The 102865-nt window shown below is 52.7% G+C and carries 96 protein-coding genes and 3 pseudogenes (1 of these 99 running past the window's edge); 52 read left to right on the top strand and 47 right to left on the bottom strand.

The features are described 5' to 3' along the window. Window positions 1–282: 282 nt before the first annotated feature. The 5 genes from WNY38_RS09475 to WNY38_RS09455 form a co-directional block, all read right to left on the bottom strand. On the bottom strand, window positions 283–1683 hold the full coding sequence (locus WNY38_RS09475; protein WP_342857093.1) for a TRAP transporter large permease: 1401 nt from the start codon (window positions 1681–1683) through the stop codon (window positions 283–285). A gap of 12 nt (window positions 1684–1695) precedes the next feature. Beyond that, window positions 1696–2328, bottom strand: coding sequence for a TRAP transporter small permease (locus WNY38_RS09470; RefSeq protein ID WP_342857092.1), 633 nt, complete (start codon window positions 2326–2328; stop codon window positions 1696–1698). An 87-nt stretch (window positions 2329–2415) separates the two neighbouring features. Next, window positions 2416–3426: a TRAP transporter substrate-binding protein DctP gene (gene dctP, locus WNY38_RS09465; protein WP_342857091.1), complete on the bottom strand. Its 1011-nt coding sequence runs from the start codon at window positions 3424–3426 to the stop codon at window positions 2416–2418. Window positions 3427–3576: 150 nt separating this feature from the next. After that, window positions 3577–4917 (bottom strand): sigma-54 dependent transcriptional regulator, encoded by a 1341-nt coding sequence (locus WNY38_RS09460; protein ID WP_342857090.1) that lies wholly within the window; start codon window positions 4915–4917, stop codon window positions 3577–3579. After that, complete coding sequence (locus WNY38_RS09455) at window positions 4914–6647, bottom strand: ATP-binding protein (protein ID WP_342857089.1); 1734 nt, start codon at window positions 6645–6647, stop codon at window positions 4914–4916. The genes WNY38_RS09460 and WNY38_RS09455 overlap by 4 nt, the downstream gene beginning before the upstream one ends. A gap of 146 nt (window positions 6648–6793) precedes the next feature. Here WNY38_RS09455 and WNY38_RS09450 point away from each other — a divergent pair, with 146 nt between their 5' ends. Continuing rightward, the gene (locus WNY38_RS09450) at window positions 6794–7978 is read left to right on the top strand and encodes an AMP-binding protein (protein ID WP_342857088.1); all 1185 of its coding nucleotides are present in this window, start codon (window positions 6794–6796) and stop codon (window positions 7976–7978) included. Next, a complete protein-coding gene (locus WNY38_RS09445) occupies window positions 7975–9081 on the top strand; it encodes a thiolase family protein (RefSeq protein ID WP_342857087.1) in 1107 nt (368 codons plus the stop codon). The genes WNY38_RS09450 and WNY38_RS09445 overlap by 4 nt, the downstream gene beginning before the upstream one ends. On the opposite strand, the gene WNY38_RS09440 is transcribed toward WNY38_RS09445, so the two are convergent. From WNY38_RS09440 to WNY38_RS09420, 5 genes are all read right to left on the bottom strand, one after another. Then, window positions 9078–9764 carry a nitroreductase gene (locus tag WNY38_RS09440; protein ID WP_342857086.1) on the bottom strand — a complete coding sequence of 229 codons (687 nt, stop codon included), beginning with the start codon at window positions 9762–9764 and terminating at the stop codon, window positions 9078–9080. The two genes, WNY38_RS09445 and WNY38_RS09440, sit on opposite strands and share 4 nt — an antisense overlap. Further along, window positions 9761–10306, bottom strand: a complete 546-nt coding sequence (locus WNY38_RS09435; protein WP_342857085.1) for a biotin transporter BioY — start codon at window positions 10304–10306, stop codon at window positions 9761–9763. Before WNY38_RS09435 ends, WNY38_RS09440 begins: the two co-directional genes overlap by 4 nt. A 19-nt stretch (window positions 10307–10325) precedes the next feature. Beyond that, a complete protein-coding gene (locus tag WNY38_RS09430; protein WP_342857084.1) occupies window positions 10326–10922 on the bottom strand; it encodes an energy-coupling factor transporter transmembrane component T in 597 nt (198 codons plus the stop codon). After that, the gene (locus WNY38_RS09425) at window positions 10897–11637 is read right to left on the bottom strand and encodes an ABC transporter ATP-binding protein (protein WP_342857083.1); all 741 of its coding nucleotides are present in this window, start codon (window positions 11635–11637) and stop codon (window positions 10897–10899) included. The genes WNY38_RS09430 and WNY38_RS09425 overlap by 26 nt, the downstream gene beginning before the upstream one ends. Before the next feature lie 320 nt (window positions 11638–11957). Continuing rightward, window positions 11958–12335: an XRE family transcriptional regulator gene (locus WNY38_RS09420; protein ID WP_342857082.1), complete on the bottom strand. Its 378-nt coding sequence runs from the start codon at window positions 12333–12335 to the stop codon at window positions 11958–11960. 95 nt (window positions 12336–12430) lie between these two features. Between WNY38_RS09420 and WNY38_RS09415 the strand changes: the two genes are divergently transcribed. From WNY38_RS09415 to WNY38_RS09400, 4 genes are read left to right on the top strand one after another with little or no spacing between them, the layout of a single operon-like run. Continuing rightward, window positions 12431–13990 carry a recombinase family protein gene (locus WNY38_RS09415; protein ID WP_342857101.1) on the top strand — a complete coding sequence of 520 codons (1560 nt, stop codon included), beginning with the start codon at window positions 12431–12433 and terminating at the stop codon, window positions 13988–13990. Then, window positions 13987–14274 (top strand): ParB N-terminal domain-containing protein, encoded by a 288-nt coding sequence (locus WNY38_RS09410; protein WP_342857081.1) that lies wholly within the window; start codon window positions 13987–13989, stop codon window positions 14272–14274. Before WNY38_RS09415 ends, WNY38_RS09410 begins: the two co-directional genes overlap by 4 nt. Then, the gene (locus WNY38_RS09405) at window positions 14274–14882 is read left to right on the top strand and encodes a plasmid partitioning protein RepB C-terminal domain-containing protein (RefSeq protein WP_342857080.1); all 609 of its coding nucleotides are present in this window, start codon (window positions 14274–14276) and stop codon (window positions 14880–14882) included. The genes WNY38_RS09410 and WNY38_RS09405 overlap by 1 nt, the downstream gene beginning before the upstream one ends. Continuing rightward, window positions 14872–15783 (top strand): plasmid partitioning protein RepB C-terminal domain-containing protein, encoded by a 912-nt coding sequence (locus WNY38_RS09400; protein WP_342857079.1) that lies wholly within the window; start codon window positions 14872–14874, stop codon window positions 15781–15783. The genes WNY38_RS09405 and WNY38_RS09400 overlap by 11 nt, the downstream gene beginning before the upstream one ends. A gap of 136 nt (window positions 15784–15919) precedes the next feature. On the opposite strand, the gene WNY38_RS09395 is transcribed toward WNY38_RS09400, so the two are convergent. Together WNY38_RS09395 and WNY38_RS09390 are read right to left on the bottom strand one after the other, a co-directional pair. Further along, window positions 15920–16060 (bottom strand): hypothetical protein, encoded by a 141-nt coding sequence (locus tag WNY38_RS09395; protein WP_342857078.1) that lies wholly within the window; start codon window positions 16058–16060, stop codon window positions 15920–15922. A gap of 746 nt (window positions 16061–16806) precedes the next feature. Continuing rightward, a pseudogene (locus WNY38_RS09390) lies at window positions 16807–17330 on the bottom strand (DDE-type integrase/transposase/recombinase); the annotation flags it as partial. Between the two features lie 241 nt (window positions 17331–17571). Between WNY38_RS09390 and WNY38_RS09385 the strand changes: the two are divergent. From WNY38_RS09385 to WNY38_RS09365, 5 genes and pseudogenes are all read left to right on the top strand, one after another. Further along, a complete protein-coding gene (locus tag WNY38_RS09385; protein ID WP_342857077.1) occupies window positions 17572–19074 on the top strand; it encodes a hypothetical protein in 1503 nt (500 codons plus the stop codon). Then, on the top strand, window positions 19071–20105 hold the full coding sequence (locus WNY38_RS09380) for an OmpA family protein (protein WP_342857076.1): 1035 nt from the start codon (window positions 19071–19073) through the stop codon (window positions 20103–20105). Before WNY38_RS09385 ends, WNY38_RS09380 begins: the two co-directional genes overlap by 4 nt. After that, entirely contained in the window at window positions 20102–21415 is a 1314-nt protein-coding gene (locus WNY38_RS09375) for an EH signature domain-containing protein (RefSeq protein ID WP_342857075.1), read from the top strand. The genes WNY38_RS09380 and WNY38_RS09375 overlap by 4 nt, the downstream gene beginning before the upstream one ends. Next, window positions 21412–24588, top strand: coding sequence for a DEAD/DEAH box helicase (locus tag WNY38_RS09370; protein WP_342857074.1), 3177 nt, complete (start codon window positions 21412–21414; stop codon window positions 24586–24588). The genes WNY38_RS09375 and WNY38_RS09370 overlap by 4 nt, the downstream gene beginning before the upstream one ends. A gap of 123 nt (window positions 24589–24711) precedes the next feature. Continuing rightward, window positions 24712–24989, top strand: a pseudogene (locus WNY38_RS09365) (transposase); the annotation flags it as partial. Here WNY38_RS09365 and WNY38_RS09360 read toward each other — a convergent pair. Together WNY38_RS09360 and WNY38_RS09355 are read right to left on the bottom strand one after the other, a co-directional pair. Beyond that, window positions 24892–25149, bottom strand: coding sequence for a hypothetical protein (locus WNY38_RS09360; protein WP_342857073.1), 258 nt, complete (start codon window positions 25147–25149; stop codon window positions 24892–24894). The pseudogene WNY38_RS09365 and the gene WNY38_RS09360 overlap by 98 nt on opposite strands. 331 nt (window positions 25150–25480) lie before the next feature. Then, the gene (locus tag WNY38_RS09355) at window positions 25481–27757 is read right to left on the bottom strand and encodes an adenosylcobalamin-dependent ribonucleoside-diphosphate reductase (RefSeq protein ID WP_342857072.1); all 2277 of its coding nucleotides are present in this window, start codon (window positions 27755–27757) and stop codon (window positions 25481–25483) included. A 112-nt stretch (window positions 27758–27869) separates the two neighbouring features. Between WNY38_RS09355 and WNY38_RS09350 the strand changes: the two genes are divergently transcribed. Next, window positions 27870–28289, top strand: a complete 420-nt coding sequence (locus WNY38_RS09350) for a DUF1489 domain-containing protein (protein WP_342857071.1) — start codon at window positions 27870–27872, stop codon at window positions 28287–28289. A gap of 26 nt (window positions 28290–28315) precedes the next feature. On the opposite strand, the gene hisG is transcribed toward WNY38_RS09350, so the two are convergent. The 3 genes from hisG to hisS are packed head-to-tail and all read right to left on the bottom strand — an operon-like array spanning window position 28316 to window position 31610. Then, a complete protein-coding gene (gene hisG / locus WNY38_RS09345) occupies window positions 28316–29014 on the bottom strand; it encodes an ATP phosphoribosyltransferase (RefSeq protein WP_342857070.1) in 699 nt (232 codons plus the stop codon). Continuing rightward, on the bottom strand, window positions 29011–30096 hold the full coding sequence (locus WNY38_RS09340; RefSeq protein ID WP_342857069.1) for an ATP phosphoribosyltransferase regulatory subunit: 1086 nt from the start codon (window positions 30094–30096) through the stop codon (window positions 29011–29013). Before WNY38_RS09340 ends, hisG begins: the two co-directional genes overlap by 4 nt. A 14-nt stretch (window positions 30097–30110) precedes the next feature. Then, complete coding sequence (gene hisS, locus WNY38_RS09335; protein ID WP_342857068.1) at window positions 30111–31610, bottom strand: histidine--tRNA ligase; 1500 nt, start codon at window positions 31608–31610, stop codon at window positions 30111–30113. On the opposite strand from hisS, the gene WNY38_RS09330 reads away from it, so the two are divergent. Together WNY38_RS09330 and WNY38_RS09325 are read left to right on the top strand one after the other, a co-directional pair. Further along, the gene (locus tag WNY38_RS09330; RefSeq protein ID WP_342857067.1) at window positions 31609–31749 is read left to right on the top strand and encodes a hypothetical protein; all 141 of its coding nucleotides are present in this window, start codon (window positions 31609–31611) and stop codon (window positions 31747–31749) included. The genes hisS and WNY38_RS09330 overlap by 2 nt on opposite strands. Window positions 31750–31834: 85 nt before the next feature. Then, complete coding sequence (locus WNY38_RS09325; RefSeq protein ID WP_342857100.1) at window positions 31835–32029, top strand: SlyX family protein; 195 nt, start codon at window positions 31835–31837, stop codon at window positions 32027–32029. Window positions 32030–32050: 21 nt separating this feature from the next. Here WNY38_RS09325 and WNY38_RS09320 read toward each other — a convergent pair whose 3' ends face one another. Both WNY38_RS09320 and dnaE read right to left on the bottom strand, forming a co-directional pair. Then, window positions 32051–32902 carry a hypothetical protein gene (locus WNY38_RS09320; protein ID WP_342857066.1) on the bottom strand — a complete coding sequence of 284 codons (852 nt, stop codon included), beginning with the start codon at window positions 32900–32902 and terminating at the stop codon, window positions 32051–32053. Continuing rightward, the gene (gene dnaE / locus WNY38_RS09315; protein WP_342857065.1) at window positions 32902–36423 is read right to left on the bottom strand and encodes a DNA polymerase III subunit alpha; all 3522 of its coding nucleotides are present in this window, start codon (window positions 36421–36423) and stop codon (window positions 32902–32904) included. The genes WNY38_RS09320 and dnaE overlap by 1 nt, the downstream gene beginning before the upstream one ends. 232 nt (window positions 36424–36655) lie before the next feature. On the opposite strand from dnaE, the gene WNY38_RS09310 reads away from it, so the two are divergent. From WNY38_RS09310 to WNY38_RS09275, 8 genes and pseudogenes are all read left to right on the top strand, one after another. Then, window positions 36656–38020 carry an FAD binding domain-containing protein gene (locus WNY38_RS09310; RefSeq protein ID WP_342857064.1) on the top strand — a complete coding sequence of 455 codons (1365 nt, stop codon included), beginning with the start codon at window positions 36656–36658 and terminating at the stop codon, window positions 38018–38020. After that, window positions 38017–40305, top strand: a complete 2289-nt coding sequence (gene xdhB, locus WNY38_RS09305; protein WP_342857063.1) for a xanthine dehydrogenase molybdopterin binding subunit — start codon at window positions 38017–38019, stop codon at window positions 40303–40305. The genes WNY38_RS09310 and xdhB overlap by 4 nt, the downstream gene beginning before the upstream one ends. Beyond that, window positions 40302–41231 (top strand): xanthine dehydrogenase accessory protein XdhC, encoded by a 930-nt coding sequence (gene xdhC, locus WNY38_RS09300; protein ID WP_342857062.1) that lies wholly within the window; start codon window positions 40302–40304, stop codon window positions 41229–41231. The genes xdhB and xdhC overlap by 4 nt, the downstream gene beginning before the upstream one ends. Then, window positions 41232–42764: an ABC transporter ATP-binding protein gene (locus tag WNY38_RS09295; RefSeq protein ID WP_342857061.1), complete on the top strand. Its 1533-nt coding sequence runs from the start codon at window positions 41232–41234 to the stop codon at window positions 42762–42764. Next, window positions 42761–43849 (top strand): ABC transporter permease, encoded by a 1089-nt coding sequence (locus tag WNY38_RS09290; RefSeq protein ID WP_342857060.1) that lies wholly within the window; start codon window positions 42761–42763, stop codon window positions 43847–43849. The genes WNY38_RS09295 and WNY38_RS09290 overlap by 4 nt, the downstream gene beginning before the upstream one ends. Beyond that, window positions 43846–44178 (top strand): DUF2834 domain-containing protein, encoded by a 333-nt coding sequence (locus WNY38_RS09285; protein ID WP_342857059.1) that lies wholly within the window; start codon window positions 43846–43848, stop codon window positions 44176–44178. The genes WNY38_RS09290 and WNY38_RS09285 overlap by 4 nt, the downstream gene beginning before the upstream one ends. Next, window positions 44178–45029: pseudogene (locus tag WNY38_RS09280) on the top strand (ABC transporter permease); the annotation flags it as partial. The gene WNY38_RS09285 and the pseudogene WNY38_RS09280, both read left to right, overlap by 1 nt. Window positions 45030–45364: 335 nt before the next feature. Continuing rightward, on the top strand, window positions 45365–46432 hold the full coding sequence (locus WNY38_RS09275; protein WP_342857058.1) for a BMP family ABC transporter substrate-binding protein: 1068 nt from the start codon (window positions 45365–45367) through the stop codon (window positions 46430–46432). A gap of 88 nt (window positions 46433–46520) precedes the next feature. On the opposite strand, the gene WNY38_RS09270 is transcribed toward WNY38_RS09275, so the two are convergent. Beyond that, window positions 46521–46703, bottom strand: coding sequence for a hypothetical protein (locus WNY38_RS09270; RefSeq protein WP_342857057.1), 183 nt, complete (start codon window positions 46701–46703; stop codon window positions 46521–46523). A gap of 208 nt (window positions 46704–46911) precedes the next feature. Here WNY38_RS09270 and panC point away from each other — a divergent pair, with 208 nt between their 5' ends. The 6 genes from panC to WNY38_RS09240 all read left to right on the top strand — a co-directional run bounded on the left by panC (window position 46912) and on the right by WNY38_RS09240 (window position 52453). Then, entirely contained in the window at window positions 46912–47760 is an 849-nt protein-coding gene (panC, locus tag WNY38_RS09265) for a pantoate--beta-alanine ligase (RefSeq protein ID WP_342857056.1), read from the top strand. Window positions 47761–47806: 46 nt separating this feature from the next. Then, complete coding sequence (gene panB / locus WNY38_RS09260) at window positions 47807–48628, top strand: 3-methyl-2-oxobutanoate hydroxymethyltransferase (protein WP_342857055.1); 822 nt, start codon at window positions 47807–47809, stop codon at window positions 48626–48628. Between the two features lie 130 nt (window positions 48629–48758). After that, a complete protein-coding gene (locus tag WNY38_RS09255) occupies window positions 48759–49673 on the top strand; it encodes a pirin family protein (RefSeq protein WP_342857054.1) in 915 nt (304 codons plus the stop codon). A gap of 226 nt (window positions 49674–49899) precedes the next feature. After that, complete coding sequence (locus WNY38_RS09250) at window positions 49900–50535, top strand: SH3 domain-containing protein (RefSeq protein ID WP_342857053.1); 636 nt, start codon at window positions 49900–49902, stop codon at window positions 50533–50535. A gap of 24 nt (window positions 50536–50559) precedes the next feature. Beyond that, window positions 50560–51549 carry a hypothetical protein gene (locus WNY38_RS09245; protein ID WP_342857052.1) on the top strand — a complete coding sequence of 330 codons (990 nt, stop codon included), beginning with the start codon at window positions 50560–50562 and terminating at the stop codon, window positions 51547–51549. Between the two features lie 25 nt (window positions 51550–51574). Continuing rightward, a complete protein-coding gene (locus WNY38_RS09240; protein ID WP_342857051.1) occupies window positions 51575–52453 on the top strand; it encodes a cation diffusion facilitator family transporter in 879 nt (292 codons plus the stop codon). Window positions 52454–52480: 27 nt separating this feature from the next. Here WNY38_RS09240 and WNY38_RS09235 read toward each other — a convergent pair whose 3' ends face one another. The 5 genes from WNY38_RS09235 to WNY38_RS09215 all read right to left on the bottom strand — a co-directional run bounded on the left by WNY38_RS09235 (window position 52481) and on the right by WNY38_RS09215 (window position 58214). Continuing rightward, the gene (locus tag WNY38_RS09235) at window positions 52481–54496 is read right to left on the bottom strand and encodes a M3 family metallopeptidase (RefSeq protein WP_342857050.1); all 2016 of its coding nucleotides are present in this window, start codon (window positions 54494–54496) and stop codon (window positions 52481–52483) included. Between the two features lie 52 nt (window positions 54497–54548). Next, window positions 54549–55589 carry a molybdopterin-synthase adenylyltransferase MoeB gene (moeB, locus tag WNY38_RS09230; protein WP_342857049.1) on the bottom strand — a complete coding sequence of 347 codons (1041 nt, stop codon included), beginning with the start codon at window positions 55587–55589 and terminating at the stop codon, window positions 54549–54551. A gap of 3 nt (window positions 55590–55592) precedes the next feature. Further along, a complete protein-coding gene (gene dut / locus WNY38_RS09225) occupies window positions 55593–56060 on the bottom strand; it encodes a dUTP diphosphatase (RefSeq protein WP_342857048.1) in 468 nt (155 codons plus the stop codon). Beyond that, complete coding sequence (coaBC, locus tag WNY38_RS09220) at window positions 56057–57256, bottom strand: bifunctional phosphopantothenoylcysteine decarboxylase/phosphopantothenate--cysteine ligase CoaBC (protein WP_342857047.1); 1200 nt, start codon at window positions 57254–57256, stop codon at window positions 56057–56059. The genes dut and coaBC overlap by 4 nt, the downstream gene beginning before the upstream one ends. Window positions 57257–57332: 76 nt before the next feature. Next, window positions 57333–58214 carry an RNA polymerase factor sigma-32 gene (locus WNY38_RS09215; protein ID WP_342857046.1) on the bottom strand — a complete coding sequence of 294 codons (882 nt, stop codon included), beginning with the start codon at window positions 58212–58214 and terminating at the stop codon, window positions 57333–57335. A 131-nt stretch (window positions 58215–58345) separates the two neighbouring features. Between WNY38_RS09215 and cobU the strand changes: the two genes are divergently transcribed. From cobU to WNY38_RS09195, 4 genes are all read left to right on the top strand, one after another. Next, window positions 58346–58894, top strand: a complete 549-nt coding sequence (gene cobU, locus WNY38_RS09210; RefSeq protein ID WP_342857045.1) for a bifunctional adenosylcobinamide kinase/adenosylcobinamide-phosphate guanylyltransferase — start codon at window positions 58346–58348, stop codon at window positions 58892–58894. Beyond that, window positions 58891–59463 (top strand): histidine phosphatase family protein, encoded by a 573-nt coding sequence (locus WNY38_RS09205; protein ID WP_342857044.1) that lies wholly within the window; start codon window positions 58891–58893, stop codon window positions 59461–59463. Before cobU ends, WNY38_RS09205 begins: the two co-directional genes overlap by 4 nt. A 77-nt stretch (window positions 59464–59540) precedes the next feature. Further along, window positions 59541–60239, top strand: coding sequence for a glutathione S-transferase (locus tag WNY38_RS09200; protein WP_342857043.1), 699 nt, complete (start codon window positions 59541–59543; stop codon window positions 60237–60239). Window positions 60240–60393: 154 nt separating this feature from the next. Further along, window positions 60394–61905 carry a YifB family Mg chelatase-like AAA ATPase gene (locus WNY38_RS09195; protein WP_342857099.1) on the top strand — a complete coding sequence of 504 codons (1512 nt, stop codon included), beginning with the start codon at window positions 60394–60396 and terminating at the stop codon, window positions 61903–61905. Here WNY38_RS09195 and WNY38_RS09190 read toward each other — a convergent pair. The 4 genes from WNY38_RS09190 to rsmI all read right to left on the bottom strand — a co-directional run bounded on the left by WNY38_RS09190 (window position 61875) and on the right by rsmI (window position 65113). Further along, the gene (locus tag WNY38_RS09190; RefSeq protein ID WP_342857042.1) at window positions 61875–62774 is read right to left on the bottom strand and encodes an alpha/beta hydrolase; all 900 of its coding nucleotides are present in this window, start codon (window positions 62772–62774) and stop codon (window positions 61875–61877) included. The genes WNY38_RS09195 and WNY38_RS09190 overlap by 31 nt on opposite strands. Beyond that, window positions 62775–63719 carry a glutathione synthase gene (gene gshB, locus WNY38_RS09185; RefSeq protein WP_342857041.1) on the bottom strand — a complete coding sequence of 315 codons (945 nt, stop codon included), beginning with the start codon at window positions 63717–63719 and terminating at the stop codon, window positions 62775–62777. 101 nt (window positions 63720–63820) lie between these two features. Next, window positions 63821–64231, bottom strand: coding sequence for a YraN family protein (locus WNY38_RS09180; RefSeq protein ID WP_342857040.1), 411 nt, complete (start codon window positions 64229–64231; stop codon window positions 63821–63823). Window positions 64232–64243: 12 nt separating this feature from the next. Next, window positions 64244–65113: a 16S rRNA (cytidine(1402)-2'-O)-methyltransferase gene (gene rsmI / locus WNY38_RS09175; protein WP_342857039.1), complete on the bottom strand. Its 870-nt coding sequence runs from the start codon at window positions 65111–65113 to the stop codon at window positions 64244–64246. A gap of 110 nt (window positions 65114–65223) precedes the next feature. Between rsmI and WNY38_RS09170 the strand changes: the two genes are divergently transcribed. The 3 genes from WNY38_RS09170 to murJ are packed head-to-tail and all read left to right on the top strand — an operon-like array spanning window position 65224 to window position 70722. Then, window positions 65224–66405, top strand: a complete 1182-nt coding sequence (locus WNY38_RS09170) for a penicillin-binding protein activator (protein ID WP_342857038.1) — start codon at window positions 65224–65226, stop codon at window positions 66403–66405. Further along, window positions 66365–69184, top strand: coding sequence for a [protein-PII] uridylyltransferase (locus WNY38_RS09165; RefSeq protein WP_342857037.1), 2820 nt, complete (start codon window positions 66365–66367; stop codon window positions 69182–69184). Before WNY38_RS09170 ends, WNY38_RS09165 begins: the two co-directional genes overlap by 41 nt. Beyond that, the gene (gene murJ, locus WNY38_RS09160) at window positions 69181–70722 is read left to right on the top strand and encodes a murein biosynthesis integral membrane protein MurJ (protein WP_342857036.1); all 1542 of its coding nucleotides are present in this window, start codon (window positions 69181–69183) and stop codon (window positions 70720–70722) included. Before WNY38_RS09165 ends, murJ begins: the two co-directional genes overlap by 4 nt. 24 nt (window positions 70723–70746) lie before the next feature. Here the strand turns inward: murJ and WNY38_RS09155 are convergent, their stop codons facing one another. Then, on the bottom strand, window positions 70747–71445 hold the full coding sequence (locus tag WNY38_RS09155; protein WP_342857035.1) for a rhomboid family intramembrane serine protease: 699 nt from the start codon (window positions 71443–71445) through the stop codon (window positions 70747–70749). A gap of 77 nt (window positions 71446–71522) precedes the next feature. Here WNY38_RS09155 and trpS point away from each other — a divergent pair, with 77 nt between their 5' ends. Next, a complete protein-coding gene (gene trpS, locus WNY38_RS09150) occupies window positions 71523–72539 on the top strand; it encodes a tryptophan--tRNA ligase (RefSeq protein ID WP_342857034.1) in 1017 nt (338 codons plus the stop codon). Between the two features lie 95 nt (window positions 72540–72634). On the opposite strand, the gene WNY38_RS09145 is transcribed toward trpS, so the two are convergent. Continuing rightward, on the bottom strand, window positions 72635–73246 hold the full coding sequence (locus WNY38_RS09145; RefSeq protein WP_342857033.1) for a L,D-transpeptidase family protein: 612 nt from the start codon (window positions 73244–73246) through the stop codon (window positions 72635–72637). A gap of 325 nt (window positions 73247–73571) precedes the next feature. On the opposite strand from WNY38_RS09145, the gene WNY38_RS09140 reads away from it, so the two are divergent. The 9 genes from WNY38_RS09140 (at window position 73572) to WNY38_RS09100 (ending at window position 81826) form a co-directional block, all read left to right on the top strand. Further along, window positions 73572–74027 (top strand): universal stress protein, encoded by a 456-nt coding sequence (locus tag WNY38_RS09140; RefSeq protein WP_342857032.1) that lies wholly within the window; start codon window positions 73572–73574, stop codon window positions 74025–74027. Window positions 74028–74144: 117 nt separating this feature from the next. Continuing rightward, complete coding sequence (locus WNY38_RS09135) at window positions 74145–74708, top strand: NifU family protein (protein WP_342857031.1); 564 nt, start codon at window positions 74145–74147, stop codon at window positions 74706–74708. Window positions 74709–74711: 3 nt separating this feature from the next. Then, window positions 74712–75146, top strand: a complete 435-nt coding sequence (locus WNY38_RS09130; RefSeq protein ID WP_342857030.1) for a GNAT family N-acetyltransferase — start codon at window positions 74712–74714, stop codon at window positions 75144–75146. Between the two features lie 218 nt (window positions 75147–75364). Beyond that, a complete protein-coding gene (locus WNY38_RS09125; protein ID WP_342857029.1) occupies window positions 75365–76354 on the top strand; it encodes a BMP family ABC transporter substrate-binding protein in 990 nt (329 codons plus the stop codon). Window positions 76355–76365: 11 nt separating this feature from the next. Continuing rightward, complete coding sequence (locus WNY38_RS09120; RefSeq protein WP_342857028.1) at window positions 76366–77982, top strand: ABC transporter ATP-binding protein; 1617 nt, start codon at window positions 76366–76368, stop codon at window positions 77980–77982. 1 nt (window position 77983) lies between these two features. Then, window positions 77984–79078 (top strand): ABC transporter permease, encoded by a 1095-nt coding sequence (locus tag WNY38_RS09115; protein WP_342857027.1) that lies wholly within the window; start codon window positions 77984–77986, stop codon window positions 79076–79078. A 2-nt stretch (window positions 79079–79080) separates the two neighbouring features. Further along, a complete protein-coding gene (locus tag WNY38_RS09110; protein ID WP_342857026.1) occupies window positions 79081–80043 on the top strand; it encodes an ABC transporter permease in 963 nt (320 codons plus the stop codon). Between the two features lie 128 nt (window positions 80044–80171). Next, on the top strand, window positions 80172–81083 hold the full coding sequence (locus WNY38_RS09105) for a sulfite exporter TauE/SafE family protein (protein ID WP_342857025.1): 912 nt from the start codon (window positions 80172–80174) through the stop codon (window positions 81081–81083). Next, on the top strand, window positions 81083–81826 hold the full coding sequence (locus WNY38_RS09100) for a TIGR02186 family protein (protein ID WP_342857024.1): 744 nt from the start codon (window positions 81083–81085) through the stop codon (window positions 81824–81826). Before WNY38_RS09105 ends, WNY38_RS09100 begins: the two co-directional genes overlap by 1 nt. Here the strand turns inward: WNY38_RS09100 and WNY38_RS09095 are convergent. The 4 genes from WNY38_RS09095 to ccrA all read right to left on the bottom strand — a co-directional run bounded on the left by WNY38_RS09095 (window position 81823) and on the right by ccrA (window position 86698). Continuing rightward, window positions 81823–83364, bottom strand: a complete 1542-nt coding sequence (locus tag WNY38_RS09095) for an AAA family ATPase (RefSeq protein ID WP_342857023.1) — start codon at window positions 83362–83364, stop codon at window positions 81823–81825. The genes WNY38_RS09100 and WNY38_RS09095 overlap by 4 nt on opposite strands. A 59-nt stretch (window positions 83365–83423) precedes the next feature. Further along, window positions 83424–84062 (bottom strand): acyl-homoserine-lactone synthase, encoded by a 639-nt coding sequence (locus WNY38_RS09090; RefSeq protein ID WP_342857022.1) that lies wholly within the window; start codon window positions 84060–84062, stop codon window positions 83424–83426. 163 nt (window positions 84063–84225) lie between these two features. Continuing rightward, a complete protein-coding gene (locus tag WNY38_RS09085; RefSeq protein ID WP_342857021.1) occupies window positions 84226–84939 on the bottom strand; it encodes a LuxR family transcriptional regulator in 714 nt (237 codons plus the stop codon). A gap of 466 nt (window positions 84940–85405) precedes the next feature. Then, entirely contained in the window at window positions 85406–86698 is a 1293-nt protein-coding gene (ccrA, locus tag WNY38_RS09080) for a crotonyl-CoA carboxylase/reductase (protein ID WP_342857020.1), read from the bottom strand. 366 nt (window positions 86699–87064) lie between these two features. Between ccrA and WNY38_RS09075 the strand changes: the two genes are divergently transcribed. From WNY38_RS09075 to WNY38_RS09065, 3 genes are all read left to right on the top strand, one after another. After that, the gene (locus tag WNY38_RS09075) at window positions 87065–89020 is read left to right on the top strand and encodes a protein meaA (protein WP_342857019.1); all 1956 of its coding nucleotides are present in this window, start codon (window positions 87065–87067) and stop codon (window positions 89018–89020) included. A gap of 86 nt (window positions 89021–89106) precedes the next feature. Next, the gene (gene deoD / locus WNY38_RS09070) at window positions 89107–89814 is read left to right on the top strand and encodes a purine-nucleoside phosphorylase (RefSeq protein ID WP_342857018.1); all 708 of its coding nucleotides are present in this window, start codon (window positions 89107–89109) and stop codon (window positions 89812–89814) included. A gap of 87 nt (window positions 89815–89901) precedes the next feature. Then, entirely contained in the window at window positions 89902–90897 is a 996-nt protein-coding gene (locus WNY38_RS09065) for an aldo/keto reductase (protein ID WP_342857017.1), read from the top strand. A 32-nt stretch (window positions 90898–90929) separates the two neighbouring features. Here the strand turns inward: WNY38_RS09065 and WNY38_RS09060 are convergent, their stop codons facing one another. From WNY38_RS09060 to WNY38_RS09010, 11 genes are all read right to left on the bottom strand, one after another. After that, a complete protein-coding gene (locus WNY38_RS09060) occupies window positions 90930–91241 on the bottom strand; it encodes a hypothetical protein (protein WP_342857016.1) in 312 nt (103 codons plus the stop codon). A gap of 64 nt (window positions 91242–91305) precedes the next feature. After that, window positions 91306–92085 carry a succinate dehydrogenase iron-sulfur subunit gene (locus WNY38_RS09055; protein ID WP_342857015.1) on the bottom strand — a complete coding sequence of 260 codons (780 nt, stop codon included), beginning with the start codon at window positions 92083–92085 and terminating at the stop codon, window positions 91306–91308. Between the two features lie 9 nt (window positions 92086–92094). Continuing rightward, window positions 92095–92415, bottom strand: coding sequence for a hypothetical protein (locus tag WNY38_RS09050; protein WP_342857014.1), 321 nt, complete (start codon window positions 92413–92415; stop codon window positions 92095–92097). Continuing rightward, a complete protein-coding gene (gene sdhA / locus WNY38_RS09045) occupies window positions 92415–94223 on the bottom strand; it encodes a succinate dehydrogenase flavoprotein subunit (protein WP_342857013.1) in 1809 nt (602 codons plus the stop codon). Before sdhA ends, WNY38_RS09050 begins: the two co-directional genes overlap by 1 nt. A gap of 12 nt (window positions 94224–94235) precedes the next feature. Continuing rightward, a complete protein-coding gene (gene sdhD / locus WNY38_RS09040; protein ID WP_342857012.1) occupies window positions 94236–94607 on the bottom strand; it encodes a succinate dehydrogenase, hydrophobic membrane anchor protein in 372 nt (123 codons plus the stop codon). A gap of 14 nt (window positions 94608–94621) precedes the next feature. Next, window positions 94622–95011: a succinate dehydrogenase, cytochrome b556 subunit gene (gene sdhC / locus WNY38_RS09035; protein WP_342857011.1), complete on the bottom strand. Its 390-nt coding sequence runs from the start codon at window positions 95009–95011 to the stop codon at window positions 94622–94624. Window positions 95012–95257: 246 nt separating this feature from the next. After that, window positions 95258–95629 (bottom strand): DUF4344 domain-containing metallopeptidase, encoded by a 372-nt coding sequence (locus WNY38_RS09030; RefSeq protein WP_342857009.1) that lies wholly within the window; start codon window positions 95627–95629, stop codon window positions 95258–95260. Window positions 95630–95756: 127 nt separating this feature from the next. Further along, complete coding sequence (locus WNY38_RS09025; protein ID WP_342857008.1) at window positions 95757–96788, bottom strand: MaoC family dehydratase; 1032 nt, start codon at window positions 96786–96788, stop codon at window positions 95757–95759. Window positions 96789–96819: 31 nt separating this feature from the next. Continuing rightward, on the bottom strand, window positions 96820–97023 hold the full coding sequence (locus WNY38_RS09020) for a DUF1737 domain-containing protein (protein ID WP_342857007.1): 204 nt from the start codon (window positions 97021–97023) through the stop codon (window positions 96820–96822). A gap of 10 nt (window positions 97024–97033) precedes the next feature. After that, window positions 97034–97579: an NnrU family protein gene (locus WNY38_RS09015; protein WP_342857006.1), complete on the bottom strand. Its 546-nt coding sequence runs from the start codon at window positions 97577–97579 to the stop codon at window positions 97034–97036. A gap of 3 nt (window positions 97580–97582) precedes the next feature. After that, window positions 97583–98452: a CoA ester lyase gene (locus WNY38_RS09010; RefSeq protein WP_342857005.1), complete on the bottom strand. Its 870-nt coding sequence runs from the start codon at window positions 98450–98452 to the stop codon at window positions 97583–97585. A 285-nt stretch (window positions 98453–98737) separates the two neighbouring features. Here WNY38_RS09010 and WNY38_RS09005 point away from each other — a divergent pair, with 285 nt between their 5' ends. Continuing rightward, window positions 98738–99049 carry a hypothetical protein gene (locus WNY38_RS09005; RefSeq protein WP_342857004.1) on the top strand — a complete coding sequence of 104 codons (312 nt, stop codon included), beginning with the start codon at window positions 98738–98740 and terminating at the stop codon, window positions 99047–99049. Between the two features lie 33 nt (window positions 99050–99082). On the opposite strand, the gene WNY38_RS09000 is transcribed toward WNY38_RS09005, so the two are convergent. Next, window positions 99083–99871, bottom strand: coding sequence for a sulfite exporter TauE/SafE family protein (locus WNY38_RS09000; protein WP_342857003.1), 789 nt, complete (start codon window positions 99869–99871; stop codon window positions 99083–99085). A gap of 127 nt (window positions 99872–99998) precedes the next feature. Between WNY38_RS09000 and mdh the strand changes: the two genes are divergently transcribed. From mdh to sucC, 3 genes are all read left to right on the top strand, one after another. Beyond that, window positions 99999–100961: a malate dehydrogenase gene (gene mdh / locus WNY38_RS08995; protein ID WP_342857002.1), complete on the top strand. Its 963-nt coding sequence runs from the start codon at window positions 99999–100001 to the stop codon at window positions 100959–100961. Between the two features lie 571 nt (window positions 100962–101532). Then, the gene (locus WNY38_RS08990; RefSeq protein ID WP_342857001.1) at window positions 101533–101706 is read left to right on the top strand and encodes a hypothetical protein; all 174 of its coding nucleotides are present in this window, start codon (window positions 101533–101535) and stop codon (window positions 101704–101706) included. A gap of 309 nt (window positions 101707–102015) precedes the next feature. Then, window positions 102016–102865, top strand: partial view of an ADP-forming succinate--CoA ligase subunit beta gene (sucC, locus tag WNY38_RS08985; protein ID WP_342857000.1) — the 5' portion only. The gene runs 347 nt beyond the window's last position; 850 of the gene's 1197 nt are visible here — the first part of the coding sequence; it begins with the start codon at window positions 102016–102018; the stop codon falls past the right edge of the window.

Here is a 102865-nt window from a genome sequence, read left to right as displayed (position 1 = left end):
TTCAACCCGTCCACATCGTCTCGCTTCCGGTAAGGGGGGTTCTAAGGCTAACAAACAAAGCCCGCAAGCCCTTTTTATGGTTTTCCATATGTTAACTGCATTTTTTGTTCTAAACCCCTTATTTTATTGGCTTTACTGCACAAAAAATCTTCGATTTATGTTCTGATATTGAGGAGAATTTGGGTTTGTCACATCAATGTCGCGTGAATCACATGGAAAGCGGTAGTGTTCGTGCCTCAAAAGGCAGAAATGCGAGTCGGAAAACCGACTCGCATCATTGATTTAGGCCTGCATTGGCAGCCAAAGGACGATCATCGGGAAGGCGACTAGCAAAGCGATGGTGATGGCATCTGCGATAAAGAAAGGCGTCACACCTTTGAACACGTCTTGCACGGTAAGATCATCACGTACCCCAGCCACAACGAAACAATTGAGGCCGATAGGGGGTGTGATCAGACAGAACTCCGCCATCTTGACCACCAGAATACCAAACCAGATCGCACACATCGGACCAGACATCCCGAAGGCACTGTCAGCAGCTGACACCAACTCACCGCCATTGAGCGCCATAACTGCGGGATAGACCACAGGTAAGGTCAGCAGCATCATGCCAATTGCATCCATGAACATGCCCAGCACAGCATAAGCCAGCAGGATACAGATCAGGATCATCAAAGGCGGCATCGACAATGTACCTAGCCAATCAGAGAAGGCGCCGGGTAGATCTGCGAAGCCAAGAAAGCGTACATATATAAGAACGCCCCAAATGATAGTGAAAATCATCACCGTCAATTTAGCCGTTTCCAACAAAGCGCTTTTCAATTCATTCCAACGCATGCCACGGTAAAGCGCCATCAGGAACACAACAAAAGCACCAATCGCACCACCTTCTGTTGGCGTGCCCCAAGCATCGCCGCCAAAGGGATTGTAGACGAACAAGACAATCGTCAACACAACGATCAAAATAGGCGCAGCAGCAGGCAAGCATTCAAAACGTTCGCGCCAAGTGAACCCACCAACGGATGGGCCGAAGCCTTTGATCGTCATGGCCAAGCCGATGATCAACAAAGCATAGATCAAAGCCGAAAACATGCCTGGGATGAAGCCCGCCAACAAAAGCTTGCCCACGTCTTGTTCCACGATAATGGCGTAAATCACGAGGATCGCAGAGGGCGGAATGAGAGAGGCCAATGTGCCCCCTGCCGCCACAACACCCGCGGCAAAGCGTTTGTCATAGCCTGCATCCAACATCTCAGGGATCGCTATGCGCGCAAATACGGCTGATGTGGCAACCGAAGCCCCTGACACAGCGGCAAATCCCGCGGTGGCAAAGATCGTCGCCACGGCCAAACCACCGGGCACCCAAGCGATCCAACGTTTGGCCGCCGTAAACAGCGCTTTTGTCAGGCCTGCGTAATAGGCCAAATAACCGATCAGGATAAACGTGGGGATCAAACTCAACGCTTGACTTGAGACTTTCGAATGCGGCACCTGCCCCGCTGTTTTTGCAGCCACGGTCAAGGCCCAGCCAAAATCATTTGGATCAAAGCCTTTCTTGGCCCAAAAAATCCAGATCAGTCCCACAAGACCAACAGTGCCCGCCGCAAAGGCCACGCGCATGCCCATGATCACCAAGACCAAAAGGCCCAATGAGACAACTATACCAATTTCAATAGGTTCCATATCTCGCGTTCCTTATTCATCATGGCCAGAGACCGTGCTGGCCTCCAGCGCGGCTTGGGTCGCGACATCTATGGGCAGCGGAACCGCAACTGGTTCCAGCGTGCCAGATACAATCGCTTTTCCGTAACCAATGATCTGCACGACCAATCGCGCGCAAAGTACACAAAAGGCAACGGGCGCCAGTAATTTGGCAGGCCAAATCGGCAAACCGATGTCCATAGAGCTGTCACGGCTCCACAAAGGAGAAGCAAAATCAAAGCTGCGTTGGAAATGCGCCCAAGTGCCCCAGACCATCAACAGCATGAACACCAACATGACCAAGGTTGTCAGCAACTCAAGCGTGAACAACGTCCGCCCTTTGAGCACGCCGACCACCATATCCATCCGAATATGTCCGCCGTCACGTTGCGTGAAGGCGATGCCCATGAAGGCGATCAAAGGCATGGCTTGCTCGATCCAATCCACGTAGCCCGGCAAAGGCTGCCCGAAAAAATTACGTCCTGTCACGGACACAACAGCCAAAAGCATCAAGCTGAACACGGCCAGCCCGCTGATCAAAGCCAAGACGCTTTCCACTTTGTATAGTTTTTGATCGACATAGCTCAGCCAACTGTCGTCGGTGAGCACTGATGCAGAACCAGCCATCTCACGTTCCCCTTTTGATTTTTAAAAATTTCGACCCAAAAGGCCCGCCCTGCATATGCAAGGCGGGCCAGATACTGGTCAGGCAAATTACATGCCGTTTGCGACTTTGCTGATCACGAGATCGTAAAGCTCTTGCGCAGGCAATCCGCGTTTGCTGTTCTCTGCGATCCAAGCCTCAGCTGCTGGCGCTGCTGCAGCCGTTTTAAATGCTTCTAGATCAGCGTCAGAAAAGGTCACTTGCGCGATGCCCTTTTCTTCCAACAAAGGCCACCATGCAGCCATGGTTTTATCGTTGTAGTAAGCGATGTAGTGATCCAACGCTTCATCAACAGACCCATCAAGTGCCGCTTTTTCCGCGTCTGTTAGCGCGTCATAGGCATCGATATTCACAACAACAGGGCAATTCACGGCGCCCGGGTTAAGGTTTGATGTCCACCACGTGGCGTTTTCAACAGTGCCAAAAGACATATGTGCATGCGGTGCGAAAGACGCCGCACGAATAACACCGCTGTCCATCGCTTGGCGTACCTCTGTGGCCGACATTGATGTCGGAACAGCGCCAGCGGCTTCCATAGCAGCACCGATACCACCAGTCGCGCGCACAGTCAGACCTTCAAAATCAGCAATCGAGCTTGGCACATCGCCAAGACCTGCCAAGTTGTACTGCGGCAGAGGCGATGGCATCAAAAGTTTCGCATTCCAGCGCGCCAAATCGGCTTGTACGGCAGGGTGCTGATAAACGGCCATGGAAATATCGCGTTCCATTTCCAAAGAACTGATGCCCAAGAATGGCAATTCCATCACGGTGATGGATGGGTTTTTATCAGCGTGGTAGCCCGCACAGAACTGCGCCATTTCAAACGCGCCGATGGAAATACCATCTAGGTTCTCTCTGTTCTTCGACAGGCCGCCATAAGAAATGTTGAGTGTAAATTCGCCGCCAGTCTTTTCAGACACCAACTCGGCCAGTTTTTCAACATGCTCGGTAAAGGCGCGGCGTTTACCCCAAACAGAAACATTCCATTCGGTTGCCATAGCTTCGCCAGCAAAGCTTACGGCCAAAGCTGCCACAGCAGCACGTCCCAAAAATTTATTCATGATATCCTCCCAAAAGATCATCGGCCGACACATATCGTGCAGCTTGAGGCACATGATCTATTAAGGAACATAACCGCGATACGAAGAAACCCGCGCGCAGACAGCCTTTATCCCTGCGGATTTCCGCAGGGCAAATATAGCGGGTAAAGCCTAAAGAATATCGTCTTTGTTTAGTCCCAATTTGACGATTTTTTCATTCAAGGTCCGCCGTCCGATCCCTAAAGCCTCGGCCACAGCATCCATCCGGCCTTCATGGGCCTTGATCGCTTTGGCAATAAGCTCTCGCTCGAAACTGGCCACCGCTTCGCGCAGCGTGTTGGGCACATCATCAAAAGCGTGATCGGCCTGCAGCGCTTGCGTCACAGACCCAAGACCCCGCTTTGCTGCCAAAACCCGACGTTCGGCCACATTACGCAACTCGCGCACATTGCCCGGCCAATCATGAGCAAGCAAAGCGGCAATGTCTTCTTGGGTCATGTCAGGGGCAGTGACCTCATAGACTTGGGCATACTGCGCCACGAAATGTGTGAACAAAAACGCGATATCATCGCGGCGTTCACGCAAGGACGGCATGTTCAAAGTCACTGTGTTGATCCGAAACAACAGATCGCGGCGCAGCCTGCCATCCATCACCGCATCATCTGGGGACTCGTTGGTGGCAGAAACAACACGCAAATCCAGTTTCACTGGCGTCAGCGCCCCAATCGGAATGGTTTCACGCTGTTCAATGACACGCAAAAGCATCGCCTGAACCTGCATCGGACAGGCGCCTATTTCGTCCAAAAACAACGTTCCGCCTGAGGCACTGATGATTTTACCAGCAGGTCCGCCTTTGATGCCAAACATATCGCGCTCGAAATTCTCGGGCGTCAGTGTTGCACAATTGATTGCAACAAACGCGCCGTCTGAACGCGGCCCTAAATCATGTAAGGCCCGCGCCACCAGTTCTTTGCCCGTGCCGGTTTCGCCCAACAGTAACAGCGGCGCATCGCTGGCAGAGACGTTCAAAATTTCTTCGCGCAGCGCCACCATGTCATCGGTGCGCCCCAAAAACACGCGGTCCAATCCTGACAGCTCCGCCAGCCGTGCTTTCAAACGCTCCGTACCCAGCAGTAACCGGTATTGTTCGGCCGCGTGCCGCAGGATCGTCAATAACCTGCGCGGCTCGTAGGGTTTTTCCACAAAGGAGTAAGCCCCATCCTGCATCGCTTTCACTGCCATGGGAATGTCGCCATGGGCCGAAATCAAAACCAGCGGCGGGGTGCCTTGCTTGGGCAGGCTCGCCAAAAGATCCAACCCCGACATCCCCGGCATGCGCACATCAGAGACGATCACATCGGGGGCAAAACTGGGCAACCTGTCTGCCACTTGGTCCGCGCGCGGCAAAGCCTCGGCCGCAAAGCCCGCGGCTTCCAACAAATCCATCAACGACACCCGCATGGACTTATCATCATCAACAACCAGAACCCGTATCGCTTGAGGATCGTTCATAAGTCGGTCTCCTGATTGGCGTTCACCGTTGTGTCGGCCTGAAATTCGACGCGAAACACGGCACCGCCGTCCGCGCTATTGTGCGCCTGCATCGTGCCGCCATGCTCTTTGACGATACTGGCTGAAATCGCCAAGCCAAGCCCCATCCCGCGACCAGATTCGCGGATGGTCACAAAGGGCTCTTGCAGATCTTCCAAACTCGATTGCCCCAAACCATGCCCCGTATCGCGCAACTCAAACCAAGCAGTTGGACCTGTTTGCCCAACGGTGATATCAAGCTCACGTTTTGGACTGTCCTCGACGGCGTCCACCGCATTGCGCAACAGATTGGTCATCACCTGTTCGATCCGCAATTGCGATCCATGCACAAACACAGGGGTCGGTGACTTGGTGCGACTGAATGCGGCCCCTGCCCCCTCCAAATTCGGTGCGATCAACGCGATGGCTTCGGTCATGGCTTCATCCAAGTTCACGCGTTTCAAATCCGGCGCACCGGGGCGGGCAAAAAATCGCAATTGGCGCGTGATGCCTTCCATCCGATCAACAAGCCCAGACAGTTTTGGCATCACCACAGCACTGGCATTTGCCGACATTTCAGCCGCCGCGATGTGATTGCGAAAGGCAGCAATGGGCTGGCCCAACTCGTGTGTGACAGAGGCCGCCAATTCGCCGAGGGCGGCCAAACGACTGGCCCGTTCCAATTCACCTTGGGCGCGCTGCAAACGCCGTTGCGCCGCCTCGCGCTCAACGATTTCCACTGCAAGCCGTTCGTTCGCGCGACGTAATTCAACTTCTTCCGCTTCAGATTGGCGCAAGGCCGCCCCTATATGCAAGGTTCTCCGAAACTGAAACGCGATCACAAAACCGGCAGCCAAAATAAGGGTCGATACAGCCGCAAGCCAACTCACGGTCGTGATTGGTTCTTCGCTGGTCATATAGTGCAGCACCCAATCGTGCGGCATCTGCGATGTTTTCAAATGCAACAATCTTTGACCATCGATGCGAATACGATCCTGTGCCCCCTGCTGCCAATCCAGTGGCTTAAGCGCTTGATTGGCAAACTGGCGCGCCAAAGTGATGCGGGCAAGTTGTTCATCATTCAGTGGTGACAGCGTGCGATACCGCCATTCCGAATTCGACGCCAAAACCACAACACTGTCGTCGTTTGCCAGCAAAACCTTTTCGCCCGCATCGCGCCAGTCGCGTTCCAATCGCGTTAGATCCAACTTGAGTGCGATCACCCCCAAAATGGTTTCAGACGGCCCAAACACCGGACTTGCAATAAAATAGCCAGGCAACCCCGTGGTGGAGCCGATGCCGTAGAACCGCCCTTGTTCGCCAGTCAGAGCCTGCTGAAAATAGGGGCGAAAGGAATAGTTTTGCCCCACAAAGCTAGCAGGGGTGTGTGCGTTGGAGGCCGCAATGGTTTCGCCATCGGGGCGCATCAAGTAAATTGCATCAACGCCAGCGCGCGCTGCGAATTCGCGCAATCGTAAATTCAAAGTATCGCGCTCCCCGCCGATGGTGGTGGACACAACATGTGGGTCACGCGATAAAACATAGGGAAGATGAGAAAACCGTTCAATTTCGGCCACAACAGTTGAGCGATAAAGCGACAAACGCCCTTCTGCTTTTTGAGTCTCACGCGCCCGCACTGAACCGCCAGCAATCACAAAAGCGATCGCCGCCAAACACAGCGCGGCGCATAGGCTGATAATAAGACTTCTCATATACAATTCATCAGTTCACACAATTGCCGTTGTTTTCAAGTGCGAAACGAAAAGGCCTTACGCGCGGCACATCGTTTTGCCAATTTGCTTGTGCGATGTAGTCTGGTATCAAGGACCGCTTTCCCGTGCTTTTACCTTGGACCAATATGACCCACGCCCGCTCTCATTTTTCATGGTCGCCGTGTTGCGAAATTCGTGTACCTGCGCAGATGAGCCAGCAAAACCAAACGCATTGTGAGGCCACGGCCGCAATGCGCACTTGCATCCAAACGGGCGGGTCGATCCGTGTGACAAATGCACAGCCAAGCGCATTTAAGACCCTAACGCCGCAGTTGTTTTGCGAAACAGGCGGCAGCACAGGTGCGCCAAAAGTCATTGCACGCAGTCATGCGTCTTGGATCGCCAGTTTTGACATCAACCAAAAGCTATTCGACATCACCCAACAAAGTTGCACGGCAGTCTTTGGCGGGATCGGGTATTCATTGGCGCTTTACGGTGTCATCGAAGCCGCACATATCGGCGCTGACATTTGCATGTTGGCAGGGCTTCGTCCTGATGTGCAATGTGATGAAATTTTACGCCAAAACGCGACGCTGCTCTATATTACCCCGACACAACTGGCGATGCTTTGCGCCGCAAACACGTCGTGCCCCTCCATACTTCACATCATAATCGGAGGCGGCGTCTTGCCAGACGGCCTGCGAGGCCTTGTGCGGATAAGCTTTCCAAACGCCGTGATGACACAGTTTTACGGCGCGTCTGAAACCAGTTTTATCACTATCGCCAATACGCTGACGCCAAACGGTTCTGTCGGTGCCCCCTATCCAAACGTGACGCTGCGCTTCACCGATCCTTTGGGCAACGAGACCGAAAACACAGGCGAGGTCTGGGTCAAAAGCCCTTATGTGTTCGACGGATATGATCAAGGCACCAGTGCAGACACGCGCTTCCAAGACGGGTTTGTGACTATCGGTGAATATGGACGCTTGGATGTCGCTGGCCACCTGTACTTGTTAGGTCGCAAAAACCGTATGGTCACTGTGGCCGATCAAAACGTGTTTCCCGAAGAAATCGAAAGCTTTGTCGCGAACCGTTTTGCACCAGAGCATGCCATCGTTTTGGCTCAGCCAGATGCCCTTCGAGGTCACAGATTGATCCTAATAGTCCAAGGCAAAACAGCGTCAGAAGACACAATATTGAAAGCCTGCCGCGACACATTTGGGCCGCTCAAAGCCCCGCGCCGCATGTTGGTCATCGACCCATTGCCATTGCTTACCTCGGGCAAACCCGATTTGATCACTTTGGCAAAATGGCTGGAGGCCCAAACATGACACGTGCCTTTATCATCGCTGCGAAACGCAGCGCGGTGGTGCCGCACGGGGGCGCCTTTGCGGATTACGCGCTGCACGACATCGCAGCCCCTGTGGTGATCGATTGTTTGAATGCTTCGGGCATTGCGCCGACCCAAGTGGATGAACTGATCGCAGGGAATGCCCTTGGCGCGGGCGGCAACCCTGCGCGGCATGTGGCTTTGGCGGCAGGACTGCCGACGCATGTTGCGGGACTGACCTTGGACCGGCAATGTTGCAGCGGTCTGGACGCGCTCAATCTGGCGGACGCTTTGGTGCGATCGGGACAAGCAAATGCGGTCATTGCAGGCGGCGTTGAAAGCTACTCTCGCGCGCCACTCCGCCACGAGACATTTGCCGACGGTCACCCTGCGCGCCCTTATCAGCAAGCGCGCTTTACCCCTTGGCCAGATCGCGATCCATTGATGCAAGATGCTGCCGCAGCCTTGGCAAGCAGGCTTGGCATTTCACGCGCGGATCAAGATTCTTGGGCGATTTTCAGTCATCAAAAGGCTTTGGCCGCGCAAGAGCGAATGGTGCAAGAAATCACCCCGATCAACGGTCAAAATGTTGATCCGTTCAGCCGCAAATTAACTGAAGCCATTGCAGCACGCGCCAAGCCGCTGTCGAGGTCGATCACGGCAGCCAACACAAGCGTTGCCGCCGATGCAGCCGCGTTTTGCCTTGTGGTGTCCCAAAACATTGCCGATGCCTACGATGGGCCAAAAGCCGAAATCATCGCAGGTTGCACCCTTGGCGACACGCCCGACATGCCTGGACTGGCGCCTGTTTTGGCCATCAAACGCGCGCTGAGCCATGTGCAAATTGCACCGGATCAGCTTGCGATGTCTGAAATAATGGAAGCCTATGCGGTGCAAGCCATGGCTTGTGTTCATGGCGCGGGGCTGGATGAAGCGCGCGTGAATATCGGCGGCGGGTCATTGGCGCGCGGGCACCCGATTGGCGCATCAGGTGCGATCAATGCAGTTAGATTGTTTCACGAGCTGACACAAACGGGTGGGTATGGATTGGCCGCTATTGCAGCAGCCGGCGGGCTTGGCACCGCCATGGTCTTACGCGCTTAACTGTCAGTGTCGAAACCATGAAATGTAGTGAACTGGTCCAAATCGTCCCGTTCGGTGCGAAATTGGTTCACGGGGGCCGCGGTGTCTTCAAACCCGAGCGCAATACCGCAGACCACCAGTTCGTCATCGCGTAAACCCAATGCGCTATGCGCAACAGATCCATACTTGGCAATCGCGCCGATGCCTGTCGTGGCATAGCCAAGATCCTGCGCCGCCATGAACAGCGCCATCAAGGACATTCCCAAATCCATAAAACAGCCTTTGCCCATGTCTTTGTGGATGGTGACGATGAGGCCGACAGGTGCATCAAAGAAGCGATAGTTCTTGTCGAACTGCTGTTTACGGCCCTCGAAATCACGGCGATCAATCCCAAGCGCCTCATACAAAGCGTAACCCGCTGCGCGTTGTTTCGCTTTCAAATCAGCAGGCATTGGGTGCGGAAAATAAGAATACTCGGACGTGGAGTTTTGGAATGTCGCGGCGTCATTCAAGGCCTGTGACAGCTGCAAAAGCGACGCCCCCGTCAACGCATGAAAGCGTCCCGGTTGCAAATTACCGCCGCTCGGGGCCAAACGTGCCGCCGATAGAATCCGTGCAACGTCACTTTGTGGCACGGGTGTTGGCAAAAAGTGACGTACAGATTTCCGCGACCCTAGAGCCTCTATGATCGCGGAAGAGCTCATGCGCGCGACAACACGCTGTTGGGACGCGCAGTATACAGTGCGGATGTCACCACACCAGCCAAGATGGCTTTGATCAAATCGCCGGGGATGAAAGCGACAACTAACAAAGTCGCTTCAGGAATGGTTTTATCCAGCACGATCGACAACCCAATCACACCCGATACATAAACCACCAAAATACCGCCAACGACAGAGGCGAAAGCCGCCGTCATGCCCAGCGATCCGAAGCGCAGCTTTTCAACGATAAACCCCGTGACGAATGCGCCAATAGGCCAGCCGACCAAGAACCCTACAGTTGGAGAGGCAAAGACACCAAGGCCACCACGGCCTCCCGCCAACAAAGGCAGACCCAAAGCGACCAAAAGCACAACAAGCAACACCGCAAGAGCGCCGCGTTTTGCGCCCAAAACCGTACCACAGAGCATCACACCCAAAGTCTGTGCCGTGATCGGCACGCCAAACCCCAAAGTGAAAGCAGGGATTAACCCCAAAGCCGCGATCAGTGCCGCAAACAATGCAATCAATGCTAAATTTCGTTCCATACTGTGTCCTCAATCCATTCTAAAGTCCGCCACGTGCCTTGATGGCATCTGCGACATATTCTGCATCATCAATGGCCAACACAGCAAGCGGTACAATCGTCTGCCATTTGGGGCGTTTGCCCGAACGGGCGCGCCACGCGTCAGCCAATTGCATGCCTTTGTATGCCAAAACAGGTGTAAAGCGTACGACCAAAGCAATGCCAAGCTCCAATTGCTTCGTCCTAAGACCAAAGCGTCGCAGGGGCGTGGTCATCCACTGCACCACCGTGATCATATCTGACAGCTTTGTGGTCAATGTCACAAGGTTGGCCATCGCCACGGCATTCAACAGTCTAAGTGAAATGGTGGCCCCTAAAGTGGTGTCTTTTGTTAGGCTATGCCAGATCATCACCACTGCAATAAACGGCCAAAGGCCACGAAGGCGCGTCAAACCAAAGCGCAAGAATGTGCGCCCCGCCAAAGCGTAGATCGCCATCACCAGCGCAAAGACACTCAGGTGAAACATGACACCATTTTGGGCAAAAAGAACCATCGTAGCAAAGCAAAGCGCCATGAGTTTTGGTCCGGCAGGCCAATTGTGGGCGCATGTCCTAATCGGTGAGGTCAGCGATATCATCGGCCTCTCCGATCTTTTGCATCTGGGTTATAAAGTCTGGCAAAACCACTTGAGGCGCGCCCTGCCCACGCAAAGCGCCCTCATCAATCCACAGCACATGATCATATGTGGTGAGCAAATCAGGATCGTGCGAAATGTGAATGATGGCAGATGTGATGCGCTCAAAATACCGCGCGAGTTGCATCTTTGTGGGCAGGTCCAAGCCTGAGAACGGCTCGTCCAAAATCACCACACGCGGTTTCATCGCCAGTACAGACATCAAGCAGACCAGTTGCTTTTGTCCCTGCGACAGCTGATGGATCGCAGCTTTGGCCCAATGTGATTTACCAAACTCTGCCAGTGTTTTTGCCACCATTTCCGCAACCTCGGCTTTGCCAAACCCTTGTTGCAACAGTCCAAAAGCGATCTCTTCTTCGACCGTTGGGAAAATGATTTGATGGTCGGGATTCTGAAACAAAATGCCTACAATGTTGATTGCTGCTTTGCGATTTTTTGCTGGATCAATGTCGCCAATCTGAACCGTGCCTGCACTCGGTTCAACCAAGCCCGCCAATACCCGCGCGAGTGTGGTTTTACCTGACCCATTGCGCCCGACAACGCCAACACGCAGTGCATCCACATGCACCGAAACATCCCGCAAGATCGATTTTTCATCGCGCGTGACAAAGACGTTTTGCAACGCAAACGTGGGGCTATCTTGGGTCTGTTTCACCATGGCGCAGTACAAACCAGTAATCCGAATGAGGGGCAACATTATTTTGCAGACTTGCGCCTCAACACATAGCGGCTCCACCTCGTGAAAATCGAGATGAAGCCGTCTATTATGAATCGAAATGCAATTTCAGGTCCCGTTTGATGAATACTCCAACAGGATAGCCAAAGCGTCTGTAGATTGATCCATAGTATTGCAATGTCACAGTCATAAGCCTTTGAATTCATTCACCCCATAATAATACGGCATTGTAGGCGGTGTTGCAATTTTGGATCCCATAAAATTGCCATTCAAGCGCAAATCTCGAAATTTGGGTCAATAAGCTAGTCTTGGCTGGGTGTTCCCTGCCCTTTAATCATATCAATCGCTTTCAGCATGGTTTGAAGTTCCGCTCGAACCAAATCGAGGCGCACAAACGCATGCGCCTCCCTACGCCCCGCAAGAACGAGCACCGCTGAGAGTACGGCATCAGAGTTCCGCATCAGCTCAATCAGATGTTCTCCAGCTGGCGCATGAGAACCTGAAATCCAGTTTCTCGCAGTCCGTTCACTTACTCCAGTCCACCGCATCATCGTCTTGGTCGCCTGATGTGTGCCGCCCAACTCGCCGGTCAGCGCACTCCAAATCGCGTCACGGTATTCTATCTGTGGATTCGTTTTTTTACCTGCCTTTTGAAAAGTGTTGCCTGTCTTAGGAAACATGTTGCCGCCCTTCCTCTGTTAAAAATGGAACAAGGAATCGCAGACGAGTTGTGCAGATTTAAGAACTCGAACGACGGAGAGCAGAAGCATTGGATTTGTCAGTTAGCGATCATCGTGGGGTTAATGCGCCAAATGCACGCAAGGCAGCACAATACGTCCGCATGTCGACAGACCATCAACGTTACTCGACCGAGAACCAATCAGACGCGATTGCGCGTTACGCTGAAGAACGCGGTTATCAGATCATTGAGACTTATACCGATGCGGGCAAAAGCGGCTTGCGGATTACAGGCCGTGATGGTCTGACACAGCTGCTCGAAGACATCCAAGCTGGGCAGACGGATTTCAAAACCGTTCTTGTCTACGACATCAGCCGTTGGGGTCGGTTTCAAGATGCCGATGAAAGCGCATATTATGAATACATCTGCAAACGTGCAGGCATAGCAGTCGAGTATTGCGCCGAGCAATTTGAGAATGACGGCAGCCCGGTTTCCACCATCGTTAAAGGCGTCAAACGTGCGATGGCTGGCGAGTACAGCCGAGAGCTGTCGCAAAAGGTTTTTGCGGGTCAGTCCCGATTGATCGAGATGGGCTATCGCCAAGGCGGCCCACCAGGGTTTGGTTTGCGGCGGATGCTGATTGACGAAGCCGGCAATCAGAAAGGCGTTCTTGCGCAAGGCGAGCATAAGAGCATTCAAACGGATCGGGTGACACTTGTGCCGGGGCCCGACGATGAAATCGCGGTTGTGAAACAGATCTTCCATAGCTTTGTAGATGACAATCAATCCGAAGCCATGATCGCAGCCGATTTGAACGCGAAGGGCATAAGAACTGATCGGGGCAGGAACTGGACACCGTCTGTGGTGCGCCAGCTTCTTTCAAACGAAAAGTACATCGGCAACAATATCTGGAATCGCAGTTCGTTCAAGTTGAAGCAGCGCCATGTACGCAATGATCCAAATAATTGGGTTAGATCCGAAGGTGCATTTGAAGCGATTGTCGATGCTGGGTTGTTTGCCGCCGCAAAGGCCATATTTGCTGCGAAAGCGCAGCGCTATTCTGACGAAGAAATGCTGGATAGACTGCGAGGCGCACTCGAAACGCATGGGTTCCTATCTGGTATTGTCATCGATGAGGCCAGCACCTTACCGTCCAGCGGCGCGTATCAAAGCAGGTTCGGCAGCTTACTCAGAGCGTACAAATTGGTCGGTTTCACACCAGACAAAGACTATCGATACATCGAGATCAACAAACGTCTGCGAAAAATTCATTCTGGGATAATGTATGAGATGGTGAATAGGATCGAACAGATTGGCGAGCACGTTCAACAAAATGCCAAATTTGGCTTGCTGACCATCAATCATGAATTTTCTGCATCTTTCGTCATTGCCAGATGTACGCAAACCGGTGCCGGGGCGTATCGATGGAACATACGGTTGGATACCGGTCTCTTGCCGGACATCACTGTGGTGGTGCGCATGGATAAGGCCAACGAAACGCCACTCGACTACTACCTGCTCCCGACAGCGGACATAGCACTTCCTAAATTGCGCCTTTCGCAAAGTAATGGCCTTTCGTTCGACGCATACCGCTTTGATGACCTCGCACCTTTCTTCGCCATGTGTGAGCGCACTTCAATCTTGGAGGTCGCATGATGTCTGATACCCCGCAGGAACATACCGAACTGATCGCGGTGGATACGATCACTGTGGTCAATCCTCGTGTACGCAATCAAAAAGTCTTTGATGAAATCGTCGCCAATATCGCTGAGCTTGGCTTGAAACGCCCAATTACAGTTGCTGCCCGCAAAGATGATGAGAGCGGTGTTCTCTCATACGAACTGGTCTGCGGCCAAGGACGATTGGAAGCCTTTAAGGTTCTAAAGCAAGAAAAATCCCGGCTGTCGTCATCACCGCGAATAGCGGAGATTGTCTTGTGATGAGCTTGGTAGAAAACCTCGCGCGAAGACAGCACCACTCACTCGATTTGCTGAGGGACATCAAGCGCCTCAAGGACAGCGGATACTCCGAACGTGAAATCGCCACGAAGACCCAGCTTTCTATCAAATACGTTCACGGCGTCATTCGTCTTTTGGAAAGCCACGAACATCGACTTCTGCGCGCCGTTGAAAGTGGAAAGATCCCTGTGAGCGTCGCTGTCGATATCGCTGAAGCCGATGATGTTGGTGTGCAAGCAGTGTTGCGCCAGGCCTATGAGAGTAAGGTTTTGCGAGGCGGTCGCCTGATGGCGGCGAAACGCTTGGTAGAAGCCCGCAAGAGTTTTGGCAAAGGACGCGGCACCTCGGACAAGAGAACGCGAAAAAACCTTTCGGTCGAAACTTTGCTACGCACATATCAAAACGACGTCGAGAAGAAGAAAATCCTGCTGCGCAAGGCTGGGGCGACCAGAAGCGAAATGCTGTTCTTGACCCATTCCTTGAAAACGCTGTTTTCCGACGAGAACTTTGTCACCCTGTTACGCGCCGAAGGTCTATCCAACATTCCCAAAACCATCGCGGATCGATTGACCCGCATTGATGGACTATGACATGATTTCCGAGCGCAAAGAACATGTGGTTGCCGCCGCATTCGAACGCGATTTGCAGCGCATTACTTTTGATCAGATCGCACCTTTGTATGTGGTTAGCCCGCAAACAAAGGAAACAGTTAAATTCAATCGTATCGCTGCCTCCATTCGGGAAATTGGCCTTGTCGAACCGATCATTGTCTCGCGCGATCAAAGGGACCCAAAGCAATACACGTTGCTCGACGGCCATTTGCGCCTAGAAGTGCTAAAGGACCAAGGTGCTACGAACACGCAGTGCATCATTTCCACCGACGATGAAGCCTTTACCTACAACAAGCGGATCAGCAGGCTTGCAACCATTCAAGAACACAAAATGATCCTGCGCGCGTTAACCCTAGGTGCGTCTGAAGAGCGTTTGGCGAAAGCGCTAAACGTGAACATCAGAACGCTTCAAGAAAAAAGGCGTCTGCTTGATGGCATTTGTCCCGAAGCCGCAGAGATGCTGAAAGACAAGCAGGTTGCACTCACCGGATTTCAAATCCTCAAGAAGATGAAACCGATGCGCCAGATTGAAGCGGCGCACTTGATGGTGACCATGAACAAATATACCATCAACTACGCCCGTTCTTTGTTGGCGGCGACACCCGACAGCCAACTGATAGCAGGTGCAACGCCAAAGAAATTCACAGGCATCTCTCGCGAACAACTTGATCTAATAGAACGAGAGTCCGCCAACCTCGAACGCGAAGTCCGTTTGGTTGAGAACAGCTATGGGGCAGATCATCTCGATCTCGTTTTGGCGCGGGGCTACGTCACGAGATTGGTAAGCAATGAGCGGATCACCAAGTATCTGGCCTTGCACCATGAAGAGTTTCTGCCTGAGTTTGAGAAGATCACTGAGCGGGAGGCGTTTGCCTCCTAGAATGCACAACTGACGCGTTTTGGCTTGGCGACCCGGCCCCATAGAGCGCGGGGACCTCAGGAGACGCCGCACTGTGGCCGCACTGTAGGGCGGATCGAGTGCGGTGGCGGGGGAGCGGCGATCCTGCTTGGGCCCATCATGTCGGACCATATGTCCGACCACCTTGCTCCAAACCGTCTGCGCGTGCCAGCCGATCTTCATCATTTTGCCGGGAACGCGCTTTCAGCCGTTGGCGTTCCTCGAAGTGCAAATATTTGGGTTCGTCTTCACCTGACATGTCCGGTACTTTCCAGCGTATGCGCTATGTATCTCTCTTGGAGACAAAAAAGCACCAGCCAACGCTGGGGCCACCAGATGGAACGCCTTGACGTCGCTGAAGGTCCGTGAGGACGGCGCGAAATGCCTCTTCGCCCTGCGAAGCCACTGAGAACCCTGCTGATCCAGCTGCCAGCCAATCCTCGGCTTGGAATGCCGACAGATTTGCTGCTGGTCCTTGGTTCTTCCTGCGCCGTGTCGCGTACTCTTGGATGCACTTCGTGAGCAGCGCCACCACGCCAGGTTCAAACCGCTGTGTATAGTTCCCTGACTCACTAATACAGCTTCTTAGACCCTCAATCCTAAAACCAGCATCTTCGTAATCCCAAAACCACCGGAGCAATGTTCGGGCCCCTGGTTCGTCAGGGACCGTAATATTTGTTCCCGCCCGCTTTTTCTTGCCTTTCCGTTGAAAGGCCTTCCACTTGGCTGTCACCGCTTGGGTTATATCCGGCAATACCACTTCAATTGACTCATCTGTCCGAACGGCTTCTTTCAATTCGAACGCACGGTGCAAATCATCACAGAAGAGCTTCTTCCAATGCACTTCTTTACGCTCTTCTTCTGGGAGATCCGCATATTGAAGGCCATCATCAATCGCCGGTTTCCGCGACGTGCGAAGGCTGTAACCGTCCCGCTTGTATACCTGAAGTGGTCCTGCTTTTTAGGACAGGTTTGCGGCTCAGCTAAGATGTAATCTGGTTGGTTTCACGCGGCCTTCTGCGTCTGTTCTTTTGTGAAGAACACGTCGTCGGGTGATCGTTTGCCGAGAGCGGTGTGGGGCCGCTCGATGTTGTAGAAGCTGACCCAATCTTTAATCACGCGTTTGGCTTGGAACCCGTCCTGCAATTCATGCAAGTATACGGCTTCCTGTTTGATGGACCGCCACAGCCGTTCGATGAAGATATTGTCCAGATAACGGCCACGCCCATCTATTACCGGCAGTGCATTGGCAAAGCCAATGTCACGAGAGGCATCGAAATTTTGATTTTAGCCTCAGTCAAAGGGGTGATCCAGGCCGCACCAGTGAAATGCGATCCTTGGTCGATGTTCATAATCCCGGGCTTTCCGTATTTTGCGATGGCCTCTTTCAAAGCCTCAACACAGAAGCTGGCGTCCAGCGTATTCGAGAGCCGCCACGCCTCCACCTTGCGCGTGGCCCAGTCCATCATTGCCACCAGATACAAGAAACCACGCCGCACTGGAATGTAGGTGATGTCACTGCACCAAACGTGGTTCGCTTCGAGCGCCACCGTAGCTTTAAACTTGTCTGAAAAACTGCGTCTCTTCGTCATTTGTGTAGCCTGTTTTCAAGGTTGGATACATCTTAGCACGACGTCCAATTTTGCCGGACCACTTCAAAGTTTTGATTTTAAATAAGATTCAAAGATTGACGGCCTTCAAGCAGGGCAGTCTTATGCTCGCGTAGAGAGTGTGGGTAAATGAAACATTTTAGAGCGGTTAAATAATATTATGCAAAATTTTATGGACACCTTGGGCTTGGCCTCAAAAGACTTCATCTTGGGTTTGGCTAAATATCTGACAATTGACTCTGTACCGGGAACCGTCGCTGCAATTATTTTTACGATCGCCAGTGTCATTGTCTTTTTGATGGCTATCATCACTGAGCGGCAAAGACACGCTGTACTTAAACTTACTCGCCTAGTTACCGAAACAAGTGGAGAGCGAGAATTTGCAAAAAACTACGCTTCAATTTGCGCCCGTATCGAAGCATGGCAAGAAAGTGGGCCTCAAGTTCGCCTTGCGGACATTTGGGCTGAGTTTCGTGAGACAGTCATTGAACCAAGTGAAGAGAATGACGGTGTAATACAAAACTCAGAAAGGCCAGATGAGTTTTTCAATTTATACAGCCTTGGATTCGGATTGAGCCGGTGGAGATTCTGGCCAGGTGTTTTGGTTTCGGTTGGTTTGTTTCTAACGTTTCTTGGATTGGTTGCGGCTCTTGTTCAAACCGGTGATCTTTTGAAAAATGCCGGTGATGGCGCTGACTCCGCGGTAATGACAGCGGCTCTAAGTCAATTGCTTGCAGTGGCCTCTGCAAAATTCATCATGTCACTATCTGGTCTGTTCGCCTCCATTCTTGTTGGGTTATCCATCAGGGTATTATCGAGGCGCATTGATGGTCCTGTGGCTACACTTTCACATGCTATTGAACGACGTGTACAATTCCTTAGTCTGGCAGATATTGCACAAAAGCAACTGGGGGAAACGAAGGAGCTGCGCTCCCATCTCTCCAAACTGAATGCAGAGCTTATTTCAGCCCTCTCAGCGCCATTAAAAGAAGCAAGCAACCGTGGCGGCGAAGCAGCCGCGGACATGATGAAGTCTGTTGCAACAGGCGTCTCTGAAAGCTTGAACAAGACGATCGCCGATGCAGGCAATCAGATGGAAAAGGCAGCTGAAGGAATGCGAGATACCACAGTGGGTCTTGATGCAGTATCCCGACGGATTGAGGTGGTTGTACAAGAGTTGGCGAAGGCTGCGGAGGCTCTCGAAAAGGGAGCGACACCTTTGGCTGAAGCGATTTCGGGCACAACAGAGACTGCTCAACTCATTGGGAAAGCGGGTGTTGATCTTGTCGAGAGAGCGGAAGTGTCACTCGGACATCAAACCACCGCTTTGAGCTCAGCGGCTGAAGCGATCAAAGTTCAAATTGAAGCGTTTGAAAGTCGCGCCAAAGCTTACGATGGTGACATGGAGACAGCCCTGAAGGTATATAAGACCAACCTTGATGCAGCGATGACTGAGGTACAGGCGTTCTCTGGTGACGTTCACGGACAGTATGCTGACGCTTTGCAGCGATTACGAGCTGTAATCGAAGGTGCGCGAACATTTTCGCCAGAACCAGAACTAATTCTCGAGGTCACACCGGAACTCGATTCAGGGTCTACGATTGAAGTTGAATATGACAATAATCAACCACCAGCATCATCTAGTCCGTTGACGTCCGAATGAGAAATGCCCGCCATCATGCACGTCACAGCGATGAAGAAGACGAATCCGCATTCATTTCGATGACGGATATGACTGTCAGCATCCTTTTCATTGTCCTGATCCTATTGGCGTTCTTCGCAAGCCAACTTAGGCCGGATCAAACGGTGCCGGTAAGTGAGCATGAACTGGTAATCGAACAATTAGAAGAACGTGAAGTCCAGCTTCAAGAAACTCTCAGCGCGATTGAAGATTTGACTGCCGGAACTATCGATGTTGCGACACTGTTGCAGCTTCGCGAAGAAGTGGTGCGTTTGAAATCCGAGTTGAGCAAGCTCCAAGCACTTGCAGAACAGTCCGAGGATCAAGAGCAAGAGATTTCTGGCTTAAAGGTCGAGTTGCAGACCGCTCACAAGCAACTGAACCTAATTGAAGTCAACCCTCTTCAAAAATACAATAGTGCTGTGGCAGAGGATAGAGTGAACTTATTGACTTCTCTCCGCGATCAGATCGCTTTGGAGTTTCCAGAACTTGGAGTAAGATTGAGCGCTGGCAAGGATGCTTTACAGTTTCAAGGTGAAGGATTGTTCGCTTCTGGCAGCTCTAATTTGTCAGCTGGGAGCCAAACAAAAATCGAACGGATTGCAGAACTCATCCATGCCATTTTACCCTGTTATACATTGGGACAACAGTCTGCTCATAACGAGCAATGCAATCCATCTTTTGCCATAGTAGAAGCTTTGCAAATTGAAGGGCATACAGACAGTGATGGCTCTGCCACAGGCAATGTCGATTTGAGTTCCAAACGTGCCGCAACGACTTACGGCGCGATGATCTCTCACCAACCCGACTTGAACATCCATCAGAATTTAACGAAACAGCCGGTTTTGTCTGTTGCAGGGTATGGTGAGGATCGGCCCGTGATGCAGAATGATAGTCCCGCAGGAAAAAGCGCCAATCGTCGGATTGATTTAAGATTCATTATGCTGCGCCCAGCAAGTGTTGAAAATATAGAACAAATTAAAAAGGGCCTTCAAAGGAGGGATGCCCCATGACAGTTCGCGCATTCATCCCAGCTTTCAGCGGCTCTATAAAACGCGTCCCCAGCAATTCGGGGGCATTCTTTAAGATATGTACTGAAATTGCTGTGGCCTATCAGCGTAAATCAACCATTTCTGTTCAGGACATTCATAACCTTGCTGAGAGCTATACCAAGCGTCTGCCTCAAAATCATTGGGATGGCGCAACCGAAGCTGACGTATCCATCCTGTTACGCGCAGCATGTGCAGGTCGCTTGACCCCGTTCAGAAAACTGCAGAAATTTCTGTTGCAACAAGCCGCACGAACAAGCCGTTCGAATTTGCTCTCAGCGATGTGCGAGGGTTATTTTGAAGGCTGGAAAGAGGATGACCCTCTAACCGTTGAAGTATCTGGGATAATGCAAGATCGGGCGGATAAATTGCCTGATCACTTGGCGCACCTTGTGGGTTCTTTGCCGGAGACATTTGATCCCTCTGCAGGAGCTTTGAAGGTTGCAATGCGTATGGCGCAAGATGACGACCCATTCGAAATGCTAATCTCGTGCGGCTTTACCGATCCTCACGCAATTGGTTTTTGTACCGAAGCATCTCGTCACTTCCTCACTACCTTGCCACCGGTACGAACCCGCGCCGATATGGACCGTTTGATGAGGTGGTGCAGACCGGATGGGGTACTTGGTTTGCAAGGGAAGCAAATGATTGACGTGATCAATCTGTTGCTGCGTCCTTGGATAAGTAACAATCCTGCCAAGACGGATCAAAAATACATAATAGACTTCTTGATGGGCCACTTCGAAGACCCCCGGATTTCTGGTGAGCATATCTGGAAAGATGTTGATCCGGACTGCCGTGGCGTCCTGCTGCGGTGGTTGGCGGGAGACAGCATTATTGCCTTCATGGATATCATATCTGCAGTTGAGCATAAGAACCCAGAGACGTGGCGGATGCGGAGAGAATTCTGGACCCGCCTTTATGATGAGGGCACGGTTTCCGAGGCATGGGTTGCTCTTCATTCAGACGCAGTGGACGAAGCGCAAAGACGATTTGATCGTACGCAGGACATGTCCTTAAAGGCCTACGCAAAACAATCGGGAAAAAAGCGTGATACGTCTCTCTTGATTATGCGCGCAGGAAATAACGTTATCGTTGAAGGATCTCAGAACTACCGGGTTCACATCTTTAAAGAGGGGGCATTGCAGCGCCCACAACTTTACCTTGATGTATATGAAGATGAAAGTATCACGTTGGAGCAAGGCAATCCAAACACCCGAATTCATGACATTCATGGACGCTGGCGCGAATGGGTCAGGGGACGGTTGCAATGACATCACTGATACTCAGCGAGGTCAGAGCAGATTCAATTGTTCTTGTTCCAGCGCAGGCTGCGAAAGGTATCTTTCGTAGGTTCCAGCGCAGTTCTAACCCTGATCTAACTGTAATCCATCAGGATGATCAGGCGCTCACCTACGCTTTGGCGCGTGTGCGATCGCTGGACCCTGACAGGACACAAAGTGTCGTGAAGTCAGATAGCCTGACCTTGTCACACAGGCTTGTTGCCCAGATTGAAGACGCCTTTGCTGCCCCCTTGGGCCTACCGCCATTAATACATGGGCTTTCATTCGCGGCCAAAATGCAAGGCACCATAGGGAGTGCTGATGCGCGTCTTGCTTGGTGGTGGGAGCGCAATGGGCGAAAAGAAAGCGTGCCACGTACTGGGACGATCTTGTTTCCTGAAATTTCAGAACGGCGCATGCGTATCCCCGATGCAATCTATCAGGCGATCAGGCTCGCAGAAAAGTTCGATCCTGCTGCGCCTATTGAATCTCATTGGCGGGCACTTGCAACGTACAAGACATTCTTGGGCAATGCTGCTGGGACAGTGCTTGATCCTTTTTTAGAAGGCCTGAAAATTGTCAGCGTCGGGCGCTTGAGTTTGGAAGTTATTGACCCAGAAGATCACAGGTTCGCTCCCATACCTGTTTCGACGAACGAAGACGAGTTCCTGTTGTCGCCTTCCAACACACTGAGCTTTCAAGCCGCGGTGAACAGTCGAGGTGAACAGCCGACGTACCGCCTTGCAGATGGCACCTTCGCGGTCATTGACCGCTCAGCGGCGCCCGTTCTTAAAGTGATCGCCGACGCTATGAAAGACGACATAGAAGGCCGTAAATCGTTTATCGATGATGCCCCTCGCCTGATTGCTGAGGCGGTCGAACAACAGTTCCGTGATACTGGCACAATAACCGATGAAACCCCGCCGGAAACGGCGGTCGAACTGGTTGAACGCACTGTCGACGAAGGTTGGACTGAAACGACAGGCTGGTCTGACCGTGTTATTGGGGTCGGCGTTGTAGCGCCAGCACCTTCAGAGATTGACGAAGGGAGTGGCCTGCCGTGGCTGCCGCCGACGATGTCGCCGACTGTGGGAGAATGTCTCGGTGCGCTTGCGGACGAAGAAGTCAGTGACACAATCTTGATGCTACAGCGCGCGTTACTTGCTGGGGACAAGTCTTTGGATTTGCACACGGGAACAGTGCCCGTCACTGCAGAGGTCATCGAAGCGTTAAAGCGCCGCGAGGCATTGCTTTCAGAACCTGCACCGATAGCTGCAGAGCCAGCCGAAGCATATCTTCCGATTGTTCACGCAAACCTTCATGATCTGGACTATTTTGCCGATGTTCAGCCCCGCAGCGGGTCAGAAACAAAATTGCCCGAGGCTGTGTCGGCAGATTTGCGTGGCTATCAAACAAACTCGTTCTTCTGGCAGGTCGACGCTTGGAAAGCCGGACTTCCCGGTGTATTGAACGCCGATGAGCAAGGCTTGGGTAAGACATTGCAAACATTGTCGTTTTTGTCGTGGCTGAACCACCAAATGGAGATCGGAGAGGTTGAGCCGGCCCCGGTTCTGATTGTTGCGCCGACCTCTCTGTTGCGCAACTGGCAGGCAGAGATTAATTTGCATTTGGCGCAGAATGCACTTGGCCCTATCCACCAGCTTTATGGAACGGCCCTGTCTGGATGGCGTAACGACAGAGCGCGTGGAAAAGATATTGGCGACGGCACCTCGCATCTTGACCTGTCGTTACTACATGGCAAACGCGGTGTCATTATTACAACATATCAAACGCTGGCGAATTATGCAGTCAGCTTTGCAGGTCTAAAATGTGCAACCGCTGTGTTTGATGAAATGCAGTTTATCAAAAACCCCCGCACCCAACGCGCGCAGGCTGCCAAAGCTGTGCAGGCAGATTTCTGGATTGGATTGACGGGAACTCCAATTGAAAACAAGACACAGGATCTGTGGTCAATTTTGGACGTTATTTGCCCCGGCGCACTGGGGCCGTTGGCCACGTTCAATCGGGTGTTTGCGAAACCGTCCGCAAACCGACTGGCGCAACTTCAACAAGCGTTGTTTCAAAAGAGCAGAACGCGCCCTGCTCTATGTCTTCGACGTACGAAGATTGAGGCGGATCCAACTATTCCCCCAAAAGTACGAATCATGTATCCACGCCAAATGCCTCCGGCACAGGCGATCCGCTATAATGAGGCACGTGCAAAACAAGGCGGTATTCTTCAGGTATTACAACACATACGTCGGATATCTGCGCATCCGGGAATGATCGAAGGTGAGTTAATTAACGATTTTGTGGGGGCCTCAGCTCGGACAAGTGTTGCAATGGATGTTCTGCGCTTCGTAAAATCTAAAGGTGAGCGTGCGCTGGTATTTGTGGAAAATCGAGACATCCAAGCTTGGTTTATCGAAATCCTCAACCTTGAATTCGACCTGAACGTCATGTTGATCAACGGCGATACTTCAATTGATGACCGCCAGTGGATTACAGAACGCTTTCAGCGAGATCGGGGCGGCGACGACGGATTTGACGTGCTTGTTCTGGGGCCGCGTGCGGCTGGCACAGGTTTGACCCTGACCGCTGCAAATCACGTTGTTCACCTGACGCGCTGGTGGAATCCTGCGGTCGAAGAGCAATGCAACGATCGGACTCATCGCATCGGCCAGAGCCGCCCTGTAACTGTTCATCTCCCAATGGCCGTGCATCCCGATCTTGGGCCAGCGTCTTTTGATTGCCTGCTACATCGTTTGATCTCCCGCAAAATTGGCTTGGCATCCAATGTGTTGCGGCCCTCAGATGTTGATGAGTACGATCTAAAGCAATTGCATGACGCATCTGTTTTGGGCCGTGTTGTCGATGAGGCACCACAGACCTTCTCACTTGCTGACGGTTTGCCAGACCGATCTGACATTCGGATCACCAGCTTGGCGGATGATATCATCAGGGTGTCCTCAAATGACTGGCCAAATAGACTTGTGGTCGCTGCATACAAAGACATCGCAACACTATCCCCCTATGTTGATAAACATACAGACCATGTCATTTCAATAATGCCCCCGGACGAAAGCGGAGTATTAGAAGGACATGTTCCAGCAACGGCGGTAAAAGACAGTCGCCTCTGGCCTGACTTCCTTGTTCCGTTTTGATAAAGTAGGCTGTAAGCGATGCGCAGCCCCCACCTTCCTTGTGAGACCTTGATCGGAGATCCAGCCTTATTTGATGGATTATCAAAGAGGTTCTCTATGGAGCGCTGATAATGTCCCGAGAAGGGGATCAGCTCAGCGACGTTCTATAAATACAAATCGAAGTATGGTGGCATGGAACCGTCGGATGCGAAGCGATTGCGTGCGCTTGAGGATGAGAATGGCAAGCTGAAGAAGCTCTTGGCTGAACAGATTCTCGACAACGCGATGTTGCTAGACATCAATTCAAAAAAATGGTGACGCCTGCTAGGAAGCGGCAAGCGGTGGTTCATCTGTGCAAAGCGCACGGTGTGAGCCATCGGCGGGCGTGTGATGTGCTGCAGATTGATCGGTCAACTGTGCGGTAGTCGCCCGAGCCTTTTCGGTCACAGGATACACATTGCCCAAGGCGCAGGCATTTTTGCGGTAATCGACAATGAACTGCTTCAGTCGGTTCTCGACTTCATATCGTGTGGAAGCCCCCTGATTTGGGAACGTGACGTCGGAGAATGGAATGCGTGGCATTGGATGTCCTCTCTGAGCCAGCACGCCAATAGTATGGCGGCCAGCATCTGGCAGCGCAGCGCTGTCATGTTTCAACAAGAGGATCCGGATCCTTTAGAACGTAATAAGAACATTTTTGCGGGTGCGTCAATGCTGGCGCGGCCCCTTGGACAGCCGTCCCTAGTTCAGAAAGAGCGCACCGTTCATTACACCATAAGTCATTGATATAAAGCAAAACCACCATCAACTAAGGTTGATGGTGGTCATTTGAACTGTGTTGGAATGGCCAAATTTCGTGGAAAATGGTCATTTATTGGTGGGTCTCACATTCCCACACGCCAGACACGATAGATCAACCGCATTTAGAATGGCCGCATGATGAGCAGGTCATACAGCCTTCGACCATGCGCAATGTGTATTGGCCACAGGATGAACAGGCTTTGCCTTTGGACTTGCCTTGGTTTGCATCCATCGCCACGACTTCGGCGTGCGGATCGGCTTTAAGCCCCATGCCTTCGCCTGCGATAAAGCCGGTTTCAATCAGATGCGTTTCAATAACGCCGCCGATGGCTGCCAAAATCGATGGGATATATTTGCCTTGGATCCAAGCACCACCGCGAGGGTCGAAGACCGCTTTGAGTTCTTCCACGACGAAAGACACATCACCACCACGACGGAACACCGCAGAAATCATCCGTGTCAAAGCCACAGTCCACGCGAAGTGTTCCATGTTTTTGGAGTTGATGAAAATCTCAAATGGGCGACGATGGCCACCGTGAATGGTGTCATTTATTGTCACGTAAATCGCGTGCTCTGAGTCAGGCCATTTCAGTTTATAGGTGTTGCCCTCAAGCTGTTGTGGGCGCTCAAGTGGCTCTGCCAAATACACAACTTCTGCGCCAGTCTCGACTTCGGGTGTTTTATCGGATGTCTCAGACACAGACAGAACAGACCCCGTCACATCATTCGGGCGGTAGGTCGTGCAACCTTTACAGCCTTGATCCCAAGCGGCCATGTAGACCTCTTTGAAATCATCAAATGAGATGTCTTCAGGGCAGTTGATGGTTTTGGAAATCGAGCTATCGACCCATTTTTGCGCAGCCGCCTGCATACGCACGTGATCGAGCGGTGCAAGCGTTTGCGCGTTGACGAAATGCTCGGGCAGTTCGGCGTCGGCGCCGAACTTATCGCGGTACATTTTAACTGCGTAATCAACGACTTCTTCTTCTGTGCGTGATCCGTCTTTTTGCAAAACTTTGCGGGTATAGGCGTAGGCAAACACAGGCTCGATGCCGGATGACACATTGCCCGCGTACAAAGAAATCGTGCCTGTCGGCGCAATAGATGTGAGCAAAGCGTTGCGAATACCATGTTCTGCGATCGCGTCTTTGACGTCTTGATCCATATCCTTCAGCGACCCAGACGCGAGGTATTTGTCTTTGTCAAACAGCGGGAAAGCACCCTTTTCTTTCGCCAAAAGCGCAGAGCCCATGTAAGAAGCACGTGCGATCATCTTGAGCCATTTTTCACAAGTTGCAGCCGCCTCGGCGGAACCATAACGTTGACCAACCATCAGCAAAGCATCCGCCAAACCGGTCACCCCAAGACCGATACGACGCTTGGCTTGGGCTTCTTGACGCTGGGCCTCAAGTGGGAAACGGGACGCATCAACAACGTTATCCATCATCCGCACTGCTGTGCCTACAAGATCATACAAAGCGTCCTCGTCCATCGCCGCACCCGCTTCAAACGGGTCTTTGACCAAAGTCGCCAAATTGATCGAGCCCAGCAAACAAGCACCATAAGGTGGCAAAGGTTGCTCGCCACATGGGTTGGTCGCCGCAATGGTTTCAACATAGTTCAAGTTATTGAGTTTGTTGATACGATCGATGAAAATCACACCAGGCTCGGCGTATTCATAAGTGCCCTTCATGATCTTATTCCAAAGATCTTGCGCATCTACAGTGTGATAAATTGTGCCATCGAATTTCAAATCCCATGAGCCATTGGCTTTCACAGCTTCCATGAAATCATCGGTGATCAAAACGGACAGGTTGAACATGCGCAAACGCGCGGAATCTTGTTTGGCTTCAATGAATTGCAGCACATCGGGGTGATCACAACGCATGGTCGCCATCATCGCGCCGCGGCGCGAACCTGCAGACATAATGGTGCGACACATCGCATCCCAGACATCCATGAATGACAATGGCCCAGAGGCGTCCGCCGCCACGCCGGATACGCCAGCGCCCTTGGGGCGAATGGTCGAGAAATCGTAACCGATGCCGCCGCCCTGCTGCATGGTCAGCGCCGCTTCTTTGAGCATATCAAAGATACCGCCCATGGAATCTGGCACGGTGCCCATAACGAAACAGTTGAACAAAGTCACAGCGCGTCCAGTGCCTGCGCCGGCCAAAATGCGGCCCGCTGGCAGGTACTTAAACCCTTCCAAAGCATCGTAGAATTTCGTTTCCCAAGCTTCAGAATCTTGCTCGACGGCGGCCAAAGCCCGCGCAACGCGACGCCAGCTGTCTTCGACGCTTTGATCAACGACCGTACCATCTGCGTCTTTCAGACGGTATTTCATGTCCCAGATTTGTTCAGCGATAGGGGCAGTAAAGCGCGTCATATGGTTGGTCCGTTCGTGTATGAGTCGTTGTTAGAAGGCCTGTGATTTAACCTAGCACCATGATAAGGTCGAGGCGAAAAAAAAGAAAAAACACCACACCTAGGGGTTCACTTTGTCAGAATACATACATCTTGTGAAGCTTTGCGTGGGCGTTGATTCTTTTGATGATCTTGATAGGCACATTTCAGCCACATCCGGCGATGCCACTGGGCACGTCACGCGCATGCGGCCCAAACAAGAAACACAGTTGTTAAATGGTGGCTCGCTGTATTGGGTGATCAAAGGCGTCATTCAAGCCCGGCAAGAGGTTTTGGCCCTTGATGAATACAATGGCGGCGACGGCATCAAACGGTGTCGTATCGTTTTGGCCAAACCGCTGATCCGCACCCAAAACGCCCCCCGTCGCGCATTCCAAGGCTGGCGCTATCTCAAACCCGAGGACGCGCCTGCCGATATGCCCAAGGGGCGCGAACACGAAGACGAGCTGCCGGCAGAATTGGCACAAACCTTGGCGGACCTCGGTCTGTTTTAAGCCAATCTGTCAGCCCCAAAATTTGGTCAGTCACCCAATTCCAGTTTTTGCTTCAATTCAAACATGGTCGCGCGATCCGCGTCAGACCACGGCGCCGTGCGGCTTTTGAACAAAGTGGCTTGGGATTTGTGCACAGGTTCACAAGACAGAATTTTAAGATGGTTTGCCCGCAAGGTTTCCCCTGTGGATGTGATGTCAGCCACCGCTTCGGCGGTCAGGTTTTTCACTGTGCCCTCAGTGGCCCCTTGGGAATCCACCAGCTGATAATCGGCAACGCCATTGGCTTTCAAAAACTCATGCACAAGGTGATGATACTTGGTCGCTATACGCAGACGAAATCCATGGCGTGCGCGAAACGCGGAGGCAGCCGCATCCAGATCATCCAAGGTATCGACATCAACCCAAGCTTTTGGCACAGCGATGATCAAATCCGCGTGGCCAAACCCCATCACAGTCATTTCGCCAATTTTGGTGTCCCAACCGACAAGTTTGTCACGCACCAAATCCGACCCTGTTACACCCAAATGGATGCGCCCAGCGGCCAATTCGCGGGGGATTTCTGAAGCCGAGAGCAACACAAGTTCAACCCCATCGATACCTTCGACAGCACCAGAATATTCGCGTTCCGCACCGGTTTGTTTGAGCGTAATTCCACGTGCAGCGAACCAATCAAAGGTTTTATCCATCAAGCGGCCTTTGGACGGGATACCAAGTTTAATGGTCATAACGCGCCCTCCTGAACAGCTAAAATCATTGCAGGGCGCATCACACCGCCCACAGCCGGAATGGACCGTCCATGCCCCAAAACAGACGTCAAAGCATCATAGCGCCCGCCAGTCGCAACAGGCGGCAGATCGGCACGGCCTTCTGCATAGAACCCAAAGACGAATCCATCGTAATATTCCATAGATGTGCGGCCATAAGCGGTCTCAAACTCTAGGTTTTCAACATCAACGCCACGCGCATCCAGCGCATCGACGCGGGCACGCAATTGGTTCACGGCGGGCAAAATAGCATCCATATCCACAGCAATGTCACGCAGTGCGGATAAAACATTGGGGAGCGTTTCTTTGAGAGACAAAATATCGTTGAGCAGTTCAATTTCGCTCGATGAAATCGAAGGCTCCGCGGCATCAGTCGACAGCGCCATGACCCGGTCCAAAATCTCAGTTTCGGTCCGCAAGCCAATCGCAGGTGCGCTGTTGGTGGCCATATTGGCGCGCACGCGGGCAAAATTTTCTTCGCGAAACTCTTCACCTTTTTCCGAATACCGGTTCATCAACGCGCGAAAACGACGGGGGCGCCAAAGATGACGCAACAAAGCATTACGGCGCGTTTCAGTGGTTTTGAGGCCATGCACAGCCGCCATCAAAATACCAATATCACCAGTTGCAGCGCGCAAGCCAAGCGGTGACAAAACATCCGAAAAGGCCGCGAACACTTCGGCATCCGCAGCCGCAGGGTTGTTGCCGTCAAACACTTCATACCCGACTTGAATATATTCAGCAGCACGGTCCAAGAGATCATCTTGCTTACGAAACACTTCGCCCGCATAAGTGTAGCGCGCAGGATCAGCGCCGCTGTCCATATGTGTTTGTACCACAGGTACCGTAAAATCGGGGCGCAGCATCATTTCGCCGCGCGTCGGATCATTGGTGACATAGGCGCGGTGACGAATGTCTTCGCCGTAAAGATCCAGCAGAACCTCAGCAGGCAACAAGATATCCGTTTCAACATTCACAGCGCCCATGCCTTCAAAATAGGCCTTAAGGCGCGCGGCTTCTGCCCGAACACGGGACTTTGGCATAGATTTCAAAGGCATTAGGAATACATCTCGATGATTTCACGGACCTTGGCGATCATGTCGTCGCGCGGCACTTCATATTGCGAAGGGCGTTCTTTCCACTCTTCAAGCGTGGCATTTTCCGCCAGTTTTGCACCCAAGATCAGGTCTTTGATTTGGATGACTCCGCGCTCTTGCTCGTCGCCACCTTGGATGATCGCCACAGGGCTCATCCGTTTGTCCGCGTATTTCAATTGGTTGCCAAAGTTTTTGGGATTGCCCAAGTAAACTTCGGCGCGAATACCCGCATCGCGCAGCTCAGACACCATCTGCATGTAATCGCCCATACGCGCTTTATCCATCACGGTGACCACAACAGGCCCCGCAGGCGCGTCATTCATACGACCTTTTGCACGCAAAGCGGCCAAAAGGCGATCCACGCCGATTGAGACGCCTGTGGCAGGCACTTCTTGGCCGGTGAAGCGCTTGACGAGATCATCATAACGACCGCCACCTGCGACAGAGCCAAAATCGCGCACGCGGCCTTTTTCGTCTTCGATCTGGAACGTCAGTTCCGCCTCGTAGACAGGACCAGTGTAGTAGCCAAGGCCACGCACAACAGACGGGTCGATCACGATGCGATCTGCGCCATAGCCCTGCCCCGCAAGAAGGTCTGCGATCTGACGCAATTCATCAACGCCAGTCACACCGGTTTGCGAGCCCTCAACCAAGGCTTCAAGCCGCGCGATGGTGCCCGCGTTGTCGTCTTGGCGACCGTTCACAAAGCCCAAGATCAATTCGACCTGCGCGCGCTCTAAACCAGCTCCTTCGGTGAAATCGCCGCTGTCATCTTTGCGACCATCAGTGAGCAACGCCATAACGCCTGTGTCGCCAAACTTGTCATGTTTGTCGATTGTGCGCAAAACGATGCCGCGCACAGAAGCGAATTCATCGGTATCAGGCAGGCCAGCGGCCTCTAGCACACCATCCAGAACTTTGCGGTTGTTCACGCGGATGATGTAGTCCCCACGGGGAATGCCGACCTTTTCCAACGTATCCGCAAGCATTGAACAGATCTCTGCATCGGCAGCCACGCTTGGCGCGCCAACAGTGTCCGCATCACATTGGTAGAACTGGCGGAACCGACCGGGACCTGGTTTCTCGTTGCGCCACACAGGGCCCATTGCGAAACGACGGTAAGGCGATGGCAAATCATTGCGGTATTGCGCCGCAACACGTGCCAAAGGCGCTGTCATGTCATAGCGAAGCGCCATCCAGTCACCGGGTTTTTCTAGGTCCGCATCTTCTTGCCACGCGAACACGCCCTCGTTGGGGCGGTCTACGTCTGGCAAAAATTTACCCAAGGCCTCAACTGTTTCAACAGCCGAGGTTTCCAACGCCTCAAACCCGTACAAATGATACACTTCAGCGATCTGATCGAGCATCGCTTTACGCTCGCTCACTTCAACGCCAAAGTAATCACGAAAGCCCTTTGGCGTGATGGCCTTGGGACGTGGGGTCTTTTTGGGCTTTGCCATGGGGCAGCTCCTGAGGTCTCACGGTGCAGCGTTGCGTGCTGCACTTGTGGTTGCACTTGCGCGCGGCATAGCCCAAGGGGGGGATCAGAGCAAGCAATTGGCGCGGATTGGGGGTGAAATCGCCGATGATTTCATCTAAGTTACATATTGTTTAAACCTAAGATACTCAAAGGACGACGCATATGACCGAGCACTCAAGCGACACAGACGCATCCGAGATTCGCATGATGGCGCTGGAAGAACAGGTCGCGCATTTGGCCAAAACGGTTGAGGAATTGTCAGATGTCATTGCGCGCCAAGAACAGGTGATCGAGGTGTCTACCCGTCGTTTGGCCATGTTGATGCAACGCGAAGCAGGGCGCGAAGCCGATGGCGGCGGCACAGTGGCCTTAGCAGATCAACGCCCACCGCACTGGTAAGCACATTGAATGCATCAGGCGCTACCGCAGTTCTTGAGTTTCCAATTTTCCGTTATGCAGTAAAAGCTCTAACCAGCCAGTGGCATCGCCGAATTGCTTGTAGACCGAGACAAACGCCATATGTTTTTCGAGTTTACCGACCTTGCCAGTGGGGCATGGTTTTTTACGCCCGACGCTGCAGACCCTTGATTTGATGGTCTCATAGTTGTTGTCAGCTTTTGACCAAGACACTTTTGCACGCGCTTTCGAATACCGCTGAAACTCGTGCAAGCTGGGGGAACCAAACAAAATCAGCGCCGCGGTCACTTGGCGCGCACAGCCATCTTTGAAACCCGTGATAAACTGCGTGCGCGGCGCGATGCTGGACGGATCGGTGTCGTAAATTTGCCAAGCGGCCGCCCCAGAGCTGGGGAACTTGTCCACGCGTTCGCCCATATCTTTCGGACGCGCCTCGCAAGAAATACCAACAGTTCCAAAGGGCAAAACCGTGCCCAACGCGACTGTTGAGCGCGATTTTTTAGGGGCTTTTTTATTGGCCTTTGGCGCGTTTGCTGCGATCGTGATCACATTAGATTTCGTGTCTTTATCCGCGACCGACGCCCCATCCACAACCTCGATGTCCGTCCCCGCCAGAACCGCATCTACAGGTAGATTTTTAGGATTCACCCCTCCCAAAAGGTTTTTCTTTTCAGATGCAGCCTCAACTTGGGCGGCCAGAGCGGCTTGCTCAAAAGCGGCAGCCAAGTCGGTCTTGTTAGAGGGATCGCCAGTTACAACGGGAGCTGTATTTTCTACGCTGTTCTGCACGGCAGGTAGACCCATTTGACAGGCTGGCAGCAGCGCCAAGACAGCGATGAATCCCAATGTGCGCATCAATAGTCCTCCACCATGACAACCCCGTCCAGCGACTTAATCGCACCTTTGATTTCAGGGGTTATATGGAATGGTTGGTCGACGTCAATATCCACCTCTCCAGGCAGACCATCAGCCATAAGGCAAAAACTGATCATGCCCTTGGGACGGGTTTTGGCCTCAGCGGTCACGCGGATCAAAAGATCATTCACCGTGCTGACCGCATTCACTTCGTCGCAGAAAATCTTAAGCCCAGCCGCGCCCGCATCGGCCACCACGGTTTCCATCACCGCAACAGAGCGAATCGTTGGATCAAATTGACCGTCGTTGAACTTGGCTTCCAATGTGGCCACGACCTTGTCAGTTTGCTCGAACACGGCGCGTGCGGCCATCAAATCCTCGACCTTGCGCGCAAACATGGCGATGCCAGAAATTTGTCCTGTGCTGTCGGAAATATTCATTCTGAAATAGCGATTGCCCTTGGACGATTTCATTTCGCGAAAGCCCGATACCATGACGCCGACTTGCACAACAGCCGTGCCATCGCGTTCGGCTTGGGCTTCGGCTTGGGCGATGGTTTTGACCTTTTTGCGCTTTAATGCTGCGGCATAATCATCCAGCGGGTGACCCGACAAAAAGAATCCGATGGCTTTTTGTTCTTCCATCAGACGCTCGGACGACACCCAATCATTGACAGGCGACAAGCGTGGTTCAGGCAGATCATCGCCAGCCTCCCCAAACAAAGACACCTGATTTGAGGCCTTTTGCTCGTGGATCGCCGCGGAATACTGCACCAATCCATCAAGACTGTCGAAAACACGGCGACGGTTGCTGTCGAGCTGATCAAAGGCCCCCGCGCGCGCCAACATTTCCAGCGGGCGTTTACCAACGCGTTTGATATCGACGCGGCGGGCGAAATCGAACAGGGTGACAAACTCTTTGCCGCCTTTCACACGCGCATCGACGATCATCTGCATCGCATCGCCGCCAACGTTTTTCAAAGCGCCCAGCGCGTAGACTAGCTTTTGATCGACCACATCGAACGTCGCCAAAGAGCGGTTGATACACGGCGGAATGATCTCAATATTCAAGCCGCGCTTCACCTCTTCGGCGAAAACAGACAGCTTGTCAGTCAGATGGATATCGCAGTTCATCACACCGGCCATGAACTCCACAGGGTGGTTCGCTTTCAGCCACCCCGTTTGATAGGACACCACCGCATAGGCCGCCGCGTGGGATTTGTTGAAACCGTAGTTGGCGAATTTTTCCAACAGATCGAAAACCTCAGAGGCTTTCTTGGCAGGTACACCATTTTTGGCGGCACCGGCCTCAAACTTAGGCCGCTCTGCGTCCATCGCCTCTTTGATCTTTTTCCCCATGGCGCGACGCAGCAAGTCCGCACCGCCAAGGGAATAGCCTGCCATGACCTGTGCGATCTGCATCACCTGTTCTTGGTAGACGATGATGCCTTGGGTTTCTGCCAAAATATGGTCAATCGACGGATGGACTGACTCGAGTGCCTTGGTGCCGTTTTTCACTTCGCAGTACGTTGGAATGTTTTCCATCGGACCGGGCCGGTACAGCGCCACAAGCGCCACGACGTCTTCGATACAGGTGGGTTTCATTTGGCGCAGCGCGGACATCATGCCCGAGCTTTCCACCTGAAACACAGCCACGGTTTTGGCGTCTGCATAAAGCTTATAGGTTTTCTCATCGTCCAGCGGAATGAGGTTGATTTGGTTTTCACCGCCCGGCGCAGGCTCGTACAGCGTGTTGCCAGCCGCATCAACATGCAGCGGGCGTCCGTTTTTAAAAATCAGGTTCATCGCGGATTGAATGACTGTCAGGGTTTTCAGACCCAAAAAGTCAAACTTCACCAGACCCGCTTGCTCGACCCATTTCATGTTGAACTGGGTGGCAGGCATATCAGAGCGCGGATCTTGGTACAGCGGCACCAGCATATCGATGGGCCGATCCCCGATCACAACACCCGCCGCATGGGTTGAGGCGTTGCGCAGCAGGCCTTCGACCTGTTGGCCATAGGTGAGCAAGCGGTCCACGACCTCTTCGTTTTTTGCCTCTTCGCGCAAGCGTGGCTCGTCTTTAAGTGCCTGTTCGATCGACACAGGTTTGACGCCCTCAACGGGGATCAATTTAGACAGGCGATCCACTTGGCCATAAGGCATCTGCAACACACGGCCAATATCGCGCACAGCCGCTTTGGACAAAAGCGCACCGAATGTGATGATCTGGCCCACTTTGTCGCGACCGTATTTTTCTTGCACATAACGGATCACTTCCTCGCGGCGATCCATGCAAAAGTCGATATCGAAATCGGGCATGGACACACGTTCAGGGTTCAAGAACCGCTCGAACAGCAAGGAATAGCGCAGCGGATCAAGGTCTGTGACAAGCAGCGCATAAGCCACAAGTGACCCCGCACCAGAGCCACGGCCTGGTCCAACAGGAATGCCCTGATCTTTCGCCCATTTGATAAAGTCGGCAACGATCAAGAAATAGCCCGGAAAGCCCATGCCTTCGATGATTTTCAATTCGAAATCTAAGCGGGCCTCATATTCGGAGACTTCAACCGCATGTGGGATAATCGCCAAACGTTGTCGCAGGCCTTCTTCAGCCTGACGGCGCAATTCAGCGACCTCGTCATCGGCAAATTTAGGCAAAATCGGATCGCGTTTGTAGGTTTTAAACGCACAGCGTTTGGCAATCTCGACCGTATTTTCAATCGCCTCTGGCAGATCGGCAAACAAGGCGGCCATTTCAGCAGGGCTTTTGAAATAATGCTGCGGGGTCAGGCGGCGGCGCGGTTCTGATTGATCCACATAAGCGCCAGCACCGATACAGATCAGCGCATCATGGGCCTCAAACATTTCGGTTTTCGGGAAATACACATCGTTGGTCGCCACAAGCGGAATGTCCATCGCATAAGCTGTTTCCACGAACCATTGTTCTGTCGCCATCTCGCCCAGCGTATATTGACCATTTTCACCGGGATGGCGTTGCAATTCCATGTATAAGCGATCGCCAAAAATTGCGTTCAACCGATCGATCAGCGCTTTTGCCTTTGGCCTTTGGCTGGCTTGGATCAAACGGCCCAAAGGACCATCCGCCCCACCTGTCAAACAAATCAAACCACCTGAATATTGCTCAAGCTCGTCCAAAGTGACCTGCGGTATCTGACCGTTGTTATCGATATACAGGCAAGAATTGAGCTTCATCAGATGCTCATAACCCGTTTCATTTTTGGCCAGTAAAACAACCGGCGCAGGGGCGCGCAGTTGCTCACCTGGGGCAGCCACATCAAAGGCCAGATCCACCTGACAGCCCACAATGGGCTGAACGCCAGCACCAGAGGCGTATTCGGAAAATTCCAACGCACAAAACAGGTTATTGGTGTCCGTGACAGCAACAGCAGGCATGCCCATATCTGCGACCATGCCGCTGAGTTTCTTTAACCGCAATGCGCCTTCAAGAAGCGAATATTCGGTATGGGTGCGCAAATGAATAAATGTGGGTGTGCTCATTTAGGCAAGTTACATGAAGCAGACGGGCGGGGCCAAGCGCAAAATCACTCTCGTTGAATTCCGCGGGCTCTGCGGCTTTGCTTATTTTTCAACCGAATGTACAATCATTAAGCAAATTCTTTAACCGAATCCCTTGCAAAAGGGCCTAAGCGCACGTTTGCTGTAAGAAAGAAGCGTATTTTCCGCCGCATCGGATGCGCTTCAAATCAAAAGAAAGCGGCAGGTCGACCAAATGGAGATCACTTTCAACCTTAATGGCGCGCGCGTCACCACATCGCAAAACGCCACGGACACATTGCTAGATTACTTACGCGAAATCCGCAAACTAACCGGCACCAAAGAGGGCTGCAACGAGGGCGATTGTGGTGCCTGCACTGTGATCGTAGAGGACGCGTCCGGACCGACAGCACTGAATGCCTGTATTTTGCTTATGCCGCAACTGCACGGCAAATCGATCACGACGGTTGAGGGGCTTGCGCCCAAAGGCGAACTGCACCCCGTGCAACAGGCGATGATTGACGAACACGGATCACAATGCGGTTTTTGCACCCCCGGCATCGTGATGTCTTTGGCTGCGGCTCACGCCACTGGCGACACAGATATCGAAGATGCACTGGCAGGAAATCTGTGTCGCTGCACAGGATACGCTCCGATTTTACGCGCAGCCCAAAAAGCAGCACTACAAGCCCCAGTAGTGCCAAGTCCATATGTCGCAATAGATGCACCTGCCTTAGCTGAAAGGCCCGAAACCATTGACGAACTAGCTGCTGTCTATGCGATGCGGCCAAACGCGACCTTGATCGCGGGGGCAACAGACGTTGGCCTATGGGTGACCAAACAGTTGCGCAATTTAGACGAAGTGATTTTTCTAAACGGCGTAAGCGATCTCAAAGGCGTCACCGAAACGCCAGACGCTTATGAGATCGGCGCCATGACCCCAATTGCAGATCTGGGTCCGTTGTTTGAAGAGTCTTGCCCGTCATTGTCTGAGATGTTCCGACGGTTTTCATCAAAGCAAGTGCGCTCTGCCGCAACGCTTGGCGGCAACATCGCCAACGGATCCCCCATCGGGGACAGCCCGCCACCGCTGATTGCTTTAGGGGCAACTGTCACGCTGCGCCGTGGCGAAGACAGCCGCACGATGGCGCTGGAAGACTTCTTTATCGAATATGGCAAACAAGACCGCGCGGCCTCCGAGTTTGTAACCCACATCACCGTACCCAAAGCGGGTCTGAATGATTTGCGCGTTTACAAATTGTCCAAACGCTTTGATCAAGATATTTCAGCCGTCTGCGGTGCCTTTAATATCACCGTGACCGATGGCACGATTACCGCCGCCTGCATCGCTTTTGGCGGCATGGCAGGGACACCAAAGCGCGCCGCGGCGGTTGAGACTGCCCTTATTGGCAAGCCTTGGACGCTTGGGACAATAGGCGCCGCCCTGCCCGCATTTAACCAAGACTATCAGCCGATGACAGACATGCGTGCCTCTGCCGCGTACCGCCAAACAACAGCGCAAAACATGTTAAGGCGCGTTTTTGCCGAAAGCATAGGCCACAGCGTATCGGTTTTGGATGTACGGGGGGACGCGTCATGAGTGTTGGCAAGCCTCTTCCCCATGATTCCGCCCATCTGCACGTCACAGGCCAAGCGCGCTATATCGATGATATCCCTACGCCAAGCGGCACATTGCATCTGGCCTTTGGCCTGTCCGAAGTGGCTCATGGCGATATCACCTCAATGGACTTAGAGGCTGTGCGCGACGCCGAAGGTGTGGTCGCGGTATACTCGGCAGATGATTTTGATCACGTGCCTGACTGTTCTCCCACCCCGCTGGAAGACGAGCCTTTGCTGTCCACTGGTACTGTTCATTTCCTTGGACAACCTGTGTTCTTGGTCGTGGCCACATCGCACTTGGCCGCCCGCAAAGCTGCGCGTCTGGGGAAGATCACCTATGATGAGAAACCCGCGATTTTCAGCTATGAAGACGCGATGGCTGCCAATGCCCGTTTCGAAGATGGACCACGTATTTACACCAAAGGCGACCCTGCCAAAGCCATCAATGCGGCCCCTCATGTGACGCAAGGGCAAATCGATATGGGTGGGCAGGAACATTTTTATCTTGAGGGCCAAGTGGCCTTGGTCACGCCGCTTGAGGGCGGCGATATGCTGGTGAATTCTTCGACCCAGCACCCGACCGAAATTCAACACAAAGTCGCCCATGCCTTGCACATTCCGATGCATGCCGTGCGTGTTGAAACCCGCCGGATGGGCGGTGGTTTTGGAGGCAAAGAAAGCCAAGGCAATTGGCTGGCCATTTCTTGCGCGATTGCCGCACGCGACACCGGACAGCCCTGCAAAATGCGTTATGACCGCGATGACGATATGATGGTCACAGGCAAACGCCACGATTTTCGCATTTCCTATACTGTCGGCTATGATAACACCGGAAAAATCGCTGGCATCGCGTTCGTGCAAATGACGCGCTGTGGCTGGTCTATTGATCTTAGTATTCCTGTGGCCGATCGCGCGATGCTACACGCTGACAATGCTTACCTGTTTGAACACGCGCGCATTGAAAGCCACCGTTTGCGCACCAACACCCAAAGCGCTACCGCCTATCGTGGCTTTGGTGGACCGCAGGGCGTGCTTGGGGTTGAGCGTGTCATGGATCATATCGCAGCTGATTTGAACCTTGATCCTGCCGAGGTGCGCCGCGCAAATTACTACTCCGATATGGGCGATGAACCGCAGGACGGACAGACCACACCCTACGGAATGCCTGTCACCGATGGTATCATGCATGCCCTGTCCACCAAGCTTTTGACGGATGCAGACTATAAGTCACGCCGTGATGCAATCACGACTTGGAATAAAGCCAACCCTATCTTGAAAAAGGGCATCGGGATTTCCCCTATTAAATTCGGCATCTCATTCACGCTTACGCACCTCAACCAAGCTGGCGCTTTGGTGCACGTTTATCAAGACGGCTCGATCCAACTCAATCATGGTGGCACAGAAATGGGCCAAGGTCTGTTCCAAAAGATAGCACAGGTCGCAGCCAGCGAATTTGGCGTGAACATGGACGCGATTAAAATCACCGCGACAGATACCGCCAAGGTGCCCAATACTTCCGCCACCGCGGCCTCGTCTGGTGCCGATCTTAACGGCATGGCCGTGAAAGCCGCCTGCTCAACAATTCGCGAGCGCATGTCGGAGTTTCTCAAAGAGTATTACGCCGTTGATACGGTGATCTTTGGCGACGACATCGTAACAGTAGGCGATCACAGCCTGTCCTTTAGCGATGCCGCAAAGCTGGCCTATGAGAACCGGATCAGCCTGTCCTCCACTGGATTTTACAAAACACCTGACATCACTTGGGACCGGATCAAAGGTGATGGGCGCCCGTTCTATTACTTCGCCTATGGAATGGCCGTGACCGAGGTCGTGTTGGACACATTGACGGGCGAAAACCGTATTTTGCGCACCGATATTTTGCACGATGCTGGTGCCTCGCTGAACCCAATCTTGGACGTTGGCCAGATTGAAGGCGGCTATGTGCAAGGCGCGGGATGGCTCACCACTGAAGAGCTGGTTTGGGACGCATCAGGCCGTCTGCGCACCCACGCGCCCTCGACCTACAAAATTCCCACCGCCTCAGACGCGCCGGATGTGTTCAATGTCTCGCTGTGGGACGCGCCAAATCCAGAAAAGACCATCTATCGGTCCAAAGCTGTGGGCGAACCCCCCTTCAATCTTGGCATATCGGCGCTTATGGCGCTATCGGATGCGGTCAGCTTTTGTGGGCCGAATTACCCTGCCCTCAATGCGCCAGCCACGCCCGAGGAACTGTTGAATGCGATTTCGCGAGCTCGCGCATGAGCTTTGATCGACACGCATTAGAGCAGGCCATCGCCGCGCACGGCGCGGTCGTGCGCATTGTTGTGGCTGATGTAAAAGGGTCCACGCCGCGCGAAGTTGGCGCATCGATGCTGGTGTGGAAAGGCCCCAACGGGTTGGAGCAATCCGGCACGATTGGCGGCGGCACTTTGGAATTTGAAGCGATGAAAGCCGCGTTTTCATCACCGCGTCTGCGACGTATTCCACTGGGCCCAAGCTTGGGTCAGTGTTGCGGCGGTGCGGTTACGCTTTTGACCGAAGTGTTTGAGACCGCAGATGACATTCCAACCGACGTCTATGCGCGTGGACCAAATATTATGCCTATGGCCGTGCAAAAGGCGCTCAAAGGGGTACGACGCGAAGGGCTTACATCGCCGCGATTGATCCAAGATTGGATGATCGAACCCGTCAGCCCGCTCATGCGACCCATTTGGTTGTGGGGGGCGGGTCATGTGGGGCGCGCCATCGCAAATGTTTTGGCGCCTCTGCCGCAGTTTGCAGTGACTTGGATCGATACACATGCAGATCGGTTCCCCGATGTTTTGCCCGCCACAGCGACACAACTTATCGCGGCCAATCCGGCCCATTTGGTCGCCCATGCGCCCAACGATGCCGAGCATTTGGTGCTGACATATTCTCATGCGCTTGACTTAGAACTGTGCCACCAAATCTTATCACATCCCTTTGCCTTTGCCGGTCTCATTGGGTCAGACACCAAATGGGCGCGGTTTCGATCGCGCCTCACGGATTTAGGTCACACGACCGCCCAAATTGACCGCATATGCTGTCCAATTGGGCAGCCAAAGCTTGGCAAACACCCGCAAGCCATTGCGGTTGGGGTTGCAGCAAGCTTAATCTCATCAGCAGAACAGATCGAGACACTCAAAACACATTCTGGGGGCGCTTAAGTGACAGAACTTCTTAAACTGCAAGGGCTGACCAAAGCCTACCCAGGTGTGATCGCCAATGACGATGTTGGATTCTCGATTGCCAAGGGTGAAGTCCATGCGCTTCTGGGTGAAAATGGCGCGGGAAAATCCACTTTAGTCAAGATGATTTACGGCCTAACGAAACCCGACAGTGGCACGATGACACTACACGGTGACACCTATGTGCCAACATCGCCTCAAGCTGCGCGCGCCGCAGGGGTAGCGATGGTGTTTCAACATTTCTCATTGTTTGAAGCCTTGAATGTGGCGGAAAACGTCGCCCTTGGGATGGAAAGCCCGCCCAAGATGAAAGACTTAGCCAAATCGATCCGAGACGTGTCACACGCCTACGGCCTACCGCTAGACCCTGATCGCACCGTCGGCGATTTGTCCGCAGGAGAACGTCAGCGCGTCGAAATCATTCGCTGCCTGCTGCAAGACCCTAAGCTTTTGATCATGGATGAACCGACATCGGTGTTGACCCCGCAAGAGGTTGAAATCCTGTTCAAGACCCTGCGCCAATTACAATCTGAGGGCACGTCAATCTTATACATCTCGCACAAGCTCGAAGAAATTCGCAGCCTATGTGACGAAGCAACGATCCTGCGTCTGGGCAAAGTCGTCGGCACCTGTGATCCGCGCGCCACCAGTGCGCGTGAGATGGCGGAATTGATGGTCGGCGAAAGCCTGCATATTCCAACCCGCGAGGCCAAAGCCAGCGGCGCTGAACTGCTTGCGGTGAAAGACTTGAATTATGCTCCCAAGAACCCTTTTGGCACGCGGTTGAAAAACCTGTCTTTGACAGTGCACGCTGGCGAAGTTTTGGGCATCGGCGGTGTTGCAGGCAACGGCCAAGATGAACTTTTATCTGTGCTGTCTGGCGAGGCGCGTGCCCAAACAGGGACCGTGACGCTTCAAGGGCAAGAGATCAGCAAGCTTGGGCCAAATGCGCGTCGTGCCCTTGGGCTTTTGGCAGCGCCCGAAGAACGCTTGGGGCACGCAGCCGCCCCCAATATGAGCCTGATCGAGAACACGGCGCTGACGGCAATCATTCGCAAAGACTTAACAAAAAACAGCTTTATCAACTGGCACAAGACGGAAAGCTTTGCCAAAGACATTATCAAAACCTTTGATGTGCGCACCCCAAGTGCCACGGCCGCGGCGCGATCATTGTCGGGCGGCAACCTGCAAAAATTCGTCATCGGTCGCGAGGTGATGCAAGACCCCAAAGTGCTTGTGGTCAACCAACCGACATGGGGCGTGGACGCCTCGGCTGCAGCCAGTATTCGTCAAGCTTTGCTGGATTTAGCAGCGGGTGGCGCGGCGGTGATTTGTATTTCGCAAGATTTGGATGAACTTATGGAAATTTCTGACCATTTCGCAGCCCTGAACGAGGGACGGTTGAGCACCCCACGCGCAGCCAAAGGGCTGAGCATTGATGAGATTGGCCTGATGATGGGTGGCAGTGACACATCGGACGCAGCACAGACCACTGAAGGAGTGTCCGCATGATTTCATTGGTCAAACGCCCACAGCCTTCCAAAGCATGGGTGGTCGCCACACCTATTTTGGCGGTGATCGTCACGATGATTTTGGGCGGGCTTTTGTTTGCGGCCATGGGCAAAGATCCCTTTGTGGCGATCCGCACGATCTTTTGGGATCCTTTGTTTAGCCCTGATTTTGCAGCCTATTCACGCCCACAACTGTTGGTCAAAGCGGCCCCGCTGATTTTGATCGCCATCGGATTGTCCCTTGGGTTCAAGGCCGGCATCTGGAACATCGGCGCCGAAGGTCAATACATCATCGGCGCAATCACCGGCACCTCTGTGGGTCTTGCCTTTTACCCGATGGAAGCTTGGTTTATCTTTCCGTTGATGGTCATCGCAGGCGCTTTGGGCGGTTTCCTTTGGGGGTTGATCCCTGCTTTATGCAAAACAAAGTTCAATGCGCCAGAGATTTTAGTGTCGCTGATGTTGGTGTATTTTGCCGAGCAAATTATGATCGCCGTCTCTCTTGGCGTGCTGCGCAACCCAGAAGGCAACGGGTTTCCCGGCTCACGCAATTTGGCGCAATATGCGTCCTCAGCCAACCCTGAACTGATCGCAGGCACAGGCGCGCATTGGGGGGTGATGGCCGCTTTTGCCGCCGTGGTCGCCGCCTATGTTTTGCTCAGCAAACACATGCTTGGGTTTCAAATTCGCGTCACCGGTGAAAGCCCGCGCGCGGCAGGCTTTGCTGGTATCAAAGCCAATCGTTTGATCATCTTTTGCCTTGGCATTTCCGGTGCATTGGCCGGTCTTGCAGGACTGTTCGAAGTCACGGGGCCTGCGGGTCAGATCACCACGTCTTTCAACACAGGCTACGGATTTACCGCGATCATCGTTGCGTTTTTGGGACGCCTTAATCCGATTGGTATTTTGCTGGCGGGGCTGTTGCTGGCGCTGACATTTATCGGCGGCGAGTTGGCGCAGTTCATGCTGTCGCTGCCCTCTGCCTCGATACAAGTGTTCCAAGGGATGCTATTGATGACGCTTTTGGCGATGGATATTTTCGTGAATTACAAAGTCGTTTGGCGCAAAAAGGAGACCGCGCAATGATTTCATCGCGAACGTGGTTGGTACTTTGCGCAATTGGAACACTGTTGCCTTGGCTTTTTTTCAGCTCATGGATTGGAACCAACGGCTTTGATGTTTTAGGTTTTGTTCAAGCTCTGTTTTCCAATGGCGCGGCCAGCGGTTTTAGCACCGATGTCCTGCTGTCACTTTTCATGTTTTGGGCATGGCCCTTTTTTGACGCAAAAGCAAAAAACCTTAGCCTTTGGTGGGTTCTCATTCCGGCGGGGCTTACAGTTGGCCTGTCTTTGGTGATGCCTCTTTATTTTTACATGCGCACCAAAGCGTCTGAAACCATAACAGGAGCGGCATAATGGATCTTGGATCAATTTCACTGGTCGCATTTTTTGCGTCCTTAATGGTCGCCTCAACGCCTATATTATTGGCAGCATTGGGCGAAATGATCACCGAACGCGCAGGGGTTTTGAACCTCGGCGTTGAGGGCATGATGATCATCGGCGCAATCTGCGGTTTTGCCGTCTCGGTGGAAAGCGGATCGGCGGTCATGGGGTTCATTGGCGCGGCCTTGGGCGGAGCATTGTTGTCAATGCTCTTCGCACTTTTGACCCAATTTTTGTACGCAACCCAGGTGCCAAGTGGCTTGGCTTTAACGCTCGTGGGCGTGGGGCTCGCGTCCTTAATCGGACAGCCCTATGTGGGGCAAAGCCCCGCCCCCGTCGGCAAGATGCCAATCCCAGTGCTGGAACACATCCCATTTTTTGGACCAGCAATGTTTCAACATGACGCGATGGTCTATGTCTCGATCCTTCTCACCATTGCGGTTTGGGCGTTCTTGAAATTCACCCGCGGAGGTTTGATTTTACGTGCTGTGGGTGAAAACCACGATGCAGCCCATGCTTTGGGCTATAAAGTGCGTTTGGTCCGCGTGATGGCAATCGGCTTTGGCGGGGCTTTAGCAGGGCTTGGTGGGGCGTATATTTCGCTGATACGTGTGCCACAATGGACGGACGGGATTACCGCAGGCATTGGCTGGATCGCACTGGCAATCGTTGTATTCGCCTCATGGAAACCGGGTCGTATTTTGTTTGGGGCCTACCTGTTCGGCGGGCTGACAGCCTTGCAGTTGAATTTGCAAGCTGCTGACATCCCCCTGTTGCTGGTCTTGCCATATTTAGTGATGCTGTCCGGCGTGATCTATCTCGCGATTGCCGTTGCGGCAGGCTCGTGGAAAAAAACCTTAGATGTTAAACCAACTCTCAAGACTTTTGCGCAATTCATCGGCACGGGGCTTGTGCTGCTGTTGATCGGCATCGTGACCAACTACGCGTCTAGTCTTGATCTATTGCTTCTATCGTCCGCACCGTTTGTGGCAACGATAGTTGTTTTGGTTGTGATTTCTGCCCGCAGCAAAGGTGCCTCGAATGGGCCTGCGATGTTGGGCAAAATTTTTCAAGCTCATTAAGAGTTTGGGACTTAAATGAGCCGCAAGGCTCGCATTTGAAATGGGGCGTTAGTCCCCAAAAACTTGGGAGTGGACATATGTTCAAAAAAATCCTCGCGACCACAGCTTTGGCCGTTGGCCTTGCAGGCGCTGCCTTTGCTGACGACAAAACCAAAGTCGGCTTTGTTTACGTTGGCCCAATCAATGACGGCGGCTGGACACAAGGCCATGATCATGGACGCCAAGAACTTGAAAAACATTTTGGCGACAAAGTCGAAACTGTTTTTGTTGAGAACGTACCAGAAGGTCCAGACGCTGAACGTGTGATGACGCAAATGGCGCTCACTGGAACAGATATCATTTTCACCACATCTTTCGGCTTCATGGACCCGACACTCAATGTAGCGGCCAAATTTCCAAACGTAAAATTTGAGCACGCAACAGGGTATAAATCCGCTGAAAACGTGTCCACATATTCCGCGCGTTTCTATGAAGGTCGCGCGATCCAAGGGACTATTGCTGGCCGTATGACAAAGTCCAACATCGTGGGTTACATCGGTTCTGTGCCGATCCCTGAAGTTGTGCGTGGCATCAACTCTGCCTACATCCACGCCAAAAAAGTAAACCCAGACGTCGAATTCAAAGTCATTTGGATCTACGAATGGCTTAACCCAGCCAAAGAAGCTGACGCCGCCAAAGCTTTGCTTGAGCAAGGCGCAGATGTGATCTTGCAGCACACAGATTCGACAGCGCCATTGGCCGCTGCCAAAGAAGCCGGCGCCATCGGATTTGGTCAAGCCTCTGACATGTATGACTTTGCCCCAGCACCACGTGTGTCTTCCATCATCGACAACTGGGCGCCTTACTACATCGAGCGCACGCAAGCGGTCATGGATGGCACTTGGGAAAGCGTGAACACTTGGGACGGTATTTCAACTGGCATGGTTGGCATTGGTGAAATCACTGACGCTGTTCCAGCAGACGTGAAAGCCGAAGCCTTGGCTTTGAAGGACGCGATCGTCGCAGGGACTTACCACCCGTTCACTGGCCCTCTGAACAAGCAAGACGGCACGCCGTTCTTGGCTGAAGGTGAAGTGGCAGATGACGGCACACTCGCTGGCATGAACTTCTACGTTGAAGGTCTCACAGGCGAAGTTCCACAATAATTGCGCTTTGTTTGAACGTCGCATTTCGATTGGCCCACCTTTTTGGTGGGCCTTTTTTTTTTGCAATGCAGTCCAATCGCAGGTTATTTCACAAAACCATCAGCCCCGTCGTCGGCGTAAAATACAACCTTTTCAACAAACCCGCACCATCACTCAGTGCATGTTCGGGCGCATCCAGCACTTTTGGCTCGAAGTTAACGTCACCTGTACCGTCATCGATAACGATTTCAGTGCTTGGAATGCTGTCATGAATGATTTCCAGTTCAGCCAATTTTTAGTTGCCGCCTTTGGGCGCAATGATGCGGGTCGGGTCAAGCTCATCACCGTCGGATTTGCGGTTATAATTTGCGGTTATAATAAGAGCCACCGGCCTCAGAATACATCGACATTTCGCCGGACACACTGCCCCCTCGAACCTTGCCGAGGGGGCGCAAGCTCGCTACTGTCCGCGCAAGATTATGTCGCGAGGGGACAATGCAATGAAAATTTGCCGAACCAAAGCCGAGCTAAGAGAGACCGTAAAAGGCTTTCGCGCGAACACTGAAACCATCGGTCTGGTGCCCACTATGGGATATTTGCACGAGGGGCACATGACCTTGGTGCGCACAGCCAAGGCGCAGACAGCCCGTGTTATCACAACGATTTTTGTCAATCCCACCCAGTTTGGCGATCCGTCCGATTTAAACGCCTACCCCCGTGACGAGGCCCGCGACTTCGCAATGCTTGAAGCGGAAGGCGTCGACGTGGTCTTTGCACCGGCGGTTGAGGAAATGTACGACCCATCCGCACAAACCATGGTTGAAACCGAAAAGCTTGCAAACATGTTGATGGGCGCCTTGCGTCCGGATCATTACAAGGGTGTCTGCACGATTGTCGCGAAATTGTTTAACATCGCCCAAGCGGACAAGGCCTTTTTCGGTGAAAAGGATTATCAACAATTGTTGGTCATCAAAACCATGGTGCGTGATCTCGACATACCCGTAGAAGCCATCGGCGTACCCACAGTGCGCGAGATCGACGGTCTGGCCATGTCGTCGCGCAATGTGCGTCTGTCACCTGAGGATCGCCAAGCGGCGCTTATCTTGAACAAAGCTTTGGCTTACGGCGACTATGAAGTCGCTGATGGTCGCGAGGCGGCTGAATTGGAAAGCGACATTCGCGCCTTTATCGCACGCGAACCCCGCGCCACGGTGCAAAGCGTCGATGTGCGCGATGCAACAAGCCTTGAAGTGCCAACAGGTAAAGTCACAGCGCCCGTGGTGATCTTACTCGCGGCAACCTTTGGCGATGTGCTACTTATTGATCAACGGGTCTGCGACCCCAGCTAAAGTCGGCGCCCCAAACTAAACGTGCCGCACGCAAAGGAGACATATCATGTCCACCCAAACCGAAACGATCCGCCGTATGACTGCGCCGCAAATTGCCAATCGCAAAGGCGGAGAGCCCATCGTATCGCTGACATCCTATCACGCGCATACAGCGGCCATCGTTGATAAATATGCTGATTTCATTCTTGTCGGCGACAGTCTGGGCATGGTGATGCACGGAATGGACAGCACGGTTGGTGTGCCGCTTGAGTTGATGATTATGCATGGCCAAGCCGTGGTGCGTGGCACGCAACGCGCGCTGATCGTAGTGGACATGCCGTTTGGCACTTATGAGGAAAGCCCCAACATGGCCTTTCGCAATGCGGCCAAAATCATGAAAGAAACCCAGTGCCAAGCGGTGAAACTTGAAGGCGGTGCACGCATGGCCGAGACCATCAAGTTCTTGGTCGAACGTGGCATTCCAGTGATGGCGCATATCGGCCTGACACCGCAATCAAGCCACGTCATGGGCGGCTTCAAAACTCAAGGACGCGATGAAGACACTTGGCCATTGCACGTGGCCGATGCGGTTGCTGTCGCCGAAGCTGGGGCTTTCGCAGTTGTGGTCGAAGGGGTTGTTGAACCCCTCGCCGATCAGATTACAGCCGCCGTCGACATCCCCACCATCGGCATCGGCGCGTCGGCTAAATGCGATGGTCAGATCTTGGTGCTGGAAGATATGCTGGGCCTCAACCCTTGGGTCCCAAAGTTCGTCAAGAAATTCGGCAATCTGGGACCAATGATTGAACAAGCCGTCAGCGACTATGCCACCGAGGTCAAAGACCGCAGCTTCCCAAGCTCTGACAATATGTATCAGCCCAAAAAGTAAGACATATGGTGCGTGGCTGTATAGTCGGCTGCGCGCCTGTATCTGCAAAAATGCACGCTAGGCCTGTACTTCGATATATTTACTAAATTCACACACATACACATAGTTGTGAAAAGTAAGGAGTACTCTCATGACCTTTCGCCCTGTAAAATCGATTACCGAAGCTCAACCCACCATGGAAGGCGCAGGTGTACATCTGTACCGCGCCTTTGGGTTTCACAAGCCACGTGAATTCGATCCGTTTTTGTTGTTTGACGACTTTCGCAATGATGATCCTGCCAAGTTTGAAAAAGGCTTTCCGTGGCATCCCCATCGCGGGATCGAAACCATCACCTATATTCTAGACGGCGAGGTTGAGCACGGCGATAGCCTTGGGAACCGTGGTGTTTTGGGGGCAGGGTCTGTGCAATGGATGACCGCAGGCTCAGGCATCATGCACCAAGAAATGCCACGCGCGAACACTAATGGGCAGATGCATGGGTTTCAACTTTGGGCCAATTTGCCGTCCAGCTTGAAGATGACAACGCCGCGCTATCAAGACATCCAAGGGTCCGACATTCCAGTCATAACCGACGACGACGGCACAGTGGTCAAGATCGTGACTGGGTCTTTTTGGGGCAAGCGCGGTCCTGTTGACGGCGTCGCAGCCGATCCGTTGTACTTGGACATCTCAATCCCGCCCAACACTCGAAAAACACTGCCAGTTGACACCTATGCCAACACCTTTGCCTATATTTTCGCAGGAACGGGCACCTTTCGCGATGCTTCAATGCCCTACGGCGTACGTGTGGAGAAAGAGGTTGGCGGCGAGGAGATCAACATTCGCGATATGACTGGGAATCGCTCTTTGGTGAACTTTGACACGGGTGATGAAATTTCGGTGCAGTCAGGCCCGCAGGGCATTAGATTTTTACTTATTTCTGGTCAGCCGATCCAAGAGCCCGTCGCTTGGCATGGACCGATCGTCATGAATACGCAAGATGAACTGCGCCAAGCGATGAAAGATTTGAAAAACGGCACATTCATCCAAGACCAAAGGCATTAAACACCGCTCAAAATAACGGCTGACCCTGACAAACTATACGCAGATGTCTTATGATCGTCGCGTATAATCGAATATGATGTACTAGACAGTATAGTCACCTTAACTTTTTACGATATTGCTGACACAGTAAATCCATCGCAGCTCGGGTATGAATCTCTTGAACGCAGGCGATATTGTATCTAAGTAGCACCTCATCTGTTCGCGACAAAAGTCAGGTCATTTCCAAGTGGAAAAAATCGCTATTCGATCATCCTTGGCGTCAGACCGCGTTGTTCCATTTCGCCAGAACCTGTCCCTGGTCGCGCTTTTGAGCGTGCTCATCTGCTTGATCATCGCTGACGTCGCTCATGCTCAAGGTACGGAAAAGCCCCTTGAACATAGCAAGCCCACCATTGAAACAGCGACGCCTCCGGCCACTGTGAAAAGCGAAAGTGAACGTGGATCTGTCACCAATCTGCCCTTGCCCCGTTTTGTGTCGCTAAAAGCAACAGAAGCAAACGCTCGGCGCGGCCCCTCGTTAAGTCACCGCATTGATTGGGTGTTCAAGCTGCGCGGCTATCCACTGGAAGTGATCGCGGAATACGGCCACTGGCGTCGCGTGCGTGACTTTGAGGATGCAACAGGATGGGTGCATTACACGTTGATTTCAGGCGTGCGCACCGCACTCGTTCAACATGAAACCGTGGACTTACATGTCCGCCCCGATCCATCAAGCAGATTGACCGCACAGGCCGAAAAAGGCGCTGTTTTGCGATTGTTAGAATGCAACATCGATTGGTGCAAAGCGTCGGCAGGCGGTCACAAAGGCTGGCTGAGCAAGACCGGACTTTGGGGCATAGACGCTGATGAAATTCTTGAATGAAACCGTGCAGGATTAAAGATCACCATGGAACAGCTCAAATCGCCATTATCAGCACGTAATATTCCTGTAGGATACAAGTCCGCCGTCATTCATGCCTACGGTAGCTGGCTGGCAGCCCTTTCCGAAAACAAGCATGACTTTTTCACCAAGCTTACCCAAAAACTCGTTCAACAAGGCCTGTCAGCTTATTTGGTGGAAGGCAACAGCCGCACTTCACGCGGGCTTTTGGAGCAATCACACCTTCACATCATCGTGGGCGGCCCTGCGATGTACGGTGCTGGCATTATGCATGCCTTTCCATCCTATCTTTGGGGGTTTTGGTACTTCGATGAAATCGGCCATGGCTGGAACAGCTCTTTGCGGTTTTCGCGCTACTCAAGTGACGAAGTCGATGCGGCAAACTCTGCATTTTTCTTCAACGGCGTCACGGGATACATGCTGCGCGAGAACGTTTCCAAGATAAGCCAAGAGCCCCGCATGGATGCGCCATTGAGATTGGCAACAGCAACCATTTTTTGTCAACCTACCAACTCTGTCAATCCGAGGCACAGTTATTTAACCACCGAACAGATGATTGAAACAGCTTCGACATACGACAAAGACGCATTGGTCTATGTAAAACCGCACCCACATCAGTCGAAATCAAACCGGCGACGCATTTTGGAAATATGCGAAGACTTTCCCAACGTTAAAACAACCGATGCCTCGATACACGACTTAATAGAGGCCTCGCGCGTCGTCATTACGCAAAACTCGACGACAGGCTTTGAGGCATTGATGCAGCGAAAGCCTGTCATCACCTGCGCCAAATCTGATTATTGGCACGCCACATTGACGCCGCGCACAGTCGCCGATCTTCGCGCCGCGATTGAATTTGGTCCAGAGACAATGAGAAATTTCGACTTTGAAGGCTATTTCCATTGGTTCTTGGAGCTGCAATGCCTCGAGCCGAGCAAAGACAATTTCGCCGAGCGCGCATGGGCGCGTGTGCGCGAAAAACTTATGCTTTCCTAAAGACCTTAAAGCCATAATATAGCGCATGCACGCACACACACGCCTTAACATTTCCGCGGGGCTGGCCTCGGTCAGCGTCGCCTTGATATTGGTTTTGGCCAAGTATTGGGCGTTTGAGCATACAGGCGCGCTGTCGATCGCCACCTCCTTGGTGGACAGTGCCTTGGATCTGGTCATGGCACTTGGCGGGTTGATGGCGATTTTTTATGCCGCGCGCCCACCAGACGACGATCACACCTTTGGACACACCTCAGCGGAAGATTTAGCAGCCCTTGGACAATCTGGTTTCATCTTATTGTCGAGCGCCGTTATCGCTTGGTCAGCCATGCAGCGTTTGCTGGCGCCTGCGCCGGTCGAAGTGCAATTTGAGACGCGTGGCATCGCTGTGATGATCGCGTCAATTTTGCTCACTCTGGCCTTGATCGTGTGGCAACGCCGCGTGGCCAAGCGCACGGGTTCTAAAGTGGTTGCCGCAGATAGCCTGCATTATGTTGGCGATTTAATCCCAAACATCGGCGCGATCATCGCGCTGATCGCGGCCTCTGCCTATGATTTACACCGGATCGACAGCGTGGTGGCTCTGGGAGCTGCCGGTATGCTTGCCATCGGTGCATTGCGCATTGGAAAATCCGCGCTAGATGCGCTGATGGACCGCGCGGCCCCTCTTGAGACCATCACCACAATTGAATCCATTGCCGCCAATCATCCGGGCTTGCGTGGCTATCATGATCTAAAAACCCGTATGGCTGGATCAAAGATTTTCGTGCATTTGCACATCGAATTGGACGGCGAACAGACCCTGCGGGAAGCTCATGACATTGGTAAAGCGCTAAAAGCTAAAATCTGTGCGGCCATCCCCAATTGTGATGTGATCATCCATAAAGATGTGGCACGCGACGCCTAACGCGACGCGTGCCAAAAGGATCAAACGTTACGCCAATCCGCGCCCTTTGAGCATAGCCTCGGGGCCCGGCATACGCCCCCGAAAAGCCGTGTAAAGTTGCTCAGGATCCGCAGATCCCCCAGCAGACAGGATATGTGTCTCTAGCAACTCAGCAGTTGTGGCATCAAAGGGCCCTGTTTCTTTGAACGCATCAAACGCATCTGCATCCATGACCTCGGACCACATGTAGGAATAGTAGCCACAGGAATATCCGTCACCGGCAAAGACGTGTTGGAAATGCGGAGCCTCGTGGAACATCGTGGTCGCTTTTGGCATCCCCAGTTGATCCAAAGTCTCGGCCTGCGATTGCATCGGGTCAGCTGGCGCATCGCCGTCGTGAAAGTTCAAATCCGTCAAAGCCGACGCGACATAGCCCACGGTGGTATAGCCCTGATCATAGGTCTGCGCGTCTAACAATCGTTTGAGCATATCGGCAGGCATCGCCTCGCCCGTGTCAGCATGTGTTGCGAATTCTTGTAACACTTCAGGCACTTCCAACCAATGTTCATAAAGCTGGCTTGGCAATTCCACGAAATCGCGTGCCACAGAGGTGCCCGAAATACTTTCATAGGTCACATCAGACAACATCTGGTGCAACGCATGGCCAAACTCGTGAAACAGCGTGCGCGCATCGTCGTAAGACAGCAGATTCGGTTTATCACCCGTAGCTTTGGCAAAGTTACAAACATTCAAAACAATGGGTTTTGTATCGCCACCCAGTTTTTTCTGTGACCGCATCGCCGTACACCAAGCGCCAGAGCGTTTGGACGCACGCGCAAAATAATCGCCAATGAAAACAGCAATATGCTCACCATCGCGTGTGACATTCCAGCCGCGCACGTCCTCGTGGTAAAGCGTCGCATCAAGGGGTTCAAACGCCAAGCCAAACAGGCGTGTCGCACAGGCAAAGGCCGCCTCGATCATCCGGTCCAGTTGCAAATAGGGCTTAAGTTCCGCCTCGTCCAAATCATGTTCGATCTTGCGACGTTTCTCGGAATAGTAACGCCAATCCCACGATTCAAGCGGACCTGTGTGACCATCTGCATGCAACATGTCTTCTAAAATTGCACCGTCTTTTTCGGCTGCAGCCTTAGCCGGAGTCCAGACTTCCATCAACAAATTGCGCACCGCATCAGGCGTCTTGGCCATCTGGGTTTCAAGTTTATAGGTCGCAAAACTTTCATAGCCTAAAAGCTTGGCCCGCTCTTCGCGCAACTTCAAAATCTCAGCCGCATGGCCGCGATTGTCGTTGTCTTTGCCGCGTGCCCCACGTGATTTCCACGCATGAAACACTGCCTCGCGCAGATCGCGGCGTGGTGAGAATTGCAAGAACGGCACGAACAAAGATCGCGATGTGGTCAAACACGGCCCATCCAGTTTCTTAGCAGTCCCCGCCGACTTCATAGCATCGATCACGAAGTCTGGCAGACCATCCAAATCGGCCTCGGTCAGCGCCATGAACCAGTCTGATTCATCGCCCAAAAGGTTCTGCGAAAACTCTGTGCCAAGTGTCGAAAGGCGTGATTTAATCTTGGCAATGCGGCCTTTGTCATCATCCGACAGCTGCGCGCCGGAGCGCACAAAACTGCGGCGTGTCAGCATCAAAACCCGCATTTGTTCCTCGGTGAGGTCCAAATCATCACGCGTATTCCAAAGCGTCTCGATGCGCTCAAAAAGCGCAGAGTTCGCTGTAATCTCAGACGAATAATCCGCCAGAATCGGACCAAAGTCACGTTGCAACTCTTCGCGTGTCTCGTTGCTGTCGGCACCTGCGATGCCATAGAACACGCCTAGGACTTTCGACAAAAGCGCTTCGCAGTTTTCCATCGCTTCAATGGTGTTCTCAAACGTCGGCGCATCCGCGTTCTCAGCAATCGCTTTGATCGCAGCGCGGCCCTCAGCAAGACCAGCCTCGAAAGCGGGCTTGAAATCGGCGTCGGAAATATCGGCGAAAGGCGGCAGGTCGAACGCGGTGTTCCACGGCGTTAGAAACGGATTGGTCATAGGGATCTCCTTTGAAATCAAGCTATGTATGACAACGGTAAAGTAAAAGGGCTCAGCCAGTGCAAACCGGACAATCGGCACGCTTTTTTGTTTTTATCACGCGGGTCTCGACGTAAAGCGCGTCATAGATCATCAAGCGCCCGCCAAGTCCCTGACCTGCACCTGTGATTTGCTTGATCGCCTCCATCGCCAACATAGTCCCTAAGATGCCTGGCAATGGCGCTGCCACGCCGGCCTCAGCGCAGCTTGGCACCATTCCATCAGCGGGTCGATTCGGGAAAACACATTGATAACAAGGCGTATTTTGTGTCGTGTCATAGAGGCTGATCTGGCCTTCCCACTGCGTGATCGCGGCCGATAACAATGGGACGCGCGCGGCAACGCAGTGCGCGTTCACCAAATACCGCGTGTCGAAGTTATCAGAACCATCGATCACCAAATCATACTCGGATACCAGTTCAGCACAGCCGTCATCAAAGCGTCTGTTGTAGGGTTTGACCTCAATAAACGGGTTCTGCGCCCGCATCGCTTTTTCGGCGGAAAACACTTTGGGCATGCCTTGGGATGTGTCCGTATGGATCACTTGCCTCTGCAAGTTAGACGCGTCCACATGATCGTCATCCATTACGCCAATTGTGCCAACGCCCGAGGCTGCAAGATATTGCAACACAGGCGCGCCAAGCCCACCTGCCCCGATCACCAAAACACGCGCGTCTTTGAGTTTGCGTTGCCCAGGCCCGCCAATTTCGCGTAAAATAATGTGGCGCATGTAGCGTTCAAGTTCGACATCGTTGAACCGCGCGTTAGGTTTCGTTTCAGGTTGCGCGGGTTCAACTTGCCCCGCACGCGCGTGCAGCCGTTTGAGCACGGCGCGGTAAAGCGCGATCATCCCAGCCACACCGCCCAAAAGCGCCCATTCTTTGAAACCGCCGCCAAAGGTCACACGCAGGCCGTTATCTACCGGCAACACCGTAACGGCGATCAAAACACCCACATAGAGCATCCCAATCATCATCAGTCGCGCAGACACAGGCACCTTCATCACCGCGCCGATGATCCACAGTACGGTCGCAAGGATAAGCACCAAAGCCATATCTTAAACTGTTCCGGTCGAGCCAAAGCCACCAGCGCCACGCACGGTATTGTCCAACACGTCGCTGAGCTGATAGTCGCCTTGCACCACGGGTGCGACAACAAGCTGAGCAATACGTTCGCCATGAGTGACATGAAACGGCGCAGTGCCGTGATTGATCAACAAAATCCCAACAGGCCCGCGATAATCGGCATCAATTGTACCAGGGGTGTTGACCAAGGAAATCCCATATTTGAGCGCCAGTCCTGAACGGGGGCGTACTTGCACTTCAAAACCCGCGGGTATTTCAATTGCAAACCCCGCTGGGATCAACGCACGGGCACCAGCATCCAAGGTCACGCCTGTCTCGCGCAGATCAAGCGCAAAGTTCGCGCGCACATCTGCACCGGCGGCTTGCACGGTTTCATGCTTGGGCAAGGCGATGTCTGTGTCTGCGCCATCCAACCATTTGATTTTGATCTGAGCCTTCATGGTTTTGTCAGCTCCTTGGCGATACGCTCAGCCAATTTGCGCGCCACTTCCGTTTTGCCCATGCGTGGCCATACGTCAGCACTACCGTTTGAGATCAAGGTTACGGCATTCTCGGACCCGCCCATGATGCCCGTCTCGGGTCTGACATCATTGGCAACGATCCAATCGCAGCCTTTGCGCGCCAGTTTCGAGGTGGCGTTCTCAATGACGTTGTCTGTTTCGGCCGCAAAGCCCACAACCAATTTGGGGCGGTTCTTTTTAGATTGTGAAACGCCTGCCAAAATGTCGGGGTTTTCTGCAAAACTCAGCTCAGGCAATGCCCCGTTTTTCTTTTTGATTTTCGACGTCGCGGGCATTGCCATGCGCCAATCTGCAACCGCGGCTGCAAACACGGCGGCGTCTACCGGCATGGCAGCATCGACGGCCTCTTTCATCTCACGCGCGGTTTCGACCTTGATCACATGGACGCCCAAAGGTGGAGGCGTATCAGCTGGCCCTGTGACAAAAATCACTTCAGCCCCAAGATCACGCAGAGCGCTCGCAATCGCGGTGCCTTGCGCGCCTGATGACCGGTTGGCGATATAGCGCACAGGATCAATCGGCTCATGTGTCGGGCCGGATGTGACCAAAATCTGTTTGTCCTTCAAAGGCCCATCCGTGAGAGCCGCCCGAATAGCGCCGATGATATCAGGGGTCTCAGACAAACGACCAAGTCCGAATTCGCCACAAGCCATGGCGCCTTCGTCAGGGCCGACAAATAAAATGCCATCGGATTTCAGCGTCTCAACATTACGCTGCGTGGCAGCGTGTTCCCACATCCGTACATTCATCGACGGTGCGACCAGCACGCTTTTGTCTGTCGCCAAGAGCAACGTTGAAGCCAAATCATTCGCAAGACCCGCCGCCATTTTACCCAGAAGATCAGCCGTTGCGGGGGCAACAACAATCAAATCTGCCGCACGCGACAATTCGATGTGTCCCATCTCGGCTTCGTCGGTCAGATCAAACAAATCACGGTAAACCTTTTCAGCCGACAAAGCAGAGACCGATAAAGGCGTCACAAATTTTTCAGCAGCTTTGGTTAAAACTGGCACGACCCGCATGCCCTCTTCACGCAGCCTGCGGATCAGCTCTAGCGACTTAAACGCCGCGATCCCACCACCGATGATGAGAAGAATGCTTTTGCCGTGCAACATAGTTGTCCCCTCTGGCTATCCTCCAAAGGTTTAAGCCCGCAGCAGAGCAAACTCAAGTCGCATGGCTCTCAAGCGTTTAGTTCAGCAGTTCAGTCAATGCTTCGCCGTGCCCAGCTAGCGTGATGCGCATTTTACCAAAGGCCGCGACCTCGACCTGACGCACGCGTTCTTTCGACAGTTTCAGTTCGTCACCAAGACTTTCCAGAGTACGTGGTTCATCTGCAAGTTTTCGTGCCGTTAGGATATATCTTTCGCGATCACTGAGTTTGCTCATCGCATCCTTGACCCAAACCTTCAGCTGCGCTTGATCGTGATTTTCCTCAACGATTTCAGTAGTCGTAGCGCCATCGTCAACCAATGTATCAATCCACTCACGACCCTCTTCGTCGCTCGATTGTGTTGCGTTCAGTGAAAAATCAGACCCAGACAAACGTCCGTTCATTGCCTCGACATCACGTACCGGCACACCCAATTCGATTGCAATTTTCTTCATCAGGTCCGCATTTTCGATCGGAGCTCCTGCGGCCAAAGCTTCGCGTTCAAACCGCGCTTGCACGCGACGCATGTTGAAAAATAACGACTTTTGCGCCGATGTGGACCCCGTGCGCACCAAAGACCAATTGCGCATGACGTGATCTTGGACGGAGGCTTTGATCCACCATACAGCATAGGTCGAAAAACGAACGCCACGATCTGGGTCAAATTTCTCTGCCGCTTTCATCAAGCCCAAGGCCGCCTCTTGGATCAAGTCAGGCATCGGCGCGCCATAGCGCTTGAATTTGGACGCCTGCGAAATCGCCAGACGCATATAGGCCGAAATCAACCTGTGCAAAGCGACCTCATCGCGATGATCGCACCACGCGACCGCCAAGGCGTGTTCTGTTTCCGCATCCAGCATCTCGGCTTTCATCGATTTGCGTGCAAACCCGTTGTCGTAAGATGTATCAATGCGTCCCATATCACCCTTGTCCCTTTGTACTTTGTACTTTGTACTTTGTACTTTGTACTTTGACGCTCAACCGTTTGCGGAGCGTTGTTACAAGTGATACGCATAGCGGCGAAGTTTGGATGACAAAAAGAGTCACGATTATGTGTGCAGACATCACCTTAGTTCTTGGCGGCGCGTCTTCTGGCAAGTCTCACTTGGCGGAAAAAATATGTTTTGCCAGTCCCTTACCCCGCATATATATCGCCACGGCACAGGCTTTTGATGATGAAATGCGTGACAAGATTGCGCAACATAAAATTGATCGCGGCAACGCTTGGACCACATTTGAAGCCCCTTTCGAGGTGGATACCGTCTTGCGCGCCATCCCGTCAGACCAAATTGTTTTGCTGGATTGCGCCACACTGTGGTTAACCAACCACCTGTTGGCAGAACACGATATTTCCGATCAAACCGACGCCTTGCTAGATGCTTTGTGCACCTGTGCCAGCCCTGTGATCATTGTATCCAACGAAGTCGGCCAAGGCATCGTGCCAGAAAACAAATTGGCGCGGCATTTTCGGATCGAACAAGGCCGCCTCAACCGACACCTCGCAGAGCGCGCCAATTGCGTGGTAGGCGTGATGGCGGGCCTGCCCTTTGTGCTTAAAGGCGACATGCCCAAGGCTCTGGCGCAGGAGGCAAATTCATGAGCCGGCTCTGGCTGGTCCGCCACGGACCAACACATATGAAAACCTTTGTGGGTTGGACAGATGTACCAGCTGATTTATCAGATACCGCCGCGATTGCGCGCTTGGAAAAGGCCTTGCCCACAGATGTGCCTGTTGTGTCCTCGACGCTGGATCGCGCGATCAAAACAGCGGATGCCATCCAAGGCGCGCGGCCTCGGTTGGCCCATGATCCACGCTTGCGTGAGACGCATTTTGGCGATTGGGAAAACCTGTCTTGGGCACAAATACAAGCGCGCGATGCCGCATTGGCACGCCGCGTTTTTGAAACCCCAGGACATCATGCGCCCCCCGGCGGCGAAAGCTGGCATGATTTTTCCGCGCGGGTTCACAATGGCATTGATGCCATCACGGGCGATGCGATTGTCGTGGCACATATGGGCGTTATTTTAGCCGTTCTTCAGCGCGCTTTGGAATGTTCAGCGTACGAAGCCTTGGGGCATAAAATCGACAACCTATCCGTGACATCAATCACCCGCGCAACCCCTCAGTCACCGACTTGGTCCGCACAAACGATCAATCAAGTACTGTGATGCGGTCCATTTAGAATACTCGTTTCAGCATAGCTGTGACCTGCGTTAACCTGTGTGCGACCCGCAGGAGGCACTTCATGACATACGATTTATTTATTGGCGACAAAGGCTTTTCAAGTTGGTCTTTGCGTGCATGGCTGTTGTTTAAAAAATTCGATATCGATGCAAAGGTCCATCAGGTCGAGCTTTTCACAGGCACAATGAAACAACAGATGGCCGAACTCGCGCCGGCCCGCCTAGTGCCTACAGTGCGCACAGCAGAAGGCTGGATCATCGGCGAAAGCATCGCTATTGTCGAAACACTGGCCGAACGTCATCCAGATGCAGGCATTTGGCCGGATGACCCCGAGGCGCACGTCTATGCGCGTTGGTTGGTGGCGGAAATGCATGCTGGATTTTCAACCCTTCGCAACGATTGCCCAATGCAATTGTTCAAACAAGTTCAAAACTTTAAGGTCTCAGATGCTCTAAGCGCCGACATCGCGCGTCTTGAAGAGTTGCTCGACCGTGCTTTTAATCGTTTTTCTGGAGACCACACATATTCAGGAGGTTGGCTTTTTAGCAAATACTCTGCCGCAGATGCTTTTTACGCCCCAGTTGCAGCGCGTATCGCTGGCTACGAATTGCCAGTCTCAGACCGTTTGTCAGCCTACGTGCGCACCCACTTGAAAGATCCTGCGTTCAAGTCTTGGCGCGCAGATGCCATCGCAGTCGATTACGATCCGTTTCCGTTTAGTCTTGGAATCGACCCAAAACCGTGGCCTGAAGCCGACTAAGTGGCGCAATCCGCAATCCGTTAACCTTTTACTAACCATAAACACGCTACCCCGTTTACATTGGTTAATGCGTTTCAAACTGAGACGTATTGGGTGGTCTCAACAAAATCTGCGATGCAGAGTCTGCGTGGGCCGTTTTAACGGGAGTTCAATGATGATCGCGCGGACTTTTACCGTCGCATTTGAGGGGATAGAAGCGCAGCGCGTCGAAGTACAATGCGCTCTGGCGCCCGGCTTGCCGAACTTCACAATCGTGGGCCTGCCAGACAAGGCTGTCTCAGAAGCCCGCGAACGGGTGCGCGCGACCTTGTCCTCGATGCAAATATCACTTCCATCCAAAAAAATAGTTATCAACATGTCCCCTGCGGATCTGCCCAAAGCTGGATCACATTTCGACTTGCCTATCGTGCTGTCCGTTTTAGCGGCAACGGGCGTCATCCCGCCTGATCGCATTGAGACATGTATGTCTTTGGGAGAATTGTCACTCGACGGAGCCCTTGTTGCGGTCTCCGGCGCGCTTCCAGCCGCATTGAAAGCGGCAGAAATCGGTTGCAACCTTTTATGTCCCAAGTCCTGCGAATCTGAGGCCGCTTGGGTTGGTGCGACACCTGTTTACGGCGCAAGCCATTTGACGGAATTGGTTAAGCATTTGATCGGCGATATGCCATTGCAGCAAGCCAACCCCGGCGAAATTGCAATGCCCCATCACGTCAAATGCCTACGCGACGTGAAAGGCCAGGAAAAAGCCAAGCGCGCTTTGGAAATCGCAGCAGCAGGTCAGCACCATCTGTTTATGGTTGGAACACCGGGGTCTGGTAAATCGATGCTGGCCACGCGCCTGCCCTCGATTCTGCCGCCGCTTAGCGCCAGTGAGGCGCTTGAAACGTCTATTATCCACTCATTATCAGGGCTGATCGGCGAAGGTGGCATAAGTCGTGCACGCCCATTTCGCGAGCCCCATCATACCGCATCTATGGCTGCTATCGTAGGCGGCGGGCGCGGCGCGCAACCCGGCGAAGTGTCTTTGGCGCACAATGGTGTGTTGTTCATGGATGAATTTCCAGAGTTCCCGCGCGGCGTTTTGGAAAGCCTGCGTCAGCCTGTTGAAAGCGGTGAGATCATGGTGGCGCGTGCCAATGCGCATATCAAATACCCTGCGCAGTTCATGTTGGTTGCGGCTGCGAACCCTTGCAAATGTGGTTACTTACCCGATCCTGAGCGCGCTTGCGCCAAAGTGCCCTTGTGTGGATCGGACTATTTAGGACGCATTTCTGGCCCCTTGATGGACCGGTTTGATTTGCGTTTCGAAGTGCCCCCCGTCCAGTTCTCCGATCTAGAACTGCCTCCTTCGGGTGACAGTTCAAAAATCGTAGCCCAGCGCGTGGCCCGCGCGCGTGATGTTCAATTGGCCCGACTGGAGGGCACAGGATTACGCACCAATTCAGAACTTGAGGGACAGTTGCTAGAAGAGTTGGCCACGCCCGATGATGAGGGCAAGGTCATGCTGAGCAAGGCCGCCGAAAAGCTTGGACTGTCCGCGCGCGGTTATCACCGTGTCATGAAAGTCGCGCGCACAATTGCTGATCTCGATCACTCAGACGGCGTACGCCGCCCTCATATCGCCGAGGCACTAAGTTACCGTGTCGTGTCGGGGGTCTCAAACTGATCATCGATAAAGGCATAAAGGTCTTGCAACGCCGCATCTGCTTCGTTCAAACGGTCATGAAACAACTGCCAAACATGGGGCAAATCATGCCACTCTTTTGACACCACAGTTCCACCCTCGGCCCGCAAATGCGCGGCCATGCGACGTCCGTCATCGGCCAAAATTTCGCTGTCACTCCACTGCATGAACACAGGTGGCGCGTTCCTGAATGGGGCAAAAAGCGGTGACGCACGTGGGTCTTGTGGATCGCCGTTGTGCAGATAATGTTTGCGCACCTCGTAAATGCGCTCCACCGGCAAAATCGCATCGGTTTGCGCATTTGTACTCAGTGTACTGCCTTTGAAACTCAAATCCGTCCAAGGCGAAAAGGCAAATGCGGAGCGCGGGCGATGGCCCGTTTCACACAAGTGCGACAAGACGGCCAATGTCAATCCACCGCCAGCGCTATCTCCGCCGATCACTAAGTGATCAGACAAGGGCTCTAACGCTTGGGCAACGGCACAAGCATCGTCAAAGGCGGCCGGAAACGGATGCTCAGGCGCAAGACGGTACGCGGGCAAAATCACTTCAAGTTTGGTCTTGGCCGCAATGGTACCCGCCAGCGCGCAATGCGTCGCGGGCGATCCCATGATATAAGCCCCACCATGCAGATACAAAAGTGTGCCACGGGCGTCTTTTGGTGTCAGTTTGCGGCAAGATATACCGCCGATTTTGACAGTTTCGTCTTTGAGACCCCGCTCGCGCGGGAAGCCCAAGGCCTGTAGTTCAAAGTTTTTCCGCTGCACTTCAACCGTCGGAAGCCATGCTAGTTTACGTTTTTCAACGGTACGCAGCCAAAAGTTCAATACATCGCGGCGACGAAACAACATTTACGCAGACCTCTTTGCCTCGATTGCGACCCAAAGTTTTTCGGCTGTGTTGGTCCCATCAAAGCGTTCCAATTCTTGGATGCCAGTGGGCGAGGTCACATTGATTTCCGTCAGATAGTTGCCGATCACGTCGATGCCGACAAAAATTTGACCTTTTTCGCGCAACAAAGGCCCGATGGCAGCACAGATTTCCAAATCACGCGCGCTTAGCCCGATTTTTTCAGGCCGCCCGCCCACATGCATATTGGACCGTGTTTCGCCTTTTTGCGGCACGCGATTGATCGCACCCACAGGTTCACCATCGACCAATATCACACGTTTGTCGCCAGCAGAGACATCGGGCAGGAATTTTTGAACGATCAAAGGCTCGTTATTGATGCCACAGAACAGCTCATGCAAAGACGACAGGTTTTTATCATCAGGTCCAAGACGGAACACACCAGCCCCACCATTGCCATAAAGCGGCTTCAAAATCACATCGCCATGCTTCGCCTTGAACGCTTTGATCGTGTCCAAATCGCGCGCGATGGTGGTGGGGGGCGTCAGATCAGGGAAATTCAACACCAATAACTTTTCGGGATAGTTGCGCACCCAAAACGGATCATTCACCACCAAAGTCGTCTCTGAAATCATATCAAGCAGGTGCGTGGAAGTGATGTAGCCCATGTCAAACGGTGGATCTTGGCGCAGCCAAACCACGTCATAAGTCGACAGGTCCACTTCGGTCTCATCCCCTAGCGTGTAGTGATCGCCTTCAACCATCTGCACAGTGACAGGCCAGCCGCGTGCGGTGATCTTGCCTTCTTGAAACGCAAGTTTGTCAGGCGTGTAGTAGAACAGCTCATGCCCCCGCGCTTGGGCTTCCAACATAATGCGAAACGTGCTGTCTGCGGTGATATCGATGGGACCGATTGGGTCCATTTGGATGGCGACTTTTAAGGACAAGGCTTTGTCTCCTCACAGGAACTTTCTTAATAGATGGACCAGCAAGCGACGTCATTCAATGGGGCGCACCGCACAAGTGCTGTGAAGTGATACGAAAACCGTTAAATCGTGGCGTTTTGCAAAATTTCAAGCGCACCTGAGCTGTCTACAAGAGCGACATCAATCTGCATATCGGTCAAGAACCCTTTGGGCGTCTGTGAAATATAATCCTCTGCACTGGCGCAAATCCGTGCCAATTGTCGCGCTGACAGGCTTTGCGCGGCCAGCGCATGGGTGGCAGAGGATTTCACCTCAACGAAGAAATAGGTCTCATCTTTGGTGAAGATCAAATCGATCTCGCCTGCCCGTCCGCGCCAACGTGTTTCACTCAAGACATATCCACGGGCAAGGTAAGCCGCGCAAACAGCATCCTCAGCTTGCAAACCCGACTGATAGGCAAGCGCCCCGCGCATCCGGCGTTGCGCGTTTGAGGGCCTTGGCACATTATTTGATGAAAACCTGTCGCGGGGCATTTGAACCCTATCCTATTCCGATTTCAGCGCCTTTGATCGTTCAAGTGCCTGTTGATACACTTGGCGTTTTTGCATCCCCAATGCCTTTGCAACCGAAGCTGCAGCATCTTTGACAGTCATCTCAGCCAATGCCGCATCCAAGGCAGTGTCTAAATCTTCGGCGCTGGCCTCAACCGCTTCGGCACGGGCCACCAGCAAAACGATTTCACCTTTAAACGCACGCTCTTTCAAACTCTCGCACAGCTCGCCCAAAGTGCCGCTGATCACCTCTTCGAATTTCTTGGTGATTTCGCGGCAAATGGCGACCCTGCGTGTCTCGCCATAAATCTCGCACAATTCCGTTAGCGTTTTGTAAATGCGATTCGGACTTTCATAAAATCCCAAGGTGGCTTGAACAGGACCAAATTCGGCAAAGAATGTTTTGCGCGCACCAGCTGTAGACGGCGGGAACCCCGCAAACAAAAACCGATCTGACGGCAGCCCCGCGATGGTCAAAGCCGCAATCATCGCAGAGGGCCCCGGCGCAGAGGTCACAAATATCCCCGCTGCCAAAGCTTCACGGCTCAAAACGAATCCCGGATCAGCCACAAGAGGCGTGCCAGCCTCAGAGGCATAAGCCACGGATTTGCCTTCAGCCATCAATGACAACAAGCGCGGACGGGCTTTGGCACCATTTTGATCGTGATATGCAATCATCTTGCGTGCGCCCAAAGGCACACCATGCATATCCATAAGGCGCCGCAAAGTGCGGGTGTCTTCGGCGGCCAATACATCGGCAGAGGCCAAGGTATCAAGGGCGCGCAGCGTGATGTCGCGGGCATTGCCAATTGGGGTCGCAACAAAGTGCAAACCGGCGGGAAGGTGCTTTATCTCGAAGTCCAAGGGATTTCCAAGTCTTTGCGGCGTTTACTCTTTGGGGCAGGTCGCATAGTCTGCGGCCAATCAATTGTAGTCCCTAAAGAGCTGTCCACCGACAGGAGTGAGGTTCCCCTATGTTCGCCGTTCTGAGCACCGCCCGCAAGTCAATCACTCGCGTGACCGCCCTTTTGTCGATAATGGCACTCGCCGCCTGTGACCCAAGCATGATGCCAAGCCCCAATGGCGGACCAAGCATCAATACCAACAAGCCCATTCCTGTGGCACTTTTGGTTCCATACGAATCAGCCCAAGAGGCAGACAACGGCCTTGCACAATCGATTGAAAACGCAGCACGACTGGCCATGGCTGACTTAGACGGCGTTGAAATCGATCTACGGGTATACGCTACAGGCGGACAAGCTGAGCGCGCCTCAGCAGCGGCCTCTCGTGCGGTCAATGAAGGTGCGAAAATCATTCTGGGCCCTGTCTACGGTGGGTCGGCCAAATTGGCAGGCATCGCGGCCGGCAACGCTGGTGTGAACGTTTTGTCGTTTTCCAACAACACAGACGTGGCAGGCGGCAACGTGTTTATTTTGGGCGCAACCTTTGACAACACAGCAAATCGCCTTGTCCAGTATGCAGCCCAAAAGGGCAAACGCCGCATCATGGTGGTCAACGCGCAAAGCCCCGCAGAAAACGCTGGGGCCGCAGCAATCAAAAATGCGATAGCCCGTAATGGGTCAACTTTGGCAGGTACACAAAGCTTTGAGTTGAGCCAAGAAGGCGTCGTCGCTGCGATTCGACCCATCGCAAGCACAGTACGTTCATCAGATGCAGACGCTGTGTTCTTTACCTCGGGCAACGATGGTGCGATGCCACTTTTGGCGCAAATGCTGCCAGAAAATGGTATCACGTCACCCGACACGCAGTATATCGGATTGCAGCGTTGGAACTTTCCAGCCTCAGCAGTGTCTCTTCCCGGCCTCCAAAACAGCTGGTTCGCGATCCCGGATCAACGCCTCGTGCAGAATTTTTCTTCCCGCTACTCTGCAGCTTACGGCCAAGCGCCACACGCCCTCGCAGGCCTCGCCTATGATGGTATCGCGGCCATCGGCGCATTGGCCAAATCTGGTGATTCTCAAGCGCTCACAGCTCAGGCTTTGACGCGAGGATCCGGTTTTGTTGGCGTTAATGGTATCTTCCGCCTTAGAAGCGATGGTACAAACGAACGTGGACTATCAGTCGCAACCATTCAAAATAATCAGGTAATCGAGATTGACCCTGCACCAAGAGCCTTTGGCGGCACCGGCTATTAAGTCTGCCCTAGCCACGTTTGTTCCGGCCCCGCCGAACAGTATCATTTGCGCCCCTACGGCGATTTTTGACATCGCTGCCGTAGAGGCGGCACTTGAGACCGCAATCACCGCGGACTCAAGTGCCGCCGATGTGCGCGCCCAAACGGTGCGAATTTTAGGCGACGCGAATGAACAAGGCCGCGCCGCGATAGAAAGCGCCATCATGCAAGCGCCGCGCAATGCGCGCCCTGCGACACACGCCTATGCTTGGTTGACAGACTGTATCGTCACCACAGTCCTATATGTTTCGCAGACCAAATTGCATCCGAACCCCTCCCCTTCGACCGGCGAAAACATGGCTATTTTGGCCGTCGGGGGATATGGCCGCGCAGAAATGTCCCCGCATTCTGACGTTGATCTTTTGTTCCTTGCGCCAAATGCAATCACCGGCTGGGTCGAAAGCGTGATTGAAAGCATGCTGTATATGTTTTGGGATTTGCATCTCAAAGTTGGGCATTCTTCACGCACGATCCGCGATTGTATTCGACTGGGAAAAGAAGATTTCACCATCCGTACCGCCATGCTTGAAGTGCGATACTTGGCTGGAAACCGCCAACTGACCCAAGACTTGCAGCAAAAACTGCGCGATGATTTGTTTAAGAATACAGCCCGCGAATTCACAGCAGCCAAACTCGCCGAACGTGCTGATCGACATAAAAAGCAGGGCGGCCAAAGGTATGTGGTCGAACCAAATATTAAAGAGGGCAAGGGCGGCTTGCGTGATTTGCAATCGTTGTTCTGGATTGCAAAATACGTTCATGGCGTACGCGACACAGCCGAGCTGGTGAAAGCTGGCGTTTTTACGCAAGACGAGTTTCGCCAATTTGATGAGGCAGAAACCTTTTTGCACGCTGTGCGCAATCAGTTGCACCTGATCGCCAAACGCCCGATGGATCAACTCACCTTTGACCTTCAGGTCGAAGTTGCAGAACGCTTAGGCTTTATTGACCACTCCGGGCGTCGCGCAGTTGAGCATTTCATGCAGTTCTACTTTGTACATGCCACGCGTGTGGGTGAATTGACACGTATCTTCCTTACAGCGCTCGAAGAACAACACGTCAAACAGGAACCGGCGCTACAACGTTTGTTCAAACGCAAACGCAAGACCGTTGCGGGTTTTTACATCCATGGTGGTCGTTTGAATATCGATGACCCTGAAACGTTCCTTGCGGATAAGCTCAATCTGCTGCGCATCTTTGAAGAAGGACTGCGCACAGGACACCTGATACACCCAGATGTGATGCGGCTTATTTCAGCGAACTTGGATCTGTTTGACGACACGTTTCGCAACCGCGCAGATGCAAAGAAAATGTTCCTCGACATCTTACTCAAACACGGCAACCCAGCACGGGGCTTGCGTCGGATGAACGAGCTGGGCGTGCTCGGAGCATTTATGCCAGAGTTTCAGCATATCGTCGCGATGATGCAGTTCAACATGTATCACAGCTACACTGTGGACGAGCACACTATCCAAGTGGTGTCGAATCTGGCGAAAATTGAACGCGGCGAGCTTATTGAAGAACTGCCAGTTGCCTCAGGCATCCTCAAGCGCGGCGTCAACCGTAAGGTGCTTTATGTCGCGATGCTGCTGCATGATATCGGCAAGGGCCGTAAAGAAGATCATTCCATCATTGGCGCCCAGATCGCGCGCAAAGTAGCTCCCCGCTTGGGGTTAAAACCTGCCGAATGTGAAACGGTTGAATGGCTCGTACGCTATCATTTGCTCATGTCTGATATTGCGCAAAAACGCGATATTTCGGACCCACGTACGGTGCGTGATTTTGCCAAAGCAGTCAAAACCCGTGAACGGCTCGATCTTTTGACCGTACTGACAGTCTGCGATATTCGCGGCGTCGGCCCCGGGATTTGGAACAATTGGAAAGCAGTGTTGCTACGCAATTTGCACGCACAAACGGCGGATGCTCTGGAACACGGACTAGAAGCCGTCAACCGCGAAACCCGCGAAGGCGATGCCAAAAAGGCACTTAGAGAAGCACTCAAAGACTGGTCTCAAACGGCACGCCGTGCCGAAATAAATCGTCACTATGGCCCGTACTGGCAAGGTATGCCCACCTCTGTGCATGTGGTCTTGGCCAATTTGATGCGGGATATTAAAAACGACGAAATTCAGATAGATCTTAAGCCTGATGAAGACCGCGACGCGACGCGTGCATGTTTTGCTATGACCGACCATCCCGGCATTTTCTCGCGTCTTGCTGGTGCTTTGGCTCTTGTCGGTGCTAACGTTGTCGATGCCCGCACCTACACCACCAAAGATGGTTATGCGAATGCTGCGTTTTGGGTGCAAGACGCAGACGGGCACCCCTATGAGCAAGCGCGTTTGACGCGTCTCAAGCAGATGATCACCAAAACGCTCATGGGCGAAGTCGTCGCGCGCGATGCGCTGGTGTCGCGGGACAAAATCAAAAAACGCGAAAGCAAATTCAGGGTGCCAACATCGATCATTTTCGACAATGAAGGGTCGGAAATTTTCACCATCATTGAGGTGGACACCCGTGACAGGCCTGGACTTTTGCATGATTTGACCCGCGCGATGGCATCCAATCATATCTCAATCGCGACCGCGCAAATTGCCACTTACGGCGCGCAAGCCGTGGATGTTTTCTATGTGAAAGATATGTTTGGGATGAAAATTCACTCCGAAAACAAACGCCACTCGCTTGAAAAGAAACTGCGCGAAGCCATCGAGCAAGGCGCAAAACGCGCGAGCGACGCATGAAACCCATCCGTTTGATGCGCGGCTTTTTGACCGTTGGCGGTTGGACATTGATGAGCCGCGTGCTTGGCTTTGTGCGCGACGCATTGATTGCAGCCTATTTGGGCGCGGGACCAGCGGCGGAAGCCTTTGTCGTAGCGTTTTCCCTGCCCAATATGTTCCGCAGGTTCTTTGCTGAGGGCACGCTGAACGTCGCTTTTGTGCCGATGTTTTCGAAGAAAGTCGAAGCGAATGAAGACGCCAGTGGCTTTGCCGAAGATACGCTATCGGCTTTGGCTGGGATATTGGTCGTATTAACAATCACGTCGATGATCTTCATGCCAATCATGGTCTCGGCCATGGCTGCGGGGTTCATTGGCGACACCCGATTTGATCTGGCAGTGCATTACGCTCGCATCACTTTTCCATATGTGTTGTTCATCTCACTTGGCGCATTGTTTTCTGGTATATTGAACGCAACGGGACGCTTTGCGGCGGCAGCGGCAGCCCCTGTGATGCTCAATGTGGTTTTGTCTACGGCAATGGTTTTCGCGCATTTGTTGGGATATAATGTCGCCACGGCCTTGGTTTGGGCCGTACCAGTTGCGGGAGCAGCTCAGTTGGCCATCGTTTGGATTGCAGCAGCCAAGATCGGCTTTTCCATCAGACCACGCCTGCCTCGCATGACGCCTGAGTTGAAAAAGCTACTGATCTTAGCTGGCCCAGCAGCACTGGCTGGCGGCGTCGTTCAGATCAATTTGCTAGTCGGGCGTCAAGTGGCCTCGTTTTCGGAAGAGGGCGCGCTGCAGTATCTGAATCTTGCTGACCGTTTGTATCAATTGCCACTGGGGGTTGTCGCGATTGCAATCGGCGTGGTGTTACTGCCCGATCTGTCGCGACGTTTGACTGCAGGCGATGGCCCGGGGGCACGTGATGCTTATAATCGCGCCTTTGAATTTGCTTTGTTGCTAACCATTCCAGCCGCAGTCGCGTTGATCATCATTCCTGAAGCTTTGATCGGCGTGCTGTTTCAGCGTGGCGCTTTCACGACTGATGATGCAGCCGCAACAGCGCTGGCGGTGGCGATCTACGGATTGGGCCTGCCTGCCTTTGTGATCCAAAAGGTTTTGCAGCCATTGTATTTCGCCCGCGAAGACACCAAAACGCCGTTTCGCTTTGCGCTCTATTCCATGGTCGTCAACGCTATCGCCGCCATCGGGTTATCGTTCTGGATCGGCTATCTCGCGGCTGCTGTTGCGACTTCTTTGGCTGCTTGGGGCATGGTTGGATTGCTGTGGATGGGCAAAAAGCCCATGGGCGATGACGTGGCCGCGGACAAACAACTTTGCCGTCGAGCACCGCGTATTTTGATCTCGGCGCTTGCGATGGGGGCCATTCTTTATATCGTCCAGATTGCGCTTGCACCTGTGTTTGATATCTCGCGCCTGATCGCCACTATGATCTTGGTCGCGCTTGGCATCATCAGCTATTTTGGCATTGGCCAAGCCATTGGCGCGCTGAACATGCGTGACATCAAATCATCCATGAAGCGCGGCAGTTAAACCTAAACACCGCGCCGGTATATTTTAGCGTTTGCGCAGTTTGGCCAAGATGCGTGGGAACGCGCCAGGCACCAGCAAAAGCGATATGGAAAACCCCGCTACAAACCCTGCAAGATCGGCGACCCAAGTGGGATCGCTGCCAAAAATCAGCGCCCAAACCAACTGAATGCCCAGCAAAAAGCCGATCAGAGAAAACGCCCGTAACTGGTTTTCTTGCATCGCCCCAAGGCCGATCCACAAGATAAACGTGTAAGATCCTATCAATCCATAGGCACCAGCATAAGCGCCCAAAAGCGGCACGCTTGAATTCATGATCAAACCGTAGGCCAAAGATCCAGCAAGCACGGATACGACAAACACGATTATAAACGCAACATTGCCGAAAATTTCTCCAACCATTTTGCCCAGCGCAAGAATGAACACGCAGACCATCAGCGCATGTACCAATGACAGATGGATCATACTGTAACTTAGAAAGCGGATCATATGCTCAAGCGGCCAAGTGTTCTGTTCACGCATGGCCTCGAACACCGCATCAAAAAAACCGTAATGTTCCATCGCGGACACGCGCCAACCGATGGCCTCGGGACCGCCGATGATCCCGAACAATCCGGCTTGGAATGAAAGTTCGATGCCTGCAATAAGCAACACCAATGCCACAACCGCCGGCGGCAGGGCATTAAAGGGCATTTCTTCACGATTGAACGGGGATTGGTCGGACATATGCTTTGGCTTCCTTGACGCTAATGTTCTGCATAGGTAAGCCAAGGACACTTAATAATCCAGTGACGGAGTTCCAAATGGACAAGCCAGCCTTTACCCCCCGCGTTTTCTCGGGAATCAAACCTTCGGGCGGCCTCACCCTTGGCAACTACTTGGGCGCGATCAAGCGTTTCGTAGATATGCAGGGCGGTGAGTTTGAAACCATTTATTGCGTGGTCGACATGCATGCGATCACTGTTTGGCAAGATCCAAAGGACCTGCACCATGCAACACGTGAAGTTGCAGCAGGCTACCTTGCGTCAGGGATAGACCCTGACAAGTCGATCTTGTTCAATCAGTCCCGCGTGTCTGCCCATGCTGAACTCGGCTGGCTGTTCAACTGTGTCGCCCGTGTGGGGTGGATGAACCGTATGACCCAATTCAAAGACAAAGCTGGCGAGAATACCGAAGGCGTGTCTTTGGGTCTTTACGCGTACCCCGCTTTGATGGCCGCCGATATTTTGACCTATCACGCGACACATGTGCCTGTGGGCGACGATCAAAAGCAACATGTTGAACTGACGCGCGATATCGCGAACAAATTCAATCACGACTACAAGGTGGATTTTTTCCCTGAAACCACGCCTGTGATCGAAGGGCCTGCTATGCGTGTGATGAACCTGCGCGACGGGACGAAAAAGATGTCCAAGTCTGGGGAATCAGACATGGAACGCATCAACATGACCGACGGTGCGGATCTGATCGCTAAGAAGTTCAAAAAGGCCAAAACCGATCCTGATGGCATTCCTGAAACATTGGAAGGCTTGATTAGCCGCCCAGAAGCACGCAACTTGGTCAACATCTATGCCGCGTTGAACGACATGACCAACGAGGCGGTTGTGGCGGAATATGCGGGCGCGGGTTGGGGCCGGTTCAAACCTGCTCTGGCCGATTTGGCGGTTGAAAAACTCAGCCCCATTTCGACCGAGATGCAGCGTTATATGAATGATCCAGCCGAGATTGATCGCATCATGGCCAAAGGCGCTGCTAAAGCCAAAGCCATCGCGGATCCGATTTTGGATAAGACGTTTGATATCATGGGTTTTGTACGCTGAGGCGGACCAAACCCATGATCGAGATACAGTAAAGGGGCCTCATGGGCCCCTTTTTGATCGACTGAATGATAGTATCGAGTTGAAGATAAGTGACCTCAGATAACCCGCACGCGCATCCCGACAGGCACACGCGAGTAAAGGTCTGCGATCATCTCATTATAAAGCCCTATGCAACCATCTGACGCCTTACGCCCAATTTTGCGCGTATCATGCGTGCCGTGGATGCGGTAATATTGCCAGCTGAGGTAAAGCGCATGGGTGCCCAACGGGTTTTTGGGTCCAGCGGGTACAACACGCGGTAGACTTGGATCACGTTCACGCATCGATGGCGTCGGCGTCCATGTCGGACCTTCAACTTTCTTGATCACCGATGTGTAGCCGCGGCGCGTCAACTCTTCCGAGATTGGCACCGAAGTTGGGTAAAGCTTGTAGCCCCCCACTCCTGCGCCATTGTCTGCAGTCCAAAAATGCAAAGCACGGCTCACGGTGTCTGCGACTATGACACCTTCGCCCAAAGTGTCAAAATGTTCGCGCCAATCAACCGCCCGAAAGCTGGAAATATTGTGCCGAACAGCGTCTTGTTCCTGCATTGCTATTTCTTGTGCCACAGCAGCTGACCCCAAAAACGGAGACGCAATCACGGGTGCTGATGCGATCAGCTTTATGAATTTTCGTTTAGTGAGCTCAGAGTTTCTAAAATTGGTCATGGCGGGTCCTGTATTCCTTTGCTGTTTAGAACCACGCAACGAGGGTCACACACAAATCACAAAGCGGTTAACACGCCATTCGTCATAAAACTGAGGCATTTCCCGCTTATAAAGGCGTTAATCGCGTTACCCATGCGTAGATCTGCACCACGCCCCCTCTCGGTGCACGATGCGTTCACATCGAACTGTCCCCTTCGATGACGTAACAGACACCCTCGGCTCAGTGTCGGGGGTGTTCTTTTGTCAGCCAATGCTTGCACTGGCGCGCGACCTCGGCCATCATTGCGACAAGTGCTGTTCTATTAGGCAACTTATGGGAGAGAGTATGCGCAAGTTCCTTGTGATCTTAGATGACAGTCGCGAATGCCTAAACGCTATGCGTTTCGCGGCGATGCGTGCGACCAACACAGGTGGCGGCGTGACCATTTTGTCTGTGATCCCGCCCGATGAATTCAATCACTGGATTGGCGTCGCTGATATCATGCGCGAAGAAGCCCGCGAACGGATCATCGTTCATTTCGAAGTTTTCGCCAAATGGATGCGTGATCGCCAAGGAATCGATCCCGAGCTGGTGATCCGCGAAGGTGAAGCTGTGACTGAAATTCTTGCTCAAATACAAGAAGACCCCGAGATTGGCGTGCTTGTTTTGGGGGCCGGCACAGAAAAAAATGGACCGGGGCCGCTTATTGCCTCGATGACCAAACAAGCCGGTTTTTTGCCAATTCCCATGACATTGGTTCCAGGTGAGATGTCTAAGGAGCGTTTGGCCGCTGTGACTTAGACTGAATGGTTCGTAAAATGTGTTCGTCACCCACATCACTTGTTTAGAACCATTCCAAATATTGACTTTTCTTCGAAGAAGGCCCATATCCGACTAACGCAGTAAGGAAAGCCGATCATGTTTATTCAAACCGAATCTACACCAAATCCAGCGACATTGAAATTCTTGCCCGGCCAGACCGTTTTGGAAACAGGCACAGCAGATTTCACCACAGCTGAAGCGGCGGCCTCTTCCCCGCTGGCCAAGCGCGTGTTTGCGGTTGGAAACGTATCAGGCGTGTTTTTTGGTACAGACTTTGTCACAGTCACCAAAGACGACGCGACAGATTGGGACCACATCAAACCCGCTTTGCTAGGCGCGATAATGGAGCACTTCCAATCGGGCGATGCGGTAATGGAAGGCGAAAGTGGATCACCAGCGGGTCACGCGGCGCATGATGGGCCAGACGGCGATATCGTCGACCAAATCAAAGAGTTGCTCGACACCCGTGTGCGCCCTGCGGTGGCACAAGACGGCGGAGACATCACGTTCCACGGCTTTGACAAAGGCGTTGTCTATTTGCACATGCAAGGCGCTTGCGCGGGATGCCCGTCATCCACGTTGACGCTGAAAATGGGCATTGAAAACCTGTTGCGCCATTACATTCCAGAAGTCTTGGAAGTGCGCCCCGTCGCGGCCTAACCCATGACACATCTACTGTCGCACAGCGATCTCGCGACACTGCACAAAGCCAGTTTTACACTGCCCCGCCCTTGGTCCGAGACCGAGTTTGCGGGGCTTTTGTCTATGGCAGATGTGTTTCTCACCTGCGGTGATGGCCCCTCTTTCGCTTTGGGCCGCGTGGTGGTGGGCGAGGCAGAACTTTTGACTTTGGCAGTCGATCCCCGCGCGCAAGGCCGCGGTTTGGGGCGACTGGTGCTTGAGGCTTACGAGGCTGGGGCCCGCAAGCGCGGTGCCGAGAAATTTTTTTTGGAAGTAGCGACCACAAATACCGTCGCGATCAAACTGTATCAGTCTCACGGCTATGCCGAATCTGGTCGCCGCCGCGCCTATTACACCGCTCCAGACGGGTCCAAAGTTGATGCTTTTGTTTTTTCTAAGCCATTGAAACGGGCGTAACTTTACGTCAACATTCCAATGTTTTGGCAAACATCAACTGATCTGGGACCAAATGGTAAAATTTCTGTTGACCCTCTCTTTGCAAAACGCCCTAATTCAAATGTGAACACCAGCGATGCGCTCGCTGTTGTGGATATGTCCAATTGACATGTCACAATCGATTTCGGACATGCTTTTGCGCAGGTCCCAATATAAACAAAACACTATGGGAGACGACCATGACCCTGATGAAATCCTTTCTAGGCGCTGCTGCCACTTTGGCGATTACTGCTGGTGCTGCTATCGCGGACCCTGCGATCATTTTTGATCTCGGCGGCAAGTTCGACAAATCATTCAATGAATCCGCTTACAATGGCGCAGAGCGTTGGGCCGCGGAAACAGGCGGCACATACCGCGATGTTGAACTGACATCCGACGCACAGCGCGAGCAAGCCCTGCGCCGTTTCGCAGAAAGCGGTTACAACCCTGTTGTCATGGCGGGTTTCTCTTTCGCAACTGCGCTTGAAACCGTTGCTGCGGACTATCCAGACACAAAATTCACGATCATCGATATGGTTGTAGACGCACCAAACGTGCGTTCTGTCGTGTTTTCTGAGCAAGAAGGTTCATACCTCGTGGGTGTGGCGGCGGCTTATGCGGCCAAAGGTGATACTGTGTCCTTCGTCGGTGGCATGGACATCCCACTGATTTCCAGATTCGCTTGTGGTTATGCCCAAGGCTTTAAATCTGTAAAACCTGAGGGCACTGTTATCGTCAATATGACAGGTACGACACCAGCGGCTTGGAATGATCCGGTAAAAGGCGGCGAACTGACGCGCGCGCAAAAATCTGCAGGTTCTGAAGTTGTGTTTGCAGCAGCAGGCGGCACTGGTCTTGGTGTGCTTCAAACAGCAAAAGACGAAGGCATGCTCGCCATCGGCGTCGACAGCAACCAAAACTACTTGCAGCCAGGCACTGTTTTGACATCCATGGTGAAACGCGTCGACAACGCAGTCTACGACGCCTTCACCCAAGGGACAGATCTTGAAACCGGCTTTAACGTCATGGGGCTTGGCAATGGTGGCGTTGGCGCTGCGATGGACGAATTCAACGCACCTTTGATGACACCAGAAATGACAGCCGCTATCGAAGATGCGCAAGCAAAAATCATCTCGGGTGAAATCGTTGTGCACGATTACATGTCCGATTCCGCCTGCCCAGCATACTAAGGCTGGCTAGAATGGTTATCACAATCCATGAGGGGCGGCAGACACCTGCCGCCCCAATTGCCCCCACCACAAGCCCTGCGCCACTGGCCATTGAGCTGCGCGGTATTTCCAAAGCATTCGGGCCCGTCCAAGCGAACAAAGATATTTGTATCTCTGTGCGCAAAGGCACGATCCACGGCATCATCGGCGAAAACGGCGCGGGGAAATCCACGCTTATGTCTATCCTGTATGGCTTTTACAAAGCTGACAGCGGCACTGTGTTGATCAACGGCCAAGAGGTGCAGATCACCGACAGTCAAGCGGCTATCGCGGCAGGCATCGGCATGGTCTTTCAGCACTTCAAGCTGGTGGAAAACTTCAGCGTGTTGGAAAACGTTGTTCTGGGTGCAGAAGACGGTGGGTTGCTTAAGCCCTCGCTCAGCAAAGCGCGCAAGCTTTTGAAGCAACTCTCTGACGAATACGAATTGTCCGTCGATCCTGACGCTTTGATCGAAGATCTCTCTGTTGGCCACCAACAACGGGTTGAGATCCTTAAAGCGCTGTATCGCCAAGCCGATATTTTAATTCTTGATGAACCTACCGGCGTCTTGACCCCTGCCGAGGCGGACCATCTGTTCCGCATTTTGGAAGGCCTCAAGGCGCAGGGTAAAACCATCATTTTGATCACGCATAAACTACGCGAAATCATGAACGTGACCGATTCCGTGTCGGTGATGCGCCGTGGTGAAATGACCGCCACTGTGAGCACGGCCGAAACTTCGCCCGAACAATTGGCCGAACTGATGGTTGGCCGCAAAGTTTTGTTAGAAGTCGACAAAACGCCGGCAACACCGGGCGTGTCGATTTTAGAGGTCGAGAACCTGACGGTCGTGGACAGCCACGGTGTGACGCGGGTTAAAGGCATCGATCTTACGGTTTGTGCTGGCGAAATTTTGGGCATCGCAGGCGTCGCAGGCAATGGTCAAACCGAGCTTTTGGAAGTCCTTGGCGGCTATCAAACGGGCACTGGCGTGATCCGTGTGAACGGGCAAGATCTTGACCTGACAGGCAAAGCATCTGACGGACAATCACGCCGCGCACACGGCATCGCCCATGTACCAGAAGATCGCCATGACGAAGGCCTGATCCTGAACTTCGCCGCATGGGAAAACATCGTGTTCGGCTATCACCACGATCCTGAGTACCAAAAAAACGCATGGATCATGGACAACGCCAAGATCAAAAAGATCGCGCATGAAAAAATGGAACGGTTCGACACGCGGCCATTGAATGAAAAGCTAGAGGCCAAAAGCTTTTCCGGTGGCAACCAACAAAAGATTGTTTTGGCGCGCGAAATTGAACGCAATCCAGATCTATTGTTGATCGGCCAACCCACACGCGGCGTCGACATTGGTGCCATCGAGTTTATTCACCAACAAATCGTTGCCTTACGCGATCAAGGCAAAGCGATTTTACTGGTCTCGGTTGAGCTGGATGAAATCATGGCGCTGTCAGATCGCATCGCGGTGATGTTCGACGGCAATATCATGGGTGAGCGTTTGCCGACCAAGACCAATGAGCAAGAACTTGGAATGCTCATGGCAGGCATCAACAACGGCGCAGACGCCAAACAGAGCGAGGGCGCGTAACATGCAAGCCATGCCAAAATGGGCGGATGCCGTCCTTATTCCTCTGATCTCAATTCTACTTGCGTTCTTTTTCTCTGGCCTGATGATTTTGGCCATTGGCAAAGACCCAGTGGTTGCGATTCAAACCATGGTGCAAGGCGCATTCGGTTCGACCAACGGCTTGGGCTATACGCTGTATTACACCACCAACTTTATCTTTACCGGCCTTGCGATTGCGGTGGCCTATCACGCGCGACTGTTCAACATCGGAGGCGAAGGCCAGGTGATGCTCGGCGGTCTTGGCGTGGCTTTGGTCTGTTTGGCGATCGATTGGCCGCATTGGACGTTGGCTTTGCCTGCAGCTATGATCGGCGGTGCCGTTTTTGGTGCGGCTTGGGCCTTTATCCCCGCCTATTTGCAAGCCAAACGCGGGTCGCACATTGTGATCACGACCATGATGTTCAACTTTATCGCTTCGGCTTTCGTTGGCTATATTTTGTTGAATTACCTCAAGGTTCCAGGATCTATGTCGACTGAAAGCGCAGGATTTTCTGCGGGGGCGCATTTGCCGACCTTTCACGAAATGCTTGCGCCTTTCGGCATCAACTTTAACAAGAATGCGCCTGCGAATATCTCGTTTTTGATCGCACTTTTGGCAGCCTTCGGATTTTGGGTTTTAATCTGGAAGACTCGTTTGGGATACGAAATTCGGTCATTTGGTGAATCTGAATCTGCTGCAAAATATGCAGGTATCAACCCTGTGCGCATCACCGTCATCGCGATGATGATCTCTGGCGCGTTGTGTGGATTGATGGCGATCAACAATGTCATGGGCGAAGCAGAACGACTGATCGATAACGCCCCCGAAGGCGCTGGCTTCATCGGCATCGCAGTTGCTTTGATGGGGCGCAACCACCCCGTTGGCATCGTCTTGGCGGCATTGTTGTTTGGCTTTTTATATCAAGGCGGCGCTGAGCTGACATTTTGGGAAGCGATCCCGCGCGAATTGATCGTCGTGATCCAAGGGCTTGTGATTATGTTCACCGGCGCGCTTGATAATATGGTGCGTATACCGCTGGAAAAACTATTCCTTGCGCTGCGCAAGGAGGAGGCGTGATCATGGATTATCTGACCGTTTTGCAAATCCTCGACAGCACCGTGCGCCTTGCCACACCGCTGTTGCTAACCTGCCTTGCGGGGTTGTTTTCCGAGCGCGCTGGCATCGTTGATATCGGACTTGAAGGCAAGCTTTTGGTTGCAGCTTTTATGTCTGGTGCTGTGGCCTATGTGACCGGATCAATCTGGCTTGGCCTCTTAGCGGGCATTGCTGCGTCCTTGGTGTTTTCAATGATACACGGCTTGGCTTCGATCACCTTTAAAGGCGATCAATTGATTTCAGGCGTGGCGCTTAATTTCTTAGCGGCAGGCCTAACAGTGGTCATAGGACAAAGCTGGTTCGCACTCGGTGGGCGCACTCCACCCCTGTCTGGCAATGGGCGTTTTGGCGAATGGAATCTTCCGTTCTCAGAGGCTTGGTCCAAAATTCCTGTGTTTGGTCCGACGTATAATGAGTTGATTTCAGGACACACTGCGCTAACCTATATTGCGCTTTTGACGGTCCCCCTGTCGTGGTGGGTCTTGTACCGCACACGCTTTGGTCTGCGCCTGCGTGCCGTTGGTGAAAACCCAAGTGCGGTGGACACCGCAGGGATTTCTGTGGTGCGTTTGCGCTATATGGCGTTGATCATTGCAGGCGTTCTATGTGGATTGGCAGGCACCTATTTGGCTTCTTTGGCGGCAGGCTTTGTCAAAGACATGTCCGCAGGGCGTGGCTACATCGCTCTTGCGGCTTTGATCTTTGCCAAATGGCGTCCTTGGTATGCCCTGTCGGCCACATTGATCTTTGGATTTCTGGAAGCCGTAGGAAACCGATACCAATCCATTTCTATCGGCGACTTTGTGATCCCTGTGCAATTCATGCAAGCTCTGCCCTATATTTTGACAGTGGTGATTTTGGCTGGTTTCATCGGCAAAGCCATCCCGCCACGTGCAGGCGGCACGCCTTACGTCAAAGAACGATAGGCTTATTTACAGCACATCAAAGAAATGCGGGCCTTTGGGCTCGCATTTTGCATTTTATCCCGCCACACTATTTGACGTGAGTGCAAATCCATTGCATCCATAGCTAACGAAGCCGTGAGAATCCACCCATGCAAATATTTCTTCCCATTGCCGAGGTTTCGGTAAACGCCTTTGTCCTTTTGGGATTGGGCGGAATTGTGGGGATTTTATCAGGCATGTTTGGCGTCGGCGGTGGGTTTCTGATCACGCCCTTACTATTCTTTGTCGGCATCCCCCCTGCCGTGGCGGTGGCCACCTCAGCCAATCAAATTGTCGCCTCTTCCGTGTCGGGCGTGCTTGCGCATTTCAAACGCAAGACAGTCGATCTTCGCATGGGATGGGTGCTGTTGATTGGCGGCCTGATTGGCTCGGCCATAGGCATGCAAATTTTCAACGTGCTCAAAGCGCTTGGGCAAGTCGATTTGCTTGTCACGCTGTGTTACGTCGTCTTTTTGGGTATCATCGGCGCGCTGATGCTGGTTGAATCAATACGTGCTTTGCACCGCGCTAAAGGCCGTCCAGGCAAAAGACGCGAGCGGACCAAACATACTTGGATTCATAACCTGCCATTTAAGATGAAATTCCGCGCATCTGGCCTATATATTTCCGTCATCCCGCCTGTGGTGGTTGGGGTCGCCGTGGGCATGCTCGGCGCGATCATGGGTGTTGGCGGTGGATTTATCATGGTGCCTGCCATGATCTATATCCTTGGCATGCCAACGAAAGTTGTGATCGGTACATCTTTGTTTCAGATCATCTTTGTCACCGCTTTTAACACCATGCTGCACGCCTATACCAACCACACAGTTGATATGATGCTTGCCTTGATCTTGTTGGTGGGTGGCGTTGTCGGTGCACAAATCGGCACCCAAATTGGTTTGCGCATGAAGGCAGAGCAATTGCGCATCATGCTCGCACTTCTGGTTCTGATCGTCTGTTTGAAATTGGGGCTAGATCTGCTTATTCGCCCCAGCGAACTCTACTCGATCGGGGTGATATAATGCGTGGCTTTTTCCTAGCGTTGGCCCTGACATTCGCCCCCTTATGGCTCTCAGCTGAAGAAGTCGTCGCCGATCTCAGTCAAAATCGTGTTTCAATCACCGCAAATTTTGATGGATCCGAAATTCTTATTTTTGGTGCGATTAAACGTGAAGCCGCCATACCAAACAAGAGTGAACTAGACGTCATAGTTACCGTTACTGGCCCGAAAAAAATAGAAACCATTTTACGCAAAGCGCGGCGCTTTGGTATTTGGGTGAACGTGGAACGTGAACGCTTGGGACAAGCGCCCAGTTTCTACAGCGTAGCGTCCACACGCCCTGTCGAGGATGTCATCATTCCGACAACGGACGCGTTGTGGAAAATTACCGCCGACGAGCAAATTTTGAGTGAACGTCGTGGACTGCCGGCACGCGAAGCTTTGCTTAGAATTCGCTCTGAAAATGGGCTATATCGCCGTGCAAATTCAGGGGTTACACTTACCCAAGACACCCTGTTCAACACGTCAATTGCGCTGCCCGCTAACTTGGTCGAAGGCGATTACGTCACACGCATTTTGCTGGTGCGTGATGGACTGATACTGGATGACTACAGCACAGAAATTCAAGTGCAAAAAGTCGGGATCGAACGCTGGCTTTATAACCTCGCCCACGATAACGCCTTAATTTATGGTCTTTTGTCATTGGCGTTGGCGGTTATTGCAGGCTGGGGCGCATCGGAAATCTTTCGGCTAATCAGACGCTAAAGCAATGTATCGTCATCTTGCATTTGTAGTGTAAGCGGCGCCGCTTCAATGGATTTGAGATCACTAACATTGAGTGGATTTTCAGGTTTGGCCAGCCGCGCGCGTGTCACCCAAAACAGCCGTTTTTCCGCACGCGTGATTGCCACATAGGTCAGCCGTTTCCACAATGGAATCCCCGCCTCCATGCGTCCTGCGCGAGAGGCCGCGAAGATATCGGGCGCAAAGACTTGCACGTTTTCCCATTGCGATCCTTGGGCCTTGTGAATGGTGACGGCCGCGCCGTGCAAAAACGCAGCGCCCATACGTGCTGCGAAGGGAATAAACGGCTCTTCTTCATCGGGAAACTCGATTTTCACGATAGAGGCCGCAGAGATATTCGGATCTTGAGCGCCCATCACATGCAAACGCGAAAATCCTGGTTTGCGTCCAGGCCCTAAATAGACAACTTGTGCGCCTTTGATAAGACCGCGCGCCTCAAGATCGAGGCGCTTTTTGCGGTGTTTGGCGGGCAACTCGATGCCATCGCAAATAAGTGGCTCGCCCGCCAGCAGCTCATCAGCTGGCGCGCCATACACGTTGCGAAACGCTTGGATCAAACGAATACGCGTTGCATTGCGCCACACCAAGGCAGGCGACCGTGCCATCAGGTCGCTTTCAACCCGCTGCGCATAGATCACGCGATCGTCCCGCTTTGACGCGTCCTCAACCATGCGCTCAAAATCATCGTAGCTCAAAGTGGGATCAGCCAAAGCATGGGCCAAATCCAAAATCGGGCTGTCATTTTCTTGCCTGTGAACACGGCTCAAAACATGAACGGCGGGCTCCGGCAGTTGTTCAAACACCATCGAACCTGCTTGATTCACTGGGGCAAGCTGCGCTGGATCGCCGAAAAGCACCAGCGTTGGAAAAATATCTTGGAGGTCTTCGAATTGCTTTTTGTCGAGCATCGATGATTCATCGATAAAGCCAATATCAAGCGGGTCTTCGCGTCGTTTCCAACCTGTGATAAAATCAGACCCCCGCAGACCAGCCGCAGCCAAGGCCCCCGGAATTGACTTGTTTTTTTGGTAGAAGGCGTAAGCGCGGTCCAACGCATCTGGGCCAAGACCTTCCATCTCAGGACGATCGGCTTCGCCGGCCAGCCACTCCGCGATCTTTTCATAATCAGGATCATAGACGGGCGTGTATAGAATACGGTGAATCGTTGTCGCAGGCACACCACGATTGCGCAGCACGGATGCTGCTTTGTTGGTTGGCGCCAAAATCGCAAGCGTTCGACGATCTTGGCGTTTTTTGCCCTCATAGTCACCAGACACGATGTCAACGCCTGCTTCATCCAAAGCTTTGTACATCTCTGAAAGCAATAGCGTTTTCCCAGATCCAGCCTTGCCTATAATCGCCCGGACATTGGATTGGCCCTCAACCATAGGTGTGATCAAACCGTCATCCAAATCGACGCCAACACGCTTTAAAACGGCGCTGATGGCATCAAAGGCTTCGGCCTGATCGTTGGAGAATGTGACGACATTTTTTGACATGCGCAGACCCTATAGGGACCGCGCCAAAGGTGCCAGAGAGATCAGACATCTGTGTCAATTCATGCGCAGGGACGAAGTAGAGTTTCTTCAGCAGGCGCGAAAGCACGACGCAACCATGCCTTAGATGTTGCACGGTCCACACCAAGTTTGGCCAATGTTGGTTCAAAGGCATCAGCACGCATTTCCCAAAGGCCGACACCGATTTCATCACGACCCTCGCCTGAACGGCCGATCACGTCAGGCGAAAGGCCCATAAGGCGATAGATGCGCTCCATACGTGGATCAAACACACCTATAAAATGATCAAGCTTGAACTCTTCCATGACCTCGCCAGCGCCTAAAGTTAAGGCTGCCGTCACCTTGCGCTCAGCGCTAGGCGCTAGGCAGAACCGCGTGCATTCCCAAATCAGCGGACTCTCGACCCGCACACCATCTGTCAGTTGAGAAAAATAATCGTTAACCATGGTGCTGCCTGTGGTTGGCAAAAACCTCATCGATCCGCCGTGGTTGCCATCCGCATTTTCCCAAATCACGTAAAGGGGATTGAGGTCATCATATTCGTCACGCTCGTGACCTGCGGCATTCACGTTCACCGCCCAGCCCAAACGGTTCTGAAACTGATTGGCACGATCTTTGAACATCGTGTCGCGCAAAAGAGGAAAATGATGAAGTGAATCGCCGTAGATGTAATGCAACATGGGATGCTCCTTTGACCGTGCGTTGGTCTGAAGCTATGCCGCGCGGGTAACCACCTACTGAGTACAGCGTCCGCATGACCTATCAAGGTGTGCTGAATACGCGCGCAGACCTGTGGTTTTTCGCAACATATTGCAGGCCCTCGCGTGCCCGCTCAGTGCTGGCTTAGACAATAATAACGCCGGCCGACAATGCACGCGCTACGGCATGTGTCGTATTCAACGCTCCTAGTTTGTGCCGTGCGGCTTCGATATAGACACGCAATGTATGCTCAGAAATTCCCATTTCTTGTGCAGCTTGGGCGCGGGAAAATCCCTTTGCCAAATTGGATATCGCCATCAATTCACGTGGTGATAGACTTGGTTTAGGAAGAACATGATCACCCGTCTCAAACTCCAGCGCCTTTTTGTTGAACTCGTGACCAACTATGATCAAATCGCGTCCATGTGCGTCGATAAACGCTTCCCAGTCCGCATCATTTGCTGTTCTGTTGACGGTGAACAACGCAAACTGACCATGCGGGCCGCGGATCGGAATGGTGTAACCTTGGTTCCCCACTCCGAAGTCGATCGCTTCAACTAAAAACGCTTTAGCCGCCTTAGAGGACCAGTCCAGTTGCTTCCAATTCACGGGAGTAAATCGTTGGAAACACCCAAAAATGACAGGATCCATCCGAAGGTAATCTTTTTCAAGATAGCGATCGACCCACTCGGAGGAGTAGGTGCCTGCGCCAAAGCGTTCACCAACACTATTGACCCAGTGATAGACAACATGTTTAAGCCCAAGCCTGTCTCGCAACGTCTCTGTCGCAGCTTGAAAATGCTCTAAAGTCTCAACTTGCGGAATAGCCTCCAGAAAGTCTTCTAATGTCGATTTCATGCGTACATGCCTGATCTAGCTGCGTCTCGGCACTCTTGTTCGCTAACTCAACAGCAACCACGAGACAGGCATCTGAAAGATGATTTGCAGTCGCGGGCATCCCGTTCAGTTCGGCAAAAGTCCGAAGATCTGTCAGTACATCAAGTATCCAATCGTTCCGCATGTAAAGCCTCATCCGTTGGTGTTTCTGTTGTTGTTTCAACTTTAGCATGTGAAATCACACGAAAGTATTCACGTATTCACCCTCCCCCAAAATAGTGAGGAAACAAAAATTAAGGTGCTGATATTCATAACTAATTAGAAATATTGATAAAAATCATTCGAATATGCCGAGAAACTTCATCAAAAGGATGGCTAAAGCGCAAAAACCCAAAGCAACCTGAAGTTGCACAAAGACAACACTCAAAAATGGACAAGACCCGTGCTAAACACGGGCCTTATCAAAATAAAATATACAGACCCAGCCTCAGGTCATTGGGCCAGCATTCAGAACGTCTTCTAAGGTTTTTAAACCCGCCTTTGGCGACTGGACTAAAACCGACATGTTTCCGGGCTTATGCTGATTGCGTAGCATTTTGATATGCGCTTGAGGAATTTCATTCCACGAAAACACTTCTGACATACACGGATTGATCAGACCTTCGCACATCAATCTGTTGGCAGACGCAGCCTGCTTTAGGTGAGCGAAGTGGGACCCTTGGATACGCTTTTGATGCATCCAAATGTAACGCACGTCAAAGGTACAATTGAAACCAGACGTCCCTGCACAGATCACAATCATGCCGCCTTTTTTACAAACGAATGACGACACCGGGAAAGTTGCTTCACCAGGGTGTTCAAACACCATGTCAACGTTGTTGCCTTTTCCAGTGATGTCCCAAATCGCTTTGCCGAACCGACGCGCCTCGCCGAACCATGCTGCGTATTCCGGCGTATTTACTGTGGGCAATTGACCCCAGCAGCTAAAATCATTGCGATTGATCACGCCTTTGGCGCCAAGGGACATCACGAAGTCACGCTTGTCTTCGTCCGAGATGACCCCAATTGCATGTGCGCCGGCGGCTTTTGCCAGTTGGATTGCGTAAGACCCAAGTCCACCTGAGGCGCCCCAAACCAACACATGTTGACCCGGTTTGATGTCATGCGGCGCATGGCCAAACAACATACGGTAAGCAGTGGCAAGCGTCAGGGTGTAACACGCGCTTTCTTCCCATGTCAGATGCGTAGGGCGCATAAGCAACTGCTGCGCCTGCACCCGTGTAAACTGTGCAAATGATCCGTCCGGCGTCTCATAACCCCAAATCCGTTGGGTTGGAGAATACATCGGGTCGCCGCCATTGCATTCTTCATCGTCGCCATCGTCTTGGTTGCAGTGAATTACAACCTCGTCGCCAACGTTCCAGTTTTTAACCTTAGAGCCCACCTTCCACACGATGCCAGAAGCGTCCGAACCAGCGATGTGATAGTCGGCGCCGTGGCTGTCGAACGGCGAGATTGGAACACCTAGACCAGCCCATACACCGTTATAGTTCACGCCGGCAGCCATCACCAAAACCAGCACTTCGTGAGCATCAATTTTGGGTGTCTCTACAACTTCTACCTGAAAACTTTTGTCTGGTTCGCCATGGCGTTCGCGACGGATCGCCCATGCGTACATTTGTGAGGGGACATGGCCCAATGGAGGCATTTCACCAAGCTCATAGAGATCTTTTTCAGGAGCCTCATATTGGGTCAACATGCGTGCTTCATCAAGTGCCATATCTATTTCCTTTTCATCTCTCCGGCAGTCAAATGTGTCTTGGCCGGTCGCCTCCCCCAGTGGGCTTCGGGGGAGGGTTGCTCTATGCCGCGACGCAGAATCGCAGCCTCTCTGGATACAGAGTTACGATCCGTTAAGTAATTATGCAATATTTTTGTTGTAAAAATTGTAATTTAATAACTTAGTAAATGCAAAATATTAACCAAACCTGACATTTAATTCGTCACAATACTCACAAAAAATTAATCCAAGTATCTGTTTTAAAGTATTAAAATTTATTTTCTGCGATACAATATTTGATACTGGCTTATTATTACTATATGTGTATCTTGTTTGAAATATAGTTACAAACTAACGGACTCAATCATGCCGAAGACTCAAAAAGACAGACCATGGCTGTTCCGCACCTATGCTGGGCACTCGACAGCAAAGGCGTCTAACGCGCTTTACCGCAGCAATCTGTCAAAGGGGCAAACGGGTCTGTCCGTCGCATTCGATCTACCCACACAAACGGGTTACGACAGCGATCATGAACTTGCAAAAGGTGAAGTTGGCAAGGTTGGCGTTCCCGTGTCTCATCTTGGCGACATGCGGATGTTGTTCAAAGACATTCCGCTTGAACAAATGAATACCTCGATGACGATCAACGCGACGGCCCCATGGCTTTTGTCGCTATATATCGCGGCTGCAGAAGAGCAAGGTGCCGATGTATCTAAACTGCAAGGTACGGTTCAAAACGATATCGTCAAAGAATACCTGTCTCGCGGCACCTATGTTTGCCCGCCGCGCCCCTCATTGCGCATGACCACAGATATTGCGGCCTACACGCAAGCGCATATGCCCAAATGGAACCCGATGAACATCTGTTCGTACCATTTGCAAGAAGCAGGTGCGACACCTGAGCAAGAGCTGGCCTTCGCGCTGGCCACCGCCATCGCCGTACTTGACGACCTTAAGGATAAAGTTCCAGCCGAAGCATTTCCAGCAATGGTCGGACGCATTTCGTTCTTTGTGAATGCAGGCATTCGGTTTGTCACTGAACTGTGCAAAATGCGCGCTTTTGTAGAGCTGTGGGACGAAATCACTCAAACACGTTACGGCATCGAGGACCCTAAATTTCGCAGGTTCAGGTACGGCGTTCAGGTTAATTCGCTTGGATTGACCGAGCAACAACCCGAAAACAACGTCTACCGCATTTTGATCGAAATGCTGGCGGTAACGCTCAGCAAAAACGCCCGCGCCCGCGCCGTTCAACTGCCCGCATGGAACGAAGCACTTGGCCTGCCTCGCCCGTTCGATCAACAATGGTCTTTGCGCATGCAACAGATTTTGGCTTATGAAACTGATCTGTTGGAATATGACGACCTGTTTGACGGCAATCCTGCGATTGATCGCAAGGTTGCAGCCCTGAAAGATGGCGCACGCGCGGAACTGGACACATTGGACGGCATGGGCGGTGCGATTGATGCGATCGAATACATGAAGTCTCGTCTGGTCGAGGCCAACGCCGACCGCATAGGTCATATCGAAACCGGATCCACCACAGTGGTCGGCGTCAACAAATGGCTTGAAGGGGAACCCTCTCCTTTGACCACTGGCGACGGGTCGATCATGAAATCTGACCCTCATGCGGAAGCCGATCAAATTGAGCGCCTGAACGCGTGGCGCGCGTCGCGTGATGAAGCCAAAGTTCAAAACGCACTGGTCGCGTTGCGCGAAGCTGCGCAGTCTGGTGCGAACATCATGCCGCCCTCTATTGTTGCCGCCAAAGCAGGCGCTACAACCGGCGAATGGGGCGAGATGGTCCGCGCTGCCTTCGGCCAATATCGCGGGCCAACCGGCGTCTCGTCGAGTGCTTCCAATCGCACGGAAGGTTTGGATGACATTCGTGAAGATGTGTCCCGCGTGTCGAAATCCTTGGGGCGACAGATGAAATTTCTCGTTGGCAAACCCGGTCTTGATGGGCACTCCAACGGTGCCGAGCAAATCGCAGCCCGCGCCCGCGATTGCGGTATGGATATCACGTATGAGGGCATTCGTTTAACGCCGCAGGAAATCGTTACCGCAGCCGCCCGCGATGACGCCCATGTCGTTGGTCTGTCGCTCCTATCCGGTTCACACATGCCATTGATGGTGGATCTCATGGCGCAGATGAAAGAAAACGGCTTGTCACACATTCCTGTCATCGTTGGCGGCATCATTCCGGAAGCCGACGAAAAGGCGCTTCTGGAAATGGGGGTGGCACGCGTTTACACGCCCAAAGATTTTGAGTTGAACCGTATTATGTTCGATATTGTTGGTCTGGTTGATCCTGCGACTTGATCCTGCTCCAGACAGCGCAAGGTAACCCCTAGCGCATGACAAATTCAAAGCTATAGTCAGAGCATCTCCAGACAAAGGGTGCTTTGATGCCAACTCCACATATTTCCGCTGCCAAAGGCGATATCGCCGAAACCGTTTTGCTGCCGGGCGATCCCTATCGCGCCAAATGGGCTGCTGAGACGTTCTTGGACAATCCAAAACTTGTTAACGAAGTGCGCGGCATGTTTGGGTTCACAGGCACCTATAAGGGCAATCCTGTCACCATTCACGGGTCAGGCATGGGCATGGCGTCTTTGTCGATTTATGCCAATGAGCTGATCACAGAATATGGCGCAAAAACGCTGATCCGCATCGGATCATGTGGTGCGATGCAAAAGGCCGTGAACATCCGAGATGTGATTATCGCCATGACCGCGTCCACGTTGTCGACGCCATCGCGCGGTATTTTTAAAGAGATCAATTTCGCCCCCTGCGCAGATTATGGTCTGCTCGAAAAAGCCGTCGCAGCCGCACGTGCCAAAGGCACCACGACCCATGTGGGCAACATTTATTCGTCAGATGTATTCTACGACGAGCGCCCCGACCTAAATGAGATCATGATCCGTCACGGAATCTTAGGCGTCGAAATGGAAGCCGCCGAACTGTACAATCTGGCGGCCCGCCATAGCGTGCGCGCCTTGGCTGTTTTGACGGTTTCTGATCATCTGATCACGCATGAGGCCCTGCCCTCAACTGAGCGCGAAAGCTCGTTTGGGGACATGGTCGAAATCGCGCTGCAAGCCGCCTTTGCATAACTGCGGCTTGGCTTAGCGGCTACATCATCTAAGATATAGAGGTCGTCCAATGGGCGACCTTTTTTCAGTCGTTATAAGGATTTTCCAATGACAATGCCAAAACGCAAACTGGGCAAAAACGGCCCCGAAGTCAGCGCGCTTGGGTTTGGGGCGATGAGCTTTGCAGGGTTCTTTGGACCGGCTGATGACGAGATCAGCTTGGAAACACTAGCTGCGGTTGACAAGGCTGGTATAGATTTTTGGGACACGGCCAATATTTACGGCATGGGGCGTTCAGAGACCATTATTGGGCGGTATTTCAAAGAGGTCGGCGCCAAGCGCAATATCACCTTGGCCACAAAAGCAGCCATCGTGCCTGGGCCTCCGCGCAGCATCAATAACGAGCTCGGCTATTTGCGCAGCGAACTTGAGGCATCCATGGAACGCCTTAACCGTGACCATGTTGAACTGTTTTATATCCACCGCCGCGAACAAGAGCGCCCTATCGAAGAGGTTGCCGAAAGTATGGGCAAGCTCATCGAAGAAGGGCTGATTGGCGGCTGGGGACTGTCTGAGGTCGCCCCCACAACCATTCGCCGCGCTCATGCCGTGACACCTGTGCGTGCAGTTCAAAGCGAGTATTCTTTGTGGACGCGTGAACCTGAATTGGGCGTACTGCAAACCTGCGCTGAACTGGGCGTGGCCTTTGTGCCTTTCTCTCCCGTTGGGCGTGGCGTCATCAGCTCCGTTGATTTGACACCAAGCACATTTGAGGCTCATGACTTTAGACGCGTGAACCCGCGATTTATGGAACCTAATTTTTCTGCCAATATGGAACATGTGCGCGCCTTTCGCGCCTTTGCGGCGACAAAAAACATCAGTGTAACAGCCCTCGCGCTTGCATGGACGATGAAGGCTGGCGACATGGTAATCCCAATTCCAGGCACACGTACAAAAGAGCACCTGCAAGATTGGCTGTCTGCGGCAACTATAACCCTAACCAATGAAGACCTTGCGCAGATCGAACAGATCATGCCTGTCGGTTGGGCGCATGGCGCGCGATACAGCGACAATCAAATCGTGGGCGTTGAACGTTTTTGTTAAACGAAAAAGAGCCGCCAATCGCTTGGCGGCTCTCACTCTATTGTCCGAGTGGAACAGGCATAGCTTTGTGCCTCTGCCGCTTTTGCAGCCACCGTTCGTCCAGCTTTTGCCTCGATACTCTCTGGGGACGCTTTGGCTTTCTTGACAAACATACCTTTGCCCTCAGGCCCGTACCAATCCTCGTTGCGCGTAAAGTACATGGTGGCGGCCAAAGCCACGAAGGCCAGTAAGATGATCGTCGCCCCTGCGGAAATACCGTTAGCGACAGCAAAGCCGAGCTGTTCTGAATAAGCCACCATCAAGGTGTGGTACTTCTGAATGGCGCCATGAAAAAAGCCCCGCAATTAGCGGGGCTTCCAAAATTTCAAGCGATGAAGAGCTCATCTTCACGACATCTAGATGTCGGTGCTAGTGCGCACGTTCCAACATCATGCCTTTGATAGACGCGATGGCTTTCGCTGGGTTCAAGCCTTTCGGACAGGTCTTGGAGCAGTTCATGATTGTGTGACAACGGTAAAGTTTGAACGGATCTTCCAACTCGTCCAAACGCTCGCCTGTTGCCTCGTCACGGCTGTCGATGATCCAACGGTAAGCGTGCAAAAGCGCTGCTGGTCCGAGGTATTTGTCGCCATTCCACCAGTAAGATGGGCAAGATGTCGAACAACAAGCACACATCACACATTCGTACAGGCCATCAAGCTTTTTACGGTCGTCAATTGACTGACGCCATTCTTTGGCTGGTTTGTTGGTTTTGGTTTCCAACCACGGCATGATCGAGGCGTGTTGCGCGTAGAAATGCGTCAGGTCAGGGATCAAATCTTTGACCACTGGCATGTGCGGCAATGGGTAGATTTTCACATCCGCTTTGATCTCATCCATGCCGTAAATACAGGCCAGAGTGTTGATGCCGTCGATGTTCATCGCACATGATCCACAGATGCCTTCGCGGCAAGAGCGGCGGAATGTGAGCGTCGTATCGATTTCGTTTTTGATCTTGATCAGCGCGTCCAAAACCATCGGGCCACATTTGTCCATATCAACAAAATATGTGTCCACGCTTGGGTTTTTGCCCGCGTCAGGATTGTAACGATAGATCTGAAACTTGCGCACATTGGTCGCGCCCTCAGGCTTTGGCCAAGTTTTACCAGTGGTGATCTTTGAGTTCTTCGGCAGAGTTAGTTGTACCATAAGTCTCTCCTATCCGAGCAAGTTGCTCAGTTCCGATTGCGCGATGCACGAGATTGTATCGGGCTGTGTCGCAATCGATGTAACAGTGCTGACTGTGCTGTCATCAACGCCAGTCACGGCCGCTTTGGCGATATCAACGATTTGATCTGTTGTGGCGTTTTCCACCACACAGTCCACCGCATCATCGACATCTACGCCAGGCAATTTGTCTGCAATCACAGACTTGATGACGCTTTTTGCTGCCGATTGGGCGGAGGCTTCCACCAAGGCCTCAGTGGATAGACATCCACTGAGCGCAAAGGTGAGTGCGATAAGGCCAAGAACGCGCATTAGAATGTCCGCGCTTTTGGTGCGATGGTTTCAAGGCTGATGCCACCTTCCGCTTCAGTGGACAAAGGTGTTTTGACCACTTCGCGGTGTGACAGTTCAACTTTATTGCCATCAACATGCGAGACCGTGTGGACGCGCCACTCTTTGTCGTCACGCGTTGGGTAATCTTCGTGGGCATGCGCGCCACGGGATTCTTTACGCGCTTCCGCACCCACGATGGTTGCCATCGCATTTGGCATCAAGTTGGCCAGCTCAAGCGTTTCCATCAGGTCAGAGTTCCACACAAGGCTGCGATCAGTGACAGACAGATCACCCATTTTACCAGCGATGGCCGTCATCTTTTCAACGCCCTCTTTGAGCGTCTTATCTGTACGGAACACAGCCGCGTCAGCTTGCATGGTTTTTTGCATCTCAAGACGCAATTCAGCGGTTTTGATCGCACCATTTGCATTGCGAATACCGTCGAAACGATCAAAGGCTTTGTCGATGGAAGCTTGGTTGAGAACTGGATTTGGCGCTTCAGGGTCAACAACTTTGCCCGCTTTGATCGCAGCCGCGCGGCCAAAGACCACAAGATCGATCAAGGAGTTAGAGCCCAAACGGTTCGCACCGTGAACAGAAGCACAACCCGCTTCGCCCACAGCCATAAGGCCCGGCACAACAGCGTTTTGATCTTTTGCAGTCGGGTTAAGCACTTCACCCCAGTAGTTGGTCGGAATGCCGCCCATGTTATAATGCACGGTGGGCAAAACAGGGATGGGTTCTTTGGTGACGTCCACGCCCGCAAAGATTTTCGCGGATTCAGAAATACCAGGCAAACGTTCTGCAAGCGCTTCAGGTGGCAGGTGTGACAGGTTGAGATGGATGTGATCCCCCTCTTCACCAACACCGCGACCTTCGCGAATTTCCATGGTCATAGAGCGAGACACGTAATCGCGTGGGGCAAGGTCTTTATAGGTCGGCGCATAACGCTCCATAAAGCGTTCGCCTTCGGAGTTGGTCAAATAGCCACCTTCGCCGCGCGCACCCTCAGTGATCAAACAGCCTGAGCCGTAGATGCCTGTTGGGTGGAATTGGACGAATTCCATATCCTGCAAAGCAAGACCGGCACGTGCAACCATACCGCCGCCGTCACCTGTACAAGTGTGGGCAGACGTGGCTGAGAAGTAAGCGCGGCCGTAACCACCTGTCGCCAAAACAACCATTTTGGCGTTGAATATATGCATGGTGCCGTCATCGAGTTTCCAGCAAACAACACCCTGACATTGACCGTCTTCAGACATGATGAGGTCGATGGCAAAGTATTCGATGTAGAACTCAGCGTTGTTCTTCAGGGACTGCCCGTAAAGCGTATGAAGGATCGCGTGCCCAGTCCGGTCAGCCGCCGCACAGGTGCGCTGTACGGGGGGGCCTTCGCCGAATTCAGTGGTGTGACCACCGAATGGACGCTGGTAAATTTTGCCTTCTTCGGTGCGCGAAAATGGCACACCGTAATGCTCAAGCTCGTAAACCGCTTTTGGCGCTTCACGGGCAAGGTATTCCATCGCGTCTGTATCACCAAGCCAGTCAGAGCCTTTGACGGTGTCATACATATGCCACTGCCAGCTGTCTGGACCCATATTGCCCAAAGAGGCAGCGATGCCACCTTGCGCCGCAACCGTGTGCGACCGCGTTGGGAAAACTTTGGTCACACAAGCGGTGCGCAGGCCCTGCTCGGCCATGCCGAGGGTCGCACGCAAGCCAGCGCCACCAGCGCCGATCACAACGACGTCGTAGTCGTGTGTTTCATATTCATAAGCTGCTGCCATGGGGTGTGCTCCTTACAGCGCGAGTTTGACGAGGGCAAAAAGCCCAGCGGCGATCAAAGTATAGCAAAGCATGTTCACTGCGATTATGGTGAGCTTGCGTTTGAGGCCACCCACATAGTCCTCGATGAGAACCTGTGCGCCGCTTTTAAAGTGAAGAAGGCCAACAACCAACGTGAGGCCTGCAATGATCGAGGGATAAGGCTTGCTATAAGTCGCAAGCACCTCTTCATATGTGCCGCCCAGCGCGTTGCCAAATGACAAGACAAACAGTGGCACAAGGATCAGCAAAGCAATTGACGATGTGATCATGTGCCAGTGATGGTGTGAGCCAGATTTTGCGGCGCCAAGGCCGACTGCGCGTTGGCGATCAGTGCGAAAATTCATATCTACCGCCTCCCTTATGTAACGATCATTGTGACGAAAGTGAGAACAGTCGCGCCAATCAGCATGGCCCAACCCAGTTTCTCAGACGTCTCAACGTTCAAACAGTAGCCAAAGTCCCACACGAGGTGGCGCAAGCCACCGCCGAAGTGATACCAAAGGGCCCATGTGGAAAAGAAGAACACCAGATCGCCAAACCAAGAGCGCAAAAACGCGTCTGCAGAGGCGAAACATTCTGGTGAAACTGCAGCGGCGACAAGCCACCACACGATCATCAAAACAGCAACGATCAAAGCGTTGCCTGTGATGCGGACAAGGATAGATGATATGGAGGTCATCTGGGGACGATAGTATGTCCCGATCATAAAGGGCGACAGAGGACGGTTGCCTCGGTTCACATCAGCCATGGCGAATTCCTTTCACGATTGATGCGGTGACGGTTCTCGATTGTTGTATCAAGTTCTTGGCCAGAGTCATCCTTTGTCAGCGCTAACGAAGGATAAATTTACGCATATTTAGGGTAAAAAAGTAGCAAAACCCAACTACGTGATCACAAATATTTTGTCGTGATCACAAAATGCAGTCACAAATTTTCCGACTATTATCGTTGGGTTTAGCCTCTGATGCCGCAAAAGTCGCGCCGCCCGCTCAGATCAAAGTTCATCGACCATAGAGGCTAAGAAGTCGACGTATTCTGTGCAGATCGTAATTTCGAGGCGCGTCGGATCAAAAACCGCGTTCACCTCATCGCAGGTGTCGACCGTTATTGTCAGTCTACCTGACAGTTCAAACTGCTCATTGAAGGCATCAACTTCGGCGCGCATAATGTCAGAAGCCAACAGCCCCGCAAAACTGCTCTCAAATGTGCCGCCCAAACACATGCTGTCGCTAACGTGATCACGGGCCAAATCATCAAGCAATGGCCCCCAACTGTCAGAGGCCAAAGTGAACTCTTCTTGCCCAAAGACAGGCAAACTCTCAATCTCGATGATCGCATGGCCAAGCTCATGATAGAGCGTCGCCATGATGTTGCTCTCAACAAACCAAATGACGTCATCAGGCGCGCCTGCGGTCAGCTCGGCATGAGCTGGCGTGGTGAAACCTGAAGTCAGGGCGCAAAGTACGGTGAGTACTGTGGTTTTTATATCCCTATCAAAGCGGAATAAAGGCCCAGTAATCGAGATCCAAAAGCACGTCTTCGTGGTACTTCCCAGAATCGTCTTTGAGCGCAAACTCAGGCGCGCCATCTTTGACAGCGACCAAACGCAGCCGAACAGCCCCAACGCCCGGCGCGCGGGTTTCAGATTTATCCAAAACCTCGGACCACGCCCGCACAGTATTACCCGCAAAACAGGGGTTGGCATGAGAGCCGCCATTGATCGCGGCAATCATCTGTGCATTTGCCAAACCGTTGAACGACAAAGCCCGCGCAATTGAAATCACGTGCCCTCCATATATAAGTCGCTTGCCATCCGCACGGTTGGTCGCATCGAAATGCACTTTCGCGGTATTTTGCCAAAGCCGCGTGGCCATCATGTGCTCAGATTCTTCAACCGTCACACCGTCCACATGGTCGATTTTTTCGCCGATCTTGTAATTGGCATAACGATGCTCTTCGCCGGCCAGACCAAAGTCATAGCGCAAAAACTCAAGCCCCTCGGGCAAGGCCAGCGTGCTTGGGTCAACAACCTCGCTCAACTGCGGGATAACAGTTTCGGGCGCAGGCGCGTCCAGATTGCCTTTGCGCACCATCACCCAGCGCACATATTCCAGCACGATCTCACCATGCTGATTAAGGCCCTTGGTGCGCACCCAAACGACACCTGATTTGCCATTCGAGTTTTGTTTGACGCCGATCACTTCGGACACAGACCGCAAGGTGTCGCCCGCAAACACGGGCTTCAAAAACCGGCCTTCGGCATAGCCTAAGTTGGCAACGGCGTTGAGCGAGATATCGGGGACCGTTTTGCCAAAGACCGTATGAAAAACGATCAAGTCGTCCAGCGGCGAGGCTACCAAGCCGCAGTTTTCCGCGAACTCGTCAGATGAATACAACGCGTGACGCGCAGGATAGAGCGCGTGATACAGCGCCCGCTCCCCCCCAGACAAAGTGCGCGGCACGGCATGCTCGATCACTTGACCAACAGTGTAATCCTCAAAAAAACGTCCCGAATTGGTCTTCATCTGTACAAGCTCCGCATGCGAGAGCCCTCGGTTAAAGGGCCCCCAGTTTGACGTCGCGGGAATAGTCCCCCTTGGCGTCTTTGGTCACGGCTTGGGCACAACGCATTGTCCCATTGGCCGCATCATAGGCGTAGGCGGGATTTCCGTAGAGTTCCCAACCTTTACTCAAGGCCTCAGTCACCTTGTGGCAAAACTCAGACGTGTCATCGGCCGTCAAAAGTCGATAAGCTTTCATAATCAGCCCCCTAACCCCAAGGTGTCGCACCAAGTGCTGCGTGAATGCCCATCACAACAACAGTGACAACAACAGCCATGACCGCGGCGGTGATTTCTTTTTTTGCACTCACAGGCACATAAGGCGCCGGTGTTACACCACTGCGTTTCAGCAAGATCACAGTCGCAACGGCCCAAGCCATCATGCCGCCGAATAGCAAAATGTCTTCCAAAGCGCCGTTCACCAACAAATGCGCCAACGCCCAAACTTTAACAGCCGTCAGCTGAGGGTTCTTAATCTTAGAGGTGATCCACGTTTTCGCGCCGCTTGATGCAAACAGATAAAAGGCAAACACCATCAAAAGGTTGTTGATGCCGCCCATCGCGGCGCTACGCCCCCAAAACACAGGACCATCCGCATTGCGATATCCGATGACCATCAAGACAATGGCAAGGAGCGATAGCAGGGCAACAAGGCCTTTGCCTTTATCGCCCATCTTGGCGCGCGCATCAGGCGCCAATCGTTTGAAAAAATGAGCGCCACTCCAGAGCAGCAGGCCGAGAAGGATAAGGATCATGGTTTACTCCATTGCTGTGATCGCGCGCGCCTTATCTAATGTGGCCCGCGCCGTCACAATATGAAGATTTTCGACGATCTTACCATCGACAACTGCAACACCTTCACCTTTTGCCTCGCAAGCCTCAAATGCAGCGATCTGGCGTTCTGCCAAATCAATCTCATCGGCACTTGGCGCAAAGGCAGCGTTAGCGATGGCCAATTGCGCGGGATGGATCAATGTCTTGCCATCAAACCCCATATCGCGGCCCTGATCGCATTCAAATTTCAACCCATCGTCGTCCTTAAATGCGTTGTAGACGCCGTCAAGCACCACTAGATCATAAGCCTTGGCAGCCAAAAGCGCCAAGTGCAGCCCGCCCATCATAGGCAAGCGGTCAGCCCGAAACCTTGCGTTCAACTCTTTCGCCAGATCATTTGTGCCCATGACAAAACCCGCCATACGCGGATGCGCGGCGATTACGGCGGCGTTCAACATCCCCAGCGGCGTTTCCATCATGGCCCAAATCGGCACATCGGGAATGGCCTCTGCCAGCGCTTCAACCATGACGGCGCTCTCTACTTTGGGTAGCAAAATTCCATCTATATCTGCGCCAACGAAAGCAGCAACGTCGTCGCGACCCCAAATGGTGTCAAACCCGTTTACGCGCACGATTTTGGCGCGCGCCCCGTAACCGCCCGCCGCAATCGCGTCTTTCAATGTCTGGCGTGCGGCGTCCTTTTCAGCTGGCGCAACGGCATCCTCGAGATCAAACAAAATGGCATCGCAAGCAAGCCCCTTGGCTTTTTCCAAAGCGCGTTCTTTTGCCGCTGGAATGTAGAGGGCTGAACGATAGGGACGTGCTGATGTGTAGCGATGGGGTGCTTGGGTCATTGATTCTTTCTGTGCGCAATATTATTGCGCAATGAGGCACGAAATCGAACCATCACGCAAGTGCAAAATTTCCGCAGCGCAGAAAAACACCACCTAAGGCTGCCCCTATTGGGTCTCGAGAGACCTCAGCGTTAACCACTTTTTGACTGTTCATAGCTCAGCATAGAGGCATAAATGACAGACACTTAAGGCCCAAAGCCATGTGACATGAGACCAGCGCGCAGATCCTGGTCACTTATTAGACGCGCGCGATTTGGCGCGCCTTTACCAAGAAAGGACTTTGGAATGACTTATTTTACGCGGCTCATTTTTGTAGCTGTCTTTGCGGCTTTCATCTTGCCGACAGCCCTGTCGGCCCAACAAAACTGCGCAAAACGCGATCAGGTGATCGCCCGCCTGGCCAGCAAGTACGGCGAGGTGCGTCAATCCATCGGCCTTGCACCCAACAGCGGCGTGTTTGAAATTTATGCCTCACAAGACACGGGCAGCTGGACCATTCTGGTCACCAACACAAACGGCATCTCTTGTTTGGTGGCCTCAGGTCAAGCCTTTGAAATCTTAGCAGAAGTGGCACAGCTCACCGACGAAGACGCGTAATACCTCACCAAAGGTGAGCGCATCATCTCCCCCTTAGGTGAGTGCATCAAAGATGAGCTTCAGGCCTGTTACAAACAAGAAAACGTAAGTCAGCAAAAAGAAAACGCGATCGGACACACGCCGGTTAAATTGCACGCCGATCACAACACCTATCAGCGCCACAGGCAGCAGGTACAAATCCGCTTGAATCGTGTCTGGCGAGAAAATTCCTAACGCCAGGTAAGGAACGACTTTCAAAACATTAATCACGAAAAAGGCTAGCGCGCCGGTGGCGTGATAGGTGGTTTTATCCAACTGCTGTGTCAGCAGATAAACCGATGCAGGCGGGCCGCCCGCATGGCTGACGAAGCTGGTGAACCCGCTTGCGCTCCCCCAAAACATCCCACCAACCTTGCCCATTTTGCGCCGTGACGGCTTAAGCCAGCCCAGCGCCTTGCCCCCTTGATAGAGCACAAATCCAATCGCAACGAGGCCAATCAACAGACGAAAAACGTCTGGGTTGGTATATTGATACACCAGCCCTGCGATAATGAGACCAGGGATTGCACCATAGATGAGGCGCAATGAAATTTTCAAATCCCATTTGCCCCAATAGGCTCGCAAAGCCGCGATATCCATCACGATCATAAGCGGCAACATCAGCCCAATGGCCTGCCCCGGCGTAAGAATCAGTGCCAAAAAAGGCGTGACGACAATGCCCGATGCAGCGCCGAAGCCCCCCTTAGCCATCCCCGCAAAGATGACAGCGGGAATAGCAAACGCAAAAAAGTATAGATCCAGATGCATGACGTTTTTGGCCCATTTGCTTTGATTTTGTAGCACATTAGGGGTCCCTAAACGCCAGCACCAGCGAAAACACCAGCCACTCTGCACTGCAGCGCACTTGCGCGGCAGCGCACAAATGATTACCCATGCGGCCAATCTTACCAACTGTCCGGAGACACATTCCATGGCTAGACCAAAGATTGCCCTTATCGGCGCAGGCCAAATCGGTGGCACACTTGCACACCTCGCAGCCCTCAAAGAACTCGGCGATGTTATTTTGCTCGACCTCAATGATGGTGCGGCAAAAGGCAAAGCGCTCGACATCGCAGAAGCAGGCCCCTCCGAGGGTTTCGACGCAGCCATGAGCGGCACATCAGACTACGCTGACATCGCAGGCGCAGACGTTTGTATCGTCACTGCTGGTGTTGCACGTAAGCCGGGCATGTCCCGCGATGACCTTTTGGGCATCAACCTCAAAGTGATGAAAGCTGTCGGCGAAGGCATCAAAACCCACGCGCCAAACGCATTCGTAATTTGTATCACAAACCCGCTCGATGCGATGGTTTGGGCGTTGCAAGAATTCTCAGGCCTTCCAACTGAAAAAGTTGTTGGCATGGCTGGTGTTCTAGATTCCGCACGCTTCCGTCACTTCTTGGCTGAAGAATTCGGCGTATCCATGAAAGACGTCACAGCGTTTGTTCTTGGCGGCCACGGCGACACAATGGTTCCATCTGTGCGCTACTCCACAGTTGGCGGCATCCCACTCCCAGATCTCGTAGAAATGGGCTGGACCACACAAGACAAACTTGACGCAATCGTTCAGCGTACTCGTGATGGTGGCGCTGAAATCGTTGGCTTGCTCAAAACAGGCTCAGCGTTCTACGCCCCTGCGACATCCGCGATTGAAATGGCGGAAAGCTACCTGAAAGACCAAAAACGCGTTCTGCCATGTGCAGCTTACTGCGACGGTCAATTTGGTCTCGACGGTTTCTACGTTGGCGTGCCAACAGTGATCGGCGCTGGCGGCATCGAGCGCGTCATCGACATCAAAATGTCCAAAGAAGAGCAAGTCATGTTCGACAAATCTGTCGAAGCTGTCAAAGGCCTTGTGGCTGCTTGTAAAGAAATCGATCCATCTTTGGCATAAGCCAAGGCAAATCGACGAACTCGAAGGCCGGATCATCGCGATCCGGCCTTTTTTCTTTAATTCAAGATTTTCCCGGGTGCCACGTCACACTTTGCGACGCACATTACTGGGACAGCCCAGAACACAAACGCGGCCCGAACCACCACTTGAAACGACAAAAAAATCAATGCAAATGCAGCGTTTCGTCGAACAAATGCGACTGGGTTTTGCGCTGAGAGCAGTACAATCACCACTTGGGGACAAACTGACTTTTCTAGCGTTTTTCGGTTTCCCACAAAATTATACGATCATGTTCCGCGGCCACACTTCAAACCTTTTGGCATGTACCTCAATCGCGGCGTCAGCGGGCATGCAGTCGGCAAATCATTGTACCGTGCTGGCGCACCATTAGATCTTGGTATCCACTTTGCAACGCCGCCCGACAGCCGCGATCCAGCGAAACGCGTTGGATGCGATGTGCCACTTTACCATTTCGTTGACGTAACCCCATTGCACTTTTTATTGAAAATGCTCAGGCGCGCATGCCCAGAACGCAGATAAGATTGAACGGTTTCTTCGAACGTTAAAATCAGTGACCGCTGCACAAACCACAGCCTATCGCGCGCTCTTGGTGCTTCAAGAGATTCCTGTCGTCCTACAAGGTTGCGACAGGCTTGGTCTAAGCGTTGAGCAGCTTGACGCAAGCCTGCGTGATCAAAATGCCGAGTTCTTTGAGATGGCCGCACTCGCGTATTGGGGAGATTGAATGTCTCTCGACAAGACCAGCCATTTGTATGGCAGAACCTGCAGGATTGGTACACATCACACTTCGGTCAATAGGCCTAACATACAAAAACGTCGCGAGATCGATCCCCCAAGCACCACATGACCATGATTCCCCCATATAATCGATAATCGCATCGCGTTTGCGCTAACTGTGATCACAGGTTTTCAAGCTGTGATCACAAATTCGATAAAAACTGCTTTAAGGACGTATTTTCGGAAAAAACTGTTCCTTAATCATATTCGTGTGTGTCATGTCACAAGGGAATAAAACTTAGGATGGGACACATTCATGAATATTCATGAGTATCAGGCGAAGGCATTGCTTCGCACATACGGCGCACCGGTTTCTGAAGGGCGGGCTGTTTTGAACGCAGCCGATGCAAAAGCAGCAGCGGGCGAAATGGACGGACCTCTTTGGGTCGTCAAAGCACAAATCCACGCAGGTGGACGCGGCAAGGGTACATTCGTTGAACCTGCAGCTGGCGAAAAAGGCGGCGTGCGTTTGGCGTTCTCCGTTGAAGAAGCTGCTCAGCACGCGCAACAAATGCTCGGTCAGACTTTGGTCACGCACCAAACTGGTCCTGCTGGCAAACAAGTCAACCGCATCTACATCGAAGATGGTTCTGACATCGAGACAGAGCTGTACTTGGCTTTGCTCGTTGATCGTCAAACCTCTCGCGTGTCTTTTGTGTGCTCCACTGAAGGCGGCATGGACATCGAAGAAGTGGCCGCGAACACACCTGAGAAAATCTTGTCATTCTCTGTTGATCCTGCATGCGGATACCAAGCGTTCCACGGCCGTCGCGTCGCATTCGCTTTGGGCCTCGAGGGCGCACAAGTCAAACAGTGTGTCAAATTGATGGGCAACCTCTACCGTGCTTTCATTGAGAAAGACATGGAGATGCTGGAAATCAACCCGCTCATCGTTCTTGAGAAAACTTTGGACCTCAAAGTTCTCGACGCGAAAGTGTCCTTCGATGGCAACGCAATGTACCGTCACCCAGACATCGCGGAATTGCGCGACGAAACCGAAGAAGATCCAAAAGAGCTCGCAGCCTCCAAGCACGACCTCAACTACATCGCTCTCGACGGCGAAATCGGTTGTATGGTGAACGGCGCTGGCTTGGCGATGGCCACTA

Source organism: Pacificibacter sp. AS14 (assembly GCF_038899935.1).
Classification (GTDB): Bacteria; Pseudomonadota; Alphaproteobacteria; order Rhodobacterales; family Rhodobacteraceae; genus Celeribacter.
Note: the sequence above shows the minus strand (reverse complement) of the source record. Positions and strands in the feature narration are given on the sequence as shown.

Coding starts and splice junctions, on each gene's coding strand:
- cobU (WP_342857045.1), top strand. CDS start 58,346: ATGTGTGCAGACATCACCTTAGTTCTTGGCGGCGCGTCTTCTGGCAAG.
- WNY38_RS09435 (WP_342857085.1), bottom strand. CDS start 10,306: ATGGAACGAAATTTAGCATTGATTGCATTGTTTGCGGCACTGATCGCG.
- WNY38_RS09340 (WP_342857069.1), bottom strand. CDS start 30,096: ATGCCAAAGTCCCGTGTTCGGGCAGAAGCCGCGCGCCTTAAGGCCTAT.
- WNY38_RS09380 (WP_342857076.1), top strand. CDS start 19,071: ATGAGAAATGCCCGCCATCATGCACGTCACAGCGATGAAGAAGACGAA.
- WNY38_RS09375 (WP_342857075.1), top strand. CDS start 20,102: ATGACAGTTCGCGCATTCATCCCAGCTTTCAGCGGCTCTATAAAACGC.
- WNY38_RS09275 (WP_342857058.1), top strand. CDS start 45,365: ATGTTCAAAAAAATCCTCGCGACCACAGCTTTGGCCGTTGGCCTTGCA.
- WNY38_RS09090 (WP_342857022.1), bottom strand. CDS start 84,062: ATGTTGCATTACATCTACGGCGATTCACTTCATCATTTTCCTCTTTTG.
- ccrA (WP_342857020.1), bottom strand. CDS start 86,698: ATGGCACTTGATGAAGCACGCATGTTGACCCAATATGAGGCTCCTGAA.
- WNY38_RS09105 (WP_342857025.1), top strand. CDS start 80,172: ATGCAAATATTTCTTCCCATTGCCGAGGTTTCGGTAAACGCCTTTGTC.
- dnaE (WP_342857065.1), bottom strand. CDS start 36,423: ATGAGCACACCCACATTTATTCATTTGCGCACCCATACCGAATATTCG.
- sdhC (WP_342857011.1), bottom strand. CDS start 95,011: ATGGCTGATGTGAACCGAGGCAACCGTCCTCTGTCGCCCTTTATGATC.
- panC (WP_342857056.1), top strand. CDS start 46,912: ATGAAAATTTGCCGAACCAAAGCCGAGCTAAGAGAGACCGTAAAAGGC.
- WNY38_RS09085 (WP_342857021.1), bottom strand. CDS start 84,939: ATGAAATCGACATTAGAAGACTTTCTGGAGGCTATTCCGCAAGTTGAG.
- WNY38_RS09245 (WP_342857052.1), top strand. CDS start 50,560: ATGGAACAGCTCAAATCGCCATTATCAGCACGTAATATTCCTGTAGGA.
- WNY38_RS09410 (WP_342857081.1), top strand. CDS start 13,987: ATGATGTCTGATACCCCGCAGGAACATACCGAACTGATCGCGGTGGAT.
- WNY38_RS09030 (WP_342857009.1), bottom strand. CDS start 95,629: ATGGCGACGCTCTATCATGAGCTTGGCCATGCGATCATCGAGATTGAG.
- WNY38_RS09095 (WP_342857023.1), bottom strand. CDS start 83,364: ATGTCAAAAAATGTCGTCACATTCTCCAACGATCAGGCCGAAGCCTTT.
- WNY38_RS09400 (WP_342857079.1), top strand. CDS start 14,872: ATGGACTATGACATGATTTCCGAGCGCAAAGAACATGTGGTTGCCGCC.
- murJ (WP_342857036.1), top strand. CDS start 69,181: ATGAAACCCATCCGTTTGATGCGCGGCTTTTTGACCGTTGGCGGTTGG.
- WNY38_RS09360 (WP_342857073.1), bottom strand. CDS start 25,149: ATGCCACGCATTCCATTCTCCGACGTCACGTTCCCAAATCAGGGGGCT.
- WNY38_RS09180 (WP_342857040.1), bottom strand. CDS start 64,231: ATGCCCCGCGACAGGTTTTCATCAAATAATGTGCCAAGGCCCTCAAAC.
- WNY38_RS09155 (WP_342857035.1), bottom strand. CDS start 71,445: ATGTCCGACCAATCCCCGTTCAATCGTGAAGAAATGCCCTTTAATGCC.
- WNY38_RS09140 (WP_342857032.1), top strand. CDS start 73,572: ATGCGCAAGTTCCTTGTGATCTTAGATGACAGTCGCGAATGCCTAAAC.
- WNY38_RS09125 (WP_342857029.1), top strand. CDS start 75,365: ATGACCCTGATGAAATCCTTTCTAGGCGCTGCTGCCACTTTGGCGATT.
- deoD (WP_342857018.1), top strand. CDS start 89,107: ATGCCAACTCCACATATTTCCGCTGCCAAAGGCGATATCGCCGAAACC.
- WNY38_RS09170 (WP_342857038.1), top strand. CDS start 65,224: ATGTTCGCCGTTCTGAGCACCGCCCGCAAGTCAATCACTCGCGTGACC.
- WNY38_RS09120 (WP_342857028.1), top strand. CDS start 76,366: ATGGTTATCACAATCCATGAGGGGCGGCAGACACCTGCCGCCCCAATT.
- dctP (WP_342857091.1), bottom strand. CDS start 3,426: ATGAATAAATTTTTGGGACGTGCTGCTGTGGCAGCTTTGGCCGTAAGC.
- WNY38_RS09475 (WP_342857093.1), bottom strand. CDS start 1,683: ATGGAACCTATTGAAATTGGTATAGTTGTCTCATTGGGCCTTTTGGTC.
- WNY38_RS09370 (WP_342857074.1), top strand. CDS start 21,412: ATGACATCACTGATACTCAGCGAGGTCAGAGCAGATTCAATTGTTCTT.
- WNY38_RS09450 (WP_342857088.1), top strand. CDS start 6,794: ATGACCCACGCCCGCTCTCATTTTTCATGGTCGCCGTGTTGCGAAATT.
- sdhD (WP_342857012.1), bottom strand. CDS start 94,607: ATGAATTTTCGCACTGATCGCCAACGCGCAGTCGGCCTTGGCGCCGCA.
- WNY38_RS09330 (WP_342857067.1), top strand. CDS start 31,609: ATGGGGCAGCTCCTGAGGTCTCACGGTGCAGCGTTGCGTGCTGCACTT.
- WNY38_RS09285 (WP_342857059.1), top strand. CDS start 43,846: ATGATTTCATCGCGAACGTGGTTGGTACTTTGCGCAATTGGAACACTG.
- WNY38_RS09425 (WP_342857083.1), bottom strand. CDS start 11,637: ATGGTGAAACAGACCCAAGATAGCCCCACGTTTGCGTTGCAAAACGTC.
- WNY38_RS09010 (WP_342857005.1), bottom strand. CDS start 98,452: ATGACCCAAGCACCCCATCGCTACACATCAGCACGTCCCTATCGTTCA.
- WNY38_RS09130 (WP_342857030.1), top strand. CDS start 74,712: ATGACACATCTACTGTCGCACAGCGATCTCGCGACACTGCACAAAGCC.
- WNY38_RS09075 (WP_342857019.1), top strand. CDS start 87,065: ATGCCGAAGACTCAAAAAGACAGACCATGGCTGTTCCGCACCTATGCT.
- WNY38_RS09385 (WP_342857077.1), top strand. CDS start 17,572: ATGCAAAATTTTATGGACACCTTGGGCTTGGCCTCAAAAGACTTCATC.
- WNY38_RS09355 (WP_342857072.1), bottom strand. CDS start 27,757: ATGACGCGCTTTACTGCCCCTATCGCTGAACAAATCTGGGACATGAAA.
- WNY38_RS09135 (WP_342857031.1), top strand. CDS start 74,145: ATGTTTATTCAAACCGAATCTACACCAAATCCAGCGACATTGAAATTC.
- WNY38_RS09455 (WP_342857089.1), bottom strand. CDS start 6,647: ATGAGAAGTCTTATTATCAGCCTATGCGCCGCGCTGTGTTTGGCGGCG.
- WNY38_RS09205 (WP_342857044.1), top strand. CDS start 58,891: ATGAGCCGGCTCTGGCTGGTCCGCCACGGACCAACACATATGAAAACC.
- WNY38_RS09325 (WP_342857100.1), top strand. CDS start 31,835: ATGATGGCGCTGGAAGAACAGGTCGCGCATTTGGCCAAAACGGTTGAG.
- WNY38_RS09110 (WP_342857026.1), top strand. CDS start 79,081: ATGGATTATCTGACCGTTTTGCAAATCCTCGACAGCACCGTGCGCCTT.
- mdh (WP_342857002.1), top strand. CDS start 99,999: ATGGCTAGACCAAAGATTGCCCTTATCGGCGCAGGCCAAATCGGTGGC.
- WNY38_RS09005 (WP_342857004.1), top strand. CDS start 98,738: ATGACTTATTTTACGCGGCTCATTTTTGTAGCTGTCTTTGCGGCTTTC.
- WNY38_RS09290 (WP_342857060.1), top strand. CDS start 42,761: ATGATTTCATTGGTCAAACGCCCACAGCCTTCCAAAGCATGGGTGGTC.
- WNY38_RS09195 (WP_342857099.1), top strand. CDS start 60,394: ATGATCGCGCGGACTTTTACCGTCGCATTTGAGGGGATAGAAGCGCAG.
- trpS (WP_342857034.1), top strand. CDS start 71,523: ATGGACAAGCCAGCCTTTACCCCCCGCGTTTTCTCGGGAATCAAACCT.
- dut (WP_342857048.1), bottom strand. CDS start 56,060: ATGAAGGCTCAGATCAAAATCAAATGGTTGGATGGCGCAGACACAGAC.
- WNY38_RS09240 (WP_342857051.1), top strand. CDS start 51,575: ATGCACGCACACACACGCCTTAACATTTCCGCGGGGCTGGCCTCGGTC.
- WNY38_RS09235 (WP_342857050.1), bottom strand. CDS start 54,496: ATGACCAATCCGTTTCTAACGCCGTGGAACACCGCGTTCGACCTGCCG.
- xdhB (WP_342857063.1), top strand. CDS start 38,017: ATGAGTGTTGGCAAGCCTCTTCCCCATGATTCCGCCCATCTGCACGTC.
- xdhC (WP_342857062.1), top strand. CDS start 40,302: ATGAGCTTTGATCGACACGCATTAGAGCAGGCCATCGCCGCGCACGGC.
- hisS (WP_342857068.1), bottom strand. CDS start 31,610: ATGGCAAAGCCCAAAAAGACCCCACGTCCCAAGGCCATCACGCCAAAG.
- WNY38_RS09050 (WP_342857014.1), bottom strand. CDS start 92,415: ATGCGCGTTCTTGGCCTTATCGCACTCACCTTTGCGCTCAGTGGATGT.
- WNY38_RS09310 (WP_342857064.1), top strand. CDS start 36,656: ATGGAGATCACTTTCAACCTTAATGGCGCGCGCGTCACCACATCGCAA.
- WNY38_RS09015 (WP_342857006.1), bottom strand. CDS start 97,579: ATGATCCTTATCCTTCTCGGCCTGCTGCTCTGGAGTGGCGCTCATTTT.
- WNY38_RS09025 (WP_342857008.1), bottom strand. CDS start 96,788: ATGAAGACCAATTCGGGACGTTTTTTTGAGGATTACACTGTTGGTCAA.
- WNY38_RS09405 (WP_342857080.1), top strand. CDS start 14,274: ATGAGCTTGGTAGAAAACCTCGCGCGAAGACAGCACCACTCACTCGAT.
- hisG (WP_342857070.1), bottom strand. CDS start 29,014: ATGACCATTAAACTTGGTATCCCGTCCAAAGGCCGCTTGATGGATAAA.
- WNY38_RS09460 (WP_342857090.1), bottom strand. CDS start 4,917: ATGAACGATCCTCAAGCGATACGGGTTCTGGTTGTTGATGATGATAAG.
- WNY38_RS09055 (WP_342857015.1), bottom strand. CDS start 92,085: ATGGTACAACTAACTCTGCCGAAGAACTCAAAGATCACCACTGGTAAA.
- WNY38_RS09430 (WP_342857084.1), bottom strand. CDS start 10,922: ATGATATCGCTGACCTCACCGATTAGGACATGCGCCCACAATTGGCCT.
- WNY38_RS09395 (WP_342857078.1), bottom strand. CDS start 16,060: ATGTCAGGTGAAGACGAACCCAAATATTTGCACTTCGAGGAACGCCAA.
- WNY38_RS09440 (WP_342857086.1), bottom strand. CDS start 9,764: ATGAGCTCTTCCGCGATCATAGAGGCTCTAGGGTCGCGGAAATCTGTA.
- WNY38_RS09065 (WP_342857017.1), top strand. CDS start 89,902: ATGACAATGCCAAAACGCAAACTGGGCAAAAACGGCCCCGAAGTCAGC.
- WNY38_RS09320 (WP_342857066.1), bottom strand. CDS start 32,902: ATGCGCACATTGGGATTCATCGCTGTCTTGGCGCTGCTGCCAGCCTGT.
- WNY38_RS09145 (WP_342857033.1), bottom strand. CDS start 73,246: ATGACCAATTTTAGAAACTCTGAGCTCACTAAACGAAAATTCATAAAG.
- WNY38_RS09470 (WP_342857092.1), bottom strand. CDS start 2,328: ATGGCTGGTTCTGCATCAGTGCTCACCGACGACAGTTGGCTGAGCTAT.
- panB (WP_342857055.1), top strand. CDS start 47,807: ATGTCCACCCAAACCGAAACGATCCGCCGTATGACTGCGCCGCAAATT.
- WNY38_RS09115 (WP_342857027.1), top strand. CDS start 77,984: ATGCAAGCCATGCCAAAATGGGCGGATGCCGTCCTTATTCCTCTGATC.
- WNY38_RS09190 (WP_342857042.1), bottom strand. CDS start 62,774: ATGTTGTTTCGTCGCCGCGATGTATTGAACTTTTGGCTGCGTACCGTT.
- WNY38_RS09255 (WP_342857054.1), top strand. CDS start 48,759: ATGACCTTTCGCCCTGTAAAATCGATTACCGAAGCTCAACCCACCATG.
- sdhA (WP_342857013.1), bottom strand. CDS start 94,223: ATGGCAGCAGCTTATGAATATGAAACACACGACTACGACGTCGTTGTG.
- WNY38_RS09200 (WP_342857043.1), top strand. CDS start 59,541: ATGACATACGATTTATTTATTGGCGACAAAGGCTTTTCAAGTTGGTCT.
- coaBC (WP_342857047.1), bottom strand. CDS start 57,256: ATGTTGCACGGCAAAAGCATTCTTCTCATCATCGGTGGTGGGATCGCG.
- moeB (WP_342857049.1), bottom strand. CDS start 55,589: ATGGCTTTGGTGCTTATCCTTGCGACCGTACTGTGGATCATCGGCGCG.
- WNY38_RS09420 (WP_342857082.1), bottom strand. CDS start 12,335: ATGTTTCCTAAGACAGGCAACACTTTTCAAAAGGCAGGTAAAAAAACG.
- WNY38_RS09100 (WP_342857024.1), top strand. CDS start 81,083: ATGCGTGGCTTTTTCCTAGCGTTGGCCCTGACATTCGCCCCCTTATGG.
- WNY38_RS09445 (WP_342857087.1), top strand. CDS start 7,975: ATGACACGTGCCTTTATCATCGCTGCGAAACGCAGCGCGGTGGTGCCG.
- WNY38_RS09215 (WP_342857046.1), bottom strand. CDS start 58,214: ATGGGACGCATTGATACATCTTACGACAACGGGTTTGCACGCAAATCG.
- WNY38_RS09020 (WP_342857007.1), bottom strand. CDS start 97,023: ATGAAAGCTTATCGACTTTTGACGGCCGATGACACGTCTGAGTTTTGC.